This is a genomic window from Micromonospora sp. Llam0 (assembly GCF_003751085.1).
Lineage (GTDB): Bacteria > Actinomycetota > Actinomycetes > Mycobacteriales > Micromonosporaceae > Micromonospora_E.
In genome coordinates this window covers 453,213-566,181 of record NZ_RJJY01000002.1, presented here as the reverse complement: position 1 = coordinate 566,181, position 112,969 = coordinate 453,213, and the positions used below count along the sequence as shown (strand labels likewise).

General features: G+C 68.7%; 116 protein-coding genes and 2 pseudogenes (2 of these 118 only partly in view). 56 read left to right on the top strand and 62 right to left on the bottom strand.

Going from position 1 to position 112,969, the window contains the following annotated elements; translation table 11 throughout:
* From EDC02_RS29705 to EDC02_RS29695, 3 genes are all read right to left on the bottom strand, one after another.
* Positions 1-1,307: the 5' portion of a S8 family peptidase gene (locus tag EDC02_RS29705; RefSeq protein WP_123605614.1), read on the bottom strand. The gene continues 967 nt to the left of window position 1, outside the view; only the first 1,307 of its 2,274 coding nucleotides appear in the window; it begins with the start codon at positions 1,305-1,307; the stop codon falls past the left edge of the window.
* Between the two features lie 345 nt (positions 1,308-1,652).
* Positions 1,653-3,323, bottom strand: a complete 1,671-nt coding sequence (locus tag EDC02_RS29700) for a glycoside hydrolase family 13 protein (RefSeq protein ID WP_123607217.1) — start codon at positions 3,321-3,323, stop codon at positions 1,653-1,655.
* 130 nt (positions 3,324-3,453) lie between these two features.
* Positions 3,454-4,521, bottom strand: coding sequence for a LacI family DNA-binding transcriptional regulator (locus EDC02_RS29695; protein WP_123605613.1), 1,068 nt, complete (start codon positions 4,519-4,521; stop codon positions 3,454-3,456).
* Between the two features lie 154 nt (positions 4,522-4,675).
* Between EDC02_RS29695 and EDC02_RS29690 the strand changes: the two genes are divergently transcribed.
* The 8 genes from EDC02_RS29690 (at position 4,676) to EDC02_RS39830 (ending at position 16,467) form a co-directional block, all read left to right on the top strand.
* Positions 4,676-5,932 (top strand): maltose ABC transporter substrate-binding protein, encoded by a 1,257-nt coding sequence (locus tag EDC02_RS29690; RefSeq protein ID WP_123605612.1) that lies wholly within the window; start codon positions 4,676-4,678, stop codon positions 5,930-5,932.
* On the top strand, positions 5,932-7,473 hold the full coding sequence (locus EDC02_RS29685; RefSeq protein ID WP_123605611.1) for an ABC transporter permease subunit: 1,542 nt from the start codon (positions 5,932-5,934) through the stop codon (positions 7,471-7,473). The genes EDC02_RS29690 and EDC02_RS29685 overlap by 1 nt, the downstream gene beginning before the upstream one ends.
* A complete protein-coding gene (locus EDC02_RS29680; protein WP_123605610.1) occupies positions 7,470-8,330 on the top strand; it encodes a sugar ABC transporter permease in 861 nt (286 codons plus the stop codon). The genes EDC02_RS29685 and EDC02_RS29680 overlap by 4 nt, the downstream gene beginning before the upstream one ends.
* Before the next feature lie 3 nt (positions 8,331-8,333).
* Positions 8,334-10,220 (top strand): glycoside hydrolase family 13 protein, encoded by a 1,887-nt coding sequence (locus EDC02_RS29675; protein ID WP_370461583.1) that lies wholly within the window; start codon positions 8,334-8,336, stop codon positions 10,218-10,220.
* Positions 10,221-10,440: 220 nt separating this feature from the next.
* Complete coding sequence (locus EDC02_RS29670; protein ID WP_158632364.1) at positions 10,441-11,214, top strand: abortive infection family protein; 774 nt, start codon at positions 10,441-10,443, stop codon at positions 11,212-11,214.
* A gap of 401 nt (positions 11,215-11,615) precedes the next feature.
* Positions 11,616-13,664 carry a hypothetical protein gene (locus tag EDC02_RS39835; RefSeq protein ID WP_158632363.1) on the top strand — a complete coding sequence of 683 codons (2,049 nt, stop codon included), beginning with the start codon at positions 11,616-11,618 and terminating at the stop codon, positions 13,662-13,664.
* Positions 13,665-13,942: 278 nt separating this feature from the next.
* On the top strand, positions 13,943-15,142 hold the full coding sequence (locus EDC02_RS29660) for a 26S protease regulatory subunit (protein ID WP_123605607.1): 1,200 nt from the start codon (positions 13,943-13,945) through the stop codon (positions 15,140-15,142).
* 74 nt (positions 15,143-15,216) lie between these two features.
* Positions 15,217-16,467 carry a hypothetical protein gene (locus EDC02_RS39830; RefSeq protein WP_148083692.1) on the top strand — a complete coding sequence of 417 codons (1,251 nt, stop codon included), beginning with the start codon at positions 15,217-15,219 and terminating at the stop codon, positions 16,465-16,467.
* Positions 16,468-16,558: 91 nt separating this feature from the next.
* On the opposite strand, the gene EDC02_RS40505 is transcribed toward EDC02_RS39830, so the two are convergent.
* Complete coding sequence (locus EDC02_RS40505; protein ID WP_158632362.1) at positions 16,559-17,254, bottom strand: 2'-5' RNA ligase family protein; 696 nt, start codon at positions 17,252-17,254, stop codon at positions 16,559-16,561.
* Positions 17,251-18,570 carry a hypothetical protein gene (locus tag EDC02_RS40500; protein WP_158632361.1) on the bottom strand — a complete coding sequence of 440 codons (1,320 nt, stop codon included), beginning with the start codon at positions 18,568-18,570 and terminating at the stop codon, positions 17,251-17,253. The genes EDC02_RS40505 and EDC02_RS40500 overlap by 4 nt, the downstream gene beginning before the upstream one ends.
* An 810-nt stretch (positions 18,571-19,380) precedes the next feature.
* On the opposite strand from EDC02_RS40500, the gene EDC02_RS39825 reads away from it, so the two are divergent.
* Both EDC02_RS39825 and EDC02_RS39820 read left to right on the top strand, forming a co-directional pair.
* A complete protein-coding gene (locus EDC02_RS39825) occupies positions 19,381-20,070 on the top strand; it encodes a hypothetical protein (protein ID WP_148083691.1) in 690 nt (229 codons plus the stop codon).
* Complete coding sequence (locus EDC02_RS39820; protein ID WP_148083690.1) at positions 20,067-20,735, top strand: hypothetical protein; 669 nt, start codon at positions 20,067-20,069, stop codon at positions 20,733-20,735. Before EDC02_RS39825 ends, EDC02_RS39820 begins: the two co-directional genes overlap by 4 nt.
* A 112-nt stretch (positions 20,736-20,847) precedes the next feature.
* On the opposite strand, the gene EDC02_RS39815 is transcribed toward EDC02_RS39820, so the two are convergent.
* From EDC02_RS39815 to EDC02_RS29645, 3 genes are all read right to left on the bottom strand, one after another.
* A complete protein-coding gene (locus EDC02_RS39815; protein WP_148083689.1) occupies positions 20,848-21,726 on the bottom strand; it encodes a hypothetical protein in 879 nt (292 codons plus the stop codon).
* A gap of 260 nt (positions 21,727-21,986) precedes the next feature.
* On the bottom strand, positions 21,987-22,862 hold the full coding sequence (locus EDC02_RS29650) for an aminoglycoside phosphotransferase family protein (RefSeq protein ID WP_123605606.1): 876 nt from the start codon (positions 22,860-22,862) through the stop codon (positions 21,987-21,989).
* Positions 22,859-24,178 (bottom strand): helix-turn-helix domain-containing protein, encoded by a 1,320-nt coding sequence (locus EDC02_RS29645; protein ID WP_123605605.1) that lies wholly within the window; start codon positions 24,176-24,178, stop codon positions 22,859-22,861. The genes EDC02_RS29650 and EDC02_RS29645 overlap by 4 nt, the downstream gene beginning before the upstream one ends.
* Positions 24,179-25,115: 937 nt before the next feature.
* Here EDC02_RS29645 and EDC02_RS41975 point away from each other — a divergent pair.
* From EDC02_RS41975 to EDC02_RS40495, 3 genes are all read left to right on the top strand, one after another.
* Complete coding sequence (locus EDC02_RS41975) at positions 25,116-25,529, top strand: DivIVA domain-containing protein (RefSeq protein ID WP_370461581.1); 414 nt, start codon at positions 25,116-25,118, stop codon at positions 25,527-25,529.
* 64 nt (positions 25,530-25,593) lie between these two features.
* Positions 25,594-25,851 carry a hypothetical protein gene (locus EDC02_RS29635; protein WP_199757966.1) on the top strand — a complete coding sequence of 86 codons (258 nt, stop codon included), beginning with the start codon at positions 25,594-25,596 and terminating at the stop codon, positions 25,849-25,851.
* 104 nt (positions 25,852-25,955) lie between these two features.
* Positions 25,956-26,096, top strand: coding sequence for a hypothetical protein (locus EDC02_RS40495; RefSeq protein ID WP_158632360.1), 141 nt, complete (start codon positions 25,956-25,958; stop codon positions 26,094-26,096).
* Positions 26,097-26,146: 50 nt separating this feature from the next.
* Here EDC02_RS40495 and murJ read toward each other — a convergent pair whose 3' ends face one another.
* Complete coding sequence (murJ, locus tag EDC02_RS29625) at positions 26,147-27,898, bottom strand: murein biosynthesis integral membrane protein MurJ (protein WP_123605601.1); 1,752 nt, start codon at positions 27,896-27,898, stop codon at positions 26,147-26,149.
* A gap of 612 nt (positions 27,899-28,510) precedes the next feature.
* Between murJ and EDC02_RS29620 the strand changes: the two genes are divergently transcribed.
* The 4 genes from EDC02_RS29620 to EDC02_RS29605 all read left to right on the top strand — a co-directional run bounded on the left by EDC02_RS29620 (position 28,511) and on the right by EDC02_RS29605 (position 30,598).
* Complete coding sequence (locus EDC02_RS29620) at positions 28,511-29,239, top strand: GPP34 family phosphoprotein (protein ID WP_148083687.1); 729 nt, start codon at positions 28,511-28,513, stop codon at positions 29,237-29,239.
* Between the two features lie 72 nt (positions 29,240-29,311).
* Positions 29,312-29,713 carry a helix-turn-helix transcriptional regulator gene (locus EDC02_RS29615; RefSeq protein ID WP_123605599.1) on the top strand — a complete coding sequence of 134 codons (402 nt, stop codon included), beginning with the start codon at positions 29,312-29,314 and terminating at the stop codon, positions 29,711-29,713.
* Positions 29,710-30,354: an SRPBCC domain-containing protein gene (locus EDC02_RS29610; RefSeq protein WP_199757965.1), complete on the top strand. Its 645-nt coding sequence runs from the start codon at positions 29,710-29,712 to the stop codon at positions 30,352-30,354. The genes EDC02_RS29615 and EDC02_RS29610 overlap by 4 nt, the downstream gene beginning before the upstream one ends.
* A 64-nt stretch (positions 30,355-30,418) precedes the next feature.
* Positions 30,419-30,598, top strand: coding sequence for an SRPBCC family protein (locus EDC02_RS29605; RefSeq protein ID WP_233606507.1), 180 nt, complete (start codon positions 30,419-30,421; stop codon positions 30,596-30,598).
* Between the two features lie 655 nt (positions 30,599-31,253).
* On the opposite strand, the gene EDC02_RS29595 is transcribed toward EDC02_RS29605, so the two are convergent.
* From EDC02_RS29595 to EDC02_RS29580, 4 genes are all read right to left on the bottom strand, one after another.
* Positions 31,254-31,598, bottom strand: a complete 345-nt coding sequence (locus tag EDC02_RS29595) for a type II toxin-antitoxin system HicB family antitoxin (RefSeq protein WP_123607213.1) — start codon at positions 31,596-31,598, stop codon at positions 31,254-31,256.
* Complete coding sequence (locus tag EDC02_RS29590; protein ID WP_233606506.1) at positions 31,598-31,822, bottom strand: toxin HicA; 225 nt, start codon at positions 31,820-31,822, stop codon at positions 31,598-31,600. Before EDC02_RS29590 ends, EDC02_RS29595 begins: the two co-directional genes overlap by 1 nt.
* A gap of 149 nt (positions 31,823-31,971) precedes the next feature.
* A complete protein-coding gene (locus EDC02_RS29585; RefSeq protein WP_123605596.1) occupies positions 31,972-32,487 on the bottom strand; it encodes an ATP-binding protein in 516 nt (171 codons plus the stop codon).
* Positions 32,488-32,964: 477 nt separating this feature from the next.
* Entirely contained in the window at positions 32,965-33,543 is a 579-nt protein-coding gene (locus tag EDC02_RS29580; protein ID WP_123605595.1) for a VanZ family protein, read from the bottom strand.
* Between the two features lie 143 nt (positions 33,544-33,686).
* Here EDC02_RS29580 and EDC02_RS29575 point away from each other — a divergent pair, with 143 nt between their 5' ends.
* Positions 33,687-34,124 carry a DUF6228 family protein gene (locus tag EDC02_RS29575; RefSeq protein WP_123605594.1) on the top strand — a complete coding sequence of 146 codons (438 nt, stop codon included), beginning with the start codon at positions 33,687-33,689 and terminating at the stop codon, positions 34,122-34,124.
* Between the two features lie 17 nt (positions 34,125-34,141).
* On the opposite strand, the gene EDC02_RS41970 is transcribed toward EDC02_RS29575, so the two are convergent.
* Positions 34,142-34,945, bottom strand: a complete 804-nt coding sequence (locus tag EDC02_RS41970) for a hypothetical protein (RefSeq protein WP_233606505.1) — start codon at positions 34,943-34,945, stop codon at positions 34,142-34,144.
* A 207-nt stretch (positions 34,946-35,152) separates the two neighbouring features.
* Here EDC02_RS41970 and EDC02_RS29565 point away from each other — a divergent pair, with 207 nt between their 5' ends.
* Positions 35,153-35,776 (top strand): HD domain-containing protein, encoded by a 624-nt coding sequence (locus tag EDC02_RS29565; RefSeq protein WP_123605593.1) that lies wholly within the window; start codon positions 35,153-35,155, stop codon positions 35,774-35,776.
* Positions 35,777-36,602: 826 nt separating this feature from the next.
* On the opposite strand, the gene EDC02_RS29555 is transcribed toward EDC02_RS29565, so the two are convergent.
* Positions 36,603-37,547, bottom strand: coding sequence for an alpha/beta fold hydrolase (locus EDC02_RS29555; protein ID WP_123605591.1), 945 nt, complete (start codon positions 37,545-37,547; stop codon positions 36,603-36,605).
* Positions 37,548-37,610: 63 nt separating this feature from the next.
* On the opposite strand from EDC02_RS29555, the gene EDC02_RS29550 reads away from it, so the two are divergent.
* Positions 37,611-38,558, top strand: a complete 948-nt coding sequence (locus EDC02_RS29550) for a YafY family protein (protein ID WP_123605590.1) — start codon at positions 37,611-37,613, stop codon at positions 38,556-38,558.
* A 32-nt stretch (positions 38,559-38,590) separates the two neighbouring features.
* Here EDC02_RS29550 and EDC02_RS29545 read toward each other — a convergent pair whose 3' ends face one another.
* Positions 38,591-39,088, bottom strand: a complete 498-nt coding sequence (locus tag EDC02_RS29545; protein WP_123605589.1) for a YcxB family protein — start codon at positions 39,086-39,088, stop codon at positions 38,591-38,593.
* 31 nt (positions 39,089-39,119) lie between these two features.
* Positions 39,120-39,992 carry an SDR family NAD(P)-dependent oxidoreductase gene (locus tag EDC02_RS29540; protein WP_123605588.1) on the bottom strand — a complete coding sequence of 291 codons (873 nt, stop codon included), beginning with the start codon at positions 39,990-39,992 and terminating at the stop codon, positions 39,120-39,122.
* A 103-nt stretch (positions 39,993-40,095) separates the two neighbouring features.
* On the opposite strand from EDC02_RS29540, the gene EDC02_RS29535 reads away from it, so the two are divergent.
* Positions 40,096-40,932: a helix-turn-helix transcriptional regulator gene (locus tag EDC02_RS29535; RefSeq protein WP_123605587.1), complete on the top strand. Its 837-nt coding sequence runs from the start codon at positions 40,096-40,098 to the stop codon at positions 40,930-40,932.
* Positions 40,933-41,115: 183 nt separating this feature from the next.
* Here the strand turns inward: EDC02_RS29535 and EDC02_RS29530 are convergent, their stop codons facing one another.
* The 3 genes and pseudogenes from EDC02_RS29530 to EDC02_RS29520 form a co-directional block, all read right to left on the bottom strand.
* Positions 41,116-43,998: a WD40 repeat domain-containing protein gene (locus tag EDC02_RS29530; protein ID WP_123605586.1), complete on the bottom strand. Its 2,883-nt coding sequence runs from the start codon at positions 43,996-43,998 to the stop codon at positions 41,116-41,118.
* A gap of 397 nt (positions 43,999-44,395) precedes the next feature.
* Positions 44,396-44,536: pseudogene (locus EDC02_RS42955) on the bottom strand (IS701 family transposase); the annotation flags it as partial.
* Positions 44,537-44,580: 44 nt separating this feature from the next.
* Positions 44,581-45,264: an alpha/beta fold hydrolase gene (locus EDC02_RS29520; RefSeq protein ID WP_123605585.1), complete on the bottom strand. Its 684-nt coding sequence runs from the start codon at positions 45,262-45,264 to the stop codon at positions 44,581-44,583.
* A gap of 53 nt (positions 45,265-45,317) precedes the next feature.
* On the opposite strand from EDC02_RS29520, the gene EDC02_RS29515 reads away from it, so the two are divergent.
* A complete protein-coding gene (locus tag EDC02_RS29515; protein ID WP_123605584.1) occupies positions 45,318-46,301 on the top strand; it encodes a YafY family protein in 984 nt (327 codons plus the stop codon).
* A 97-nt stretch (positions 46,302-46,398) separates the two neighbouring features.
* Here the strand turns inward: EDC02_RS29515 and EDC02_RS29510 are convergent, their stop codons facing one another.
* Positions 46,399-47,043, bottom strand: a complete 645-nt coding sequence (locus EDC02_RS29510; RefSeq protein WP_123605583.1) for a hypothetical protein — start codon at positions 47,041-47,043, stop codon at positions 46,399-46,401.
* Positions 47,044-47,130: 87 nt separating this feature from the next.
* Positions 47,131-48,033, bottom strand: coding sequence for an NADP-dependent oxidoreductase (locus EDC02_RS29505; protein ID WP_123605582.1), 903 nt, complete (start codon positions 48,031-48,033; stop codon positions 47,131-47,133).
* Positions 48,034-48,139: 106 nt separating this feature from the next.
* Here EDC02_RS29505 and EDC02_RS29500 point away from each other — a divergent pair, with 106 nt between their 5' ends.
* A complete protein-coding gene (locus EDC02_RS29500) occupies positions 48,140-48,544 on the top strand; it encodes a helix-turn-helix domain-containing protein (protein WP_123607211.1) in 405 nt (134 codons plus the stop codon).
* A gap of 149 nt (positions 48,545-48,693) precedes the next feature.
* Here the strand turns inward: EDC02_RS29500 and EDC02_RS29495 are convergent, their stop codons facing one another.
* Positions 48,694-50,091: an MFS transporter gene (locus EDC02_RS29495; protein ID WP_199757963.1), complete on the bottom strand. Its 1,398-nt coding sequence runs from the start codon at positions 50,089-50,091 to the stop codon at positions 48,694-48,696.
* A gap of 96 nt (positions 50,092-50,187) precedes the next feature.
* On the bottom strand, positions 50,188-50,904 hold the full coding sequence (locus EDC02_RS29490) for an alpha/beta hydrolase (protein ID WP_123605580.1): 717 nt from the start codon (positions 50,902-50,904) through the stop codon (positions 50,188-50,190).
* 124 nt (positions 50,905-51,028) lie between these two features.
* On the opposite strand from EDC02_RS29490, the gene EDC02_RS29485 reads away from it, so the two are divergent.
* The 5 genes from EDC02_RS29485 (at position 51,029) to EDC02_RS29465 (ending at position 55,184) form a co-directional block, all read left to right on the top strand.
* The gene (locus tag EDC02_RS29485) at positions 51,029-51,478 is read left to right on the top strand and encodes a MarR family winged helix-turn-helix transcriptional regulator (protein ID WP_158632358.1); all 450 of its coding nucleotides are present in this window, start codon (positions 51,029-51,031) and stop codon (positions 51,476-51,478) included.
* A 145-nt stretch (positions 51,479-51,623) separates the two neighbouring features.
* Entirely contained in the window at positions 51,624-52,529 is a 906-nt protein-coding gene (locus EDC02_RS29480; RefSeq protein WP_123605578.1) for an ABC transporter ATP-binding protein, read from the top strand.
* Positions 52,529-53,284, top strand: coding sequence for an ABC transporter permease (locus EDC02_RS29475; RefSeq protein ID WP_123605577.1), 756 nt, complete (start codon positions 52,529-52,531; stop codon positions 53,282-53,284). Before EDC02_RS29480 ends, EDC02_RS29475 begins: the two co-directional genes overlap by 1 nt.
* Positions 53,285-53,316: 32 nt before the next feature.
* Entirely contained in the window at positions 53,317-54,567 is a 1,251-nt protein-coding gene (locus EDC02_RS29470) for a sensor histidine kinase (RefSeq protein WP_199757962.1), read from the top strand.
* Positions 54,564-55,184: a response regulator transcription factor gene (locus EDC02_RS29465; protein ID WP_123605575.1), complete on the top strand. Its 621-nt coding sequence runs from the start codon at positions 54,564-54,566 to the stop codon at positions 55,182-55,184. Before EDC02_RS29470 ends, EDC02_RS29465 begins: the two co-directional genes overlap by 4 nt.
* On the opposite strand, the gene EDC02_RS29460 is transcribed toward EDC02_RS29465, so the two are convergent.
* Entirely contained in the window at positions 55,181-55,819 is a 639-nt protein-coding gene (locus EDC02_RS29460; protein ID WP_123605574.1) for a TetR/AcrR family transcriptional regulator, read from the bottom strand. The two genes, EDC02_RS29465 and EDC02_RS29460, sit on opposite strands and share 4 nt — an antisense overlap.
* Positions 55,820-55,911: 92 nt before the next feature.
* Here EDC02_RS29460 and EDC02_RS29455 point away from each other — a divergent pair, with 92 nt between their 5' ends.
* Entirely contained in the window at positions 55,912-56,865 is a 954-nt protein-coding gene (locus tag EDC02_RS29455; RefSeq protein WP_123605573.1) for a ketopantoate reductase family protein, read from the top strand.
* Positions 56,866-56,975: 110 nt separating this feature from the next.
* Here EDC02_RS29455 and EDC02_RS29450 read toward each other — a convergent pair whose 3' ends face one another.
* Positions 56,976-57,866, bottom strand: a complete 891-nt coding sequence (locus EDC02_RS29450; protein WP_123605572.1) for an NmrA/HSCARG family protein — start codon at positions 57,864-57,866, stop codon at positions 56,976-56,978.
* An 85-nt stretch (positions 57,867-57,951) separates the two neighbouring features.
* On the opposite strand from EDC02_RS29450, the gene EDC02_RS29445 reads away from it, so the two are divergent.
* Positions 57,952-58,488 (top strand): TetR/AcrR family transcriptional regulator, encoded by a 537-nt coding sequence (locus EDC02_RS29445; protein WP_123605571.1) that lies wholly within the window; start codon positions 57,952-57,954, stop codon positions 58,486-58,488.
* Between the two features lie 20 nt (positions 58,489-58,508).
* Here EDC02_RS29445 and EDC02_RS29440 read toward each other — a convergent pair whose 3' ends face one another.
* Entirely contained in the window at positions 58,509-59,069 is a 561-nt protein-coding gene (locus EDC02_RS29440; protein WP_123605570.1) for an NADAR family protein, read from the bottom strand.
* Between the two features lie 90 nt (positions 59,070-59,159).
* Positions 59,160-59,453 (bottom strand): VOC family protein, encoded by a 294-nt coding sequence (locus EDC02_RS29435; protein WP_199757961.1) that lies wholly within the window; start codon positions 59,451-59,453, stop codon positions 59,160-59,162.
* A 758-nt stretch (positions 59,454-60,211) separates the two neighbouring features.
* Between EDC02_RS29435 and EDC02_RS29430 the strand changes: the two genes are divergently transcribed.
* The 8 genes from EDC02_RS29430 (at position 60,212) to EDC02_RS29395 (ending at position 74,167) form a co-directional block, all read left to right on the top strand.
* Positions 60,212-62,047, top strand: coding sequence for a hypothetical protein (locus EDC02_RS29430; RefSeq protein ID WP_123605569.1), 1,836 nt, complete (start codon positions 60,212-60,214; stop codon positions 62,045-62,047).
* Positions 62,048-62,096: 49 nt separating this feature from the next.
* Complete coding sequence (locus EDC02_RS29425) at positions 62,097-63,584, top strand: ISKra4 family transposase (protein WP_370461507.1); 1,488 nt, start codon at positions 62,097-62,099, stop codon at positions 63,582-63,584.
* Positions 63,585-63,819: 235 nt separating this feature from the next.
* The gene (locus EDC02_RS29420) at positions 63,820-64,824 is read left to right on the top strand and encodes a hypothetical protein (protein WP_158632357.1); all 1,005 of its coding nucleotides are present in this window, start codon (positions 63,820-63,822) and stop codon (positions 64,822-64,824) included.
* Between the two features lie 600 nt (positions 64,825-65,424).
* On the top strand, positions 65,425-66,075 hold the full coding sequence (locus tag EDC02_RS29415) for an abortive infection system antitoxin AbiGi family protein (RefSeq protein WP_148083685.1): 651 nt from the start codon (positions 65,425-65,427) through the stop codon (positions 66,073-66,075).
* Between the two features lie 24 nt (positions 66,076-66,099).
* Entirely contained in the window at positions 66,100-66,978 is an 879-nt protein-coding gene (locus tag EDC02_RS29410) for a hypothetical protein (RefSeq protein ID WP_148083684.1), read from the top strand.
* 697 nt (positions 66,979-67,675) lie between these two features.
* Positions 67,676-68,062, top strand: coding sequence for a CU044_2847 family protein (locus EDC02_RS29405; RefSeq protein ID WP_199757960.1), 387 nt, complete (start codon positions 67,676-67,678; stop codon positions 68,060-68,062).
* 4 nt (positions 68,063-68,066) lie between these two features.
* Positions 68,067-72,401 (top strand): trypsin-like peptidase domain-containing protein, encoded by a 4,335-nt coding sequence (locus EDC02_RS29400; RefSeq protein WP_123605564.1) that lies wholly within the window; start codon positions 68,067-68,069, stop codon positions 72,399-72,401.
* A gap of 377 nt (positions 72,402-72,778) precedes the next feature.
* Positions 72,779-74,167 carry an IS1380 family transposase gene (locus tag EDC02_RS29395; RefSeq protein ID WP_199757959.1) on the top strand — a complete coding sequence of 463 codons (1,389 nt, stop codon included), beginning with the start codon at positions 72,779-72,781 and terminating at the stop codon, positions 74,165-74,167.
* Between the two features lie 223 nt (positions 74,168-74,390).
* Here EDC02_RS29395 and EDC02_RS29390 read toward each other — a convergent pair whose 3' ends face one another.
* Positions 74,391-74,981, bottom strand: a complete 591-nt coding sequence (locus EDC02_RS29390; protein ID WP_123605562.1) for a TetR family transcriptional regulator — start codon at positions 74,979-74,981, stop codon at positions 74,391-74,393.
* Between the two features lie 121 nt (positions 74,982-75,102).
* On the opposite strand from EDC02_RS29390, the gene EDC02_RS29385 reads away from it, so the two are divergent.
* Positions 75,103-76,011, top strand: a complete 909-nt coding sequence (locus tag EDC02_RS29385; RefSeq protein ID WP_123605561.1) for an SDR family oxidoreductase — start codon at positions 75,103-75,105, stop codon at positions 76,009-76,011.
* 487 nt (positions 76,012-76,498) lie between these two features.
* Here the strand turns inward: EDC02_RS29385 and EDC02_RS42950 are convergent, their stop codons facing one another.
* Positions 76,499-76,825, bottom strand: coding sequence for a VOC family protein (locus EDC02_RS42950; protein ID WP_370461580.1), 327 nt, complete (start codon positions 76,823-76,825; stop codon positions 76,499-76,501).
* Positions 76,826-76,837: 12 nt separating this feature from the next.
* Here EDC02_RS42950 and EDC02_RS29375 point away from each other — a divergent pair, with 12 nt between their 5' ends.
* Positions 76,838-77,698, top strand: a complete 861-nt coding sequence (locus EDC02_RS29375; protein ID WP_123605560.1) for an SDR family NAD(P)-dependent oxidoreductase — start codon at positions 76,838-76,840, stop codon at positions 77,696-77,698.
* A gap of 55 nt (positions 77,699-77,753) precedes the next feature.
* Positions 77,754-78,164 (top strand): hypothetical protein, encoded by a 411-nt coding sequence (locus EDC02_RS29370; RefSeq protein WP_123605559.1) that lies wholly within the window; start codon positions 77,754-77,756, stop codon positions 78,162-78,164.
* A gap of 116 nt (positions 78,165-78,280) precedes the next feature.
* On the opposite strand, the gene EDC02_RS40490 is transcribed toward EDC02_RS29370, so the two are convergent.
* The 6 genes from EDC02_RS40490 to EDC02_RS42450 form a co-directional block, all read right to left on the bottom strand.
* A complete protein-coding gene (locus EDC02_RS40490; RefSeq protein ID WP_158632355.1) occupies positions 78,281-78,427 on the bottom strand; it encodes a hypothetical protein in 147 nt (48 codons plus the stop codon).
* A 61-nt stretch (positions 78,428-78,488) separates the two neighbouring features.
* The gene (locus tag EDC02_RS29365; protein ID WP_123605558.1) at positions 78,489-78,959 is read right to left on the bottom strand and encodes a hypothetical protein; all 471 of its coding nucleotides are present in this window, start codon (positions 78,957-78,959) and stop codon (positions 78,489-78,491) included.
* Entirely contained in the window at positions 78,956-79,489 is a 534-nt protein-coding gene (locus EDC02_RS29360) for an RNA polymerase sigma factor (RefSeq protein WP_123605557.1), read from the bottom strand. Before EDC02_RS29360 ends, EDC02_RS29365 begins: the two co-directional genes overlap by 4 nt.
* Before the next feature lie 161 nt (positions 79,490-79,650).
* Positions 79,651-80,112: a VOC family protein gene (locus tag EDC02_RS29355; RefSeq protein ID WP_123605556.1), complete on the bottom strand. Its 462-nt coding sequence runs from the start codon at positions 80,110-80,112 to the stop codon at positions 79,651-79,653.
* A 129-nt stretch (positions 80,113-80,241) separates the two neighbouring features.
* A complete protein-coding gene (locus EDC02_RS42455) occupies positions 80,242-80,859 on the bottom strand; it encodes a transposase (RefSeq protein WP_158632354.1) in 618 nt (205 codons plus the stop codon).
* Positions 80,765-81,595: a transposase family protein gene (locus tag EDC02_RS42450; protein ID WP_158632353.1), complete on the bottom strand. Its 831-nt coding sequence runs from the start codon at positions 81,593-81,595 to the stop codon at positions 80,765-80,767. Before EDC02_RS42450 ends, EDC02_RS42455 begins: the two co-directional genes overlap by 95 nt.
* A 591-nt stretch (positions 81,596-82,186) precedes the next feature.
* Here EDC02_RS42450 and EDC02_RS29340 point away from each other — a divergent pair.
* Together EDC02_RS29340 and EDC02_RS29335 are read left to right on the top strand one after the other, a co-directional pair.
* On the top strand, positions 82,187-82,666 hold the full coding sequence (locus tag EDC02_RS29340) for a hypothetical protein (RefSeq protein WP_148083683.1): 480 nt from the start codon (positions 82,187-82,189) through the stop codon (positions 82,664-82,666).
* A 433-nt stretch (positions 82,667-83,099) separates the two neighbouring features.
* Positions 83,100-83,549 (top strand): GyrI-like domain-containing protein, encoded by a 450-nt coding sequence (locus tag EDC02_RS29335; RefSeq protein WP_158632352.1) that lies wholly within the window; start codon positions 83,100-83,102, stop codon positions 83,547-83,549.
* 87 nt (positions 83,550-83,636) lie between these two features.
* Here the strand turns inward: EDC02_RS29335 and EDC02_RS29330 are convergent, their stop codons facing one another.
* Positions 83,637-84,146 carry an O-acetyl-ADP-ribose deacetylase gene (locus tag EDC02_RS29330; protein ID WP_123605551.1) on the bottom strand — a complete coding sequence of 170 codons (510 nt, stop codon included), beginning with the start codon at positions 84,144-84,146 and terminating at the stop codon, positions 83,637-83,639.
* A 43-nt stretch (positions 84,147-84,189) separates the two neighbouring features.
* Positions 84,190-84,831, bottom strand: coding sequence for an SIMPL domain-containing protein (locus EDC02_RS29325; RefSeq protein ID WP_123605550.1), 642 nt, complete (start codon positions 84,829-84,831; stop codon positions 84,190-84,192).
* Positions 84,832-84,932: 101 nt separating this feature from the next.
* Here EDC02_RS29325 and EDC02_RS29320 point away from each other — a divergent pair, with 101 nt between their 5' ends.
* Positions 84,933-85,592 (top strand): RNA polymerase sigma factor, encoded by a 660-nt coding sequence (locus EDC02_RS29320; RefSeq protein WP_233606504.1) that lies wholly within the window; start codon positions 84,933-84,935, stop codon positions 85,590-85,592.
* The gene (locus EDC02_RS29315) at positions 85,589-86,680 is read left to right on the top strand and encodes a CU044_5270 family protein (RefSeq protein WP_199757958.1); all 1,092 of its coding nucleotides are present in this window, start codon (positions 85,589-85,591) and stop codon (positions 86,678-86,680) included. The genes EDC02_RS29320 and EDC02_RS29315 overlap by 4 nt, the downstream gene beginning before the upstream one ends.
* Here the strand turns inward: EDC02_RS29315 and EDC02_RS29310 are convergent.
* Positions 86,625-87,647 carry an AraC family transcriptional regulator gene (locus tag EDC02_RS29310; RefSeq protein ID WP_123605549.1) on the bottom strand — a complete coding sequence of 341 codons (1,023 nt, stop codon included), beginning with the start codon at positions 87,645-87,647 and terminating at the stop codon, positions 86,625-86,627. The genes EDC02_RS29315 and EDC02_RS29310 overlap by 56 nt on opposite strands.
* 87 nt (positions 87,648-87,734) lie before the next feature.
* Between EDC02_RS29310 and EDC02_RS29305 the strand changes: the two genes are divergently transcribed.
* From EDC02_RS29305 to EDC02_RS29290, 4 genes are all read left to right on the top strand, one after another.
* Positions 87,735-88,412, top strand: coding sequence for a class I SAM-dependent methyltransferase (locus EDC02_RS29305; RefSeq protein WP_123605548.1), 678 nt, complete (start codon positions 87,735-87,737; stop codon positions 88,410-88,412).
* 416 nt (positions 88,413-88,828) lie between these two features.
* Entirely contained in the window at positions 88,829-90,121 is a 1,293-nt protein-coding gene (locus EDC02_RS29300; protein WP_233606503.1) for a CehA/McbA family metallohydrolase, read from the top strand.
* An 84-nt stretch (positions 90,122-90,205) separates the two neighbouring features.
* Positions 90,206-90,562, top strand: coding sequence for a PadR family transcriptional regulator (locus EDC02_RS29295; RefSeq protein ID WP_123605547.1), 357 nt, complete (start codon positions 90,206-90,208; stop codon positions 90,560-90,562).
* A gap of 5 nt (positions 90,563-90,567) precedes the next feature.
* Positions 90,568-92,754: a hypothetical protein gene (locus EDC02_RS29290; RefSeq protein WP_148083681.1), complete on the top strand. Its 2,187-nt coding sequence runs from the start codon at positions 90,568-90,570 to the stop codon at positions 92,752-92,754.
* Positions 92,755-92,791: 37 nt separating this feature from the next.
* Here EDC02_RS29290 and EDC02_RS42945 read toward each other — a convergent pair.
* Positions 92,792-92,917 (bottom strand): annotated as a pseudogene (locus EDC02_RS42945) (hypothetical protein); the annotation flags it as partial.
* A 196-nt stretch (positions 92,918-93,113) separates the two neighbouring features.
* A complete protein-coding gene (locus tag EDC02_RS29285) occupies positions 93,114-94,100 on the bottom strand; it encodes an NAD(P)-dependent alcohol dehydrogenase (RefSeq protein ID WP_123605545.1) in 987 nt (328 codons plus the stop codon).
* Positions 94,101-94,272: 172 nt separating this feature from the next.
* Here EDC02_RS29285 and EDC02_RS29280 point away from each other — a divergent pair, with 172 nt between their 5' ends.
* The 3 genes from EDC02_RS29280 to EDC02_RS29270 all read left to right on the top strand — a co-directional run bounded on the left by EDC02_RS29280 (position 94,273) and on the right by EDC02_RS29270 (position 97,662).
* Entirely contained in the window at positions 94,273-95,862 is a 1,590-nt protein-coding gene (locus tag EDC02_RS29280) for a phospholipase D-like domain-containing protein (RefSeq protein ID WP_123605544.1), read from the top strand.
* Positions 95,863-95,964: 102 nt separating this feature from the next.
* Positions 95,965-96,306, top strand: a complete 342-nt coding sequence (locus EDC02_RS29275) for a hypothetical protein (protein WP_123607207.1) — start codon at positions 95,965-95,967, stop codon at positions 96,304-96,306.
* Between the two features lie 342 nt (positions 96,307-96,648).
* Entirely contained in the window at positions 96,649-97,662 is a 1,014-nt protein-coding gene (locus EDC02_RS29270; protein WP_158632351.1) for a tyrosine-type recombinase/integrase, read from the top strand.
* 506 nt (positions 97,663-98,168) lie between these two features.
* Here the strand turns inward: EDC02_RS29270 and EDC02_RS29265 are convergent.
* Complete coding sequence (locus EDC02_RS29265) at positions 98,169-98,381, bottom strand: hypothetical protein (RefSeq protein ID WP_148083680.1); 213 nt, start codon at positions 98,379-98,381, stop codon at positions 98,169-98,171.
* A gap of 66 nt (positions 98,382-98,447) precedes the next feature.
* Positions 98,448-98,756, bottom strand: coding sequence for a hypothetical protein (locus tag EDC02_RS29260; RefSeq protein ID WP_123605541.1), 309 nt, complete (start codon positions 98,754-98,756; stop codon positions 98,448-98,450).
* Positions 98,757-98,871: 115 nt separating this feature from the next.
* Here EDC02_RS29260 and EDC02_RS29255 point away from each other — a divergent pair, with 115 nt between their 5' ends.
* The 3 genes from EDC02_RS29255 to EDC02_RS29245 all read left to right on the top strand — a co-directional run bounded on the left by EDC02_RS29255 (position 98,872) and on the right by EDC02_RS29245 (position 99,929).
* Positions 98,872-99,072, top strand: a complete 201-nt coding sequence (locus EDC02_RS29255; RefSeq protein ID WP_123605540.1) for an AlpA family transcriptional regulator — start codon at positions 98,872-98,874, stop codon at positions 99,070-99,072.
* 73 nt (positions 99,073-99,145) lie between these two features.
* Complete coding sequence (locus tag EDC02_RS29250) at positions 99,146-99,643, top strand: type II toxin-antitoxin system Phd/YefM family antitoxin (RefSeq protein WP_123605539.1); 498 nt, start codon at positions 99,146-99,148, stop codon at positions 99,641-99,643.
* A 13-nt stretch (positions 99,644-99,656) separates the two neighbouring features.
* On the top strand, positions 99,657-99,929 hold the full coding sequence (locus EDC02_RS29245) for a hypothetical protein (protein WP_123605538.1): 273 nt from the start codon (positions 99,657-99,659) through the stop codon (positions 99,927-99,929).
* A gap of 372 nt (positions 99,930-100,301) precedes the next feature.
* On the opposite strand, the gene EDC02_RS29240 is transcribed toward EDC02_RS29245, so the two are convergent.
* From EDC02_RS29240 to EDC02_RS29200, 9 genes are all read right to left on the bottom strand, one after another.
* Positions 100,302-100,562, bottom strand: a complete 261-nt coding sequence (locus EDC02_RS29240) for a hypothetical protein (protein ID WP_123605537.1) — start codon at positions 100,560-100,562, stop codon at positions 100,302-100,304.
* Positions 100,559-100,771 carry a hypothetical protein gene (locus EDC02_RS29235; protein WP_123605536.1) on the bottom strand — a complete coding sequence of 71 codons (213 nt, stop codon included), beginning with the start codon at positions 100,769-100,771 and terminating at the stop codon, positions 100,559-100,561. Before EDC02_RS29235 ends, EDC02_RS29240 begins: the two co-directional genes overlap by 4 nt.
* Complete coding sequence (locus tag EDC02_RS29230; protein ID WP_123605535.1) at positions 100,768-101,001, bottom strand: hypothetical protein; 234 nt, start codon at positions 100,999-101,001, stop codon at positions 100,768-100,770. The genes EDC02_RS29235 and EDC02_RS29230 overlap by 4 nt, the downstream gene beginning before the upstream one ends.
* Before the next feature lie 11 nt (positions 101,002-101,012).
* Positions 101,013-101,273 (bottom strand): hypothetical protein, encoded by a 261-nt coding sequence (locus EDC02_RS29225; RefSeq protein WP_123605534.1) that lies wholly within the window; start codon positions 101,271-101,273, stop codon positions 101,013-101,015.
* A gap of 14 nt (positions 101,274-101,287) precedes the next feature.
* On the bottom strand, positions 101,288-101,587 hold the full coding sequence (locus EDC02_RS29220) for a hypothetical protein (protein ID WP_233606502.1): 300 nt from the start codon (positions 101,585-101,587) through the stop codon (positions 101,288-101,290).
* Positions 101,584-102,405, bottom strand: a complete 822-nt coding sequence (locus tag EDC02_RS42565) for a peptidoglycan-binding protein (protein ID WP_158632350.1) — start codon at positions 102,403-102,405, stop codon at positions 101,584-101,586. Before EDC02_RS42565 ends, EDC02_RS29220 begins: the two co-directional genes overlap by 4 nt.
* A 110-nt stretch (positions 102,406-102,515) precedes the next feature.
* Positions 102,516-103,007: a hypothetical protein gene (locus EDC02_RS29210; RefSeq protein ID WP_123605533.1), complete on the bottom strand. Its 492-nt coding sequence runs from the start codon at positions 103,005-103,007 to the stop codon at positions 102,516-102,518.
* A complete protein-coding gene (locus tag EDC02_RS29205; RefSeq protein WP_123605532.1) occupies positions 103,004-105,187 on the bottom strand; it encodes a hypothetical protein in 2,184 nt (727 codons plus the stop codon). The genes EDC02_RS29210 and EDC02_RS29205 overlap by 4 nt, the downstream gene beginning before the upstream one ends.
* Positions 105,184-107,016 (bottom strand): phage tail protein, encoded by a 1,833-nt coding sequence (locus EDC02_RS29200; protein WP_123605531.1) that lies wholly within the window; start codon positions 107,014-107,016, stop codon positions 105,184-105,186. The genes EDC02_RS29205 and EDC02_RS29200 overlap by 4 nt, the downstream gene beginning before the upstream one ends.
* A gap of 117 nt (positions 107,017-107,133) precedes the next feature.
* Between EDC02_RS29200 and EDC02_RS29195 the strand changes: the two genes are divergently transcribed.
* A complete protein-coding gene (locus tag EDC02_RS29195; RefSeq protein WP_233606501.1) occupies positions 107,134-107,637 on the top strand; it encodes a hypothetical protein in 504 nt (167 codons plus the stop codon).
* Positions 107,638-107,826: 189 nt separating this feature from the next.
* On the opposite strand, the gene EDC02_RS29185 is transcribed toward EDC02_RS29195, so the two are convergent.
* The 10 genes in view from EDC02_RS29185 to EDC02_RS29140 are tightly spaced (at most 42 nt apart) and all read right to left on the bottom strand, a layout consistent with a single transcriptional unit that may run on beyond the window.
* Complete coding sequence (locus EDC02_RS29185; RefSeq protein ID WP_123605529.1) at positions 107,827-108,411, bottom strand: hypothetical protein; 585 nt, start codon at positions 108,409-108,411, stop codon at positions 107,827-107,829.
* Complete coding sequence (locus EDC02_RS29180) at positions 108,411-109,169, bottom strand: IPT/TIG domain-containing protein (RefSeq protein ID WP_123605528.1); 759 nt, start codon at positions 109,167-109,169, stop codon at positions 108,411-108,413. The genes EDC02_RS29185 and EDC02_RS29180 overlap by 1 nt, the downstream gene beginning before the upstream one ends.
* A gap of 15 nt (positions 109,170-109,184) precedes the next feature.
* Entirely contained in the window at positions 109,185-109,640 is a 456-nt protein-coding gene (locus EDC02_RS29175) for a minor capsid protein (RefSeq protein ID WP_123605527.1), read from the bottom strand.
* Positions 109,641-109,652: 12 nt separating this feature from the next.
* Positions 109,653-109,997: a hypothetical protein gene (locus EDC02_RS29170; protein WP_123605526.1), complete on the bottom strand. Its 345-nt coding sequence runs from the start codon at positions 109,995-109,997 to the stop codon at positions 109,653-109,655.
* A gap of 9 nt (positions 109,998-110,006) precedes the next feature.
* A complete protein-coding gene (locus EDC02_RS29165) occupies positions 110,007-110,354 on the bottom strand; it encodes a hypothetical protein (protein WP_123605525.1) in 348 nt (115 codons plus the stop codon).
* A complete protein-coding gene (locus tag EDC02_RS41955) occupies positions 110,354-111,085 on the bottom strand; it encodes a hypothetical protein (protein WP_233606500.1) in 732 nt (243 codons plus the stop codon). The genes EDC02_RS29165 and EDC02_RS41955 overlap by 1 nt, the downstream gene beginning before the upstream one ends.
* The gene (locus tag EDC02_RS29155; RefSeq protein ID WP_148083679.1) at positions 111,082-111,840 is read right to left on the bottom strand and encodes a hypothetical protein; all 759 of its coding nucleotides are present in this window, start codon (positions 111,838-111,840) and stop codon (positions 111,082-111,084) included. Before EDC02_RS29155 ends, EDC02_RS41955 begins: the two co-directional genes overlap by 4 nt.
* Before the next feature lie 42 nt (positions 111,841-111,882).
* On the bottom strand, positions 111,883-112,485 hold the full coding sequence (locus tag EDC02_RS29150; protein ID WP_123605523.1) for a hypothetical protein: 603 nt from the start codon (positions 112,483-112,485) through the stop codon (positions 111,883-111,885).
* A 3-nt stretch (positions 112,486-112,488) separates the two neighbouring features.
* A complete protein-coding gene (locus EDC02_RS29145) occupies positions 112,489-112,842 on the bottom strand; it encodes a hypothetical protein (RefSeq protein ID WP_123605522.1) in 354 nt (117 codons plus the stop codon).
* 2 nt (positions 112,843-112,844) lie between these two features.
* Positions 112,845-112,969, bottom strand: the final stretch of a protein-coding gene (locus tag EDC02_RS29140; protein ID WP_123605521.1) for a major capsid protein. It continues 877 nt past the right edge of the window; only the last 125 of its 1,002 coding nucleotides appear in the window; the start codon falls outside the window, past its right edge; its stop codon occupies positions 112,845-112,847.

Sequence of the window (112,969 nt, the reverse complement as noted above, 5' to 3'; positions counted from 1 at the left end):
ACGGTGCCGCCGGGCGCGACGGTGGCACCGGCCGGGCCGGCGGACAGGGTGAAATCGTGGGCGGGTGTCGTGTCGTCGACGTGCAGCAGCCGGTTCGGGGAGCCACCCGGGTCGGTCACGACGCCGGGGGTGGCGTCGGCCAGCAGCGCGGCGGTGACCTGGGCCGGGGTGTAGTCGGGGTGTTCGGCGAGGATCAGCGCGGCCGCGCCGGTGACGTGCGGGGCGGCCATCGAGGTGCCGCTGGCCGGCCGGGCGGCGGAGTCGCTGTCGGTGCCGGCCGAGACGATGTCGGTGCCGGGGGCGAAGATGTCGACGCAGCCGCCGACGTTGGAGTAGGGGGCGCGGGCGTCGTCAGCGCCGGTGGCGGCGACGGTGATCACCTCTGTGACCCGGGCCGGCGAGTTGGTGCAGGCGTCGGTGCTGTCGTTGCCGGCCGAGACGACATAGGTGATGCCGTCGGCGATGGATTGCGCCACCGCCTGGTCGACCGGGGCGTAGCCGCGGGTGTTCAGGCTCATGTTGGCCACCGCCGGCGCGCCGGGGGCATGGTCGGCGGTGACCCAGTCGATGCCGGCGATCACGGTCGAGGCGTTGCCCGCGCCGTTGCAGTCGAGCACCCGTACGGCGACCAGCTCCACGTTCTTGGCGACGCCGTACGTGGTGCCGCCGGCCGTACCGGCGACGTGGGTGCCGTGCCCGCGACAGTCGGCCGGGTCGTCGTCGTTGTCGACGGTGTCGGGTCCGGGGCGCACCCGTCCGGCGAACTCGTCGTGCGACATCATGATCCCGGTGTCGATGATGTACGCCTGCACGATCGGTGCGACGTCCGGGTAGGCGTAGGTGTCGTCGAGTGGTTGGCTGCGTTGGTCGACCCGGTCCAGGCCCCAGGACGGCACCGGGGTCTGGATGTCGGCCGCGGTGATGGTGTGGTTCTGGGTGACCGAGGCGACGCGCGGATCGGCGGCGAGCCGGCGGGCCTGGCGCGGCGACAGGTGGACCTCGAAGCCGCGCAGCGCGTGCCGGTAGACCCGGGCGACGTCGCCGCGGTACCGGTCGGCCAGGGAGCGCGCGGTGCGGTCGACCGCGCTGACGGTGGCTGCGTCGGTGGCGGTGCCGGCATCGGTGGCGTGGACGGCGTCGGTGGCGGCCGCCGAGTCGGCCAGCACGACGATGTATGAGTCGTCGACGGCGGTCGGGCCGCCGACGGCGTGCACCGTCGCCTCGGGAACGGCGGCCACCGCCGGGGCGGCCGGGACCAGTGCCAGCAGCGCCGTCGCCACCAACACACCTGTACGTTTCGATATCATCGGTTGTTCCTTCCCGGCTCACCGGACATCTCCTCAATAGGGGATCATCGATGAATCGGGTTGGAAACCTCCCGGTGACGGACTTGAGGGTGTTGCCTGGCCTATTAGCACCGCTGGCCGATGGACATCCGGAAATCTCGTCCAGACGTGGTGGTGCCCCGGGACCATCGCTGGTCCCGGGGCACCGTCACCACCTTCGCCCCCCACCACAAGGGGTCCTTGCCCAGCCGCCCGGCGGCGCTTCCGGCTCGACGAACGACCGGTGTTTCCTGCTTCGAGCCATACCCGGCGGCGGGCGGTGGTAAACCTGCCCGCCGCCTTCGGTCAGGCCGGCTGGAACTGGCGTCAGGCCGGCTGGAGCCAGGCGGCGGCGTCGACCGGCAGCAGTTGGCGACCGGGCGGTCCGTCCAACGGCGCGCTGGTGATCAGCGGTACGCCGTACCCGTCGACCGCCACCGGCGCACCGCTGAGGTTGACCACGCAGACCAGCGCGTCGTCGCCCGCGTCGCCCGCACCGGCCCCGCCGTCGGCCGTACGGCGGAACGCCAGCACGCCCGGTTCGGTCTCCAGCCAGGCCAGCCCGGTGCCGTCGCCGGCCGGGGCGTCGCGCAGTGCCGGATGCTCGGCCCGGATCGCGAGGGCCCGCCGGTACAGCTCCAGCGTCGAGGCGGGGTCACCGGCCTGGGCCTGCGCGGTCAGCGGCGCCCAGCCGGCCGGGGCCGGCAGCCAGGATTCGACCGACCCGGCCGGCCCGAAGCCGTACGGCGGATTGTCGCCGCTCCACGGCAGCGGCACCCGGCAGCCGTCGCGGCTGCGCCCGGTCCGGCCGAACGCCGGGTCCTGGCGCAGGTGGTCGGGCAGGTCGAGGACCTCCGGCAGGCCCAGCTCCTCACCCTGGTAGAGGTAGGTGCTGCCGGGCAGGGCGAACATCAGCAGCGCGGCGGCGCGGGCCCGGCGCAGCCCGATCTCGCCGTCGCCGTACCGGGTGACGTGGCGTTGTTTGTCGTGGTTGGACAGCACCCAGGTGGTCGGCGCGCCGACGATCGCCGCTTCGGCGAGCGCGGTGTCGATCACCTTGTGGAACGAGTCGGCCGACCAGGTGGCGTCGAGGAAGTCGAAGTTGAACGCCTGGTGCAGCTCGTCGGGGCCGATGTAGCGGGCCAGCCGCTGCGGGGTCTCCGCCCACGCTTCGGCGACCGCCATCCGCCCGCCCGGGTAGCTGTCCAGGATCGGCCGCCAGGCGCGGTAGATGTCGTGCACCTCGTCCTGGTCGAAGTACGGCAGCCGGCCCTTGCCGAGCAGCTCGATCTGGCGGCGGCCGCTGGCCGAGGTCCAGCCGATGTCCGGCAGCCCATCGGCCTTGATCATCCCGTGGGCGACGTCGATGCGGAACCCGTCGACGCCGCGGTCCAGCCAGAAGCGCAGCACCTGCTCGAACTCGGCGCGCACCTCGGGGTGCCGCCAGTTCAGGTCCGGCTGCGCCGGGTCGAACAGGTGCAGGTACCACTGGCCGTCGGGCAGCCGGGTCCAGGCCGGCCCGCCGAAGATCGACTCCCAGTCGTTCGGCGGCTCCTCGCCGTCGTCGCCCCGGCCGTCGCGGAACATGTACCGGTCGCGCTCCGGGGATCCGGGCGCGGCCGCGAGGGCGGCGACAAACCACGGGTGTACGTCGGACGTGTGGTTGGGCACGATGTCGACGATGATCCGCAGGCCGAGCGCGTGCGCGTCGGTGATCATCTCGTCGAAGTCGGTGAGGTCGCCGAACATCGGGTCGACCTCGCGGTAGTCGGCGACGTCGTAGCCGCCGTCGACCATCGGGGAGCGGTAGAACGGGGTGAGCCAGAGCGCGTCGACGCCGAGGTCGCGCAGGTACGGCAGGCGGCTGCGGATGCCCTGCAGGTCACCGATGCCGTCGCCGTCGGAGTCGGCGAAGCTGCGCACGTACACCTGGTAGACGGCGGCGGTGCGCCACCAGTCGTCCCGGGCGGTGCGGGGGTTGGCCTGGGCAGGATCGATCGTCACGGGGTCCCCGTCCTGTCGGTGCGATGCTGGCCTCGCCGTTGAGTCAGCGTGCTGCGGGTGCTGGGCTCGCTATCGAGGATGCCTGCCCGCTCCTGCAAGAGTCAAGCAATCCTTGCGCAAGCTCTCAGCTGGCGGGCGCGGCTGCAGGGGCAGCGGCGGCGGCGGCGAGGTGGGTGACCTGTGGGGCGATGCCGGTGGAGCCACGGGAGACCAGCTCGGGGCGGAACACGTACTCGGAGTTGGGGGCAGCGTGCCCGTTGATCTCGTCGACCAGGGCGCGGACCGCCGCCACTCCCATCGCGATCACCGGCTGGCGCAGCGTGGTCAGCGGCGGATCGGTGAACGCCATCAGCGGCGAGTCGTCGTAGCCGACCACCGACACGTCACCCGGCACCGACAGGCCACGCTGGCGGGCGGCCCGGATCGCGCCGAGCGCCATCAGGTCGGAACCGCAGGTGATGCCGGTGACACCCTTGTCCAGCAGCCGGTTCGCCGCCGCCTTCCCACCCTCCACACCGAACAGTGACAATGCGATCAGCTCGTCGATCTCGGCGTCGGTGGCACCGACCAGCCGGTGCATCGCCGCCCGGAACCCGGCCAGCTTGCGCTGCACCGGCAGGAACCGGTCCGGCCCGGTGATCAGCCCGATCCGCCGGTGGCCGAGGGAGACCAGATGCTCCACGGCCAGCTCACCGGCTTCCCGGTCGTCGCAGGAGACAAACGGCGCCTCGATGCCGTCGGCGTACCCGTTGATCAGCACGATCGGCAGCGGCCGGGCGATCAGCTTGCGGTAACGCTCGTGGTCGGCGGCGGTGTCGGCGTGCAGGCCGGAGACGAAGACGATGCCGGCGACCTGGCGGTCCAGCAGCATCTCCACGTACTCGTCCTCGGTGACCCCGCCGGGGGTCTGGGTGCAGAGCACCGGCGTGTAGCCGGACTGGGCGAGCGCGGACTCGATGGTCTGCGCGAACGCCGGAAAGATCGGGTTGTCCAGCTCCGGCACGACCAGGCCGACTAGGCCGGCGCTGCGTTTGCGCAGCCGGGCCGGGCGTTCGTAGCCGAGGACGTCGAGGGCGGTCAGCACCGCCTGGCGGGTCTCCGTGGCCACGCCGGGGCGGTCGTTGAGCACCCGGGAGACGGTGGCTTCGCTCACTTCGGCCTGGCGAGCGATGTCGGAGAGTCGTGCGCGCATGGCGTTCACGGTAGCGCACCGGCAAGTTCTTGCGACGACTCCTGCAAGGTCTTCCATTCCTTGCAACACCTTGCTAACGTCCCGGCAACACAAGCCGAAGGACGTGCCGTGAACACGGCACCGTACTGCAATAGCTTCCACGACAGGAGTCCCGATGCGCGTCCGTAGAACGTCGGTGGCCGCCGGGCTGGCCGCCGTGCTCGCACTGGCCGCCGCCGGCTGCGGCAGCAGCGACGGCGAACCCGCCACCACCGACAGCCCCGACGCCGCCGCCGGCGGCACCCTGGTCATCTGGGCCGACGACAAGCGCAGCGCCGCCCTCGCCCCGTTCGCCGAGAAGTTCGGCGAAGACAACGGCGTCACCGTCGAAGTCCAGGCCATCTCGAAGGACCAGCAGACCACCTTCGTCACCGCATCCCAGCAGGGCAGCGGCCCGGACGTGATGGTCGGCGCGCACGACTGGATCGGCAACCTGGTGCAGAACGGCGCCATCGAGCCGGTCCAGCTCACCGCCGAGCAGACCGCCGGCTTCGCCGAGGTCGCCATCCAAGCCGTCACCTTCAACGGCCAGCTCTACGGCGTCCCGTACGCGATGGAAAACGTTGCCCTGATCCGCAACACCGCGCTGGCTCCCGACGCCCCGGCCACCATCGAAGAGCTCGTCGCCACCGGCCAGCAGCTCAAGGCCGACGGCAAGGTGTCGGAGATCCTCTGCCTGCAGGTCGGGCAGAACGGCGACGCCTACCACCTGTACCCGCTCTACACCTCGGCCGGCGGCAGCCTGTTCGGCACCACCGCCGAAGGCGACTACGACCCGACCCAGCTCGGCGTCGGCACCCCCGAGTCGATCGCCGCGTTCGAGAAGATCGCCACCCTGGGCGAGAAGGGCGCCGGGGCGTTGAAGCGCTCCATCACCCCGGAGAACTCCATCGCCACCTTCACCAGCGGCAAGTGCGCCTTCCTGGTCTCCGGGCCGTGGGCGATCACCGACGCCAAGGGCGCGAACATCGCGTACGACATCAGCCCGGTCCCCGGCTTCGCCGGTGGTGCCGACGCGCAGCCGTTCGTCGGGGTGCAGACCTTCTACGTCGCCGCCAAGGGCAAGAACAAGGCCCTGGCGCAGGAGTTCGTCGCCAACTACACCACCGGCACCGAGCTGGCCGTCGCCCTCTACGAGGCCGAGCCGCGCCCACCGGCGCTGACCGCCGCCCTGGCGCAGGTCTCCGGCGCCGACCCGGATCTGGCCAAGTTTCAGCAGGCCGGGCAGGGCGGTGCCGTGCTGCCGGCTATCCCCGAGATGGCCGCCATCTGGGACCCGTTCGGCAAGGCGGAAGCCGCGATCGTCGGCGGTGCCGACGTGGCGACGACGATGACCGCCGCCGGTCAGACGATCGCCGAGCAGATCAAGTAATGCGCGACACCGGAGCCGGCGGTCTGCTGGCCAAGGCGCTGCTGCTCGGCCTGGTCGCGGCGATCGCGATCTGGGCGGCGTTCCCGCTGATCGCCGCCGAGGCGTGGGTCGGGCTCGGCATCCTGGTCGCCACGACCGCCGGCCTCGGCTACCTCTACCTGGGTCGGCGACACGTGCCGGCGAAGTACCTGATCCCCGGCACCCTGTTCCTGATCGCCTTCCAGATCTTCCCGGTGCTCTACACCGCCTCCACCGCGTTCACCAACTTCGGCGACGGACACCGGGGCAGCAAAACCGAGGCGGTCGCGGCCATCCAGGCCTCGTCGGTGGTCCAGGTGCCAGGATCTATCGAGTACGCGATGACTGTCGCCACGGTCGGCGACGCCGCCACCGGTGACCTGGTGTTGCTGGTCGTCGACCCGGCCGACGGGGTCGTCTACGCCGGTGACGATTCCGGGCTGCGTGAACTGCCGGCCGGCGACGTCACCGTCACCGACGCCGGCAAGGTCACGGCGGCCGACGGGTTCACGTTGCTCAACGCCGGCCAGGCCAGCGCCCGCAGCCAGGAGATCACCGACCTGGCGGTGCCGACCGACGACGGGGCGATCCGCTCTATCGGGCTGTCCCGGGCGTACGAAGGGGTCGCCGTCCGGGCGTACGACGACGATTGTGATTGTGTCACCGACACCGTGACGGGCACGGTGTGGACGGCCGACGACGACGCCGGCTCCTTCGTCGCCGCCGACGGCGACCGGCTGCTGCAGGGCTGGCGGGTCGGCGTCGGGCTGGACAACTTCACCCGGGTGCTGACCGACCGCAGCATCTCCGGGCCGTTCCTCGGCACCCTGGTCTGGAACTTCGCCTTCGCGATCGGCTCCACCGGCGGCACCTTCATCCTCGGGCTGCTCTGCGCCCTCGCCCTGCACTCCGACCGGGTGCGTGGGCGCAACCTTTACCGGGTGCTGCTGATCCTGCCGTACGCGATGCCGTCGTTCGCGATGCTGCTGGTCTGGCGGGACATGTTCAACACCGACTTCGGGCTGATCAACCAGTTCTTCGGGTTGAGTGTGGACTGGTTCGGGCAGGACTGGTCGGCCCGGCTGGCGGTGATCGGCGTACAGCTGTGGCTCGGGTACCCGTACATGTTCCTGGTCGCCACCGGCGCGTTGCAGGCCATCCCGAAGGAGCTGACCGAGGCCAGCTCGATCGACGGCGCGAACCCGTGGCAGGCGTTCCGCCGGGTGACGCTGCCGCTGCTGCTGGTGGCGTTGACGCCGCTGCTGATCGCCTCGTTCGCGTTCAACTTCAACAACTTCAACGCGATCTATCTGACGACCGAGGGTGGGCCGTTCCCGGCGGACAACCCGAGCGTCGGCGCGACGGACCTGCTGATCACCTACACGTACCGGTTGGCGTTCGGTGCGGCCGGCGCGGACTACGGCTTCGCCGCCGCCATCTCGATCTTCATTTTCACGCTCGTCGCGGTGATCTCCGCGGTCAGCTTCCGGCGCACCCGGCAACAGGAAGAGGTGTACGCGTGAACCGGCGCACGTTCACCCGTTGGCTGGGTCGGGTCGGCTGGCGGCACCTGGTGGCGCTGCTGGCCGTGGCGTTCTCGCTGTTCCCGATCGTGTTCGTGCTGTCGGCGGCGGTGAACCCGCTGGGCACCCTGTCGTCGACCGACCTGTTCCCGACCGGGGCGTCGGGCAACAACTTCCGGCGGCTGTTCGCCGACACGGCGTTCGGCCGCTGGTTCGGCAACTCGCTGCTGATCGCCGGGCTGGCGTCGTTCGCGTCGGTGTTCCTGTCGTCGCTGGCGGCGTACGCCTTCTCCCGGATGCGGTTCCGGGGCCGGCGGGTCGGGCTGCTGTCGCTGCTGCTGATCCAGATGTTCCCGCAGTTCCTGGCGATCGTGGCGATCTTCCTGATCTTCTCGACGATCACCGACCTGTGGCCGACGATCGGGTTCAACACCCCGTGGGGGCTGATGCTGCTCTACCTCGGTGGCGCGCTCGGGGTGAACACGTGGCTGATGAAAGGCTTCTTCGACACCCTGCCGAGGGAGTTGGACGAGTCGGCCACCATGGACGGGGCGTCGCACGCCCAGGTGTTCTTCCGGATCATGCTGCCGTTGGTGGCGCCGATCCTGGCGGTCACCGGGCTGCTGGCGTTCATCAACACCATCAACGAGTTCCTGATCGCCAACGTCTTCCTCACCAACCCGGAGGCGAAGACCCTGGCGGTCGGCATGTACGGCCTGGTGGCAGGGGAGCGGAACAACAACTTCGGGATCTTCGCCGCCGGCACCCTGCTGACGGCGATCCCGACGGTGCTGGTGTTTCAGCTGCTTAGCCGCTACATCGTTTCCGGTCTCACCTCCGGGTCTGTGAAGGGTTAGCTTGTGGGCCAGCTGTTCGAGGCGCACCATGACGGGTCGTCGTTGTATGCGCCGGGTGCCGCCGCCGGGGTAAACCTGGGTGATCGGGTGTCGGTCTTCGTCCGGGTGCCGGCGGGTGCGCGGCCGGTCGACAACCTGTGGGTACGCTCCATAGTCGATGGTGAGCCGCGCTTCTCCGAGGCGGTGGTCGACCGGCAGGATCCGAACGGGGACGTGTGGTGGCGGGGCGAGGTGCAGGCCGGTAACCCGGTCACGCCGTACCGTTTCCTGCTGGCCGGCGGCGCTGCTGCTGGCGGCGGCTCTGCTGGTGGCGGCGGGGGTGGGCGGCGTTGGTTGACCGGGGTCGGCGAGGTCGACCACGACGTGCCGGACGCCACCGACTTCCGGCTCGTCACCCACGATGCGCCGCCGGCCTGGGCCGCCGAGGCGGTGATCTATCAGATCTTCCCGGACCGGTTCGCCCGGTCGGCTGCCGCTGCCGGGCGGGAGCTGCCGGACTGGGCGATCCGGTGCGACTGGGACACCCCGGTCGTCGGGCGCGGGCCGGAGACGCCGCACCAGTTCTACGGCGGTGACCTGGACGGCATCCGGGAGCGGCTCGACCACCTGGAGCGGCTCGGCGTCAACACCGTCTACCTGACGCCGATCTTCCCGGCCCGGTCCAACCACCGGTACGACGCCGCCGCGTTCGACCACGTCGACCCGCTGCTCGGCGGGGACGACGCGCTGGCGCGGCTGTCGGCGGCGGTGCACGCTCGCGGCTGGCGGCTGCTCGGCGACATCACCAGCAACCACACCGGCGACGCCCACCCGTGGTTCACCGCCGCCGGGTCGGACGTAACGTCGGCGGAGCGGGAGCTGTACTACTTCGGCGACGACGGTGATTATGAGTCGTGGCTGGGTGTGAAGTCGCTGCCGAAACTCAACTGGGGCAGCGCTGAGCTGCGGCGACGCTTCGTCGACGGGCCATCGTCGGTGGCGCGGCGGTGGCTGCTGCCGCCGTACGGGTTGGACGGTTGGCGGATCGACGTCGCCAACATGACCGGCCGGCGCGGTGCCGATGCGCTCACCCTGGAGGTGGCCGCCCTGCTGCGCCGGGCGGTCGCCGACACTCGGCCGGATGGGCTGATCGTCGCCGAGCACGGGCACGACTTCACCCGTGACCTGGACGCCGACGGTTGGCACGGCACGATGAACTATGCCGGGTTCACCCGGCCGGTGTGGAGCTGGCTGCGGTCACCGACGTTGGGGTTGCCGGACTTCCTCGGCGTACCGGGTGGGGTGCCGGCCCGGTCGGGGTCGGCGGCGTTGGCGACGATGCGGGCGTTCGGGGCGTTGGTGTCGTGGCGGTCGTTGGTGCATTTGTGGCAGCTGCTCGGCTCGCATGACTCGGCCCGGATTCGGACGGTGGTCGGGGACGCGGCCCGGCAGGAGGTGGCGGCCGGGTTGCAGTTCACCCTGCCGGGGACGCCGATGGTGTTCGCCGGGGATGAGCTGGGGTTGCGGGGCGACAACGGGGAGGGTTCACGGACGCCGATGCCGTGGGATCGGCCAGGCTCGTGGGATGAGGCGACGTTCGGGGCCTACCGGGCGTTGGTGGCGTTGCGTCGGGAGGTGCCGGAGCTGCGGCACGGCGGCCTGCGCTGGGTGTACGCCGATGACGACGCCCTGGTCTACTTGCGGGAGTCGCCGACCGGGTCGGTGTTGGCGTTGGCCCGGCGTGCGTCGGGTGCTCCGGTGCGGTTGACCGGTCTGGTGGCCCCGCCGGACGCTGCTGCTCCGGCCCTCGCCAACCTGTACGGCGGCGCACCCCCGCTCCGCCCGGCCGCCGACGGCACCCTGACCCTGCCCGCCGACGGCCCAACCTTCCAACTGTGGCGCGTCCACTGACACGCTGTCTTCCCCGGCAGGACCATGAGCCCCATACCAACCACCTTCGAATGCTGTTGCCGGAAGCTGACTCATGGGCTTCTATCGATCTGCGACGCATGGCGATATCACGTTGACCGTGCGGGTTCAGATTCCGATAGGATTCCCTTCCGTGGGTGTTCGTCCGCTCGTCCCGGTTCCAGTCCGACGCTACTTCCGTGATCTTGCATCCGGATGGTCCGTGCATCGCGAGATCGCGAATATGTGGCAGGATGAGGGGTTCGTTCCGTCAGGAGACCCGAATGATGAACAAGGTGTCCGCCGTGGGCTCTGGCGCGAGTACGAAGACAACGTCGATTGGACGGAACCCGAACATGTTGAGCGCGTCCTGCGTGTGTACGAGACGCTCTTGACTGCGCTGACGGATGAAGCGTTGGATGCGGCCCAAGCGTTTCTAGAACGTTATGGTTTCAAGCTAGGTAGTGACAGCCGATTGAAGCCACCAACGCCTCTACCGCTGAGCCTCCCTAGTTCGCTGGTGGGGTTGCGTGATCCGGCAGCGATTCTTGATTCCTTCGAACGGATCGATCGTGCCCTGCCGCAGGACCCTGCACAGGCTATTGGTTCGGCGAAGGAACTGATCGAAGCCACAGCGAAGACGGTTCTCGTAGAGATCGGGATTGCCTTTGACGAGAAGACAATCAAGTTTCCCGCCTTGGTTGACCTCGCCCAACGTGAACTGCGACTTCATCCGCAGCAGGCAGTCGGCCCTGACGGTAGTTCGTCGGTTAAGCGGGTGCTCGGTGGGCTGATGACGGTCGCGCTCGGTGTAAACGAACTACGCAACGAGGGCTGGGGCACCGGCCACGGGCGCGCGGACGCGAGGATGGGGCTTCACGCCAGGCATGCGCACCTAGCCGTGGGGGCGGCACGGACATGGTGTCAACTCCTGTTGGACACCCTTACCGATCCGAACGCACCTTGGAGAAGACCGGCAACCGGGGACACTCCGTAGGAGGCTGCCCGACGGTTGTCGCATGTGCCGGGCGTATCCACCTGGGTGCTCGATGACGCGGCATCAGCCGACGGTATGATTCGACTCCTATGCGTGGCCTACTCGACAGAGACCTGCTCACCGGTACACAGGAAATCACGACAAGACTACGTCCGGAGCGCTTCGCGCGTCCGGTGGACGCTGAACAGCCCGCTCAGCTCCGCCAGGAGATCATCCGGTTGTGCCAAACGTGGGGTGGCGCTGGTCAACCGATACTGCCTGTTGCCAGCGGCGTTCTCCCCCCGAAGTACGCTCAACTGCTCCAAGTTGAGCAAATCGACATGGTGGGCGGACTACAAGAGGTGGACGTTCAGCTCCCGTACCGGGTCAGGCGGGGCACACCGTGGGATTTCCCGGTCATTGTGATCGCCGAGACCACTCCACGTGATCAACGGCGTCCTGTCCATGTGCCTGTGTTGGAAGTTGGTGACCCTTGGGACCTGATCTATGCCGCTGTCCTCGGGATCCTGCCAGAGGAACCCGATTCAACGCTTATGGGTCCCCATGAGGCTCTAGGTGGCATTCGGTTTGAGCAGATCATGCCGGTCGAACGTCAGTCGGCTGTTGGATCACTCGACGACCTACTGCAGCGGCTCGAGGACTCCCAACCAATGTCGCCACGGATGGTGAGCAATATCGGCCTAGCGGCAGGGCAGGTCCCGGATATCAGCTATCTGGGCAAGGGGATGAGCCCGTTACCAGAGCCCAACATCCTACGTCGCGCCGCTGGTCCGAATATCATCGTGATAGTGAGCTCTGACTCGGTCGACGACCTCGCCTTGCTGTGGAACCTGCGTGCAGCGCATGGCGACCGTCATGTGTTGCCTATTGGCCTGCCCTTGGCTGCGGCAACTGAACAGGCATTGCAGGAGCTGCGGAAGCCAGGTAGGGCCACCCGCTTCGGGTTCGGCGGCGGGCGGTGCTATGTGACGAGTGCGTCACTCGCGCCTGAACAGCTTGCTGACTTGGCGGTCAGCGCAAAAATGACGGCAGTCGCTTATGATAAAATCCTGACCTTCGGGCCACCGCCGGGAAGGTCACGCAACAGTGTGGCGCACTGGTCACAGGGTCAGGCTCACCTCGTGGCGGTTTCCGATGCGGATCGCGATCTTCTGCGACCCGTTCAGAATTTCTGGCGCCAGCCAGAACTCGTCGTTGACGTAAGCGTACGTGGGCACCTACTTCCTGCCGATCCAACGATGCGTGGTGCCGAGTTCGGCAATCGGTTTCAGGCTGGATCCTCTCAGGTGGAGGTACCGCCGGTTCGGCGCCTCGAAGCGGTGACGGTTCGATGGCCGTCGACCTGGACGTCTCTCGCTGCGGTCGCACAAAGTCGAGGACTTCGTGTCGAGACGTCTGAGCCAGGCGTAGCAGCGGAAACCTTGATTCGGGTCATCGGGGGTGTGGAGGGCATCCGGTACCTCACACACCGTCCGTTGATCGAGCTACTCTACGAGCTCGCAGAACGTAGCGGTATGTCGTGGTGGAAAGAGCGGTGGACGCGCGCCCACAAAGAGCTACGAGCACTCGCTGTTCCCGAGGACGAAATCGAGGCGGCGGCCGTTCGCCTGGGTCGTGATGAGCCAGTAATCGCTCGTTCGGGTGAAGGGCGGGCACTGCCATTCCACAGGTTTGCCAAGGTATTCGGGAGGAGACAAGCGGCCGTCAACTGGGTCGTGTGGGCGGAGCGGCACCACCTGCTCGTCCGCGGGTCAACGGTCGAATGCGTCGAATGTCGAGCAAAATCGTGGCTTCCCATGGCATCGATCCTGCCGCCCATTGCCTGCCCCGGCTGCGGGCGTATGATCACGCAGCCTTACAAGCCCGACGCACTAAATTTCACCTACCGGATCGGTGAGGTTCTGCGGCGCGTCCTAGAAACGGATAGTTTGGGGCACCTCCTCGCCCTGCGATGGCTGGTCAGCCTCTTCGAACGACATGCCCTCGTGGGAGCGCATCCCGGAGTCAACTTCTTCGACGCCGGCAACAACAACATCGGCGAGGCCGATGTTGTCCTGCTGTTCGCCGACGGGAGTCTTGTGCCTGTCGAGGTGAAACGCCGTGCTGCCGGAGCGGACCAGAAGATGGCCGAGTCCTTAGACGACTTGTCGGAAAAGCTTCAGTCACCGTACGATATCGTCGCTGTCACGCAACCGGCACGTGACTGCCCCGAACTAGTACAGTTCGCACGCGCGCTTCCGGACCGGCCTCGCCTGCTACTCACCGATGACCAACTTCACGCAGAGCAAGTGATTCTTATGCACAACACTGATCCGTTCGCTTGGAGTCCCCAAGACGAGGTGGTGCAGATGACACGGCAGAATCGATTCGTTGACCTGCTGTCTCGTGATGAACTAACCATGCCGATGGACCGAGTCGGCGAAGAGCTATTGAATCGGGACCACTCATGATTTTTTTGGAGAAATACAGTAATTCCGGCAAATCGTAAACAGCTTCGGAATAGGTAGGCATAGCGGCGACGACCTGCTTGGCCTGCGCAATAAAGAAGGGGAGCAGGCGCTCTCCGTCAGCGCACGAGATTCCCCGACACGCGCCGCTCGTCACGTACCGGAATACCGCAAATCCCGGATACTCAGCTGTGTGGCGGTTGAGTTGCCTGCAGGAGCGGTTGTAGCGTAAGGCCGCGTGTCAGTACTTTGCTCACAGCCTATCGGGAAGAAGTTGATGAATGGAAAGCATTGGCCGTATCGCTAGAATTCGTAGAATTGAACCCGAGTCCTCAAAAATCTGGGTCGACTTCATGGGTGGCCTATCTGGCTATTTCATCTCGTCGAACGAGGAAGGATGGTCTGTTGGAGACATTCTTTTGTGCCCAGATAAAGGCAGTGTGCACCGGGTCGATGATGACCTATGGGGTGCATCCTCTGAAGTCGGTACAGTAAAGAAGGTCAACTCATCGGGTGCTGTCATCGACGTTAATGGCCAGCTTCGTCACTTTTGCGTGCATGAAGGCAAGCCATTCGTTGAGGGTCAAGTGATTAGGATCGACCAGGCCGGTAATCCGGCGGAGGTACTTTCCGAACATCCAATTGACCGATTCGGCCTAAACCGTGATGATTTTGACGTTGGCGATCTGATTGTTCCGGCAGAGGATAGTGAAACTACTCTCAGTGACTTCGGCGGTTCTCCGGAAATCGTTCGTCGCGCGCACGACCTCGTCCGCGTGGCGCTCGACCCCGACGATCCTCTAACGGTAATCGGAGCGAAACCTATCAAGGGGATCCTCTTTACCGGGCCGGCAGGGACTGGAAAGACCTTCCTTGCCAAGGCATTGGCAAATTCTACAGCTGCAACCTTTTACAATATCAGTGGTCCTGCCATTGTGGATCAGTTTGTTGGTCAAAGTGAGCGGAGACTTCGCGACATATTTGACCATGCCAGGGAGAACCGCCCAGCCATCCTCTTCTTTGATGAAATTGACAGCCTGTATACGCAGAGGGGTGGGAGTAACCACGAGGCGACCAACCGGCTTGTGGGTCAGTTTTTGTCCCTCCTAGACGGATTTCTGAGCTTTCAACAAGTTATTGTAATCGCAACGACTAATCTCCCGGGTGCGCTTGATGAAGCTCTTCTGCGTCCCGGTCGTATTGCCCATAAGTTGGAGTTCTCGATGCCTGACGTAGCTAATAGAATATCGATTCTGGAGGCTTCATCGCGACGACTTGTTTTCTCCGAACGTCCAGATATGACGACGCTTGCCGAGTCAACGAAAGGCTGGACGGCGGCGGATCTCTCGGCGATCTGGACGGAGGCAGGGATCTTGGCTGTGCTCGATGGCCGGAGGTCACTCTGCCTTGAGGATGTACGTGAGGCGATTCCGCGAGTCCAGCGCGTTTCAGCCCGTCGCGCGGAAGGTGAAGCCAAGTGATTTTTCGCAACCGAAACCGTGATCGTACTTGGCGCCGACAGCGTCGTGAGTTTGTCTATCTTGATGAGGTTAGCGTGACGAGCCTGGTTGCCGCACGTGACGGATCAATAGCCGAGTCTGTGAAGGACACTTTAAATAGAACTACTGAAGTAGATCACAAGTCGACTCTTGGGATTTCCTTTGCCAGCGCTAAGCTCGGGACTGAGTCTAGGGTTCGTGGGACCGACAGCTCTTCAAAGGAGGTAGTCAGGAGATCGGTCATCCAAAGCACGTTTCGTGACTTGCGGACTGGTGGAATAGACGACATTCACCTGGCGAGGGAGCCCGTCGGTCGACGGCAGGTGCGTGAAGGCTCGATCGAGACGTTTGCAGAGCTTCTGAGGAATGAGAAAAAGCTTCGAAAGTTCTCTCAAATCCTTCCGGTGCGAGACATCAAGAGAGGTGATGTCCTTGAGTTCGAAATCGAGCTTGAGGCGCACAAGACGTACCGCCTGGTAAGTGCGATTTCTTCTATTGTTGAGATTGTCAAGGGCCGTGAATCACTCTTCGGTCTGGGAGATGGCGACTACAACCAGGTTCTCCCAATTGTCGAGGTTATCGACAGACTTCTGTTTGGGCTCGTTCCGGTGCAGGGTGTTAGCACCAGGTTTAGTGTCGTGGATATCGACGGAGAGGAGTACATTATTGATCGAAGTGTGTTGAATTCCCAAGGTGAGGTTCAAGCAAACAGCCACCCTCTTGAGGTTGTGGGTGTTACCGACTTTCAATCGTACTCAAGGGACTTGCGGCGTGTCCTTTTTGGGGACCTTGCATACACGGCATATATGCGAGTGGAGCGATCTGCTCTTCTTGACACTTGGAACCCGATAAAGTTGGCAGACGTTCTTGGTGGATTGTCTAGCGAGCTTGTCCGTTTTATCGAAATGCTACCTGACGGTTTCGACGAGGAACTTTCGTCTCGCGAGGATCCCTCTGATGGTCCGCAATCCTTGGATCTTGTGCGCCATTTTGTGCGGTTTGGTGAGGGCGTCGCAGCACTTAAAGGTACTGAGATCGACAGAGTCGCGCTAGCGACGGTTGCTGTCGAGGCCTCGGGTAGATTCAAGATGGATGACATAAACTCGCGTAGGTCTGCATTCGATCTAGTGGTTAACGCCATAGATGAAAATTCTGACCGAGAGGATGTCCGTCGTCTCCGAGAGGCGGCGATATCGGAAATCTCGGTGGGTTCCCTGGCCGAATCCGTTCATTCGGATGGGCAATCAATCAGGCCGGTTCGCACGACCCGAAAGATGGAGGTTGAGTTTGTGGCAATTTACTGGTAAGAGCCATTGGTGTGGCCTGACCAACTGCGCCTTGTGCGCTGATTTCCCGATGCTGTTGGAAGTCGGGTCCCGCTGGGCGAATGTCCGGCCATCAGCTTAGGAATAAGACTTCGGCGAGTTTCGATGTGATGTACTGGTGGCCGTCGCGGCGTAACTCGACTAGGTCCACGGACTGGATGACTGTGGCGACGGGGGGGAGGTGTCGAAGGCTGGCTGCCCGCTGGATGAGTGGCCGCGCGTCGGCGGGGGTGTTGTGGTAGGCGATGCTGACGTGCGGGACAAACCTGCTTGCCCGTTCGGGTAGGGCTGCCGGGCCACATACCTCGGCGATGGATTCGCGGATGAGATGACGAAGCCCCCTGAGCGGCTCCGGCGGACCAACGCTGAGGCGGACCGCTCCCGGCGATCCTGCAAGCGGACCGACCTCCACCGGGATGGCGGGGAAGTCCGCGCAACGTCGGCGTACTTCGTTGACCGCTGCCGCCACCACGTCGGGTGAGACTTCGTCGGTGAAGGCGAGTCGCTGCATTGTGATGTGCAAGCCGACCGCCGGGACCAAGTCGAGATTGGGTAAGTCACGCAGCTGTTCCTGGCAGCGGGTCGCCAGGGCGGTGAGGGCTCGGACGTGGCCGAGCATCACAAGCCAGTGGTAGGAGCGCCGGCCAGGCGTCCACCCCGGGCGGTCCCAGTGGTTGACCATCCCCTGGACCTGTTGGAATTGTGTCCACTCCTGCTCGGCCCAGGGGCGTCCGTAGTCGTGGTCCAGTGCTTCGGGCTGAGCGGTCATCGTGTTCCTCGGCCTTCGTCGAGCCAGGCGTGCGCCTCGTCTACGAACGACTCGGCGCAGGGATCGTCGAAGTTCACCTTGATAGCGGTGGCGAGGTCGCGGGTTCGCTGACGTATGGACTCGATCTGGTTGTCCTGACAGGCTCGCATAGCTTGGCGGGCGACGTCGGCGGCCTGCCCGACGTCGGGTCGGTCCCCGTCTACCAGCGCGGTCGCCAGGTCCAGCCGGACCAGGGCCTGGCTCCAGACGGAAGGTGATGAGTCGACGATCGTGACCGCGCGGCCTGCTAGGTGGAGAACCTGCTCGGTGTGTCCCAACGCCAGGTACGCCGTCGCCGCGTTCGATGCCACCCGTGCCTCGCTGTAGAGGCCGAACGAGACGCATGAACTCATGCCGGGCTCGGGTGACAGGTCCGAGAGCACTTCGTAGGCGGTGCCGATCGCCTGTTCTGCCTCCTGTGTCTGGCCGAGCTTCGCGTGCGCGCGTGCCTCGCCGTTGACGGCGAGGCGTACCGTCTGTGCTCCGCGGCCGGCGAACCGGCGGCCGTCCACGGCGTAGGCGAGCGCCTTGCGGTACTGCCCGTCGTAGAACTCGGTGAAGCTTTGCGTGCCCCGGACCCATGCCTTGAGTTCCCGGTCCTCCGCATAGTCGGCGAGCTGGAACGCCTCGATCCCGTAGGCCCGCGCGGAGCTGAATCGGCCGAGGTTGACCGACATATAGCTGAGCAGCCCGGAGAGCTGCCCGGCGATGGCGAGTAGCCGGGCGCTGTACCGGGGCTGCATCCGCAGCGGGATGAGGCTCTGCACCCAGCGTCGCTGGCGCACCACGTCGGCGGCCAGCGTGAGCGGCCCTTCCTCCTCGTAGCGGCCGACGACATCCGAAACATAGAGATCCAGAGTGTCCAGCAGCGCGTGGTTGACGCTCGCGTCGTTATTCTCGCGAATCCGGGTCAGGATGACCGAGGGCTGCTCGACCAGCCCTTCGGTACTACCGACGCTACGGGCAACGGGCACAACCCTCCTGTTGCCGGAGACGGCACTGATCTCAGCAGCATCCTGCCGTACTACCGTGCGAGGGTTGCGGAATCCGAGTTCGTCGTCGGTGTTGGCGTTGAGGGCGATGCGCAGGGCGGTGCGGTAGTCCTCGGCGGGGTAGCGGATCTTGCCGTTTTCGAGTTTGCCCAGGTAGTTGGCGGTGAAGGCGCTGTGGGCTGCTTGTCCGGGGTCGGGGTAGAGGATCTTGTTGACGGCGTCGGCGAGTTGCCGGCGGGTCAGGCCCAGGCGTTCGCGTGCTGCGGTGAGCGGATGGTTCTGCATGACACCCCCGAAGTGTGGCGCACAACTGATGCGTGGTGACGCGAACTGCCTGTGGCGGTAATAGAATTTGGACAGTATCCCACCTGGTGAATGCCGCCTTCAACCATCTGCGTCGAGCAATTCCTGACCCTGCCAGGGAATACGCCAACGGCGGAATGTCAAGAGGGGAGGCAGGGGATGGTTCCCGCAACGGGAAGCATCCCTTCCAGTAGCGCGGGAGCGCCGCCAGCCACCGCCGGATGCCACCCACGACGGCAGCAGACTCTGCGGAAGCTGGTCTGCCGGTCCAGGGCTGGCCGGCTCGGTCGGGGTCGGCGGCGTTGGTGCCGTAGCGGTTGCTGGTGCATTCGTGGCGGCTGCTCGGCTCGCATGATTCGGTCGGCGTTCGGACGGTGGTTGCTGGCGCGGCGTGCTTCGGGGCGCTCCGGTGCGGATGACTGGCCTGGTAGCCCACCGGATGCTGTTGCTCAATTGCTGGCGTCTGCCCTGACGCCTGCTCTCGCCTCAGCAGAATCATGAGCTGTATGCCAGCCATGTCTACATCCAAGTTCGGCGTTGCTGTTGTACAGGTCGGTACCCAGGGGTCGACTAGCAATGGCCTAGTGGCCACCCGTACTGGGCAGTCACTGGGTCAAGCTGCGCCTGTGGATGGCGGCATTGAAGTGGGGTGCTGGAATCTAAGGTCTCCGCGATTCGTGGGCACACTTGACTGCACGAGATACACTGCCCAGGGCAGATTATGATGAAGAGCCATGCTTTTCGGGTCGCGATCGATCTGCGAAGTAGGCGATGGTTGAGAAGGGCTAAAAGATGGACTGGAACGCTGTCTCAGCTATCTCTTCACTGGTTGCAACCGTTTCGGTTATAATTGCGCTTGCCATTGCATTGAGGCAATTAAGAGAATCTTCGATTGGCCGGAAGGGTCAGTCGGCGCTTGCCTTAATTGGCGACCTGCAGTCGTCGCAGGTGAGGCTGATTCGCGATGAGCTCTTGGTGCATTCGAATCGGCTTAACAAGTTGGCTGAATCCTGTACCGACCTCGGGGAGGTCGACTCATATCTTCGGGCGAACCTCCGCGGCTTGGATAAATCTGAGGTGACGCTGGTGGAAGTGCGGAGGGCGATGGCATCGCTGGAGTTTATTGCGGTGCTGTGTCTGCACAACAGCATGCCAATCCAGTTTGAGAGAGCATATCTTGGGCCGACACTGTTGAGATATTGGCAGTCGTTCCGGCCCGTTGTCATGATTGTGCGACGATCGCGAGGTGATGCGATCTACTTGCAGCATTTAGAAGCGGTAGTCGGTCTAATCGCTTCGGGAATGCTGTTCTCTCCTGGTCATCGCCGACACAAGAGGAATGCCGTCGCCCGGATTGTGGGCCAATCGCGGGCTGGCGCGATTAGGCGGGCTGGTCTCGCCCTTGGTGGTTATGGGGCCGTGAAGTCTGATCCGCCAATACTTGAGGCTCCATTCCGCGAGAAGGAGGTGGGGTCACTTTGAGCTCCTCAGTCTTTTTTGTTGGCCCATCGGGAAGCGGAAAGACTATGCTGCGGCGGCACATTGCTGAAGAACTCCGCAGTCTCGAAGTCTCTTTCGTTGAAGTTAGCGACTACCCTTTCATCTATGCCGAGTTCCTGCGTGAACGGCTCGGGTTGTCAGGTGGCGATAATTTCAAGGTCGGACCGCACGGATCATTCCAGGTCGATAGTGATGAGCCGCTACGTAGAGCGTTTGCGGAAATGATCGAATGCGTTCGCCTGCAGATGGCCAGTGGCAAGGTGCTGCTCGTTGAATTTGCCCACAAAGATAATCTGGGCACTCTTCGCCAACTTGATCAGACACTCTTGGGCGCCTCTCGGATTGTCTATGTGCATTCTCCAATCGGTATGCGAATTGCGCGTCTGGCGCGACGGGCAAGCGCGCCCGTGGTCGTTCCTTCGCTCGCTGGCCTTGCGATCCACCTGTCAGATGACCATCACATGCCACGCGTTGTGTCCGAGAGCCTATATGCTGGAGACGACTTGGCACTGTTGCGGGAAGATCCAGTCATCTCGACGATGCTGATAGACATAGAGAATACCGTAGATCGAAGCGACCCAAACTTCAACGGGCGGTGCCTGCGGCCACTCGATGAGATCGTGCTCTGGCTGCTCGGTCGGAATTGAAGCGTGTGGGTATCAGTTCTTCGCCTGCCCGGTAGTCGTGTGTAAGCAATGTCATACCCGAGTCGACGAACGAGTTGGGCGAAGGAGGTTCAGCGAAATCTTCACGATTCTATCATTCTGTCGACTGACCATCGACCTGCGAAACAATTTTGTCAGATCGGGTTGTTGGGTTGCCGCTATTGATATGTGAGGTTGGCGCTAGAAGCGTCGTTGCTTGTTCTTCGCTGACGATGACGTCGCGCCACTGTCCATCGCCTAACCAGTACACGGCTCGGGTCGGTGGCGGTAGCTGGACGACAAGCCAAAGGCAGTCGATGCCATCAGGGAGCTCAGGCGGGGTATTCGGGACGGCGTCACCTTCGAGAGCGGTGTGGGGTCCGAGCCAGTCGTGGGTAATCATGATGACCGCGTGACGCTCAGCGGTGCCAGACAACTGAAGCTTCGCGACGACGTCGGTTACCTCCAACAAAAGCGCCTCGGCTTTGCGCAAAGCGCCGTCACCGTCGCCTGCGAACGCGGCGACCGCCGCCGGGTTTATGTAGAAGCCGGGCGGGTGCTTCTCGGTGGGAGCCGTAGATGTGCACGAGGCAACACCAAGAGCGCGAAGGTCGGGGAGCCTGGGATCGGCGGTGCTGGTGCGTGGCAGCCGGTCGACTCCTGCACGTTCCAGGTCGGCCAGGAAAGAAGGCGCTACCTTGGCTAGCCTTCCAACCTTTGCGCTAGGAGTCACCGAGATGATCCATAGACGCCGGAGGTTGGCGCATCGCTGGTAGCCCAGATCTGCGACTGCCGCTGACAGCCGCCGAGCCTTGGGGTCTCGGGTCGACACCACCTCGGCTGCTGCGACTCGCCCGTCCGGGTACTTGAGGGTCAGATCATGCATAGAGGGTTCCGAGCCGTCATCGTGTACTTCAACCTGTATGTCTAGTGCGGACTCGATTACCATCCGTGCAAGCAGCTCGTCCCAGTGCTTTGTGGTCCGCTGGTTCATATCGTCACCTCCGGTCGGGGAACCGCAGCGGTGGGGACAGGACCCTACTCCCTCCATCTGGCGCACGTCGAGCCAATGCGACCCCCTCCAGAGGCAGCGGGCTGCGTGTCCGTGGCCAGCAAGCCAGACTCACGCCGGGCTTAGTCATCTGCTGCATGATCACCTCGCGCGGACGCCCTTGGCCGAGATGGTGTGAGACACCCTGGGAGTGAAGCGGTGACCCGAGGACTGGCTGCCTCGTCACACCGAAGGGCAGCCTGTCATGGGACGGGTTGCCAGCCCCAGGGGCGGTGGCCGTGCTCGCCTCGGATGCAGGCGAGGCGGTAGTGGGCCTGGTCGCGTAGGGCTGGGTTGTCTCGCGTGAGTTGGGCGGCGAAGGTCACCTTGCGCAGTTCTCTGGCTTCGAGAAGGACTGAGAAACCGGGCCAGCCGGTGACGTCGTAGCCGTAGTGCTGGCAGAACTCGGTCCAGCCGGGCGCGTACTCGGCGCTGAAGGTCAGGTGGTCGACGGCGACGGAGACCAGGTCCCACTCGGGTAGACCGAAGGCGAATCGTTCGAGGTCGAGCACGACGGGTCCGGCGTCGGTGTCCACGATGTTGCCGGCCCAGGCGTCGCCGTGCACGGCACCGTGCGGGAGGCCGGGAGGAAGCTCGCGGTAACGGTCCTGCAAGCCGTGCAGGTGATCGATCAGCCAGGCGCGGTTGTCGGCCGAGAACACGGTCGCCTCGGCGATGCGCTGTTCCAGGCGTACGAACGGTGCCAGCGGTGGCAGGTCGAGAGTGGCCGGGGGCTGCAGGCGGTGCAGCTGTTGCAGCACCTGGGCTAGCTGGCCGATGTTGCCTTCCCGGTGCGGCGGCAGCTCATGCCAGAAGGTGACGGCTCGCCCGTCGACCGCGACTGGTTGCGGCAGATCCTCGATCGCGCGGACCGCCGGTATCCCGGATTCGTTGAGCCAGCGGGACACCCGTACTTCCTTGCCTGCGGTGGCGAGCTGCCCGTCGCGGCTGACGCGGGCAACAACGCCACCAGGCAGGCGGTAGATGACGTTCTCCGCAGACCGGATCAGCTCAGCGCCGGTCGCGTTGACCCCGGCCTGCTGGCAAGCGAGCAGCAGCGCTTCCTGCGGGTCCGTCATGCTACGGCTCCGACCGTCTCCCGGATCCGGGCGCGCAGCTCCTGCACTTCGGTGAGCTTGCCGTGTGGTCCGGCCATCCGGTGCAGCGCCCGTAAGTCGTCGGCGGCGCGCAGCGAGCGGACCGGCCCGGCGTCGTCGAGGGCCAGGTTGCCGATCGTCACGGCCTCCAGCGGATCACCCTGCACCATCGTGAGGGACGCCAGCTTGATCCGCGAGATCGCCCTGGACCGTAGGTACGCCGGGAGATGGTGCGCTACTGAGTAGGCGAACCGGTCGGACGACTCCGTAACGAGTCTGGTGTGCAGGGCGACGTCGAACAGCGCGTGGGCGGTGTCTCCGTGGTGCTGGGCGTCGTCGTAGAAGCACATCCACGGCGGGTCCTCCGCTGGTGCGGCGTGCGCGAAGGCTTCATCGGCGGCACCGACGGCGGCCAGCGCCTCCTGTGCTCTGCCAGGTCCGAGTTTGGCGAGTGCCCGTGCCCGTACGGTGTGCAGCATCGCGCGCTCGGATGCGGTGAGCCAGTCGGCGCGGACCAGGGCCATTTCGATGTGGGTGAGCCCGTCGTCAGGCTGGCCGCACCACACCGCCTGCCGGGCCAGGCTGGACAGCAGCATCGCGCGCTGGTGCCAGTCGCCGCCGATGCTGGCGCAGCGCAGGGCGAACGTGAACCGTTGCCGGGCCGCCTCGTGGTGGTACGCGTCGAAGAGCATGAACGCCACGACCCCCGCCAACTGGGCCAACGCCTTGTGTAGCGCGGGGCGCAGGTGGGCCGGGCAGCTCGCCTCCAGCAGCCGGGACATCCGGTGCAGCTTGTCGTCGGCGATCTCCCGGACCAGCGCGCCGCCGTGCGCGTTGTCCCACTGCTCGAGGATCTCCGCTGCCTCAAGAACCTGGGCGATGTGTTCCTGGCTGACCTGACGCGGCAACTCGTCGACGACCGGTGGGCCGAGCAACGACATCAACGGGATGGCGTCGGATGTCAACGAGGCAGCGGCGGGACTCAGCCCTGTTGCCGGGGACTCGTATCGATTGGATCGTGCGGCGAGCATGCCTTTCGTTCGCATGTTGATATCCCGACGGCGGAATCCGAGTTCGTCGTCGGTGTCGGCGTTGAGGGCGATGCGGAGGGCGGTGCGGTAGTCCTCGGCGGGGTAGCGGATCTTGCCATTTTCGAGTTTGCCCAGGTAGTTGGCGGTGAAGGCGCTGTGGGCTGCTTGTCCGGGGTCGGGGTAGAGGATCTTGTTGACGGCGTCGGCGAGTTGCCGGCGGGTCAGGCCCAGGCGTTCGCGTGCTGCGGTGAGCGGATGGTTCTGCATGACACCCCCGAAGTGTGGCGCACGATCGATGCGTGGTGACGCGAACTGCCTGTGGCGGTAATCGAATTTGGACAGTATCCCACCTGGTGAATGCCGCCTTCAACCATCTGCGTCGAGCAATTCCTGACCCTGCCAGGGAATACGTCAACGACGGAATGTCAAGAGGGGAGGCCGGGGATGGTTTCCGCGATAGGAAGCATCCCTTCCAGTGGTGCGGGATCGCCACCCCGTCCCGGGCAGGACGCCTACCGCAGCCGGTCAGTCATCGGCCACGGTGTGTGCGGGGTTCGACACAGACGCCGTACCGCTGATGTGCCCGGACCCCGACGCGGCCTGCCGCCGCCGGAAGCCCCCCGTGACCGGCGACGGCAGGCCCCGCGAAAGCCCAGGCCCACCGGCCAACACAGAGGACGTACCCGGAAAGGGGTTGTGATGCTGGATGCGGTGCGTGCCGCCCCGGTTGCCCGACGACCAGGTCCCGGTCGTGCCGGAGGATGCGCTGCCGGATGTCGGCCATGATGCGCCGGTAGTGCGGCTCGAACTGACGTGCGGGCATGCCGAAATCCTCCCCAGCTCGGTCTTGCGGGAGACCCGCCGGGGTGGCGTCGATTCCGTGGAGCGGCGCTCAGCTGCTCCTTCGACGATCGGCGCCACCTCGGCGATCCCCATCGACGCCCCGGCCGGGCCGGTGCACGCGGCACCGTCGGCCACTGCACGCAACCCAGGAGTGCTCCCGACTGTCGGCGTCCGGCGAAACGTGTGCTGCCGGACGCCCGTACCAGCGACCCTGTGGGCGTACTGCCGTTTGTGGCTGCGGTCGCAGGGCGGGCGGCCCGACCTCCGTGCCCCCGTTCGGGGTCGGGCCGCCCATCTCACCTTCCCCACCGAACCGCGATGTAGCGGCGATCCCGTGACCTTCGAAAGGGCGGTCCCACCCGTGCGCAGACTCCTCAACCTTGTCCTGTTCCCTCGGCGTACCCGGCGGCAGTCCCGGCTGCTCGCCAGCCTCGCCAACCAGACCCGGCCGGCCACCCGGCCACCCGCCGCTGCTGCCGGCGGCGGGTCGCGTCCGCCGGCCCGGCACGGCGGCAACGCCGCCACCCACCTCTACTACGGCGCCAGCGTGGTGCGGCCGTCGATCAACCCCGGGCTGGTCCGCGACCGCCGGTTCCCGGTCCGCACCCGGCGCGGTTTCGACCCGACCGAGGTACGCGCCTTCCTGCACCTGGTCGCCGACGAGTTGACGGCGGTGCGGGCCGAGTTGGCGGTCACCCGGGACGAGAACGTGCGGATCAAGCAGGCGTTGCGGGACTGGCAGTCGCGGCAGTTCCAGGCCGGGATGCCGGCCTGATCCGGTCGACCCGGGCCCGCCGGCCGGTAAACACAGTGGACGATGCAGGGAGAGGAGTACGTTGATGCTGGATGTGGTGCTCGCCGCCATCATCGGGTTGCTGGTCGGCGTGGTGGTCGGGTTCAGTTTGTGTCGGCATCGGCACCGGTGGTGTCCCGGCTGTGGCCGTACCCTGACCTGCCCGGCGTGTCCGACCGGCGGGCTGCTGCCCGCGCAGGTCGAGGCGGCCGGGCGTCGGTGGGCGCCGCAGCCGGCGCGGACCGTGACCCTGCGGCGGACCTGGGTGTGGCCCGGCCGGGCCCGGCGGCGGGTGCGGCGGTGACCGCCCCGGTGGTGGGCGGTCTGGCCCATGTGGCGGTGCGTCCGTCGTGGTTGTGCCGGGCCTGCGGGTGGCCGTGGCCGTGTGGGCCGGCCCGCACGGAGCTGATGGCTAGCTTCGACCGGATCGGCCGCTGCGTGTACGTGGCCGTGCTCGCCGCCGAAGCCGCCCGTGACCTGCCCGGCCTGACTCCGGTGCAGTCGTACGCGCGGTTCATCGGGTGGGCGCGGCAGCGGGAGCCGGCATGACGGTCTACCGCACCGGGGCGGCTGCCGCGCAGCCGTGCTCCGACCCGTGCTTACGCTTGCTTCGTACGGGTAAGCCGCCGACGGACCATCCCGAGCACCTCGGTGATCTCGGTGATCTTCAGTGCGATGGCCAGCCCGATGTACGACGCGCCGATCACCACGCCACCGATCACCAGCTGCACTGCGGCGGCCGACCAGCTCAGCTTCGCCGGGTCGCCGGGCAGCAGCTTGACCACCAGCAGCCCGACCAGGGCCGCGCCCAACGCGGCGACCGCCACCCGGCCCACGGTGCGCATGATCTCGCCCAGCCCGAGCGGGCCCACCCGTGGGCGCAGCAGTACTGCCGAGACCACCGCCGCCGCCAGGTACGAGATCGCGTTGCCCAGCATCATGCCGGCCGCCGCGAAGGTGGCCGAGAAGGCCAGGTAGAGGCCGACCTGGATGAGCACCCGCAGGATCACCACCGGAATGTTGATCAGAGCTGGGGTGCGGGCGTCCGGCAGCGCGTAGAAGGCGAAGGTGAAGAGCTGGCTGATCGCGAACGGCACCAGGCCGACCGCCGCCACCAGCAGCACAGTCGAGGTAGCCACCGCGTTCTCGCCGGTGAACGCGCCGTACCGGAAGACCACGACCGAGATCGGGCCGGCCAGCACGGCGTAGCAGACCGCGACCGGGGCGAGCACTGCGGCGACCATCCGGGTGCCCCGCGAAAGATCGGCGGTGACGTCCCGGAACCGGCCGTCGGCGGCCGCCGCGCTGATCCGCGGCATCAGCGCGGTGATGATCGAGACGGCGATGATGCCGTGCGCCATCATCAGCAGCAGGAACACGTTGTTGTAGATCAGCAGGCCGGCGCTGTCCTCGCCCGCCGCCCGGGTGAGCAGGTTGACCACCACGAAGAGGCCGAGCTGGTTGACCGCCACGTAGCAGAACATCCAGGCACCGAGCTGGGCCAGCTCACGCAGACCCAGCGCACGGAAATCGAAGCGCAGCTTCCACCGGAAACCGACCTTGCGTAGCGCCGGCAGCAGACCTGCTGCCTGGACCGCTACGCCGAGCAGGGTGCCGCCGCCGACCAGCAGGATCCGGCCGGTGTCCATCTGGTCCGGCCGCAGCGCCCGAGCCCCGTAGATCAGGATGTAGAGGCCGAACGTGCCGATGACCACCAGATTGTTGAGGATCGGCGCCCACATCGGAGCGGCGAAGTGGCCCCGCGTGTTCAGCACGGCGGCGATCAGCGCGCTCAGGCCGGTGAAGAACAACATCGGCAGCATCAGGTACGACAGCTTGGTGACCAGCTCGGTGTAGTCCGCGTCCTTGCCGCTGGCGTAGAGCGCGGTAAGCACCTGCGCCGAGGCCATCGCGATCAGCACGGCGGCGGCCAGGGCGATCACCGCCAGGGTCAACAGCCGCTGGGCGTACGCCTCACCCCGGTCCGGGTCGGTCTTGCGCCGCCGGACCAGCACCGGAATCAGCACACTGGTGAGCACACCGCCGAGTAGGAACTCGTAGACCTGGTTCGGCAGGAACTGCGCGGTGGTGAAGACGTTGCCGACCAGGTTGCCTAGCGCCGCGCCGATCATCAGGTTGCGGACGAAACCCGTACCCCGGCTGACCAGGCTGCCGATCGCCATTACCGCGCTGTTCGCTGCGGCGCTGGTCTGGGCAACCACCTCCGGCGGCGGCGCGGTGGCCTCGACGGCCGACTGGTTCAGCGGCTCGACCGAGACGAAGGCCGCCCCGTCGTCCGGCAACTGTCCGCCGCCGTGCGCGTTGGCGCTGCGGTAGAGCCCGCCGGCCATTCTCCTACCTCCAAAGTGGGCCGACAGTGTTCTCGGCCAGGACATCCGTCAGGGAAAGTCGGATAGGCGCGGGTGGCCCACGTTCACTCAAGCACTCTGTGCCGCCTCCGCAGCAGGTTCGCCGAAGATACTGCACGACGGTCGCCCGTCAGCGGCACCGGCTCAGTGGTAGCGGTTGACCACCAGTCGAGCAATTTATGACCCTGACCGGGAATTCATCAACGACGGACTGTCAAGAGGGCAGGCAGGGGATGGTTCCCTTCGACGGGAAGCATCCCTTCCAGCAGGGCGGGATCGCCGCCCCGTCCCGGGCGGGACGTCTATCGCAGGCGGTCGGGTGTGGACCACGGTGTGTGCGGGGTTCGGCACGCAGCCGTACCGCTGATGTGCCTGGACCCGACGCGGCCTGCCGCCGCCGGAAGCTTCCCGTGACCGGCGGCGCCAGGCCCTGCGGAAGCTCAGGCCCACCGGTCGACGCGGTGGACGTACAGAGGAAGGGGTTGCGATGTTGGGTGTGGTGCTCGCCGCCGAGGCCGCCGGTAATCTGCCCGGTCTGACTCCGGTGCAGTCGTATGTGCGGTTCATCGGGTGGGCGCGGCGACGGGGGCCGGCATGACGGTCTACCGCACCCGGACCACCACCGCCACGGCTTCCGCTGCTGCCGGTGGGGTGCCGGTGCCGGTGCCGGCGGTGGCGGTGCGGGGTCGGTCGCCGCTGCTGGCGGATGAGTTCTTCCTGCTGGCGGCCGACGATGTGACGGGTCGGCCGCGTCTGCCGGCCGGGCCGGTCGGGTACGGTCTGGCCGCCGCCCTGCTGGCCGACCTGGTCGACGCGGGCGCTTTGCGGGTGCACAGTGGCCGGTTGTGGCTGGCCGCGCGGCACGTACCGGTGGACGCGCTCGGCGGCTGGATCCTGCGCTGGCTGGCGGCGGAGCCGCGACATCGGCGGGTAGGAACCTGGTTGGCGTTGCTGGCGCCGCGGGCCCACGGCCAGGTCGCGCGGCGGCTGACCGCGGCGGGCGTGGTCCGGCCCCGGACGGTACGCCGCCGGCTGCTGACCACCGCCGTGGTCCAGGTGCCGACGGACACGAACCGGGCCGCCTGGGCCTGGGCCCGTCTGACCGTACGCCTCCAGCGCGGTGATCCGTTGCCTGCGTTCGAGGCGCGGCTGGGCGGGTTGTGTCTGGTGACCGGGCTGGACGACTTCGTGCTCACCGGCCTGCCGCCGGCGGCCCGCCGCCACCTGCACCGGGAGACCACCGCCCGCCTGCCGGCCGAGATCGCCGAACTGTTCACCATTGCCCGCCACCGCCTCGACGGCGCCGCCCACCGCCACCACTGACGCGCCCCTCCTCGCCGGATTGCCGGGATACCATGCTTGTCTTATATAAGCCAGGGCGGATAGGTTCTGGTCATGCACGCGTTCGACGTCCTCGGCACCCCGGTCCGGCGGCGCATCCTGGAGCTGCTCGCCGACGGTGAGCAGTCGTCCGGCGTGATCACGGACGTGATCCGGGCCGAGTTCGGGCTCTCCCAGCCGGCTGTCTCACAGCACCTCCGCGTGCTGCGGGACAGCGGGTTCGCGTCGGTGCGGGCTGAGGGCGCTCGTCGGATCTACGCCGTTGAGCCCGCGCCGTTGAGCGAGATCGACGCCTGGCTGGACCGGTTTCGCCGGTTCTGGGATCAACGCCTCGACGCGCTGGGAACCGAGCTGGCCCGAGGCAGGCGTGCAGCTCGGACTCCGGCTGGTGGGCAGTCCACCCGACCGGCCCGGTCCGGGCAAGACCGATTCACCGACGAGGGGGATGTGACATGAAGGATGTGTTGGCTGAACTGGCCGCTGCCCGCCGGGCGATGGGAAAGGGCAAGGTGCCCGCCGGCGAGGCGTACACCGTCGAGTTGCGGCGTCGATACGAGGCACAGATCGACGACGTCTGGGATGCGATCACCAACCCTGAGCGGTTGCGTCGCTGGCTCACGCAGGCCACCGGGGATCTGCGGCTCGGGGGGAAGTTCGAGCTGGACAGTGGTGAGCACGGCGAGATCCTCCGGTGCGAGCCGCCCCGACTGCTCAAGGTGTCCTGGCTCTACGGGGCGGACGCCGACGCCTGGCCCGGCACGAGCGACGTGGAAGTGCGTCTGGCGTCGACCCCGACCGGCGACACCGAATTCGAGCTGATCCACGCAGCGGTCGTCGACGAGCCGCTCTTCCCGACCTACGGCCCCGGCGCGGGTGGCGTTGGCTGGGATCTGGCCCTTCTTGCCCTCGCCCGGCTGTTGACCGGTGGCGAGACCACGGATCACAACACGATCCAGAAGTCGCCCGAAGGGCGCGAGTTCATCCGGCGCAGCGCTGTGGCCTGGGGCGAGGCCCACCTGGCCGCCGGTGGCGAACCGGAGCACGTCAAGGCCGCGGTCGAAGCCACCACCAGGTTCTACGCACCAGACCCGACCTGACATCGCCGCGCGCTGCGGCCGGCTGCTACCGCAGGTTGTCTGACGCCTGGAAGGGATGTACGCCGTGAAGTACACCAACTCGATCGAGATCGCACTGCCACGGGAGGAGGTCGCCCAGCTGCTCGCCGATCCGACACACATACCGAAGTGGCTGCGGGGCCTGGCGCCCCGAAAGGGATCGTCGTGCACCTCGACCGCGAAACCGTCGGCGCGGGGATGTGGAGCGTCGTACGCGATCGGCTGACCGAAGTCAATCCGGAGACGACCCTCTGGGCGGGCACGGCGGTATCTCCGAACGCGTCGAAGAGTTGCTGCGCAGCGAAATCGGGTGGTCCGGCGTCCGGATCGGAGCCGTTCCTTGCCGCAGGCGAGGCAGTGCATATCGGAGTTGACACCGGCTGCGTAGCGATCGAGGACCGCCCGGACGACCGTGTCCAGCGGTGCTGTCGGGTGATGTGCGGGTCCGGGCAGTAGGCGATGTCTGACCAGCCCCACGAGTTCCAGGGCGGTGACGTCCGTAGGCTCCGCTGGCCAGCGAGCTTCTCCCGACGTCGCTGGCGGGCGTACTCGTCTGCGCGTGGCAGGACCACGTCGCGTACCCGCTGTAGTTCGTCGATGGCACGGACGAGCGCGCCGGGGTCGTCGTCCGGCCTGCGTGGGATGCGGGCGGAGGCGACCAGGTGGTGCCAGGTGGCGCGGAATCCGTACGGCGCGCAGTGCTGCGTGCACTCCCGCAACGCCGACAGCCTGCGTTGCGGCGCAAGCGTGCCGTCACGTACGCGGCGCGCCTGCGCCGGGAAGCTGGTCACGGACCCGATCATCGCCCTCGCCGCGACGCGGCGCGACAGGGTTCTCTGGCCGGACCGCCTCGCGCGGCTTGGTCGCCGGTAGCTCTACGTTCAGGCAGCGTTGAGCTTTCGCAAGACGTACTGGTTGAGGCTCATGCCGTCCTCAGCGGCGCGGATAGCGAGTTCGCGGTGCAGGCTCTCTCCGACGCGGAGGTTGAACTTGCCGGAGTAGTTGCGGTCAGCGAACGGCTGCGGCACCTGCTCGCCCTGCTCCTCCATGTCGGCGAGCACTTCACCCAGTAGATCCTGGAGGCCCTGGAGAGCCTCGACCTGAGAGGATGCTAGCCACGAGAGGGATGGGAATTCGGCGCAGGTGGCGAGAAACTCGCCGTCCTCGGCCGACCACGTGACGCGGTAGGTGAAGTGAGACACCTCGGGTCGGTCAGCGGACTGCATCACAGCACCTCCTTCTTCTCGATCGCCTTGAGTACCTGCCGCACCTGATACGCCTTGGCCTTGCCCTTGTCGTTCTGGATATTGACTCGCGGATCGCCTGGCCAGGGCATCTTGAACACGGCATGGGAGCTGCTGTCGTGTCGCGGCTTCCCGAAGTAGTGCTCGCACCCGGTACCGCTGGTGGTACTACAGCGGCAGCCCTTGTCGGGATACGCCACGCGCACCGGACCCTTCCCGAGCGCTACCTCGGGACGGTCCCCGTCGACGTTCCGACAGCCTGGCGCTCCCGGCGCTCCCGGCGTTCCGCGTACCCCGATCATTTCGAAGGGACGGGCGCAGGTACGCACGAGCATCGGGCTGGTGGGGTTGCCGTTCACCGCAGGTCGAGCGAGGGCCAGCGGTCGGTTGCCCACTCCGCCCAGCCGGCCCAACCTGGGGGCGGTCCGGGGATCGCTAGGTCGCCGGGTAGCTCGTCGGCATCGGGAGCCTGGAACTGTTTCCGCCAGCCCTCCAGGTCGGCGTCGGACATCGGGAACGTGGTGTGCGGTGCGGTCGCCTGCCGGTGTGCGATCCTGGCGCGCTGGCTGCCCCGGTCGATCGGCAGGTAGACCACTTCGCACACCGCTGCGGCCGATAGCGCCAGCCAGCGCAGCGCCCACCGTTCGTCCCGGCTCCACAGCCCGAAGTCGAGCACGACGTTGGTGCCGAGCCGCAGCGCCTGCAGGGCCAGCGCGATGAGCCGTCCTTCCAGCAGGTCGCGCTTGCCGTCGGGTTGCGACCCGTCGAACAGGGGGATCATCCACTCGTCCGGGGTCAGCCGCAGCGCGCGGTGCGCCGCAGCGAGCTTCTCGGCCCGGGTGGTCTTTCCCGCGCCGGGGAGCCCAACCATCAGGAAAAGCTTGGCGGGTACGGGGTCAGCGCCATCAAGCGGCGACGATGACGGCGACCGGTGGTGATCGCTCACCTGGTTGAAAAGATCTTGCTGTACGGAATGGAATCGCTGCGACACAGACTTGCTCCCCGGATCACGCAGGATGGTCCGGCAGCTCAGCGAGACACACGAGCGGGCTGCCGGCGGGACACCGATCCGGCGGTAGGCCTGGCACTGACCCAGAGGGGGCAGGCAAATGAGGCCACGGTTACGGCAACCGCGATACCGCCGTCAGGCGGTGCGGCGGATCTGCATGCAGGCGAAGCAACCCATCCCGCCACGATAGCCGACCAGCGACGGCGCGACGCTGACCCGCGACGAGAACCACGATCAGAGGCTGGCGTGGCCCTGCTTCCAGTACCCGGCCGTCGGCACCCACCACGAGATCGAAGTGATCCCGAGCCCGACGATCATCGGTGGGGAGCTGGCCCCCCGTCAGGGCGTCGAGCCAGCTGCCGAGGGGCCGCCCCGACCACGCCACCAGCGGCGGGAGGCCAGCGCGGCCAGCCCGGCGCCCACGGTGTTGAGCAGTACGTCGTCGACGGAGGACACCCGGTCCAGCCGCAGGACGTACTGCGCGGTCTCGACCAGGACCGAGCAGCCGGCCGCGAGGGCCAGGATCCGCGGCACCGACGCGAGCGCCGCGAACCGCAGCGGGGCAAAGAAACCCAGCGCGGCGAAGACCAGCAGGTTGCCGATGATCTGGACGGTCACGGTCGTCGGCCCACTGGTGACGACCGTGAGTAGATCCCGCAGCGGCACCAGGCTCACCCGGCCTGGGACGGTGCCGGCCTGGTCGCCCGGCAACAGGATCATCCAGACCCACGGCACCGTCCCGTACCCGATGCCGACCTCGGCCACCGACAACCGCCAGGCCCGCGCGGAGGTGCAGCCAGCGGCGGTCCGGCGGCGCGCCAGCGCCCACACGGCCAGCGCGGGCACCGGCAGTACGACCACCGTGCAGAGCACCACGCCGGTGATCGTGCCGACCCAGCCGTGCCACCCCTCGACCATGCCGCCTCCGCTTGCGTCCGAATGCGGAACCTATCGCCCCGGGTCAGGCCGATCGGGCTGGCCTCGACCGGGACGCGTCTCCCCATCGCGAGGAAGAGGAGTCCTCGCCGGGAAACGGGTCGAGGTCGGCTCGCGCCGCTGGCATGCTCTGCTTCGTGCTCAGGCAGTTGGATGACGGCGTCGAGATCACCGGCGAACCGGGCCGTGGTTCGGTCCGTCTTCGTGGTCCGTACCGGCCGTGGGATGACGTAGTTCTCGACCTCCGGTGTGAGGTGGCCGATTCAGGCCTCAACGCGTCGACCTGGGTCCGGACCCTCGACGGTGACGGGGTCGTGGCCTGGGTGGCTGCCCTCGCCGAGTCGTTCCACGGGTGGGACGGCACGCAGACCTGGGAGTCACTCGAACGCGACCTCCGGATCGACGCGACGCATGACGGGCGCGGTCACGTCAGTCTCCGCTTCGTCATCCGTGGTCCCCGGGCCTACGAGCCGGGAGCGTGGGAGGCTTCCGTCGTGGTGACCCTCGACGCCGGCGAGGACATGCGCCGTCTCGTCGCTGAGTTCACCGAGTTGGTCTCGTAACCCTCCACCGGCGGCCGTCACCGAGCTGCGTCGCGGATGAACGGATGCACGGTCCAGCAGGGGGCGACGGCTGCTGGCACCGGGCCGGCGGCGAGGACCCACTCGTCGCCGAGCGTGCCAATGACGAGGTCACCGACGTCGAACCGTAGGACCAGGCCGGTGCAGGTCAGCTCGCCGTCCGATCCGGTGATCACGGCGCCGTCGGTGAGCATGGCCCCGACGAACCCGGACAGGACGTCCGGCGGGAACGCCGGGCCGACCCTGGTCTCTCCGTCGTCACCCATCTCGTAGGAGAGGTACGGGTCCTCCCTGTCCAGCAGGAATTCGTCGCCGCGACCGTGGAGACCGATCGGTTCGGCGCGTTCGAAGTGCAGCCACGCGTGCAGCAGGCTTGCGGCGTCGGGTTCACGTCGGCCCTCGTACCAGTAGCGGGCCTCAGTCACGGCATCGAGCTGCCGGCCGGCAATGTCGTTCAGCCATGACGTGACCATCAGCGGGTCGCTGAAACCGACGTACGACGCGGAATGCTCGACGCCCAGCGCCTGCCACACGGCGTGGGTGGTGGCCTCATAGACGTCGCCCGTGCCGGTGTCGATCTCGGTGGTCACCACGCTGGTCACGGTCACCTTCACCTTCACCGCAGGGGAGTTGTGGCGCAGTGCCCACCGCGCGCCCAGGTCGGCTTCTCTCCGATGCTCGGCGTTGGCACCTGCGGTCGTGGTCACCTCGACTTCGGGCGTGCTCGACGGCGATACCTCGACGGTGACCTCGGCGAACCGTGAGGAACGGCTCGTCTGCCGCCGGAGCCGGAAGGTCGTCACGACCCCCATGATCCAGCCTCGGAGCCATCTGCTGCGGCCCCGATCATGGTGCCGGTCCGGCGGCAGGGATGCTGTCGTGATGCCGGCCAAGCAGCGTGGGCGGCCGCGCAGTGGGAGGACGGCAGGTAACGCGGATGAGCGAGGCTGGCCGACGGAGAGGACGCTGATCGCGCACTACGATTGCAGGCCGAGCAGGACGGAGCATGCATGTCTTTGACACCGCGCCATGCCTTGGATGATCCGCCGCTGAGGCCGCTACCGGACCAGGTCGGCGACCTTCTCCTGCGGCTCGACGCGCCGCCACGGCTGGCCGCGCATCTGCGCGCCGTGCACGACGTCGCCGTCCAGCTCACGGACTGGCTGACAGTCCACTACCCGGCCCTGGTGATCGACCGCGACGCCGTACTCTTCGGCGCCGCCACCCACGACATCGGCAAGACCGTCCACGTGGCGGAGTTGTCCGGGCCGGGTTCGCAGCACGAGCCGGCCGGTCAACAGCTCCTGCTCGACGCCGGCATCGACCCGTACCTGGCACGCTTCGCCGCGACGCACGCCAATTGGCGGTCGCCCGGCATCGAGTGCGAAGACCTGCTCGTCAGCCTCGCCGACAAGATCTGGAAGGCCAAGCGAGTCGTCGATCTCGAACAACTCGTCGTCGACCGCCTCGCTGCCGCCTCCGGGCAGGAACCCTGGCAGGCATTCGTCAACCTCGATGATCGCCTCGACAGCATCGCTGCGGACGCCGACCAGCGGCTCGCCTTCCAGAACAGCTACCCCACCACGGCACCCCACAACCTGTCTGCCGGGCCCGCTGGCGTAACCCGACGCTGATATGGGCAATGCTCCCCGGCCAAGGCAGGTGGCCGGGACTGCGACATCGAGGTGAGGCTCAGATACCTCACCTCGCGATTTTGACGTGCGTAGGCCTCACCTCGACGGAGGACGATCAGCAGGTGCGCTTTGGCCGGCGGGACGGCGGCGACCCCGGCGACCAATTTGACGGAGATCGGGTCGGACGGCCGCTGGTTCGGCAGATGGAGGTTTCGGAGGATGGACCGTGCCCGCGACGACCTCAGCTTCGCCGGACAGACGGTCTCGGTGCCGGCATCGGATACTCGCTGGTGGGTGGAGCGCGGTGGAGGGAAACTGGGCCGTGATCGTCATCCAGCGGGTCAGGGTGCGGTGGACGGCCGCGGCACGTGGCGCGTCGGCGGCGAACGCCCGTCGTGGCCTTGACCAGGCGGTGGCCCTGCCCCGATCGTTACCGGCAAGCGATGTAGTCATCCACGAGGTCCTGGCCGACGAGGCGGTCGGTTACGAACCCCATGACGAGGTGCTGCACGGCCGCGTCAAGCAGGCCCGCAGCATCGGTCTGTGGCTCGGTCGGGACGGCGACACGGTCACCGTCGACCGGCTGCCCGGCTCGTTCACCGGCTGCTCCTGCAACCCGAGTTGGTACTACGAGGACTGGCTGGTGCACGTCAGCCACGGCCCGGCGAGTGACGACCGGTTCGTGCAGGGGCAGCCGGACCGCGACATCGACCACCGCGTGCACACCTGTACGGCGGAACCAGACGACGCAGCGCCGGGTCGAGCTAGAGCAGACCGGCGCTGCGCGTATCCGCCTTGCCTGACGTGGACAGTGGCACGAGCGGGGTCAACGGGCTCGGACGGTGGCTTCCTGCTGTTCCAGCCAATTCAGGATCGCTCGGGTTGTTTCCTCCGGCTTCTCCTGCTGGATCCAGTGACCGCAGTCCAGGGTGACCACGTCCACGTTGGGCACGAAGTCTGCCAGCCTGTCGGACTTCGCGATCAGGTCCCGGTCGCCGTAGATCATCAGCGTGGGCTGCTGGATGACCGGGTCGACGTCTGCCAGCAGGTGCCAGTTGCGGTCGAGGTTCCGGTACCAGTTGATGCTGCCGGTGAACCCGGTCGACTCGAAGGCAGCGACGAAGACGGCCAGTTCGCTGTCGCTCATCACGGGCTCACCGAGTGGCGCTTGCGCCCGGGCCAGGTCGATGAACGCCATCCCCGGCTGGGGCTCCATGAGAGGCACGTTCTTCCGGTACAGGTTGCGCAGGAACTGGAAGGTGTTCTCGTCGAACACGGCGTCCGCGACACCTGGCTGTCGGTTGAAGTGGACGAAGTAGAAGTCGCCGCCGAGGATGGCTTCCATCAGCTCGATCCAGGGTGTTTCGCCGCGCTCCTGGTACGGCAGGCTCAGGTTGATCACCTTGTTCACCCGGTCCGGATGCAGCAGGGTCAGCCCCCAGACGACCATCGCACCCCAGTCGTGACCGACGAAAGTGGCGTCCTCGTACCCGTAGTGATCGAGCAGTGCGACGAGATCACCCGACAGGTGTGCGATGTCGTAGTCGGTCACCTCGGTCGGGCGCGACGAATTGCCGTAGCCCCGCTGGTTCGGGACGATGACGTGGTAGCCCGCCGCCGCCAAGGCCGGCACCTGGTGACGCCAGGAGAAGGCATGCTCCGGCCAGCCGTGACAGAGCACGATCGGGTTGCCGGCATTCTGTCGGCCGGCTTCGAAGACTTCGAGCTTGACGCCGTTGACGGGGACAATGCTGGGCTCGGGGAAATTCATGTCGCCATCCTGCCGACCAAAACCGGTCACCTCATGACCGGTTTAGCTGACAATCTTGGCGGCATGCGAACCGACCGGCTGGTGGCCATCCTCCTGCTCCTGCAGCAGCGCGAGCAGGTGACGGCGGCGGAGGTCGCCCGCGAGCTGGAGGTCTCCGAGCGCACCGCCCGCCGCGACCTGGACGCCCTGGCCATGGCCGGGGTGCCGGTGTACTCCACGCAGGGCCGAGGCGGCGGCTGGCGGCTCGTGGGCGGTGCCCGTACCGACCTGTCCGGGTTGACCGCGAGTGAGGCCCGCGCCCTGTTCCTGGTCGCCGGCCCGGCCTCGGCCACGACGCCGGCCGTGCGATCAGCGCTGCGCAAGCTCGTCCGCGCCCTGCCGGAGCCCTTCCGGGTGCAGGCCGAGGCAGCGGCGTCGTCGATCGTCACCGACCCGCAACGATGGGGGACGAACCGGGTCGACCGCCCGCCGCCGCGCTTGCTCGACGAACTCCAGGACGCGGTGATCCGGGGCGTCCAGGTGCGGCTCGGCTACGTCGACAGCACCGGCACCGTGACCGAGCGGACCGTTCACCCGCTCGGCATCGTCGCCAAGCGCCCGTGGTGGTACCTCGTCGCCACCACCGAAGCCGGGCGGCGGACCTTCCGGATCGACCGGGTGTCGTCCGTCGACCCGACCGACGATCCGGTGCACCGGCCGGCGGACTTCGACCTTGCCGAGAGCTGGCGGGAGATCGCCGACGAGGTCGACCGCAGCCGAATGCCCGTCGAGATCCAGGCGGTCTGCGCGCCCGACGGGATCGGCAAGCTCCGGATGGCGCTCGGCGACCGGCTCGAGGTGGGCGGCCCCACGGCCGACGGCCGCATCGAGGTCGTGATCCGTGGCTACAGCGAGTACTCGCTCGCCGGCGAGCTCGCCTGGCTGGTCGAATGGCTCGAGGTGACCGGCCCCGTGGGTGTGCGGGACCAGTTGGCCACGATCGGCACCGCGCTCGTCCAACGGTACGGCTGAGAGCTCGTCGAGCGGTCCGGCCGAGACCGGCTTCACCCCGCCTGGAGCAGGCCGCGATCGACCATGAAGTCCCGCAACGTCTCGATGTCGTCGGCGGACATCAACTCGCGGGGGAGCACGGTCGCCGGCATCCGGCCGACGTACACGATCCAGAAGCCGGGGGTGTCGCGCACCTGGCTGACCCCGTCCCAGGTGATATCGCTGAACTCCGTACCGCTGCGCATCGTGATGGTGTCGTCGGTGATGTCGTAGCCGCCGTCGACCGCGTACTCGCCGGACCGGCGCCGGGCGCGCGAGCGCACCCACGGCCCGTACAGCATCGACAACACCCCGGCGGTGACCATCGACATCCACAGCAGCGAAAACTGCTCGCCCCAGCCGTACTCCCGCGCGGCGACGAAGCCGGCCGCCCCGGTCACCGCCAGCGCCGCGCCGATGTAGCCGAACTTGGCCAGCCGCACCCGGCTGAGCGCGGCGGCCACCCGGCCCGGGTAGTCGGGATCTGCGGGGACGTCGAATCGGATACGCACCCCAGCACGATAGTGCCCGCACCCGCCGTCGTCAGGTAGCGGTGAGGGCGTCGGCGGCGGCGAACAGTTCGCGCTCCCGCGCCGGATCGTAGGAGGCGTCCGACGAGCGCTCGGCCTGCCCGAGGTTCACGTACGACCCGCTCGGTGCCACGGCCGGGCCGGTCGCCACCCGCGCCAGGTGGCTGCCGGCCGTACGCGGGCCCACCGACAGCGGTGTCAGGGTGAGCAGCGGCAACACCCGGGCGGCCACGAACCGCACGACCGGACCGGAGTCGCGGGCCAGCCCGGTGCCCGGCACGAAACCCGGATTCCAGCTGTACACCTCGGCGTCGGGCAGCCGCCGCGCCCACTCGTGCACCAGATAGACGACGGCGAGCTTGCTCGTCGAGTACGCGGTCCGCCCGGCGACCGCCGTGTCCGGCTGGTCGGGGCGGGCCAGCTCCGTCGGGGGCCGCCACCGTGGCGCAGGTACGAGTCCCAGGTTGTGCCGCAGGTCGCCGAAGTGGGTGTCCGAGCCGGTGATCACCACCCGCCGCAACTGGTCGCCGAGCAGCCGCAGCAGCAGGTGGTTGGCGAGCACGTTGACCGCGAACGTCACCTCGAACCCGTCGGCGCTGCGCCGGGCACCGCTGGTCACCTGCAGCCCCGCGTTGCCGACGAACGACGTCACCCGGGCCCGCTCCAGCACGTGGTCGGCGGCGGCGCGCACCGAGTCCAACGACGACAGATCAGCGGGTACGCCGTACACCTGCGGGTTTCCGCTCTTGTCGCGCAGCGCCTCGGCCAGCCCGCCGGTGCGGTCGGTCACGAACATCCGCAGCTCCGGGTTGGCCGCGAGCATCGCGATCGCCGCGTGCCACCCGATTCCCCGGCTCGCGCCGGTCATCAGCATTGTCTCGTCCATACCCATGACTGTCGCCGCCGCCGCGATGCGCAGCCAGCACCCGGTGCGACGGTAGGACCAGCGGTACCAGGAACAGCCCTGCGCCGGCCGGGATACTGGTGAGGTGACCAGCGCCTTCGGTGCCGCCGTGAAAACCTGGCGGGGCCGGCTCTCCGTCGCCGACACCGGCCTGCCGGCGACCGCCCGCCGCCGGGCAGCCGGGCTGCGTCGCGAGGAGTTGGCGTCGCTCGCCGGCCTGTCGGTCGACTACGTGGTACGGCTGGAGCAGGGCCGCGCCCGTCACCCGTCCCCACAGGTCGTCGCGGCCCTGGCCCGCGCGCTGCAGCTCACCGACGCCGAACGTGACCACCTGTACCGTACGGCCGGGCTGCTCCCGCCCGCCGCCGGCCACGTCGGCACCCACATCCCGCCCGGCGTGGCCCGTGTCGCCGCCCGGCTGGGCGACGTCCCCCTCGCTGTGTTCTCGGCCGACTGGACCCTGCTCACCTGGACCCCGCTGTGGGCCTCGCTGTTCGGCGACCCGGCCGCCGTACCCCCGGAGGAGCGCAACCTGCTGCGGGTGCTGTTCACCCCCGGCGAGTCGCCCGCGTGGCCGCGCGTCACCCCTGCCGGGGTCTCCGAGGCGCTGCCGGCCGCATTCGTCGCCGACCTGCGGGCCACCGCCGCCGCGTACCCGAACGACCGCCGGCTGGCGGCGCTGATCGCGTCGCTGCATACCGCCAGCCAGGAGTTTGCCGCACTCTGGGACTCAGGGGCGGTCGCCGCGCACGCCAGCGAACGCAAGACGATCGCGCACCCGGTCGTCGGGCCGGTGACGCTGGACTGCGACGTGTTGACCGCGCACGGCTGCGACCTGCGCATCGTGGTGTACACGGCACCCGCCGGCTCCCCGGACGCCGACAAGCTCGACCTGCTGCGCGTCACCGGAGTGTCTTGCTGACCGACAGCAGGTTCCGCTACAGAGCTTGAAAGGTTGATGTTCGTCGGCTTGTCTGCGTGGCTCGGGGCAGGGCGGTGAGCCACGCCGGCAGATCTCGAGTTCTGGCTTGGGATTGGCGGGTCTGGTGAGGATCATCCGGGCGGGCTGGCGCGGGGAGATATGACTGCGGACGGCGTCCGTCAGCTAGCAGAACGGTCTCCAGATGTGCACCGCGTTGGCGTCGTCGCTGGAAGCCACCACCAGGTCGCCGTCGACCTCGGTCGCGGCGACGCAGTTGACCATGCTGGTCTTGTGTTCGCGGTAGTGCTCGCTGACCTCTCGCAACTCATTGTCGAGAAGGGCGACGCCGTTCGCAAAACCGGCGACGATCAGGGTACGGCCGGCGGCCTCGACCATCACCACCGCGCCGCTGCGGCCGTGGCCGTGGCCGTGCTGTTTGAACGCGGCGATCAGGTCACCGGTGAGGGCATCGCGGAGTTCCAGGTCGTCCTCGCTCGGTCCGTGGTACGAGTAGTCCTCGGCATCGGCGTCGAGACCGTGCATCCTGACCACTCTGCCGTTCCTCACCCCGAGGGCGGCCACCTCGCCGCCCTCGCTGAGATGGATCGGCTTGCCGATGGGCTGTCCGGCCGACACGTCCCACAGCGCTGCCACGGAGTCCCCCGCGCATCTCTCGTCGTCCGCCGTGCCACCGTGCACGAACGCCAGCAGTCGCCCGCCGGCCGCGGCCAGCGCGACCGACCCGACGAACCGGCCGACCGGCAGGTGGGCGACCTGCTCGCCGGTGACCACGTCCCAGATCCGCAGCGTCTGGTCGGCTCCCGCCACGCCGACCAGTGACCGGCCGTCCATCTCCACGGTGTCCGCCGCGTACATCGGCTTGTCGCCGCGATGCAGTGGGGCGCCCAGAGCCGCACCGGAGTTCACGTCCCAGCGCTGCACCAGCCCGTCCTCGGTGACGCCGATCAGGATGTCGCGGGCCGGCCCACCGAAGACCACCGCAGTGACCTGGGCCCTGCCCACGGCGATCGAGTCGACGATCCGGCCGGTGGCCGCGTCCCACAGCCGGATCGTCCCGTCCGCGGAGCTGGACGCGAAGGCGGGCCGGCCCTCTCGGGTGCCGGCGGTCAGGGCCGTGACCTGGCCGGTGTGTCCCGTGTCGACCGAAGGTGCGCCCATCATCCACATCCGCGGAGCGCCGGTGGAGGCCACCGAGATCACCGCGGCCTGGCCATCCCAGTGCGTCGGCAGCAGCGCGGTGATCTCGCCGGGGTGACCGGCGAACGGGGTCCCGATGGCTTCGCCGGTGGCGAGGTCCCAGAGCCGGACGGTCCTGTCGCCGCCGCCGGTGACCACCACCTGACGACCGGAGACCTGCGCGAAGGCGATGGCCGACACCGACTGGTTGTTGATCTTCGGCAGGCCGTCGTCGATCCGGTGACCGGGCAGCACGGGCCCCGCCTCACGTCCGGTGGACGAATCCCAGACCTGCACCGGGCCCTTCGCGTCACCGGCGGCAAGCAGCGTCCGACCGCCGATCCGGCCGGTCGCCAGCACGTTGATCCGCTTCATGTTCTCCACGGTGATGCTTCCGACCAGCACGCCGGTCCGGGCGTCGTAGAACTCGACACCCCGGTTGAACCGCCGGGCCACCGTCGGCTGCCCGGCGAACTCCACGAACGTCATCGGGTTGTCCCATGTGCGGAAGCGCTCCGACTCCGCCGGGAGTTCCCGGTAGAAGACCGTTCGAGAGGTCTGTGGATCCCACACCCGCAACGCCGTCGGGACGGTGTCCGAACGGCCGCCGGTCAGGACGGCGAACATCGCACGGCCGTCCACCACGCCGGCCGCGATCGTCCGCACGCCGTCACCGAACGGCGCCGTGCCGACCGGCAGACCCGACTCGAAGTCCCACACCACCCCCGTGGCGCCGCACACCAGCAGGGAACCACGTCCGCCGACATCGACGAAGGAGCAGTTCCGCCCTTTGGCGTCGGACTCGACGTAACCGGCGTAGTAGGGACTCGGGACCAGGGTGCCCGCTTCGACGTCGAACACCTTCAACGAGCGGCCGTGGTAGCCCGCCACGGCCGCCGTTCGACCGTCGAGGACACCCAGGGCCAGCGCGGAGGACCTGCCGAAATCCACGCCCAGCCGCCGCCCGCCGTGCGGTGCGGGCAACCAGACCTCGGTGCCGTTCCGACCCTCATAACCCCACTGCACCAGGGCGATGATGTCGCCGTCCTGGGCCTGCAACCGCAGATTGTCGATCGGCCGGTCGCCGACCGACTCGGCGTCCCACAGCGGCGGCAAGTCCGCCTCGCGCCCGTCGGTGACGTCCCACGCCAACCCCGGACGGTCGGCATACCTGCCCGGAAAGACCACCCAGAGGTGGCCGTCCACCACCACCGTCGCGATTGTGCTGAGTTCCCGGCCGCCGAACGGCTCACCGACGGCGGCACCGGTCAGCGCATCCTGCAGGAAGTGGGCGCGACGCAGGACGTCGTAGCGGACCTGGAGCAGCCTGCCCTGATGCTCCGCCAGCGCCTTGACGTAGCCGGTGCCGTCGTGCTGGGCGATCACGCTGCCGTCCCGCGCGTCGTACACCGTCGCACCTGCGGCGACGATCCCCCGGCCGTCGATCGTGGCGACCGCGATCGGCCAGTCGCGCCGGATCCGCGGGAACTCCACGTCGATGGGCTCGCCCGACCACACATCGCGCAACCGCAACACCCGTACGCCGTCGTCCCCGTCGGCCGGGCTCTGCAGCAGCAGGGCGAGAACCGCCCGATCGCCGCACATTCCCACCGCCGCGGCGCGTGGCCCCTTCGAGCCGTGCAGCCCCGACCGGTCCGGAACGCGGGCTCCGGTCTCCAGATCCACCACGGAGTAGTAGGACCCGTCGGCGGTCGGCAACCCGAAAGTGGCCAGGGCGGGGCGGCCCGCGACGGTGACCAGCGCGGCCGGTCCGACCTCGTCGGACTGATGGGATTCGTCGAAGCCCAGTGGCGTCCGCAACACCCGGTGCGGCGCGAAGATTCCGTCCTGTTCCCAGCCCTGTGTCATCCGAGCCTCTCCTACGCCATTGCGGACCAGTACGGCTGACCGCTTCTACAGCCGGGAAGAGCTACGGGGTTCAGCGCCCGTCCTGTCCCGATCAAGTATCGCGGGCCGGGCTCGCACCCCGGTCAGGAGCCCTGCACCGCGCGACGCCGGGTCAACCAACTCGAAGCCGGCAGCGTCGGCCCTGGGTGGGTTCGCCGCATGAGATCCGCGAGTGCGGCGGGGAGAAGGGGGTTGGCCTGCGACGTGGGCGGGAACGCGCCGCTGAGCGAAGACACGGTCCGCGCGTTCGAGCAGACCCACGGGGTACTGCCGCTCGCCGACGCGTACGGCGAAGTCAGCGACCTGTTCCACGGCCACCTGCGTACACCCAGCCCGTTCACGCCCGGGGCCAGTTACCCAGCGTCCAGCCGTTCTTGCGCTCCATACCCGCGACGAGCCCACCGACATACCGGCGGGCTCGTTGGCGGGGTTCCGACCTGGCAAAACGCCTGCCTACCTGATCCAACTGCCCATCGAGTTCGTCCTGCCAGGACAACACATCAACGTACGTCACATCAAGTCAATGCTCGACCAGCGAACGTACTAGACCTCGGCGAGGATCCGGGCCAGCTCTGCCGGCCGGGTGAGCATCGGCCAGTGCCCGGAGTCGATGTCGACCAGATCGAGGTCCTTGGCCCGGGCCAGCTCGGGGATGTCGCCCGCGTCGATCATCTCCCGGGCCTGAGCCGGCGTGAACTCCGGGCACACCAGCACGACCGGTACGTCGAACCGCCGCTCGTCGGTCAGCCGTACGACGCCCTTGGTCACGCCCTCGGGGACCGGGATCGCGGCCGCCGCGAAGTCCCGCCGGGCCTGCTCGTCCAGGTCGGCCGAGTCCGCGCCCTCGAACGGATCCCAGCCCGGGAACGGCATGACACCGTCGGTGATCTCGAAGAAGTCGGCGTACGGCTGCCCGTCGTCCGTGGGGAACCCGCCGATCAGCACGACCTTGGCCACCCGCTCCGGCCGCGCGTCGGCCGCCATCCAGGCCAGGGTGCAGGCCGCCGAGTGCCCCACCACCACCGACCTGCCAGGGGCCGCGTCCACGGCGGCGAGCACCGCGGCCAGCTGGTCGGCCAGCGTCGCCGAGGTGTTCCCGTCGCCTTGGCCCGGCAGGGTCACCGGCACCGTACGCCGGTCCATCTTCTCCAGCTCGGCGGCGACGTCGGTCCACGCCGACCCGTCGAGCCACAAGCCACCGATGAGCACGATCTGTTCTGCAGTCATGACGTCAACCTAACGGCGATTCCGGACGTTCTACTTCCGGTACTGTCGGCGCTGTGCGAAGCGGTCCGAGCCCCACCGCCCGGGCCATCCGTGCGCTCGAGCTCCTGCGGGAACGCCCCGGCACCACCGCCGACCAGCTTGCCGCCGCCCTGGGCGTGACGGAACGGGCCGCGCGACGCTACATCGGGATCCTTCGGGAGGCCGGCATCCCGGTCGAATCGGTCCGTGGTCCGTACGGCGGCTACCGGCTCGGCCGGGGAACCCGGCTGCCGCCGGTCGTCTTCACCCAGGAGCAGGCGCTCGGCCTGGTCATGGCGGTGCTCGACGGGCAGCCGGCCGCGATCGACCCCGACGACCCGATCGGCGCGGCGCTCAGCAAGGTCATCCGGGCGCTGCCCGACAGCGTCGGCCGGCAGGCGGCGGCCCTGCGGGGGTACGCCTCGGCCACCCCCGACCGGCATTCGGCCCGTACGGACCCGGTCACCACGAACGCCCTGGTCACCGCCGTCGCCGAGCGGTGCCGTGTCCTGATCACCTACCGGGGCGGCAGCGGCGAGCAGTGGGACGCCGAAGTCGACCCGTGGGCGGTCGTGGTCCGGCACCGCCGCTGGTACCTGCTGTGCCACTCGCACCGCGCGGCCGCCGTCCGCACGTACCGGATCGACCGGGTCCGGGCCGTGCAGCAGCTGCCGTACGGCTTCACACCGCCCGACGACCTGGACCCGGTCGCCGCGCTGGAGGAGCATCTCGGCGCGGGCTGGCAGTACCGCACCCGGGTGGTGTTCCACGCGCCGCACGACCGGGTCGCCCCGTGGATCCGGCCGCCGATGGGCCGCCTCACTCCGGCCGGCGACCGGTGCGTCCTGGTCGGCAGCACCCGCAACCCCGCGATGTACGCCCAGGAGTGGCTGGCTGCCGTCCCGTTCGACTTCACCGTGGAGGAAGGCCCCGAACTGCAGGCCGCCGTCGCCACGGTCGCGGCCCGCTTCAGCGCGGCACTCCCGCCTCCGCCGCCCGGGACCATGCCCGGCGACTAGCCCGTACATCAGAAGTCAACGGCCCGAGGGCGGACGACCGGAAGCCGAACTCTGTTTCAGCCTGATCCCGTTGCGGGATTTTGATCCTCCAGGGGGATCACGCCGGAAGAGGTGTCACCCCTCCTTCGATCCTGTCGGTCAGGTCGAGAATGTCCGGTACGGCGTCCAATACGGTGACTTCCACCAGGGCCCCGTGGCGGCCGTGCCGGCGGCGGTACTCGTCGTAGGGGTAGTCGGCGATCGGCAGCCAGGACCGGTGCCCCCGTACCGGATGGTTCTTCTGCGTCACCGCCCCGGAGTTGAGCCGGCACAGTTCGATGCGTGGGCCGTGCCGTTCGACCAGGGCGCGGGTGTCGACGTGCAGGACGACCTGGTCCTCGGTGCGGTACTCCTTTGCGTTGCGCAGCCGGTCCAGGCGCTGCGGGGTGGCCCAGAAGAAGACCCGGGAGTTGATGGCGGCGAGGTACTGGGCCAGCGAAGAGTCCGGATCGATCTTCTCTGCGAGGAACTTCATCGGCTTCTGGTCGCGGATCACCGCCGGCGGCAGGCCGGGCGCACGCAGGACGGTGGATTGCTTTCGAGGTGCGTTCAGGAGTCGGTCACGCTCGTCCGCGTCGAGGCCGAACAGCTCGATCAGGCGTTGCGTGGACAGCAGGCCGTGCCGTTGCACCGACGGCCACGCCGCCGCCGACATCGTGTGGAAGACCCGCGGGTGGCGCTCGATCAGTTCCTCGACGTCCATGCCTGGGCATGATGCCGTACGTCCATCGCTATGGACCAGTGGGAGATTTGGTCGACGTTGGCACCACTTGACCGAACGGGGATTTGATCAGGGGATGATCACCACGCCGCCACGTACGCCGCCCCGGGCCAGTCGGTCGTGGGCGGCCGCCGCGTCGGCCAAGGAATACACGCCGGCGACGCGGAGCGGGATGTCGCCGCTGGTGACAAGTTTGACCAGCTCACCCAGCCGGGTTCCGTCCGGGGTGACCTCCAGCGCGTAGGTCTGGATTCCCTGTACCGGTTCCGGACGAAGCGGGGGTGACGCCGCGACGTAGCCGCCGCCGTCGCAGATCAGCTCCAGCAACGCGGGGCCGATCACGGCCAGGTCGACGACCGCGTCGAACGTCCCCGTCGGATCGTCGGAGCGCGGGAGGAAAGCCGCGCCGAGCGACTCGACGAACTCGCGGTCGTCGTCTGCGGCGAGCCCGGTGGCGTGCAGGCCGGCCGCGCGGGCCAGCGCCAGCACGAACCCGCCGACCTGTCCGGCGGCGCCGGTGACGAGCACGGTCGCGTCCGCCGGGAGTGCGAGCAGGTCGAGGGCCTGGGCGGCGGCGAGGCCGTTGACCGGCAGGGTCGCCGCCTCGGTGGCGGGGACGCCGGCGGGCGCGGCGGTCAGCCAGGCGGCATCGAGCAGTACGTACTCCGCGTGGGCGCCGGCCGTGGTCTGCAGCCATGGGGTGAAGCCGATGACCTCCTCGCCGACGGTGAACTCCTGAACCGACGGGCCGACCGCGTCGACGGTGCCGGCCACGTCCCAGCCGGGCGTGTACGGCAGGCTGGTGGGCAGCGGGGCGGGGAACCGACCGGAGCGGACCATCAGGTCGACCGGGTGTACGGCGGATGCGGCGACCCGCACCCGTACCTGCGTCGGTCCGGGCTCGGGCACCGGCACCTCGGTGACCCGCAGGACCTCCGGTCCGCCGAACTGTGAGTAGCTGACTGCGCGCATCGCCGTCTCCTTCGTGGGATCTCGTGATCACCACGAACGTACGGACGGTGGGGCACTGAAAGAAAGAAGGTACCTTTGAGTGCCTAGGGCACTCAGGGAGGGCATGATGCCGACGACGACCGCCGCGCAAGGCCGTGAGCAGGACAAACGTGAGTACGACGCGTTCCTGGCCGGCTGTCCGACCCGCGAGCTGCTGAGCCGGCTCACCGACAAGTGGGTGGCGCTGGTGATCCCGGCGCTGGTCGACGGCCCGCAGCGGCACAGCGAGCTCGCCCACCGCATCGCCGGCGTGAGCCAGAAGATGCTCACCCAGACCCTGCGGACGCTGGAACGCGACGGCCTGGTCACCCGTACGGTGACCGCGTCGGTGCCGGTCCGCGTCGACTATGCGCTCACCCCGCTCGGCCACGAGTTGTTCCCGGTCATGCTCGCGATCAAGAGCTGGGCGGAGGCGCACATGGACCAAGTCTTCGAAGCCCGCGCCCGCTTCGACGCACAACCTCAGGCTTGACCCGGGGTGACGGACATTCGGCTCGGCGGGAGCCGTCAGGGAACCGCGGTGCCCACCTCGGTCCAGGTGCTGTCGTCGTGCACGTCCCCGATGGAGATGCCGTCGAGGATCTTCGTCAACTTGGTCGTCTGGTGTCACGGCAGGTCCGCTCAGGCGGCAAGGCGAGAACCTGGTACGGCCAGCGCGGCGAGCGCCGCAGCGGCCATGACTGCCGCCGAGACGACGAAGGCGACTGCGTAGCCGGACTCGGCCGGCACGGACGTGCCGGCTACCAGGGCCGACGTCACGATCGCCGGCCCCGCCTGGGCGCCGAGCGCCCCGCCGATCGTGCGCATGATGGTGTTGACGCCGGTGGCCACGCCGGTCTCCTGCGGCTGGACGGCGGAAACGACGAGGTTGACCACCGAGGAGAAGGCGAAGCCGACGCCGACACCGATGATGCCGGCACCGGTCGCGATGGCCCACGCGGAGTCGAGTCCCGCAGCGATCACGACGAAGCCGGCCAGGCTGATCACGCAGGCCGCCACGAGCGTGCTCTTGAAGCCGGTACGGGCACCGAGCCGCCCGGCGACGGGACCGGCGATCAGCATCGTGACTGCCATCGGCAGCAGGAACAGCCCGGACCGGGTCGGCGTGGCACCGAATCCATAGCCTGCGTCGGCTGGCGTCTGGACGAACTGCGGGACCAGACTGAACGCGCTGTAGAGCCCAGCGCCGATTAGTAGGGCGACGAGGTTCGCGCCCAGCACCGACCGCCGTCCCAGCATCGACAGGTCGATCAGGGGTTCTTTGACGCGTCGCTCGACCACTGCGAACACTGCGAGCGCCATGGTGCCGGACACGACGAGTGCGGCAGTACCGGGCAGCGTCCACGTCCGGGCCTGGCTGATCGCGAGGAGCACCGCCGTCAGCCCTGCTGTCACCAGGATCGCGCCCAGCCAGTCGATCCGGCCGTGACGTCGGGTCCGGGTCTCGCTGATCGACACGGCGACGGCGGCGAACGCGATCGTGACCACGATCAGGCTGATCCAGAAGATCCACGGCCAGCCGAGATGGTCCAGGATCGGGCCGGCGATGACAAGTCCGATGCCGAAACCGATGCCGAAGGCGGCGCTGATCGTACCGATGACCACGGGCACCCGGTCGCGGTCGAACATGTCTCGCACCAGGCCGAACGCGAGCGGGAAGGTGGCCGCGCCGAGTCCCTGGACGGCCCGGCCGGCGATCAGCGTCCCCGCGGTGGTGGCGAGGGCCGACACGAGTGTTCCGAGCCCGAGGAGGGCGAGGCTGACCAGCATCAGCCGCTTCTTGCCGAACATGTCGCCGAGCCGTCCGAGCAGGACCGCGCCGACCGACGAGGTCAGCAGGAATGCACTGAGCACCCAGGACATGGTCGAGGGCGATGCGTGGAACTCGGTACGCAGTTCCGGTAGCGCGGGAATCACCATTGTCTGCAGGAGCGAGAACGACAGCACCGCGCACAGCAGGGCGGCAAACGCTCCACGGGGCGACCGGAGTCGTTGTCGGGTCACATCAGAAGAGGTCACACCAGTTCCGTTTCGCGTTTCTTGAGCGGAAACTGTCGCCGATGGCCGCCCTGCCTACTCACGACGCCGGGGGTAGGCGGGGCGGCTGTGCGGCGGTCAGCCGAGCTTGAGTAGCAGGTCGGAGAGTTCGATGGGCGCGGTGATCATGCAGTCGTGTCCGGTGGCCAGTTCCCACCGTTGGGCGGGGGTGCCGTTGGGCTGTACCGGCGGCACCGGCCGCCGGTGTGGCGGGGCGCCGACGGTGCACTCGATGTGCGTACGCGGGATCCGGTCCGCCGCCGGGTTGTCCAACCGGACCCGCTGCTGGAAGGAGAGGACGGTGGCATCGGAGAGCAGGGTGCGCAGCCACGCCTTGTCGGCGGGATCGGTCACGCCGAACAGTCCGGTGTCGGGCTGCTCGGGCAGCGGCGGGATGCGCCAGGGCGCGTCGGCCTGGGCGGCCTGGTCGATCAGGAACTGGGTGAGGGGAATGACGTCGATGGCGTTCTCGCCGTCGGTGGGGATCATGGCGTCCAGGTAGACCAGATGCGCGATCCGTTCCGGGACCTCGTTGATCACCGAGGCGACGACCATCCCGGCGTAGCTGTGCCCGACCAGCACCACGTCGGTCAGGTCCTCGTCCTTGATCAGCCGCACGATGTCCTCGACGTGGGTGTCGAGGCCCGTCGTCGGACTCAGCAGGTGAGCCTGGTCGCCGTGGCCGGTCAGTGACGGAGTGAGGACCCGGTGTCCGGCTTCGGTCAGTGGCGGGATCACCCGCTTCCAGGCTGCACCGCTGTGCCATGCGCCGTGTACCAGCAGGTAGGTGGACATGTTTCTCCTTCGATGGATGACGGATATTGCCTGGCTCCTCCAGGTGGTGGAGCCGGCATAACGATTGTGAGGCTACAACGATTTTGATCGTCATACAATCTGGGATCTGGGTATGATGGGCCACATGGCAACGACGACGCGCACCGCGCCACTGGCACAGTTGGGCGTACTCCTCGCCGGTCGCGGCGCGGTCGCCAGCGCCCGCGTCCGCGACACCCTGGCCGCCCAGGGCCTGACCATGCGGTGCGTCTACACGCTGACGCACCTGGCCGACGGGCCGGTCAACCAGCAGGCACTGATCGACCTCCTCGGCGTCGACCCGAGCGCGCTCGTCGCGGTGCTGAACGAGTTGGAAAGCCTGGGCATGGCCTCCCGGCAGCGCGACGCCGCAGACCGCCGCCGGCACATCGTCACGATCACACCTCGGGGCACCGCGGCGCTGCAGTCCGTCGAGTCGGCTCTGGACGGCGCGGACGACGACCTGTTCGCCGCGCTCTCCTCCGATGAGCGAGATCAGCTCGAGCGGCTGCTGACCAAGGTCGCCGACGCAGGATCCTGCGGCGACAAGTACTGACCCTCGCGTCCCGCCACGCACCGGCGGACCGCAGCAGCAGAGCGGCCACGGCGGGCGTCAACCGATCGGTTGATGCGCGGATCGACCGACCTCGGTGCCGGCTGGGCGATCCGGCAACCCCCGGCGGCGGGCCACGCTGGCTCCCATGGGCATCATCGAGGTGACGAACCTCCACAAGCGGTACGGGGACACGGTCGCCGTCGACGACGTGTCGTTCACCGTCGAGCCGGGCGAGATCTTCGGCATCCTCGGGCCGAACGGCGCCGGCAAGACGACCACCGTCGAATGCGTGAGCGGTCTGCGTACCCCCGATCGTGGCCAGGTCACGGTGCTCGGCCTCGATCCGCGACACGACCGGCGTGAGCTACGGCAAAAGGTCGGGGTGCAGTTGCAGGAGCACCGGCTGCCGGACAAGCAGACGGTGGCCGAGGCGATGGATCTGTACCGGTCGTTCTACCGCGAGCCGGCGGACGGGCGGCGGCTGCTGGACATGCTCGGGCTCGCAGGCAAGCGCGACACCCCGTACCGGAAACTCTCCGGCGGGCAGCAGCAGCGACTGTCGGTCGCGCTCGCCCTGGCCGGCCGACCCACCGTCGCGGTGCTCGACGAGCTCACCACCGGACTCGACCCGCAGGCCCGGCGGGACACCTGGGACCTGATCGAAGAGGTACGCGACACCGGCGTGACGATCGTCCTCGTCACCCACTTCATGGACGAGGCGGAGCGGCTCTGTGACCGGCTCGCGCTGATCGACGCCGGGCGCGTGGTCGCGCTCGACACCCCCGCCGGCCTGGTCGCGTCGGTGGCGGCCGAGCAACGGGTACGGTTCCGGCCGTCGACGGCGCTGGACGAGCGGCTGTTGACCGACCTGCCCGAGGTGACCGGCATCCAGCACCACGGGCAGCAGCTGGTGGTGACCGGCACCGGAAACCTGCTGCAGTCGATCATCTCGGTCCTGGCCCAGCAGCAGATCGTCGCTCATGACCTGCGGGTCGAGCAGACCAGCCTGGACGACGCCTTCGTCACCCTCACCCGGAAGAAGTCTGCCTGATGTCCGCGCTGCGCAAACTCACCGTCGCCGAGGCGAAGCTGTTCCTGCGGGAGCCGATGGCGGTCGTCTTCGGGGTGCTGTTCCCGACCGCGATCCTGCTCGGGCTCGGTGCTGTCCCCGCGCTACGGCAGCCGTCGCCGGAGTTCGGTGGGGTGCGGTTCGTCGAGCTCTGGGCCCCGAGCGCACTCGTGCTCGGCCTCGGCATCGTCGGACTGCAGCACATCCCGGTGGCGGTGGCCGGCTACCGGGAGCGGGGCATCCTGCGGCGGATGTCCACCACCCCGGTCCACCCCGGCACCGTGCTGGCCGCGCAGCTCATCGTCGCCCTGGCCGCTGCGGTCGTGGCGGCCGTACTGCTGATCGTCTCGGCCTGGCTGGTCCTCGACGTGCCGTTGCCGCGACGGCCGGTCGGGTTCGCGGCCGCGTTCCTGCTCGGTTTCGGCGCGATCCTGGCGATCGGCATGCTGATCGCCGCGGTCGCACCCACCGCCCGGGTCGCCAACGGACTGGCGACCGTCGTGTACATGGTGACCATGTTCGCAGGCGGCGTCTTCCTGCCGCGGTTTCTCCTACCGGACTTCCTGATGCGCCTCGGCGACTACACGCCGCCCGGGGCGCAGTCGCTGCTGGTCGGCTGGTCGGGTGACGCAGTGGCCGGGGCGGCGGGTTCCGCACAGCTGCTGCGACTCGGGATAATGGCGCTGATCGCGGTCGCCGCCGGCGGTGCGGCGGCGAAGCTGTTCCGTTGGGAATGAGCCGAAGCTGTTCCACCGGAAGCGAGGCGAAGGTGCGAGCGTCGACGAGCGGTGACACCGGCCCCGGCTGGGACCGCTGGTACGACAGGTTGCTCGTCGGGGTGCCCTGGCTGCTGCTGCCCGCCTCGACGGCGATCGCCCTGACCCAGCCCGGCCGGACCTGGCCCGATCATGCGATCACCCTGGGCCTGGTCGGGGCGACCGCCGGGTGGGTGTACCTGGGACACACCCGGGTGCCGCCGGACCGCCCCAGGCGGACCCTGCCGATGCTGATCTACTTCGCCGGGCTGCTCACGCTCAGCGTCGCGCTGATGGCCCGTGACGTCATTTTCCTGCTCTTCGCCATCACCGGGTTCTTCCACGCGTACCAGTTGCGGCCGTGGCCGCTGGGGGCGGCCGGCGTGCTCGGCACCTCGGTCGTCATCAACACGATGGCGACCGAAGCTCCGGCCGCGACGGTGCAGTCGCTCGGCACCTACCTGGGGGTGATCGTCATCCAGACCGTGGCGATCAGCGCCGGCATCGTGCTCGCCGAGCGGAGCACCCAGCAGCACGAGCGACGCCAACAACTGGTCGCCCGGCTGGAGGCGGCACTGGAGGAGAACGCCGGGCTGCATGCCCAACTGCTGGCCCAGGCCCGCGAGGCCGGCGTGCGCGACGAGCGGCAACGGATGGCCGGGGAGATCCACGACTCGCTGGCCCAGGGCCTGACCGGCATCATCACCCAGGTGCAGGCGGCCCAGCGGGTCTGGCATTCGCCGACCCGGGCGGGTGAGCCCATGGACCGGGCGCGTGAGCACGTGGACCGGGCGCTGGCCCTGGCCCGGGAGAGCCTGGACGAGGCCCGGCGGTCGGTGCAGGCACTGCAGCCGCGCCAACTGGAGGCCGCCCACCTGCCGGCGGCACTGGGCGACCTGGCCCGGCGCTGGGCAGCCGACACCGGAACAACCGTGCGGTTCGACGTCACCGGCGAACAGGTCGCACTGAGCCCGGCCATCGATGTCATCCTGTTTCGGGTGGCGCAGGAGTCGCTGCACAACGTGGTCCGACACGCTGATGCGTCCCGGGTGGGGCTGACCCTGTCCTATCTCACCGATGTGGTCCTGCTCGACGTTCGCGACGACGGCCGGGGCATGAACGGTGGCCCGGCCGACGGGTTCGGCCTGCGGAGCATGGTGCAACGGGTCCGCAGCGTCGGAGGTGCGATGGAGATCGAGACCGCTCCGGGCGAGGGCACCGCGATCAGCGTACGGGTGCCGGCGATCCCGATGCTGCGATCATGATCCGCATCCTGATCGTCGACGACCACCCGATCGTCCGCAACGGACTTCGGGGCGCCTTCGCAGGGCTGCCCGACATCGAGGTGGCCGGCGAGGCCGCCGACGGTCGGGACGCGGTCACCGAGGCGGTACGGCTGCGGGTCGACGTGGTGCTGATGGACCTGCGGATGCCGCAGATGTCCGGCGTCGAGGCGATCGCCGCCCTCGCCCAGACCGCACCATCGGTACGCGTACTGGTGCTCACCACCTTCGACAGCGAGACCGACGTGCTGCCGGCGGTCGAGGCGGGCGCCACCGGCTACCTGCTCAAGGACACCCCACCCGAGGACCTGATCCGGGCCGTCCGGGCCGCCCACCGAGGCGAGTCCGTCCTCGCACCGTCCGCCGCGGGCCGGCTCATGGGCCGGGTACGCCGGCCGACCGGGTTGGTGCTGAGCAGCCGGGAGCGGGAGGTGCTCCAAATGGTCGCCGACGGTGCCGGCAACCGGGAGGCGGCGAGACGGCTGTTCATCAGCGAGGCGAGCATCAAGACCCACCTGCAGCACATCTACGACAAACTCGGCGTACGGGACCGGGCCGCCGCCGTCGCCGAAGGTTACCGGCGCGGCCTGCTCCGCTAGCCACCAGGCCGCTGGGCCGCGTCCGCAGGGGACCGGCGCAGCCCGTCCAGGACGAGGGTGATGACGCCGTCGGCCTCGGCCCGCCAGTCGTCGCGGTCGTGGGCCGCGCCGATGCCGTGCAGGGCCATCATGACGGCGCCGGCGCTCACATCGTCGCGGACGGCGCCGCTGCTGACGGCGGCGGCCACCAGGTCGGTGACGGCCTGCTCCAACGCCCGACTGCCTTCGGCGAGGGTGCCCGATCCGGTACTCGCCGACGCTCCGGTGGTCATCAGGGTGGCCAGGGTCCGGGCGAGGCCGGCGTGGGCGTGCAGGTAGTCGACCATGCCGCGCAGGAAGGTCGCCAACGCCTCCGCTGCGGGCAGCGTGGCCTGCAGGTCGCGGGCGCGGCCGCACAGCGTGGCGACCTCCTCGCGGTAGACCGCCTCGGCCAGCGCCTCCCGGGTGGGGAAGTGGCGGTACAGCGTGCCGGTGCCCACCCCGGCGAGCCGGGCGAAGTCGTCGAAGCGCAGGTCGAAGAAGGCCCCGGTGGCGAAGACCTTCCGGGCCGTGGCGAGCAGGGCGGCGCGGTTGCGTTGGGCGTCGGCGCGTAGTGGCTTGGGGGCGGTGTTGGCGGGTAGCGGCTTGTCGGTCATGAGCACCTCGTGGTTGACAAAAACGGAGACTGTCTCCATATTTCTAGGAACTGGAGACAACCTCCAGTTCAGCCTACCGTACGAGGTGCAGCGTGAAGATCCTGATGTTCGGCCGGGGCGTGGTCGCCACCATCTGCGGCTGGGCCCTGGAAGCCGGCCACGACGTCGAGTTCTACGTCCGGCCGGGCCGCGCGGCGGCGTACGGGGGAGCAGTCGACCTCGACCTGCTCGACAGCCGGCGGCGGATCTGGGGGAAGCGCGTCGCCCGGACCTGGCCGGTTCGCTACCGCGAGGAGCTGACACCGGACCACGACTTCGACCTGATCGTGCTCAGCGTCCCGCACCACCGCCTTGCAGCGGCGGCCGACTTCCTGGCCCCGCGCGTCGGCACCGCCACAGTCCTGATCCTCGGCAACATCTGGGCCGAGCCGCTGGCCGCGATCGGCGCGCTCCCCGTCGACCGGGTCGCCTGGGGCTTCCCGCCGGCCGGCGGTAGCTTCGGCCAGGACGGTGTGCTGCGCGGGATATTACTGCCATCGGTCCTCTTCGGCACCCTCGACCGGCCACCGACCACCCGCGAGCAGGCCGTGCGCCAGGCCTTCCGCGATGCCGGTTTCCGGCCCCGGGAGCAGCCCGACTTCCGTGGCTGGGTGTGGATCCACTTCGTGCTCGACGCCGGCCTGCACGCACAGGGCCTGCGGCTCGGCTCGCTGGCGAAGCTGGCCGGGTCTACCGGTGACCTGCGCGCGGCGCTGCGCGTCAGCCGCGAACTTCTGCCGCTGCTCGAGGCACGCGGCGTCGACCTGCGGCGACACCGGGGCAGCATGCTGCTGCGTGCGCCCACCTGGTCGACCGCCGCTGCCCTCGCCTGGCTGACCACCCACTTCCCGCCAGCACGAGTGGGGTTCGAAGCACACGACGACCCGGACGCCGAGGAGCCGCGGGAGGTCTGCCGCGACACCCTGGCCGAAGCCCGACGGCTGGGCATCGCGGCACCACGCCTCGCGGCGGCCGAACCGTACTTCGCCCGCGAGACAACGGCCTGAGTGCGGTCACGGGCGGTTCGAATGGTGCACGCACCGTCGTGAAGCGCCGCGCCGGGCCCTGACCCGGTCACGGTAGGTCGACCGGCCGCCCGCCGGTGCGGCTCAGCGGGTCAGGAGAAGGTCCGTCGCGCCCAGGTGCGCATGTCGGTGGTGGGCAGGCCGAGCGCCTGGGCGATCTCCGGACGAGCGGGGGAGCCGTTCTCGTTGATCTGCTCGGCGGCGTTGACCGCGAACGGCGGCAGGCCGCGTTCCAGCGCTTCCTGCGGGGTGAGGACCGGAGCGGCGATGGAGCGACCGGTGACCTCGCTGAGGATCCCTGCGACCTCTGTCATCGTGCGCAGGTCGCTGGCGAGTTCCACGTCCAGACCGTCGAGGGTGCCCGGCCCGGTGAAGGCGGTGGCCGCTGCGTGGCCGATGTCGTCGACCGCCACCCAGGCGATGTGGGTGTCCTTCGCGAAGGCGGTGACGATGGTGCCGCTGGACCAGTCGCCGAACAGGTAGGACCAGCCGATCAGGTTCTCCATGAAGGTCGCGGGCTTGAGGATGGTCCAACGGGCGAAGCCGCCGGTCCGTACCAGTTCGTCGACGGCCGCCTTGCTCTCCCAGTAGTGCCGTTCCCAGCGTCCCTCGGCCCAGCCGGGCTGGTTGCGGTGGAAGTCGCCGGCGCCGGCGACGCCGCTGTGGACGAACTGTGCCACGCCCGCCTTGCGGGCGGCCTCGACGACGTTGCGGCCTCGGCGGAGCTCGGCGTCGCCCTGCAGATCGGTGACGTCGGGGTACGGGATGGAGAAGACGCCGTCGGCTCCGGTGGCGGCGGCGAGCAGCGAGGCGGGGTCGTCCAGGTCGCCACGGACCAGTACGGCTCCGCGTTCCCGGAGGGCCAGGGCGGCATCGGAACTGGTGTCGCGGACCAGGGCGCGTACCGCGACACCCCGGTCGAGCAGGGCCCGGGCGGTGGCCCCGCCCTGCTTGCCGGTCGCGCCGATGACAAGGACGGTCATGCTTCCTCCTGGTTAAGTGGGGTGGTGCCCCGTTTCCTGTCGGCTACGATATGGGGGGACACCCCACTTCTCCAAATGGTGGACCATGAGAGCTGACGCACAACGCAACCGCGCTTTGATCGTCGCGGCGGCCAGCGAAGCGGTCGCCCGCGACGGCGCGCACGCCTCCCTGGAGGAGATCGCCCGCGTCGCTGGCGTCGGCTCGGCGACCCTGCACCGGCACTTCCCGTCCCGATGGGCGTTGCTGGAGGCGGTCTTCCACGACCGGGTCGGAGCGCTGTGCGCCCGTGCCGCAGAGCTGACGGCCGGGCCGGACGCAGGCCAGGCGCTGACGACCTGGCTGTGCGAGCTGGCGGCGTACACCGCGACCACCCGTGGCCTGGTCGCCTCGCTGCTGCAGGAGCCACCGGAGGACGAGTCCTGCTGCGCGATGCTCGTGGCGGCCGGCGAACCGTTGCGGCGGCGGGCCGTCGACGACGGAGCCGTACGCCCGGACGTCGCGATGGCCGACCTGGTGACCCTCGTCAACGCGATCGCGCTGGCCACGGAGTCGGCCAGCGCGACCGAGGCGCAACGGCTGATGCGTCTCGCCCTGGAGGGAATCAGCCCGACCCGGCGGTGAACCCGCCGACCCGGCCACGGCTACTCGCCCGCCTGCTCCCGCAGCGTGTCCCGCACCCGCATGAGGGCGAAGCCGAGCAGGTTGAGGCCGCGCCACCGGGCGGGGTCGGTGGCGGCGGGATCGTCGCGGGTCAGCCCGATGCCCCAGATCCGGTCCATTGGGCTGGCCTCGACCGGCACGCGTTGCCCGGTGGCGAGCAGATACGCGCGCAGGTCGGGGTGCTGGCTGAACTTGGCCAGGTTTCCGGCGACCACGATCGGGACGCGATGGGCGTTCCACGTCCGCTGGTCGAACCCGGCGACCCGGCCGCCGAGCACCTTGGCGGCGCGAGGATGGGGTGCGACGAGGATCCGTTCGGCCATCACCTGGTCGTCGAACAGGACCGCCTTTCGCCACATCATGTAGTGCTCGGCGGTGGCGAACGTGACACCGTCCACAGTAAAGCCGATCGGCGACCACTGGCTGAGGCAACCCGCGCCGACGCTGCCGTCCGCCTCCGGCTGATGGCCCCAGAAGAACAGGAACTTCACCGGGTGGCCGGCGGCCACCAGATCGGCGACGTCTCGTACCTGTGCCTGCATGGCCGCCAGTGTGCCGCCGAGGTCTCCCCGACGCCATCGATTTGACCGCCGTACGGCCAGCGACGGCAGCGATCACCTGTCTTTCTCTGCTCAGTCGAGGCAGAACTCGTTGCCCTCGACGTCCTGCATGACGAGGCACGACTCGCTGACACCGTCGGCGCGCAGCAGCCGTACGCGTACCGCGCCGAGCGCGACCAGCCGGGCGCATTCGGCTTCGAGCGCGGCCACCCGCTCGTCACCGACGAGACCGGTGCCAACCCGTACGTCGAGATGCAGCCGGTTCTTGACGGTCTTGCCTTCGGCGAGACGCGGAGGCAAACGCGGCCCGAGACGCGGGTCAGACGTTGCCGCTGACCTCCCAGGTCTCGAACATTCCGGGAGCAACTTGGGAGGCGCGGGGCGGCGCTCCGCTTACACCGACCTCGACTCGTCACCATCGATATCGGAGGCTGCCCTGGGCGCTATCACCCCACCTGTACCTCACTGTGCCCCAAGCGACTCCGAACCCTACCGTCGAAGCTTGGCGCTTCGGGCAGGCAGTCTCGGCGTCGGAGCCGGTGTAGTACCCATCGACGCCACATCAGGCGGCGAAACCCGAAGCGGTAGATGACCGCACGTTCTATACGGGCGACGATCCGATCGATGCCCGGGGGCCGAAGTCGCCGAGGTTCATCCCGGCGCTCGTCCCGATGGGCGCTTCCTGCCAGGCGACACCGGCGACCGGTAGGCTCCGCTGGCGACGAGCCGAGGGGATTGATGTGTCGAACTCCGGTGATCTGGCGTCGATCTTGTCGCCCCGCCAGATCCGGATCTACCGGCTACTTGGACGCTTGGTCAGCGAGAGTGCGGCTGAGTTCTTTCGCGATGCATGCGAGTTGTTGGCGGAGGAGCCGCCACGGCCAACGGCTACCCACCTGATCGGCCATGCTCTCCGAGAAGTCGAAAGCGCGCTGCGCGCGGTACTCGAACCATCGATGGAGAAGATTTCTGGGCATCAGAATTCAATCAAAGCGGTGCTCGGAGTGCTGGGGGTTGACCCGGCGTCACCGGTCGCGGAATTCTGGCTGACTCTGGGCGTTCAGGGAGGACCACGCAGCCTCGCAGGGTGGGCCCATCGGTCGGGACTTGGTTCGCCACGTCGGTTGGACGGCGAGTTCCGCGACCTCGTACGGGACTTCGAGCTGATGCTCGATGAGGTGCTAGAGCGTTGCCGCGACCGCTATGTCGAGGTATTCGCTCGTCTCGACGAGTTGCTTGGGGCGGTGCCACCTAGACGGTCTGAGGCTAGGGTGCTTAAGGACCGATTCCGTTCAAACTTCGTTACCCGGCACTATTTTTTCAGCCGCGCGACGGCGGACTGGATAGGTCCGCTGCGCGAGGAGGGGTTCTTCGCGACGCCGCCGGCCCCGGTTTTCGGTGAGGATCAGTCGGTGACCTTGCCCCCGTGGCCAGAGACGGACTACCTCGTGCGGATATCGGCTGACGATCCAACGGGTGTGCTCGATGCGGCACGGTCCGTGCCAGCTACTGAAAACAGTCGTGTGACGTGGAACCTGATGCAGATCGCGCTCGCCCTGCCCGCCGACCTCGCAGTGCAACTGGCGCCGCAGATCACGTCGGCTGTGCCCGGTGAGTATGGCGTGCTTGCTCCCGAGGCGGTGGGCGAGCTAATCGTGCACCTGGCTACAGGCGGACATCCTGAGGCTGCCTTGAGCCTGGCAAAGGCGCTGCTCGCGGCAGTGCCGCCGCGTCGGGGGCGTAGCGCCAACCGGATGAGTGGCTACGACTACGCAGAGGTGCTGAGAAGCACCGCGCCGGCGCTGATACACGCGGCGGGCCGCCCCGCGTTCACTTTGCTGTGTGACCTACTTGAGAGGGCCGTTGTGGCAGGAAATCCGGATAGCAGCGGGAGGGCCGAGACCCACGACGACTCGTGGAGGTGGCGGCCGGCGATCGAGGACGATCCAGACGCGGAGCATGACCCGCGAAGCAGCCTCACCGACGCTGTCCGCGCGGCTGCACGCCAGATCATCGGCGACAACGAAATGACTATCGATGAAGTGGTTGCCGAGTTAGGCATACACCGGTGGACAATCTTCACCCGACTCATACTCGATCTTCTTCGCGAGCACGGTGCTCAGGTGCCTGTCATTGTCGGACGTTTCCTCACCGACGCGTCGGTTATGTCGGATGATCAGGTCGAGCGTGAGTACCTCCTCCTGGCGGCCGCCGGGCAACCCTGGCTGGAGCCACGGGATCAGCAGAAGATGATCGCCCTTATCGCTCAGGGCCCAGATGAGGCTTGGTATCAGGGGTGGCGATCCGACGTCGCTACCAGCGCGATAGACGCCTACGCCGAGACGTGGCAGCGGGATCGGTACGCGTCCATCGAGCCGATCCTGTCTGCGCAGGAGCGAGCCTGTTTGCTCATGCTGCTAGCCGAGCACGGCCCGGTTCCTGACCGGACACAAGCCCCGCCTGCGGTCGTTGCTGTGTGGGGCGGTAACAGTCCACTTAGCGCTGCGCAGATAAGCAGGATGACCACGGACGAGCTCGCAGAGTTTCTGCGGACTTGGCAGCCGCCTTCCACGACAACCTGGCCACGGGAAGACCATGGCTCGCTGCGAGTCGCCCTGACGGAGAGCGTCGAAGCAGACGCCGAGACTCGTTCCGCAGAGGCCGGCGCCTTTGTCGGGCTTCCACCTGACTACGTGGGGCCCATCGTGGAAGCCCTATGGCGAGCCGCAGCAAAGAAACGCAACCTCAACTGGGAAGGAGTGAGACCGCTATGCGCCTGGATCAATGAGCAGGCGGGTGCCGAACTATCCTCAGGTGTCACAGGACGAACTCAACGTATATGGGTGCGGCTCTTCTGGAGTGAGGAGTTGATTGCCTATGGTCGCGGAGTGGTTGCGGGGAGTGGTCGCGGGGGTGTTTGGGTCGGTTGGAAGGTTGAAGGGCTCCTTCTCGTAGGTTGATGGGTGGTCTAGATCCACAACCGAAGAAGGAGCCCGGGTGTCAGGGTACGTGGTGGCGGGGGCGTTCGACCGGTCGCGGGAGTGTTTCGAGGAGTTGGTGGAGGGGTTGGCCGGCTCGGACAGTGACGGGTTGACGCACGCCGAGTTGGAGGACCGCCTCGCGGTGCGGGGTCGTGAGCTGCTGCGGTTGTTGTTGCAGGACCATGTGGATCTGCGGGCGGCGCGGGAGGTGCGCCGGGAACGGGTGGTCGGTGCCGATGAGGTGGTCCGTTCCCGGGTGGAGGTGGGGCATGGTCGGGGGCTGGGCACGGTGTTCGGTGCGGTGACGGTGACCAGGATGGCGTACCGGGCGTCGGGAGTGGCCAACCTGTATCCGGCGGACGCGGTGTTGAACCTGCCGGTGGAGAGGCATTCGCACGGGCTGCGCCGGTTGGCGGCGGTGGAGTCGGTACGGGGATCGTTCGACGACGCGGTCGCCGCGATCGACCGGTCGTGCGGGGTGGGTGTGGGGAAACGGCAGGTGCAGGAGTTGGCGGTGGCCGCCGCTGTGGACGTGGCCGCGTTCTACGACACCCGATCGCACCGGCCGGTCGGCGATGGCTGGCTGCTGGTGCTGTCGTTCGACGGTAAGGGTGTCGTGATGATCCCGTCCGCGTTACGGGACGCCACCGCGAAGGCCGCCGCCCGGACAGGCCGTAGGTTGACCACCCGGCTGTCGCCGGGAGAGAAACGTGGCCGTAAACGGATGGCGGAGTTGGCGGTGGTCTACGACGCGGCGCCGGTGCCGCGTACCCCGTCCGAGATCATCACCGGTGACGACGGCCGGCGTCGGCGGGGTCCGGTCGCCCAGGCCAGGTGGTTGACGGCGTCCGTGGTCGACGACATCGCCCCGGTCGTCGCCGCCGGGTTCGACGAGGCGTGTCGCCGTGACCCGCGGCAGGCGCGGACCTGGGTCGTGCTCGTTGACGGTAACCGTGCCCAGATCGACGCGGTCCGGGCCGAGGCGGACCGCCGCCAGGTGAAGGTCCACATCGTGCTGGACTTCGTCCACGTGCTCGAGTACGTGTGGAAAGCGGCGTGGGCGTTCTTCTACACCGGTGACCCCGCCGCCGAGGCGTGGGTCGGCGAGCAGGCGGTCAAGATCCTGTCCGGCAAGGCCGGGCAGGTCGCGGCCGGGATCCGTCGGCGGGCCACCCGGTACGGATACTCGGCCAGGGAACGCGCCGGCGCCGACGAGTGCGCCGACTACCTGACCCGCCACCAGCCCTACCTGGACTACCACACCGCGTTGGCTGCGGGGTGGCCGATCGCCACCGGCGTGATCGAGGGCGCCTGCCGGCATCTGGTCAAGGACCGCATGGACATCACCGGCGCCCGCTGGGGACTGGACACCGCCGAAGCCATCCTCAAGCTACGCGCCGTATCCGCCAACGGCGACTTCAACGCCTACTGGGCCTTCCACCTGCAACAAGAACACCAACGCATACACCAGAACAGATACCAGCAACAACGGGAGGGCTACACCCTCGCCGGATGACCAGCCATCACTCCAAAAGAGCCGCACCCAACGTATATGGCTGAAGGCCCGCACCGCCTCGCTGAGGCTGATCATCCACGCCTATAACACCGACGCGTATGTCGCTCCAGCCCAGGACGATCCGTTGTGGCCAATCGTTGTGGCCTGTTGCACCGACCCTGATCCAGAAGTCCCGGTCGGCATGCCTACCGCTGGCGACGGGTTCGAGGCCGTTCCGCTCGACGGAACCCGAGCGTTGGCGGTCCGTGCCGCGATCGCCTACGCGCTCTGCGCCAAGCGCGCCGACCCGGAGGTAGACGTGAGTAGCGCGATGGCCATCGTTGATCGGCACCTCGACATCCACGTCGAGCGATCACTTGCGGTGCGTGCCACGTACGGAATCCTGATCCCGGAGTTACTAATGCTTGACTCCGCATGGACGGCGCAGCACCTCGACGCCATCTTCCCTACGGATACCGACCAGGCCGCCTACTGGCGGGCAGCGTGGGCTGCACTCGTGGAGCGGCAATGGCAGACTGCCGACACCTGGACCCTTCTAAACAGCGTCTTCGGGCGCGCGATCGACGACCTCGACCCCACGGCGACGGACCAATACGCCGTCGCCAGGGCAACCAACCTGGGCCATCACCTCCTTCGCCGCTACTGGTTCGGTACACTCACGCTCACCGATCAGGATCAGCTACTGCAACGCTTCTATCGGAACGTGCCAGCAGACGTGGCCGCGCAGCTCACCCGCAGCGTCGGCATGAACCTGCCTAAGGATGAACCCCTAGAGACGGCCTTATCTGGAAGGCTCAAGGCACTCTGGAAATATCGGATCGACAGCGTCGACCTCGCCGGATCGGATCCACGCGAGCTGGCCGACTTCGATCGTTGGTTCGTCAGCGGCGCCTTCGACGACACCTGGTCTCTCCAGCAACTGCTAGCCGTACTTAAACGCTGCCGCGACGTGGAGCTTGACCCACAGACCCTCCGACGACTGGCCGAGCTGTCCGCGACCCACCCATTGCCGTGCTTGGCGATCATCGATCGTTGGCTGGAGAACGAACCCGACTACTGGGCTCTGTCGCGTCGCCTAGAGTCGCTGCGGACAATACTTGAGGCTGGGACCGCCGCGGGTGCCCCTGAAGCCGCGCTCGCGAAGAAGATCGTCAGTGTGCTGCTGGAACTGCATGGGATCGATCTGCGCGATTCACTGACACCGCCAACAGCGGTCAGCCCACCGACAGCTGAATCGTAGGTAGAGCTCCCTCGCCGGGATGTAGTACGTACGGTGCCGCGCGGGCTGCTGCCTCCGTCGAGTCCATCCACGCCTGGTCGCGGACCGTGCCGCGCGGTGCAGCACTGCACCGACCGGACACACGGCCCGCTGGCGGGTGATCAGGTTGTGATGGCTTGCCGGCCAGCAAATGGCCCATAGGTGTCCGGCTCGCGGTCGGCCAGGATCCGGTATTGGGGGCGCCGTGGGTCGGACAAGTGTGTTGAGGAAGGCTGTCCGGTCCCGGACGGCCAGCCCTTCGTAGCCGGCGTTGCGGAGGACCTTTGGCCACACCGTCGTCGTCCGCCACCAGGGACACCGTCAGCGACCTCGCGCCTGTCGATGGGCTCCACGCGCCGCATCCTCTGAGTCGCCAGCGATGATCGACACCTGGCAAGCGCCCCGGCTCCCGGACATCCATCCGGAAGCCCTGTTGCCGCCAGTGGTGCTTCACCCGGCGGACCGGGGCGGCTCCGAGGGCGTCCTCATTGCCGGCCACGGTTCCCGCCTGTCGCGGATGGTTCCCGACCCGGCCCGGGTTCGTTAGGAGAGGTGCGAGATCGACCGGTAAGGAGGACGGGGTTGCTGGGGTACATGGGCCACGGGGACTGGCGTGACATGTCCGAGTACGTCGTGCACCTCACGGATCGCGACAGCATCCAAGGCGTGTTCGGTGCGGGCGCCATCGAAGCCGGTGCGACCACCGGCGTTGTGCGGAAGCTGCCCGAGTTGGGCGACTCGCAGATGTCGGTCTGCCTCAGCGAGATCCCGTTGGGACATCTGGACCGGCTCGCCGACCGGCACGGCACCTACGGGGTTGGCTTCGCCAAGCGATTCATCGAGTCCCAGGGTGGTCAGATGGTCACCTACCTGCGCAAGGACACGCCAGGCGCGGTACGGTTTCAGGCGCTGGTCACTGCTGCTATGCGGGGCAGCATCGACCCGAATGATCCACTGTGGGAGATCACCCAGTTCTACGACAACCCCGGCGAGTACGGCGAGACCCGCTACGAGTTCGACTGGGAACGTGAATGGCGCGTGCCCCGCCAGCTCCGGTTCGCCGAAAACGAGGTGGTCTTCCTACTCGCGCCGGAGGAGGACGACCGGTGGATGCGCGAGACTGCATGGAGTCGCCTCGCGGCGTCGGCGTACCAGGGTGTCGTGCTCGACCCGCGCTGGAACATCGACCGCATCCAGCAGGAACTGATATCCAACGGCAGCGGCCTGGCCTGACGGCCTGGCCGGACGGAGGCAGGGGTGTCCAGACCACTTCAGCCGTGGCGCTGCGCCTTCTGCGGTAATCGTGGGCAACGGTCCGAGGAGCACGTGCTGGCGAAGTGGATGCGCAAGGTCGTCGGGCCGCTGCCCATGGAGCGGACCACCCATGCGACTGGCTTCGGACTCCAGGACGACGAGCAGGCGTACGCCAGCGTGGGCGAATCGGTCCGGGTATCGCGGAACTCGCTGCTGCATCAGGTGACCCGGACCGTCTGCACCAGGTGCAACAACGGCTGGATGAGCAGCCTCGAGACAGCGACCAAGCCGATCCTGGAGGGGCTCATCCATGCCCGCAAGCAGGCCGGGTCGGTGTTGCTGTCGCCGGCCGAGTCTGTGATGCTGGCCCGCTGGGCGGTGAAGACCTCTTGGACGTCGGAGCTTGCCGGACTCGGCAGCCAAAACCAGGACCACGCTTGGTTGCCGCTTGAGATGAGGCAGCGCCTCGCTGAGGAAGACACACCGCCGGCCAGCTCCTGGGTCTGGCTCGCCGCCCACCACGACCTCGGCGTATGCCAGCAGATGCAGGCCCAGGTGACGTTCGACCGGACCAGCCCTCCCACGCCGGGCAAGGCGCCACGCCGCTTGCTGGCCAGCTGCTTGATCGTCAACGGCATCGCGATGCTTGTCTACAGCTTCGCCAACCGCACGGCCTTCCCGCTACCGTTGGCGGCGCCGCACGGCTTGCGGATGTGGCCCCAGCCGTCACCGGCCGAGTTCCCGCCACCGCCCGTATCCCACCAGGACCTGCTTCTCGCGGTCAGCAGTTACGCGCCGTGGCTCGCGTTGCACGACCGGCCGTTCGACCATGCGGCAACCGGCACGACCTGGCCAGCAAGAACATCACCCGACCAACCGTGAACCCAGCCCCGCCGGCAACACGAAACCGGTTCTTGGTTCGCCACGTTTCCCTCAGCGAGACGCGGGTGCAAACGCGTACCGAAACGCGGCGGTAATACGGCTACTGACCTGGCAAATCCTGATGGCCCGTGGAGGAAGTAGTGCATGAAGGGAGCCTCGTTCACTTCTGCGGTAGCCCGGACCCCTCGCAGCTTCACCGGCCGGAGCCGCCCAGGTGCAGCCAATATCGGCACCGTACGCTGCCGGGCGGCGGACGATAGGGGTCACAAGCACCACGCTGCCTCCGGCCTTCTGCCTTTGCGATGACATCCCGTCATGGCAACCAGCGCCGCTACGCACCAACCGCAAGCCGGCCCCACGTCGCAGGAGCAACCGTCGCCGTGGGGGCGTCCGATGACTCCGCTTGGTGAGCATCCGCTGATGCTCGCTCGCAAGAACAGGTAACCGTCCACGCTTGTCGTCCATGGTGAGAGACACGCGCTCGGCGGCGTGTCCGCGGTGCCGACCGGGACACGTAACGCCCCGGGCCGCTGGTCGACCTCAGCTCAGAGGGCTGGACAACCTCGACAAGATGGCCGAAATGTGCGCGGGCCAGCGAATCGATCAATGGCAGTTGGCCACTGGGTTATGGCACTACTTGTTAGGGTGCGGTCGGCGGCGGTCAGCCACCCCGAGTCGGGTCCGGACGGTTGATCCGGTGTCGGCTGCCCCGAACGACGGAAATGCCCCGAACGACGGAAAATGGAGTGACATGGTCGAGTTCATGGCGGTTCCGCTGGATGAGGGCGGGACGGTGGTCGTGGAGATCGAGGAGGTGGACGGCCGTTCCGGTGTGGTGAAGGCGGGCCGTCCCGGGGAGGTGCTGGCGCGAGCCACGCAGAGCATGGAGGCCGCGTTGCGGCCGGTGACGGTGGCGGCCCGCGCCGCGCTCGGGGAGCTGCGGCGGGCCGAGCCCGATGAGATCACTGTGGAGTTCGGTGTGCAGTTCCGCGCCGAGCTTGGTGCCGTGATTGCGCGGTCGAGCGGCGAGTGCAACCTCAAGGTGACCATGCGTTGGGCTTCCGCTGCCGACCGGACCGACTAAGGCCTTGGGGGGTCAGGAAGATCCGGATGCCGGCGGGCGACCCGACGGGGCCGGCGCCGCGCCGGTGGGGTTCGTCCAGGGTGTGGTGCAGGTCCTCGACGGCGCCGGCCGCGTGGCCGGTGCCGGGTTCCTGGTCGCCGACGGACTGCTCGCCACCTGCGCCCACGTCCTCGGTGGCGGCGGGAGTACACCGCCGGACGGCCCGGTGCTGGTCCGCTTCCCCCACCTGGACGACGAGCTCCGGCGAGCCTGGGTGTCGGCGCCGCGCTGGGGGGCGCCCGGCGCGGGCGACGTGGCGTTCCTGCGGATGGCCGACCCTGCGCCGGTGACGGCCCGGCCGCTGCCCCTGGGCGCCGCCGGTCCGGGTCGGCGTCCGGTGAAGACCTACGGATTCCCCACGAATGCACCGGACCAGGGCCAGTTCGGGTACGCCGTGACCGGCGACCGGATCCGCGGCGACAACGACGTCGAGCTGCTGCAACTGACCGACTGCACCGAGGTGACCGAGGGGTTCAGCGGGGCGCCGGTGGTCGACGAGGGGACCGGCCTGGTGATCGGAATGGTGGACTCCATTGCCGCCCCGGACCGGCACGGTCGGGGGCGTTCCACCGGCTATGTCACCCCGACCGAGACCCTGCGGGCGACCCATCCGGACCTGCGGCTGTCGCAGGTCTGCCCGTACCCGGGACTGCGGGCCTTCACCACCGCGGACTCGGCGTGGTTCCACGGCCGGGACCGGCCGGTCGCCGCGGTGCTGGGCAGCATTGACCGGCATCCCCCTTTCGTTGCCCTGCTCGGACCGTCGGGCAGCGGCAAGTCCTCACTGGTGCAGGCCGGTGTTCGGCCCGCATTGGACCGGGCCGAGCTGCCTGGCAGCGACCGCTGGGGCTGGGTGACCGCCCGGCCCGGCCAGGACCCGTACGCGAACCTGGCACAGGGGGGTCTGCCGGACGCCGAGGCCGGGCTGGCCGTGGCGGTACGCCGCTGGCGGGACCGGCATCCGGATACGGGACGGCTGGTGCTGGTCCTCGACCAGTTCGAGGAACTGTTGCTCGCCACGACGGCGGAGTCTCGCGCCCGGCTGTTGCGGGAGCTGGTGGAGCTACCCGACCGAGAACCGACCGCGACGGTGCTGCTGACGCTGCGCGACGACTTCTACAGCCGACTCGCCGCCGCCGCACCGGCGGTGATGACCCTGGTGGAGCGGGGGCTGGTGAACATACCGGCCCGGGTGGAAGCGGCGGACCTCGCCGCCATCGTCGAACAGCCGGCCCGGGCCGTCGGGCTCGGGGTGGAACCCGGCCTGACCGAGCGGATTGCCCGCGACGCCGCGCTAGTCACCGAGCCGTCGGGCGCGGTTGGGAGCGCGCCGACCACGGTCCTGCCGCTGCTGTCCTCGGCGCTTGCCGAATTGTGGCGCCGCCGGGCGGACGGCCGGCTCACCCACGCCGCGTACGACCGGATCGGCGGCGTGACCGGCTGGTTGGACCGGTGGTGCGACCAGGCGTACGCCGACTCCTGCGCGACGCTGCCCGAAGACCGGACGCCGTTGGCCCGCCAAATCATCACCGCCCTTGTCCGCCCTGGCGACGAGGCCGCCGGCGTGCCCGCCACCCGACAACGGCGCACCCTCGACGAGTTGCGTGCCGCCACCCCAGGGCACGACATGCCGGAAGCCACCGCGGTGGTGACCGTGCTCGCCGATCGGCGGCTGGTCACCACCGGCCGGGATCCCGTCACGGGCGCGCCGGTCGTGGAACTCGCCCACGAGGCCCTGATCCACCAATGGGCCGCGTTGCGCCGCTGGCTCGCAGATGACCACGACTTTCTCACCTGGCGGTGGGGCGCGGAGGCCGCTCGCGCACAGTGGCAGGCCAGCACGAGCGGCCGCCCTGGACTCGACCCGGAGCTGCTGCTGCACGGCACCGCCCTAGACGCCGCCGTGGACTGGGTCGGACGCCGGCCGGAGGCCACCCCACCGGACCTGGCCGAGTACGTCCGGCTCAGCGCCACGGCTCAGCAGGGCCGGCTGCGGCGGGAGCGCCGCCGCGTCGCCGTACTGGCCGGTCTGCTCGTCCTCGCGGTGCTACTCGGCGCGTTCGCCTTCGTCCAGAGACAGGACGCGCTCCTCCAGCGACAGGATGCGCAGCACCATGCGGCGCGGGCTTTGGAGCAGGCGCGTCGGGCGGACGCCCGCCGGCTGGCCGGCGAGGTGGGCGCGGTGGCCGACCGGCAGCCCGACCTGGCGTTGCTGCTCGCGCTGGAAGGGCTGCGAACGGACCCCGGTCCGGACGGCTGGTCGACCCTGGCGTCCCTCCTGTCCCGGCCGATCCAAGTGTCCCGGGTGCTCTACGGGCACCGGGCCACCGTCACGGGTGTCGCCGTCAGCCCGGACGGAAACCTGCTGGCGAGCGTGGAAGAGGCGGCCCCTCTCCGGCCCGGTGAGGTGCGGCTGTGGGATCTGCACACCGGTCGGCAGGTGAAGACCCTGACCGGCGGTCCGACCGAGCAGGCCGTCACCTTCAGCCCGGATGGCCGGTTCCTCGCCACCAGCGGTTTCGGTGGCGTCGCGCTGTGGGACCTAAGCCTAGATTCACCGACACCGCACCGATTGACCGACCACGGATGGCTCCTCGACACCCTGGCGTTCAGCCCCGACAGCCGGCTGCTCGCCGGTTTCGACAACAATGGCGCCATCCAAATCTGGGACGTGGCCAGTCGCAAGCCGTCCGGCGGACCGCTCGACGCGAGATCGGGCAACCTCACCGATCTCACCTTCAGCCCTGACGGCCGGTTGCTGGTTAGCAGCAGCGAATCGGGCATCGTGGACTACTACGATGTGTCCACACGCCGAGTCGTCGATCGGCTGCGCATTGTGCAAAATGCGCTGGCGGTGGCGTTCAGCCCGGACGGGAAGCTCCTGGCCGTCGGTGGTGAGGAGAGGGTGGTGCACCTGCTCTCCCCCGACCGCCGGCAGACCGGCGAGATCCGGCTCGCCGCCCCGCTCCGCGACCTGGTGTTCCGGCCTGGCCGATCGACCCTGGTCACCGCCGACTCCTTGGGCGTGGTGCAGGAGTGGGATCCGAAGACTCGGCAGCAGCTCGGGCCGGGTCTGGCCGGGCATGTCGGCAGCGTCGAGACGCTGGCGGTCAACCGCGACGGCACGCTGCTGGTCTCCGGTGGAGATGATCAGCAGATCCGGCTCTGGAATCTCACAGCCCGGCAGACGCTGGAGGCTGCCATCAAAGTGGACGCCCGCAGCGTGAACGATGTCGTCTTCAGCCCTGACGGGACCAGACTGGCCACCGCCGGGTTCGATGGCAGCGTGCGGCTGTGGGACGTTGCCAGCCGCCGTCAGCTCGGCGGCCCTTGGACCCCCGACGGGAAGATCCTGGATCCGAACGATACCTACAATGAAACCGCGCCGCACCAAGTGGTGTTCAGTCCGGACGGACGATCGCTGACGAGCCGAACCAGCAGTGCGATCCAGCGGTGGGAGATCCCGTCCGGGAAACTCCTGGCCCCACATCCGATGCCCGACACTTTCGAAACGGTCGTGCGGCTCGCCCCGGACGGCGGGCGTTACGCGATCAATCCCGACAAGGGTGAAATCACGGTACGGGAGCTGACCACCGGCCAACCGGTCGGGCCGGCGCAGTCAGGCGGACGCGGGCTCTCACTGGTCTTCAGGTCCGACGGGCGCCAAGCCGCTGCCGAGGGCAAAGACCGGGGCCAGGTAAGGATCTGGGACGTGACCAGCGGTGACCAGATCGCCCAGGGACAGATCGCCGGCGACGGTCCCGGCGGCGTCAGCTTCGAAACCACTTTTGTCGAGGCGCTCAGCCCGAACGGTGACACGCTGCTAACCGTGACCGGTGCGCAAAGCGGCGGTGCTCGACTCTGGCGCCGCTATGGCTCTGAGCTGCGGGATCACCGGCTGCCAAATCAAGCCTCGATCAGGGTAGGGGCGTTCAGCCCCGACGGCCGGCTCCTCGCCACCGGCGGAGAGGACCGGTCGGTCATCTTCTGGGACGTCGCCACCGCCGAACCGATCGCCGATCCGCTCAGCCCGCACCTCAGGCAGGTGAACGCCGTCGCCTTCAGCCCGGACGGTGAGCTGCTGGCCAGCGGCGCCGACGACGGCACCGTCCGGCTCTGGGCCACCCCGGGCACCTGGATACGCCACGCGTGTGAACTGGTCGGCCGGAACCTCACCCGCGATGAGTGGGACCGTTACCTCGCCGGCCGGCCGTACGTACGCACCTGCGCAGAGCAGGGCGCCGGCTACGGGGCCGACACGCAGGCACCCGGTGCCACATATCCGCCGCTCTACCAGTGAACCAACTCGATCAGTGAACAAACTCGATGTATCTCCTGTCCGAGGACGCGCGGACCTACGAGTTGACAGGGCCCGGCGCCATCCCGCCGTTCCTACCATGCGGCCTCAGGTTCTCGACCTGCTCCCTGCTGTTGACACGCAGTAGCGCTCGGGGCCCTCACTCTCGAAGAACACGCGTTCCTGGTAGCCGTCAGGACAGGAGGACGCGGCGAACGGATTCAGCACCCCCTCCACGCCGAGCAGGGGGACTGGCACTGAGCCTCGATCCACCGATGAAGGTTGGACCGGCAGGACCCCGGCTATAGAAAGTGCCCTCTGAACTGGAAGGATAGGAGTTTTGACGCTTCTATCACCCGGTTCGAGAGGGCACCTCGCAGGTGAGATTACGCCATGACGCGCCGGTGGTGCGCGCGACGTTCGACGACCCGAATCTGGTGTCGTACGCCGGCCTTGTTCCGGTGATGCGCCTTGCCGAGCAGGCCGGCCTGCACGACGCGGTCGCGGACCGGGTCAGCCTGCCGACCGACAAAGGCGCGAACCCGGCCGGGAAGGTCGCCACGATCGTGGCCGGGATGCTCGCGGGCGCGGACAGCATCGACGACCTCGACATCGCCCGACACGGCGGCATGCGCTCACTGTTCGGCGGCGTGTACGCGCCGTCGACACTCGGCTCGTTCCTGCGCACCTTCACCCACGGCCACGTCCGCCAGTTACACGCCGCTGCCCGCGACACCCTGATCGGCCTCGCCGCCCGGGTGCCGATCCTGGCCGGCGCGGACGTGCTGACCTTCGTGGACATCGACTCGATGCTGCGCCGGGTCTACGGCAGACAGAAACAAGGCATCGGGTTCGGCCACACCAGGATCGGCGGCTACAACGTGCGGCTACGCGGCTACAACCCCCTGGTCGCGACGGTGTCGACGCCACTGTCCGCGCCGGTCGTCGCGGCCACCCGGCTACGCGCCGGTAACGCCGGCTCCGGCCGGGGCGCCGCGAGCATGATCGCCGAAACGATCACCACCGCCCGATCCTGCGGCGCGACCGGCGAGATCGTGGTCCGGGCCGACTCCGCCTTCTACGCCAAGGCGGTCATCGCCACCCGCCCACGCCACAAGGTGCGGTTCTCGGTCACCGCCCGGATCGACGCCAAGGTCCACACCGCGTGCGACAGCATCCGCGACGACCAGTGGACCGACATCCGGTACCCGCAGGCCGTCTGGGACGAACAGGAACAGCGGTGGATCTCCGACGCGCAGATCGCCGAAACCGAATACACCGCGTTCGCCGGCACCCGGCAGCAGGTGACCGCCCGGCTGATCGTGCGCCGCGTCCGCCGCGACGACCCCACCCAGGCTCCCGGCCAGCAGGAACTCCTGCCCACCTACCGGTACCACGCGGTACTCACCGACAGCCCGTACACCCTGGTCCAGGCCGAAGCCCAGCACCGCCAGCACGCGGTCATCGAGCAGATCAACGCGGACCTGATCGCCGGACCTCTGGCGCACCTGCCATCAGGCCGATTCTCAGCGAACGACGCCTGGCTGACCCGCACCGCCATCGCCCACAACCTCACCCGCGCCGCCGGGCACCTCGCCGCCGGCACCTGGACCACCGCCCGGACCTCGACCATCCGCACCCGCATCATCACCGTCGCCGCCCGCCTCGCGCACCGGGCCCGCACCATCCACCTGCACCTACCCGAACACTGGCCCTGGCAGGCAGCGTTCGACAACCTGTTCACCGCCGTCCGCCCGGCACCCGGCTGACCACAGCGACACCGACGCGCGACCAGGGGCCCGACCACAGGCCACGCGAACCCCCGCCCCAACCCCCGAACGACAACACCCGGAGCAAGCCGACCACGTAATCGGCGATTCAGCCACGCCCCGAAACCACCCAATACCGAAACCATTCAACCGAGCTCAAGACGAACCGCGTCGGTGGATCGAGGCTCAGTGCGCGCGACCAGCGGCGTGAGAGTGCAGCCGTTCAGCGGTGACCGAGGTCGGGGCATGGCACTGGGGCCGACGTGATCGCGCGTAGCTCGGTGGCTACCTCGGCGATCAGGTCGGTGAGCGTGGCGTCGCTGCCGGGCGCGACCCAGCGGGCGTACGCAACTCGGAAGACCGTGACACCCGACTCGGTGGCCAGGGCGGCCGTGGTCTCGCCGAGGCCCTTGGCGCGCAGGGCGGCGGCGACCGCGACCGCCAGCGAACCCATCTTGCGCAGTTCACGCTCCTGCAGTTCGGGGCTGCTCTCAATGATGGCCTGGCGCACCCGGACCAGCTCAAGGCGGTCGGCGAAGATCTCCTGCGCCACTTGACGGAAGGCGGCGATGACCGCCTCGAAAGGGGCGGCGTCCGTCTCGGCTACCGCCTTGACCAGGATCTCCTCCAGCTGCCCGCTGCCGTTGAAGAGCGCCTCACGCTTGTCGCCGAAGAGCCGGTAGAAGGTGCGTTTGTCGAGGCCGGCATGGGCGGCGATGTCGGTGACCGTGGTCTGCTCGAAGCCTCGCTCACGGAACAGCTCGAAGGCGGCCGCCTCCAAGCGGCCGCGTGCGTCCGGTTGCCAGCGGGCCATGTGGCGATGGTATCCGATGTCACACTGCGACATTCTTTCCGGGACTGCGGCATGTCGCACAGCGACATCGCGAGGTACAGTGATGTCGCAAGGTGACATCAGAACTCACGAAGGAACTACCATGCGCGTATTCCTCACAGGAGCCTCCGGCCATCTCGGCTCCGCGGTCGTGCCGGAACTGCTCTCCGCCGGACACGAAGTCGTCGGCCTGGCCCGCTCCGACACGTCCGCCGCCGCGATCGAGAAGCTCGGCGCTCAGGCACGCCGCGGCGACCTGTCCGACCTCGACGTCCTCCGCGAAGAAGCAGCCGCCTCCGACGGGGTCATCCACCTCGCCTTCCGCCACGACCTCATGCTCAGTGGCGACACGGCCGGCGCCGCCGAGGCCGACCTGGACGCCCTCAAGGCACTCGCCGACGGCCTGGACGGCTCCGGCAAACCTCTGGTCGGCACGAGCGGGACGGCCATGCTCGCGATGGGCGGCATCGACGGCCGCCCCGGCACCGAACGCGACGCCTTCCCGAGCGGCTACCGGATCGACGCTGAGAACCTCGTAGCCGACCTTGCCTCCCGTCGTGTGCGCTCCTGCGTCGTCCGGCTAGCGCCCACAGTGCACAGCTCGCTCGACCACTACGGCTTCATCACCGTCATCATCGCTGCCGCCCGGCAACACGGGTACGCCGCATACGTCGGCGAGGGCGCCAACCTGTGGCCGGCCGTGCACACGCTCGACGCGGCTGAGCTCTACCGGCTCGCCCTCGAAAAGGCACCGGCCGGTTCGCGCCTGCACGCGGCAGCCGACGCAGGAGTCCCCTTCCAGCAGATCGCTGCTGCCATCGGCCGCAACCTCGACATCCCGGTCCGAAGCATCAGCCCCGACGAGGCGAATGACTACTTCGGCTTCCTCGGGTCGTTCGCGCAGATGGACAACCCGACGTCCTCCGCGATCACGCGCGAACTGCTGGGCTGGGCCCCGGCCCACCCCGGTCTGATCGCCGACCTGGACGAAGGACACTACTTCCAGGCATGAATCGCGAACGGCGGCCCGGGACTCCTGCCGGGACCCCATTAGGTCTTATCAGGCACTCGGGGCCAGCTCACCTACTCGGCTTCGTCGAGTAGGACACCTCCTTGCGGCCCGCTTCAACCAGCACGGCAAGCGGCCTGGCCTGCCGGTGTGCGGAGTGGGCAGACACAAGCCCGACCAGCCGGGCGGACGGTCCTGAGGCGAGCTGTTGCGCGCTCAATTCGGCAGATGAGCATGTCGCTTGGCGGTCGAAGGTCGGCGGCTGCCTGGGCGGCGCGACAAAGGTTCATGCCGCCTTGGATCCTCGGGTCTGGCGGTGGCACGGGATGGCGTCCGCCATGCTGGCGGGTCAGACGAGCATCAGACCGGTCAACCGGTCGGACGATCGGCCCCGTTGTGCCAGAAAAACGGACCAATCGGCTGGCGCGGGGTCGGGCGAGCCGGCGCTGCGGAGTGCGGATCTCCGGGGTGTGCCCGGTTCGGCGGCTGCTCAGTCGAGACAGAACTCGTTGCCCTCGATGTTCTGCATCACGAGGCACGACTCGTTGACGCCGTCTGCGCGTAGCAGTTGCACGCGTGTCGCACCGAGCGGGAGCAGTCGTGCGCACTCAGACTCAAGCGCGGCCAGGCGTTCGTCCCCACGAGCCCGGTGCCGACCCGCACATCGAGGTGGAGCTGATTCTTGACGACCTTGCCTTCGGCGAAACGCGGGGGCAACCGCTGCCCAAGACGCAGGGCAGACGCTGCCCCTTATGGCCGACCAGAGGATTTGCGTCGCAGCGGGTCTGCGTTTGCGTACGCGCGCGCTCAAAGCCATAGCGTTGCCGCCATGACGACACAGACCTGGATCATCACCGGCGCGGCCCGCGGTTTCGGGCGAGCACTGGCGGAGTCGGCGCTCGCAGCGGGCGACCATGTGGTGGCGGCGGTACGCCGGCCGGACAGCATGGCCGTCCTGGCGGCCAAATACCCCGACAACTTTCTGATCGCGCACTTCGACGCCCGAGACATCACTGCGGCACCGTCGCTCGTGCGGGCCACCCTCGACCGCTTCGGTCAGCTCGACGTTCTCGTCAACAACGCGGGCCGGGCCGTGGTCGGAGCGGTCGAGGAGGTCAGCGACGCACAGCTGCGCGAGCTGATGGATCTGCACCTGTTCGGCCCGGCCGCGCTCGTGCGGGCGGCGCTGCCCGCGATGCGTACACGGGGCGCCGGAACGATCGTGCAGATGAGCAGCCAGGGCGGACGGATGTCGTTCCCCGGCGTGTCGGCCTACTCCGCGTCGAAGTTCGCCCTCGAAGGCTGGTCCGAGGCCCTGGCCGGAGAGGTCGCACCGTTCGGCATCCGCGTCATGATCGTCGAACCGAGCCGGTTCCGGACTGACTTCAACGCCGCCGACGTGCTCGAATTCACTGAGGCGTCCGAAACCTACCGTGACCTGCTCGCCGCCGTCCGCGCGGACATGGCCGGGACCGACGGCCGCCAGGAAGGTGACCCAACGCGGGCGGCTGAGATCATCGTGTCCCTCGCACACAGCGACGAGGTGCCGCTGCGCCTGCCGCTCGGGCGCGAAGCGGTCGAGCGTATCTCGGGCGTGTACCGGCGTGGTCTGGACGAGGTCGAGAGGTGGGCCGAGACTGCCCGCAGCGCCGACTTCGACGGCGTCCCGGCGTCGGTCCGGCCGATCTAAAGTTATGTCATGGCCGCCGACCATCTAATGACCAGGGCCCTGGAAACGGTTGGGGATGACGGCCCGCTGTCGGTCGCACCAGCTGGACCTGGTATCCGGAGAGCACATCGAGCCGACGCCGGCCATGTTGTCCAAGCGCGGATATCTGTCCCTGCTGGACGTGGCAATCACGTTTGAGAGCGCCCCCTCCGACTGGCTCGAACTGACCCTTGACCTGGCCTGGATGCCGGAACTTTCGGTCAGCGCGGCAGTGGGGGCCGCCCGTTGGTGTCGGCCAGACCACAACATGCACCAGGTCCGCGAGGCGCAATGGCCGGTTGAGGGCTCTCATGACCTCGTCGATGGGTTCGCCGCGGCCGTCGCCATGTTGACCGATGTGCTGAATTCGGGTCAGTTCGACCCCAGCCCGTGGCGGATCCGGGCCGGTCTACCGGACGCGCCCGCAGCGGCCGCTCGCCAGCCGTGACCAACCGACGGATTCATGATCGCGTGCACGCACATCGGCACGTCCGGAGGTTGACGACCGGCACCACCTTCGGTAACGAGCGCTTCGCGGCATGACAGGACGTGTCCGCCGATCAGTCAGCGCAGGAGTAGGGCGATACCGACGAGCAGGGCCGCAGCGAGGGCGATAGCGAGAATCGCGATGCGGTGGCTGGTGGACGCCGGTCGGACGTGACGCAGGACCAGGGCCAGCGGGCCGATGGGGAGTGGCTTACGAGCGTTCATGGCCGATTCCTTCTGACGTAGAGCTTGGTTGTCGGGGTGTCGAGCTTTTGAGGCTGACTGCTCAATGGCTCTCGCGTTCGAGCTCGTGTCGGCGGGTGAGCAGTGCCCTGCGGTAGGCGCGGGCGCGGGCGAGCATCATGCTTGCCACGACCGTCAGGGTTACGCCGAGACCCGCGCCAGCGAGGATGCCTGCGGTGCTGGCGCGCGTGACGGCGACCGTCACCATGCCGAGTGTCGTCAGGGTGCTGAATGTGACCGCGAGCCAGGCGGCGATCATCCGGTCGACAGCGAACAGCGGGCGGCGGGCCAACGCCCAGCCCGCGAAGCCGGCCCACGCCATCCCGATGCCGATCATCGCGGTGAACGCGATCCTGGTCCGTAGCGGCAGTTCGCCGGGTTCGGTGGCCCACAGCAGGCCGATGGTCGCGGCTGCCGCCAGGCCACCGAGCCCAGCCACGAGGAGACCGACGCGCCGTGGCAGCGACAGCCCGCGCACGATGTCGTCGGGGCTGTACTTGGGTCTCTCGGTCATCCTGGATATCCCTTCTCAATCATGTGGTCACGCAGCAGCCGTCGCGCGCGGAACAACCGGGACTTCACCGTCCCCACCGGGATCGCCAGCACCTGCGCGCACTCCTCCAGTGCCAGGTCGTGGAGATAGAACAAGATCAGCACCTCGCGTTCGCATACTGGTAACTCGGCCAGGCCCTCAGCGACCTGCGCCTGGTCCAACACCGCAGCGACCTCGTCGCCCCCGGCCGGCTCACCGTCGAGCGGATCGACCTGGCGGTACTTGTCCCGCAGGTGGTCCATCACCGAACGCCGGGCGATCGTGAACAGCCACGGCGCGAACCGTTCCGGCTCCTTGAGGGCCGGGAGGACCTTCAGCGCACCGGCCCACACCTCCTGGCTCACATCGTCGGCCGGGCCGGACCGGTCGACCATTCGCCGCACGTACCGCCACACCGGTTCGTGCCAGTACCCGACGAGCTCGGCCAGCGCCCGCCGGTCCCCCAGCTGCGCCCGCACAACCAGCAACGCGTCGCGTCTGACCCGATCCACATCGTCTCCCGCCCGTTTCGCCTGCCACACCCTTACAGTCGCCCGGCAGGCCGCCGAGGTTCACGGCATCCGCTCATCGGCATGAGAGTGAATTGATCATGTGGTCCACTGGTGAAGATCGATCACTCTGAGGCGGGAATTGGAGAGGATCTGTGGGGGGTTCAGTCGAGGCAGAACTCGTTGCCCTCGGGGTCGGTCATCACGATGTGGCCGGCGCCGATTGGGGGTTCGGGATCGAAGCGGCGCACTCGTGTTGCTCCCAGCTTGATGAGGCGGTCGCACTCGGCTTCCAGTGCTGCCATACGCTCCTCGCCGTGCAGTCCGGGAGCTGCCCGGACGTCGAGGTGCACGCGATTTTTTGCGATCTTGTCTTCCGGAACCTGCTGAAAGAACAGCCGGGGGCCTTCGCCGTCCGCGTCCTCGATGGCGGACCTGGTGTTGCGCTGGTCCTCCGGGACGCCGATCTTCGCCAGGAACTCGCCCCACGCGGCCAGCGGGTCGGCACCCTCGGGCAGCTCGACGCCGGGCGGGCCGGGATGGACGTACCCGAGGGTGTCGCGCCAGAACGTGGACAGTGCGGGCGGGTCGTGCGCGTCGAAGGTGACTTGAAACTTGCGGCTCATCAGCTCACTCCGTTCGTAGCGGCAACGCCGAGATCGTGGCGGGGCGACCGGCTACGCCTTCCCCGTAGCGAGCCACGTCGCCTGGCATCGTGATCAGCAGTCGACCGGGCACAAACCGGGTCTTCGCATTTAGTCGGGGTGGTGTTGTGGTCCGGTTACCCAGAGTCGATTGCGGCTGATTGCGTTGGGTGATCGTTTGCGGGGTCGTCGGGTCGCTGTTCGGGCGCGGCGGCGTTGGTTGTCGGGGTTGCGGTAGCCGAACGCGGCGCGGGCGTCGAGTTTCTGGATTCGGTTGATGCCTTCGCTGCCGGCGTTGGACGCGCCGGTGAGGACGGCGTTGACGATCTCGTCGCGCCAGGTGTCGAGGGTACGGGCGAACGCGGCGATCTCGTCGACGTGGGCGTGGTCGGCGCACCAGGTCAGCAGGGTGGCCCAGTGGTCACGCGCGAGGCTGGGCGCGGGGGTGGTGTGGCTGCGGGTGATCCGTAGGGCGAGCAGGTCGCGGAGGTGTTCCTTCGTGATCCAGGCCAGGTGCGGGTCGGTCAGCGTCGGGTCGTCGGCCATGGTGTTCCACAGCTTCGCGAGTTGTGGTGGGGACAGGTCCTCCCGGTTGCGGGTCAGGAGTCGTTTGATGCCGTACTCGGGGTCGGTCTTACGGCCCCGACGGCCGTACTTGTTCCTGACGATGCGCCACCGGACGGTGGTGAGCATCCTGTTGGCGAGTTGGACCGGGTGGAACGGGTCCACGCACAGCAGGGCGTGGGGTAGTGCCTCGCGGGACGGCGGCGCGGAACGCGGGGCACATGTCGATCGAGACCGTGCGGATTCCGGCCAGCCAGGCCGGGTCCCGCTGTTCGAGCCAGGCGGTGACGTCGGCGGTGCGGCGGCCTTCGACCTGGCCGAGTAGGCCCTGTGGCCCGGACAGGTCGGTGAAGCCGGTGTGCCACCTGTCGGCGATCTGCCGTGTCCGGCCGGTGTCCGGGTCGGCGGCCAGTCGGGGACGGCCCCGGCGGACCTCGTCGATACCGAGGTCGGTGACCGGTTCCGGTTCGCCGGCCAGTACCGGATCGACGGTGGCGGTGAACGCGTCGTGCGCGGTGTGCCAGGACACCCCGTGACTGGCGGCGACCTCGGCGACGGTGCGCCCGGAGTCGCTGACGGACCGCGCGCAGGACCGTCGCAGTCGGGGCGTCAACCGCGAACGCGTCGGCAGATCGGTCACGGACTCGGTGAAACTCCCGCGTGGACAGTCTTCGTTCAGGCATGACCAGCGCTGTTTCCACCACACCACTCGGATCCGGCGGCCGCCGTAGGGCACATCGCGTATCCGGCCGGTGACGCGTTCCTTGATCCGTGCCGCTGGAGTGGCGCAGCCGGGACACACCACGGTCACCGCCGTCTGTACATACACCGTCACGCTGTCGTCGGGTTCGGTGTCGACCTCGACGACCCGCACACCCGTCAACCCGAACAGGGTGTCCACGGCAGTATCCTGAACCACGTACCCGCGACCTTCCACTCATCATGATTCCCTAGACAAGAACCATGATCTTGGATGTCGCGGGTACGCCTGCGTTACGACACGCCCGACCCCAGCTTCATTGTCTGCAACCAGTTGTCGTCACGAAAAGCGACCAAGCGGCTACCCCACCCCGATCAAGTGCGTAGACCCGGGTAGTGAGCCGGAGGGCGGTGCCGGAGGGCGGTGCCGGAGGCATCATGCAGATCGTCAGCCGGAAGCCGGTCGTCGTGGTCGGCCTGCCGTCGTCCGCCGCGCTGCTAGACTCATCGATAGACCGACAGTCGTTTTGTCGCGCCCTCCAGACGCACGCATCGTCACGCTGATCGGCGCCCACCGCCATGCTGGCCACCCTGGAGGATGATGGCTCTGCGCTATCCGAATCTCGCGAACCGTCGGCATCGCCTCTTCAAGGTCGCGGTCGCGCTGCTGGCCGGGTCGTTGCTCCTGTCAGGATGCGAGAGCAGCGAGAGCACGGGGCCGGGTGCTGACCGCGCTGCGGACGGGGCAGGCCCACAGCGAACACCGCCAGCACCCTCCTTCCCCGGCTGGGATTTGCCTGACGACCCGGCTGATCTCGGCGACCTGTGCGAGGACCGGGACCTCGACTACCGCACGCAGACGGAATACGCGGGCACCGGGCCGCATCCGATCGTGATGGGCGGCGCAGTGGAAGTCGTGGTGCTCAGCGAGGAGGCCTTTCCTGTGGAGTGGACGCCGGAGACGGCATCCGAGGTGGTCCTGGTCGGCTGCGCCTACGAGACCTTGGGTGACGTTGAACTCAGGACCTGTAGCTACACCCTGGGTACCAGCACGGTCCCGCTGCGGGTCCCGCTGTACAACCGAGAGGTCACGATCCTGGTGTGGGAGCTGCGGACCTGGGAGTTGGTGGAGACGGTCAAGTTCGAGACGGCGGGGGACGACTGCCCGGAGACCGCCATCCTCGGCCAGGAGGTCTACGCTGTCGGAGCGGTGATCACCGCAGCGGAGTTGACAGCGGCGCTGGAGGGCGTGGTCACCGGCGCGGTGCCGTGACCCAGCCAGGGGTTAGTGCCGTCGATCCGGCATCATGATCCGGAACCGTGGGTCATCAGATGCCTTCCGTGGATACTCCGGCCTTCCCCAACGGAGTCCTTCCGGCCGGGGAGGAAACGGATTCCTGCGGAGCAGGGCAGGGAAAGTCGATTCGCCGCCGAGGCGGATCGACGTCTGCTACTCGCGCACCGGGACACCGGCGTACGGACAGGTGTGCTAACGTGGCGTTGTCCTTCCGGTGACAACCAAGCTGGTCGGGCCTACCGCCGGGCTGGCGGGAAGTGACGTCTGTGGAGACTGTGTAAGACCGATGGGCGGTATCCCGTCCCTTGCCGTTGATTCGGGTCGGCTGTGGTCGGCGAAGCAGAAAACTCAACCCGTGAGGGTTGAATCTCCCTGCTTCAGCAGGGGGAGATGTCAAGAGGGAGGCGCCATGCGGATCGTCAGCCGGGAGCCGGTCGTCGTGGTCGGCCTGCCGGTCGTCGCGCCGTTCCAAGAGCTGAGCAGGCTGGTCCCCACCGCGTGGCGGCAGCTGTTCGACCGGTGCGCGGACCTGCCGCCGTCCGCCGACGGCACCTTCGCCGAGGCGAGCTACCACCTTGGTGAGGGGCGGTACCAGGAAGTCGTCGGGGTGGCTGTATCACCACAGGCGCCCATCTCCGGTCAATGGACAACCGCCCACGTTCCGGGGGGCGACTGGGCATACTGCCGGCACACCGGGCCGGTGGCGGAGATCGGGGACACGTTCGGCGCCATCGAACAGTGGCTGCGCGACCAGGGACGGACGGTCGGCGGCATGAAGCTCGACCTCGGCTACCGGTCTGACGCCCAGCCGCAGGTGCACGAACTCTACGTGCACGTACCGGACTCCGGCCAGGCGTAGACGCGACCACGGCAGAAGCGCGCCCTGCCTGCGGCGAGGGTGTCGCCGTGGCGGTGTGCGAACTCGGGCGGCTGCCAGGCGGGTGAATCAGCCGGTGGTGGCCAGCGCGGACCGGAGGTGCGTCGCGGTGGCCTCGTCGAACGCGACGAGTCGGATCCGTTCCACGGAGGTCGGGGCGGCGGTGACGGTCTGAACGGCGATCCGGGCGGCCCGGTCGGCAGGGAAGCCGTACACGCCGGTGGCGATCGCGGGGAAGGCGATCGTCCGAGCGCCGATCTCGTCGGCGACCCGCAGGCTGCACCGGTAGCAGGAGGCCAGAATCTCGGCTTCGCCGTGGTCGCCGCCTTCCCAGATCGGCCCGACGGTATGGATGACGTGCCGTACCGGCGGGTCGAGGTCGAACGCGGGTGTCGCCTTGGCGTCACCCGGCTCGCAGGGGGCGATCGCACCGCCGGCCCGCGCCAGGCGGGGGCCGGCCGCACGGTGAACGGCCCCGTCGACTCCACCGCCGCCGAGCAGTGACTCGTTGGCGGCGGTGACGATGGCGTCGACGTCCTCACGGGTGATGTCGCCGACGACGACCTCGATGACTGCCACGACGCGATCCTGGCACACCGGCCGGGAACCTACTGACCGCTTCTCAGCCGTGGGTGATCGAGAAGCCGAGGATCACCGCAGCGGAGACCACCACGTGCCCGGGTGCGAGGTCCTGGGCGGAAGCCTGCCCGCCAGATCCGTGCCCACGGTAGCGCTCGTGTCCCACATTCTCTGGATCGACATCATCGATGTGCACGACCGTACCGAGCCGGATACCGGCCGCTTCGGCGTACAGCTCGGCCTTGCTCCGGGCGGCGGCAACCGCTTGACGTCGAGCCTCCGCGCGCATCTCGCCCTTTGTCGTGACATCGAATTCCACCGCCTCGATCTCGTTTGCACCAGCGGCCACGACGTCATCTAGCAACTGCTGGACGATGTCCAGCCGGTCCGACTCCACGGCGAACGACGCCTGACACTGGTATCCGAGGAACGCCCGCTCCGGACCGTAGCCACTCCACGAACTTTTCAGATCCAGGCGGGAACGCTCTACCGCGCTGTCGACGACGCCGTGCTCCCGCAGTGCCTGACGCACCGCGCGTACCGCTTCGGCTGCGGTAGCGAAAGCCTCCGAGGGAGTCTGCTCTACCCGTACCACCCGGAACCTGACCCGGACCAGACCCGGCATGGCCTTTACGCTTGCCGCGCCGAACGCGGTCACACCCCAGGGCCGCTCAATCAATTGCATCTGTCAATCCTAGAAGGACGCTCGGCGACGGCATCGGCCGGTGCAACGTCGGCGATCATCTTCCGCCGGGTGGGAACCCAGACGGTGGTGGCGGACAGACAATGAGCATGACGAGGGACCTACGTGCCCGGGCGCGGGCCGGTGACGCCGCCGCCTTCGGCGAGCTGTTCGACCGGTACGCGAAGACGGTGTACAACCACGCGTTCCGGTTGACGGCCGACTGGGCGAGCGCCGAGGACGTGATGTCGACGACGTTCCTGCAGGCCTGGCGGCTGCGGGGGCGCATCGACGCCGACGGTGGCTCGCTGCGTGCCTGGCTGCTCGGCATCGCCACCAACGTGGCCCGCAACGCCCAGCGGAGCAACCGGCGCTACCGGACGGCGGTCGCCGCGTTCGCCTCCGCCGAGGCGGCCGGCGGTGGCGGCGTCGCCGACCACGCCGACCACGTCGGCCGCCGCCTCGACGACGAACGCCGGCTCGGCCATGTGCTGACCGCGCTCGCGGCGCTGCGCCGTCAGGAACGCGAGGTGGTCACCCTCTGCCTGTGGGAGGAGTTGGACTACGCCTCGGCCGCTGCGGCGCTCGGCGTACCGGTCGGCACCGTCCGGTCCCGGCTGTCGCGCGCCCGCCGCAAACTCCGCGACCTGCTCGGCGTCCCACCTCAGCTGGGCACCGGGCAGGCGGAACCCGCGCCGCTGCCCGGACAGGTAAGAGGTGACCGCGATTCTGCGGTACGGACCGTCACGGAGGGAACCCGATGAGGATCAACGGAGCCCGCCCCGAGGAGATCGGCCGGCAGCCCGACGCGCCGCTTGGGCCGCCGCCCGCCCGGGACCTGCCGGCCGGACGTCACCACTTCCACCGGGAGTCACTGATGACCATGATCGAGCAGGAGAGCCGAAGCACCCCGATGTCGGGTGACGCGTCCGGGCCGTCGCACCGCCGGTGGCGGATGCCCCGGCTGTCCGTCGCGGTGCCGACCGTCGCCACCGTACTGGCCGGTCTGATCGTCGTCGGCCTGGCGCTGAACCCCGGCGGTGGTCCGGCCGGCGATCCGGCCGGCCCGGCCGGCAGCACCGCCGGCCCCGATCAGGTGGCCGAAGGCCCGGCCCAGTTCGCCGACCCCGATGCCGGCATCGCCGAGGGCGCGGCGGCGCTGCTCGACGAGATCGCGCTGGTCGCCGCCACCCGGGACACCGGTCTGGTTCGCCCGGACCAGTTCATCTATGTCGAGAGCCAGGTCGCTGACACGTACGAAGCACACAACGCGGACACCGGCGAGACCCGGCTGGTCCGCCAAGGGCTGCACCTGCGCCAGGTGTGGCTGTCGCCGGACGGCCACCGTGGCTGGCTGGTCGACGAGCTGAACGAGCCGGCCGGCATCACCCTCGACAGCGACGTACGGCACTTCGGCGCGTACGACCGGCTGGCCACGCTGCCGACCGATCCGGACGCGCTGCTGGAGTGGATCTACGCCGAGACCCGGGGTCAGGGCAACCACCCGGACCACCAGGCGTTCACCACCATCGGTGACCTGATCGGCGAGCAGTACCCGCCGGCCGAGCTGAGCGCCGCCCTCTACCGGGCGGCGGCGAAGATCCCGGGCGTGCTGCTGGTCGACGACGCGACCGACGCGATCGGGCGTAGCGGCGTCGCGGTGGCCCGGGTCGAGGAAGGCACCGGGGTACGCAACGAATGGATCTTCGACCGGGAGGACCACACCTTCCTCGGGTCGCGGTCGGTGTACACCACGGCGGTGCCGGACAGCATCATCCCGGCCGGCACGGTGACGTTCAGCCAGGCGGTGGTGCGGCGGGCCGTCGTCGACGAGCTGAAGCAGCTGCCGTAGCGGAGAGATCAGTCTGGCCGAGTGGCGGGCCCTGCCGTGGGGATCCGGCGGCCCGCCACTGCGCCGGGGTGACGGTGTGCTCGGCCCGGAACCGTTTGATGAAGTAGCTGACGTCCGGGTATCCGACCCGGTGGCTGATCGCGGCCACGGTCAACGTGGTCTCGGCGAGCAGCACGCGAGCCTGCTGCATGCGCCGCTGGGCGATCCACTGTTGGACGGTGCGGCCGGTTCGGCGGCGTACCACGGTGGTGAGGTGGCCGGCGGTGAGCGAGAGCGCGGCCGCCACGTCGGCCAGCGAGAGCGGCTCGTGGTAACGCTGTTCGATGATGTCGAACACGGCCGCGAGCAGCGGCTCGTCCGAGGCCCGCAGCTGGTCGGCGACGCTGGTCGACAACCGGGCCGCAGCCACCAGCAGCAGGGTCAGGTGGGCGAGCGCGGCTTCCTGGTGGCCGCCGCGTCGGGCCCCTAGCTCGTCGTCGAGTGCGGCGAAGCGCGCGGCCCAGGCGGCCCGGTCCGGGAGTGGGACGTTGAGCCGCTGCGCCCGCTCGGTGCCCCGGGCGAACGGGAACAGCAGCGGGTGGGTGCGCCACGAGGCGTACACCCCGGTGGTCCCGGGTCGGACCGCCCCGGCGGGAAACAACACCACCCAGCCGTCGATGGCGAGTCGCTCGGGCCGACCGCCGAACGAGACGACCTGGCCCGGGGCGACGACGAGCAGATCCCCGTCGGTCACCGGCCAGGTCCGGTCGTCGATGCACACCGTCGTGTCGGCCCGTTCGGCGTAGCAGAGCGCGACGAAGTCGTGGGCGTGCGCGTCGGCGGGTATCGCGGCGATAGCCGGCCCTTGCTGCTGGACCCGGGCCATCGCTACCGGCGCGGCGCCGGGCATGCGGGGAAAGCCGACCACCGGGACACCCCGCCCGGCGGTACCGACAATGCGGGGAGCCGAAGCCAAACTTTGTCGCATCCTTACCGCAACCTCACCGATGCCACGCTGCGATCAGCAACCGATGCTGGAACCGTGACCGAATCTCGTCCGATATTGGAGAGTGACATGACCGCACAGGGCAGCGCCAGTCGTCCGCACCAGCACTACCTGCCTGCGATGGGACGGCAGTGGATGCTGCCGTTGTACGACCCGTTCAGCCGGCTGGTCGGCGCGGGGCGGATGCACCAGCAGTTGATCGACCGGGCAGAGATCCGGCCCGGGCTGCGCGTGCTGGAGATCGGCTGTGGCACCGGCAACCTGCTGCGGGCGCTACTGCGCCGGCAGCCGGACGTTGACGCCGTCGGCATCGACCCGGACCAGGCCGCGCTGCGGCTGGCCCGGCGCAAGGCCGCCCGAGCCAAGCTGCCGATCCGCTACGAGGTCGCCTTTGCTGGCGACCTGCCGCTGCCCGACGCCAGCGTCGACCGGGTGCTGTCCGCGTTCATGCTGCACCATCTGGCCGACGAGGAGCGGGCCCGCGCGCTGCGGGAGGTCCGGCGGGTGCTGCGCCCCGGCGGTCAGTTCCACGTCGTCGACATCGACGGTACGGCCTCGGGCCACGGTTCCGGACGTCTGCACAATGATCCCCGGGTGGTGGCCAGCCGACCCGAGCGGGTGCTGGCCGCGTTGGCCGAAGCCGGTCTGACCGGCGGTACGGAGAACGGCCGCAGCCGTGGTCGGTTCGGTCGCCTCGCTAGCTTCGTCTTCTACCGAGCCACCGGCCCTGCAGAGCACGGCGAGTAGGGCCGGCGGCGCGGTAGAACCTGCCCTAGCGCCGCGCCCGGCGCCATGGTCCGGCATACCGGACCTACTGCTGGCCGACGAGGACGCAGAACGGGTGCCCGGCTGGGTCGGCGAGTACGTGGAACGGTGCGAGGGCCAAGTGGGCCGGGCCAGCACGGGCACTTGTTGGAAGGCCAGTTTGCGGTTGCCGTCGTCGTCGACCAGGACGAGCCAGTCCTCGTCAGCCGACGCTCGGCCGGCCGGATGATCATTTGACGTTCTGCTGGGCGACACGCCGACACTCGCCCAGCTGCAGGTCAAGTGATCATGCCGAACCACAGTCGGCGGGTGGGCCCACGGGTGAGACGTGCGGTGTTCGTCTGCCGGACAACTCGGCGCAGCGCTCCGGAAAGACTTATATCGATCTAATGATTGGCATGAGTGGATCACACCCCCACCGCTGCCATCACACACCCGACGACCACCAGACGGGTCAGCTGCCGTACGGCCAGATCGACCCCGCCTCGCACCCGGCCGGCGGCCTCGGCCGCAGATCAATGCTGGCCGCTGCCGGCGGCATGCTGATGCTCGCGGCCGTCCCCGGCACCGCCCGGGCCGCCACCGCCATGACGGCCGGCGCGCCGGCGGCGACCGCGCCCGGCGCTTCCCGGGCGTCGCGGATCAGTCAGGGGACCACCCTGGTCCACGCCGATCTGCACAACCACACCGTCATGTCCGACGGGGACGGCAGCGCCGACGATGCGTTCGCCTCGATGCGCGAGGCCGGGCTCGACGTCGCCGCGCTCACCGACCACGCGACGATGTTCGCCATCAGCGGGCTCAGCCAGTCGGAGTGGCGGACCACCGGTGAGCTCGCCAACGCGGCCGACGACCCCGGCCAGTTCACCGCGATCCGCGGCTTCGAGTGGTCGCACCCGCTGCAGGGCCACATCAACGTGTGGAACACCTCGGACTTCGCCGACCTGCTGCGGGCCGGTAGCCCCGGCAGCCTCTACCGGTGGTTGGCCGGCCGGCCCGGTGGCCTGGCCAGCTTCAACCATCCGGGGCGGGAGATCGGCCGGTTCGACAACTTCTCGTACGACGCCTCGGCCCGACAGCAGCTCGTCGGCCTGGAGATGTTCAACCGTACCGACGACTATCTGTTCGAAGGCTGGTCGTCCCGGACGACGTCGCCGCTGGTGGCCTGCCTCAACGCCGGCTGGCGGCCGGGTCTGACCGGGGTCACCGACGAGCACGGCACCAGCTGGGGGTTCCACGAGGGCAAGGGCCGCAGCGGTCTGTGGGTCGCCGAGAACACCCGCGCGGCGGTGTTCGAGGCGATGGCGGCCCGCCGCTGCTTCGCCACCCGGGTCTCCGGCCTGCGGCTCGACGCGGCCGCCAACGGCGTACGGATGGGTGGGGTCATCGGATTGACCTCCGGTGACGTCCGGTTCCAGGTGGACCTGGACCGGGGTGCGGTGTGGGACGGCAAGCCGCTGCGGATCCAGGTGCTGCGCCCCGGGACCTCGGTGCCGACCGTGGTCGACGTCGTCGACACCGTCGCCGGGTCGGTCGCCGAGCTCACCGTGCCGCTCGACGTCGCCGACGGCGACTGGGTCGTGCTGCGGGTCTCCGACCCGGAGCTGGCCAACCCGACGCCCGGCCCGAACGGGCACCCATGTAACGACTTCGGGGTGGCGTACAGCAGTCCATGGTGGCTGCAACCCTGAACAGCGACTGCGGGGGCCACGTCGGTGCGCGGCTGGACCGAATCGGGGATGGACCCTATGTAGGGAAACGAGTATGGTCCACCCATGACGGAACGTGTCCGGGTCACCACCAGCGTGGCTCAGGTGTTGGCGGTGCTGCTCGACGATCCACAGGCTGGCCGGTACGGCCTGGAGCTCATGCAGGCCACCGGCCAGCCCAGCGGCACCCTGTATCCGATCCTGGCCCGGCTGCAGGAGGCGGGGTGGCTACGAGCCGACTGGGAGGACGTTGACCCCAGTGCGGCGGGGCGGCCGGCCCGGCGATACCACCGCCTGACGCCGGAGGGGGTGGTGGCGGCCCGCGCCGAACTCGCGGCCCTGCGGGCGAAACTCCGCCCGCGCGGCGCCGGCGGCACTCGGGCCGCCGACGCCGCCACCTTCACATCGGCGCCGGGGTGGTGAACGGCGTGTCGCAGCGGATCGCCGAGCGGCTGCTGGCCGTGGCGGTGCGGCGTTGGCCGTTACACCTGCGCGAGGAGATGAGCCGGGAGTGGGCCGGCGAGTTGTACGTACTCGGCCATGAGGAAGGCACTGTCGCTGCGCTGCGGAAGTGGCGGCAGCTTCGCTTCGCGGCCAGTCTCGCGCTCGCCCGCCCACCGGACGGCGATTCGGTGCCGCTTCCCTGGCCGCGCAGACCGTCACCCACCCAGGTACACGCGGGATGGCTGTTCCTCGCGCCGCTGTTTGTCCTGGTCACGGCGGTGATGGCGGTGATCTCACTTAGCCGGCTGACCGATGTAGTGACTCGTACGCCGACGACTGCGGTCACTTCCTACCTCGTCATGAACTATGTGGTCCATGTCGTCCTTGCGGCTGTCGTCGGCACACTGCTGGCCCGGCGGCTGCTGCGACGGCGTGCTGGCCGGCCGGTCAGCACGGCGGGCTGTGGATGGGCGACGCTACCCGTAATCGCTGGCCTGCTCGCCATCGATGTGCTCGCCCGTAGCGCGAACCAGGTCTGGGACAATTCCCTGTTCACCGTTGTTGTGGCTCTATGCCTGGCGGCGCTGCTCCCGCTGGTGGCGGCAGGCGTCGCGGCGTTGTCTCGCCGCAGACGTCTGGTGCCGGCCATCGGCCTCGCTGGGCTTGCCGCTCCCGTCCTGGTGCTGATCAGCGCCTACGCCATGGTGCTCCTGGCGCTCCCGACGCCAGCGGTGGCGACCGGGCAGCCCTGGTGGTGGCTTGACCACCTCGGCCGCGACCCGATCCCACTCCTGGGGTACCTGAACCTGCCCGACTCACTGTCGATCGAGACCGTCCTGCCGAGCCTGCCTACCTTCGTCCTGACCGCGGTGGTGCTTGCGTTGGCCCATGCGATCCGGCTCGCCAGGCCGCTCGACCTCGCCGCGACCAGCACGTCGACAGCGACCGACCCCGGTCAGGTAGTCCCCAGCCAGCGTAGGTCCGAGCGGGCCGGTCAGACAGCGACCGGCCAGGTCGTGCCTGGCCAGACTCCGGCGGTCGCGCGTGGGGTGTGGTGGCACCGCACCGCCCTCGCCGGCGCGATCTACTCGGTGCTCGCCTGGGCGGCGACGCTGACCTACCTGACCCCCAACATCGGAGTGCAGAACTCCTGGCCCAGCCGAATGACGCCGGAGGGCGCGGTGCTGCCCCCACAGCCTGCCGGATGGCCCGGGTGGTCGAGCGAGGAAGGACGGGTGTGGATGCACGAGCTTCAGCTGTGCAGCATCATCTGTGCCGCGCTGTGCCTGCTCCTCGCCGCCGCCTACCGGGGCCGACCACTGCTACCGACGCTGACCGGCTCGGTCGTGCTTCTGGGCGTCAACATGGCGGTGGTGCGTGGTGGTTGGACCGATCCTCGGCTGCTGCCTTGGCTCGCCGCAGGTGGGCTCATTCTCGGCATCGCCGTCTGGTTGGCCTCGACCCGCCCGGCCGTGGCCCGGCGGCCACCCGAGCAAACGCGCCGCCTCGTCATCACCATCACCGTGCTGGCCGCGTTCCTCGTCCCGGGCGGTTTCCTCGCTCGGTGGTATCTGGGGGACCGGCAGGCGCCGCCCGTGCTGCTGCTGGTCGCGGTGGGGTTGCCGACCGTACTTGCCGTCGTCGCAGTCATGGGAGTCCTGGCCACGTCAACGCGCCAGCCGCGTCGCCCGTACTGGCGGCTGCCCGCCACCGTCGCCCTCACCACGGCGGTCGGTGGCGTCCTCCTCTTCCAGTACGCTGCCGCGCCCACTCTGAACGGGCAACGGCCCATGATCGACTTTCTGTCCATCACGATGCCGGTGGCATCCTCGTTCCCCGTAGCGGCCTGGACGATCGTCGCGATTCACAGCCGATCCGCCTTCCCGCGACGCCTCGGGCAACAGTTGCTGGTCGGCGGGCCGCTGCTCGTCGCCGGATTCTTCGTCGTGCCCGCCACCGTGTCCGTCGGCGTCGTCCTGTCCCGGCTTGTGCTTTTCCCGATGGAGTACGGACGAGCCTACGACGGTGTGCCCTACCTGCCGGGTGCGATCGCCATCGGGCTGCTGCTCGGGTACGTCGCCGCCACCCGTCTCGACCGCACTGAGTCGGCGCCGTCACCCGCACCAGATACCCACGACGGCCCGGCACCCGCTCAGCTTCCGTCGGGCTGAGCCGGGCAGCCACGTCCTCTGCCGCCCTAGTGATCAGGTCCAGGCTCTGGTTCTGGGGTAGCGCGTGCTCCCGGATCGCTTTCCACTGGCGTTCGAGCCGGTCGACCTGCACCGGGTTTTCCACCACGTCACCGCCACCAGGCGCGTCCCGAATCCCAACGGTACGCCCCGGCCAATCGACGCAGAGTCACCTCATCGGGTCGGGGTACCGGTTTGAGGTTGATGCCAGAGGTGCATCTTGATTCATCTCTGGCATCAGGCTCGACCGGTGACTTCGACCCAAGGTGGGTTACGCTGCGTCCGAGCGCCAGTACGAAACGCCACCAATCTACTCGGAGATCGACGACGGAACGCATCCGCTAGACCCCCGGGGCGTCGTCGGCCGTGACGGTGATCACGACGTTGCCGACCTTGTGCCCGCTGTCGACGTACCGGTGGGCCTCGACGATGTCGGCCAACGGGTAGCTGCGGTCGATGACGACCCGGAGCCGGCCGTCGCCGAGCAGGTCTCGCAGCGCGGCCAGGGCGGCGTGCTTGCGTACCGACATCCCGGTCCGGACCCGCCGGCCGCCGGTGACGGCCGTGCCGGCCGCCAGCAGGTTGTTCGTCATCAGGCCGGTCGTCGGCAGGTAGCAGCCGCGCCGGGTCAGCACCGGCCGGCACCGGGCGAACGAGCTGCGACCGACCGTGTCGAAGACCACGTCGTAGCGCTCGCCGCTGGCGGTGAAGTCCTCGGCGGTGTAATCGAACACCCGGTGTGCGCCGAGCGAGCCGACCAGGTCGGCGTTGCGGCCGCTGCACACGCCGTGCACCTCGGCGCCAAAATGCTTCGCGAGCTGGACGGCGTACGTGCCGATGCTGCCGGAGGCACCGACGACCAGCACCTTCTGACCGGGCCGCAGGTCGGCCAGGTCGTGCAGGAAATGCCAGGCGGTGGTGAACCCGTCGACGGTCGCGGCGGCCTGCGGGTACGTCACGTTCGCCGGCATCGTCGTCAACGACGCCCGCTCCGACAGGCACTTGTACTCGGCGTTCGCCCCGACACCGAAGCCGGTGAAGCCGAAGACCCGGTCGCCGACCCGGAACCTGCTGGCCGCCGGCCCGGTCGCGGTGACCTCCCCGGCGAACTCCAGCCCGAGCACCCGGATCCCGCTGCGTGGGCGTCGCAGACCGATGATGGCCCGGCCCCAGCGGGGTTCGCCCCGGCGCATCCCGCACTCGGCCGAGGTCACCGTGGTGGCGTGCACCCGGACCAGCACCTGGTCGCCACGGGGTACGGGCTTTGGCAGGTCGACCTGGGTGAGCACGTCGGGCGGGCCGTACGCGTCGAACATCACCGCTCGCATGCGGGCGATGATGCTGCAGGCACGCTGTGAGCACGCTGAGGACGGGCACCCGGCTGCGGCACAGAACCGGATCGCCGGGCCAGGTGTCGCCGTCGGCGTCGTGGGGTAGCTGTCAGCCGACCGTTGTGAGCGGCCGAACGGCCGAACGGCGGGCAAACGGAGGGAGGCACGGGTGCCGATCGAGGACTGGTTTCTCACCGGCGACCAGCGTGGCAACCCGGCCTCCGGGCTGCCGGTGTGGTCCGAGGGCAACCAGGTGCGTGTACACGTGCACGGGGCGGCGTACTTCGACCGGCTGGTCGAGACCGTCGCCGCGATGGGCGACGGCGACCAGCTGTTCTTCACCGACTGGCGGGGCGACCCTGACCAGCGGCTGCGCCCGGACGGGCCGACCGTGGCCGACCTGCTGTCCGCCGCCGCTGGCCGGGGCGTGGCGGTCCGTGGCCTGGTCTGGCGCTCCCACCTCGACGTGCTGATCTACAGCGCGGAGCAGAACCGAAACCTGGCCGAGGAGATCAACGACGACGGTGGCCAGGTGCTGCTCGACCAGCGGGTACGCCGGTTCGGCTCGCACCACCAGAAGCTGGTAGTGGCCCGCCACCCGGGCCACCCCGAACGGGACGTCGCCTTCGCCGGCGGGATCGACCTGTGTCACAGCCGGCGTGACGACGCCGCCCACCGGGGCGACCCGCAGCCGGTGAGCATGTCGCCCCGGTACGGCGACCGGCCGCCCTGGCACGACGTCCAGTTGGAACTGCGCGGCCCGGTCGTCGCCGCGCTCGACCTGACCTTCCGGGAACGGTGGACCGACCCGACCGCCCTGCGGCGGGGCAACCCGGTCGCGATGCTGCGGGACCGGCTGGCCGGTCGGCCGGCCCGGGGCGGGCCGCTGCCGGCGCCGCCGGACCCGCCGGCGGACTGCGGCCCGCACGCCGTGCAGGTGCTGCGTACCTATCCGGCGAAGTCGCGGCCCTACCCGTACGCGCCGCACGGCGAGCGTACGGTTGCCCTCGGCTACGCCAAGGCGATCCGCCGGGCCCGCCGGCTGATCTACCTGGAGGACCAGTACATGTGGTCGTCGCAGGTCGCACAGTTGTTCGCCGACGCGCTGCGGGCCAACCCCGACCTGCATCTGATCGTCGTGGTGCCCCGCCACCCCGATGTGGACGGCCGGCTGGCGCTGCCGCCGAACGTGGTAGGCCGGGAGCACGCCATCGACGTCTGTCGCCGGGCCGACCCGGACCGGGTGCACGTGTTCGACGTGGAGAACCACGCCGGGACCCCGGTGTACGTGCACGCGAAGGTGTGCGTCGTAGACGACGTCTGGGCCAGCGTCGGCAGCGACAACTTCAACCGCCGATCCTGGACCCACGACAGCGAGCTGTCCTGCGCGGTTCTCGACGACACCCGGGACCCCCGTGCCCCGCACGATCCGGCCGGGCTGGGCGACCACGCCCGTACCTTCGCCCGGGATCTGCGGCTCACCCTGCTGCGCGAGCATCTGGACCGGGATCCGGACGGCAGCCGGGACCACGACCTGCTCGACCCGGCCGACACGGTCCGGGCCGTCGGCGCGGCGGCGGACACGCTGGACGCCTGGTACCGCGCCGGCCGTCGGGGGCCGCGCCCGGCCGGCCGGCTGCGCCGGCACGACCCGGCGAAGCTGTCCACGTTCACCCGGGCGTGGGCCACCCCGCCGTACCACCTGTTCTACGACCCCGACGGTCGGCCACGACGGCTGCGCCGTACCGCGACCTGGTGACCTCCGACCGCCGTGACCTGATGACCCCGACCGCAGCGTCAGCGGGGGCGCGCCGGGCCCCGGGGGCGGTCCGGGCGGCCACGGTACGGGAGGATGCTGGTCGTGGAAGCTCTCAGACTCGTACTGCTCTACGCCCACCTGATCGGGTTCGCGTTGCTGCTCGGTGGCGCCGCTGTCCAGTGGTTCAGTGGTCGCATCCGGATCAACCCGGCCATGCTCTGGGGTGCGGTCATCCAGGTCGTCACCGGCATCGGGCTGTCCGCGCCGCTGCGCGACGGCGACGAACCGGCCCCGGCGAAACTCGTTACCAAACTGGTGCTCGGGCTCGCCATCCTGGCGATGGTCTTCTTCTCCCGTAAGCGCGAATCGGTCAACAAGGGGCATTTCCTGGCGATCATCGTGCTGACGTTGGTCAACGCCGCCGTCGCCGTCTTCTGGCGCTGACGCCACGCCACCGTACGGCGACCAGCTGTGCCGTCACCTGCCCCGGTCACGACCGGGTGAACCGCCGACGACCCGCTGCCGCCCCTTATAGGGTCGGCGGCGGGAGCGACCCTGCGGATCCGCGGGTGATCTCCCGCGCGGGAGAGTTACGCGAGGGAAGCTCGCAGGGGCCGAAAAGACGAGGTCAGCGCGGGTGTCCACCGAACGGCCACCGCGTCAGCCCAAGCAGTCGACGACGCGCCCCGGTAAGGGGACACCCCGACCGGACACCCGCCGACCGGCGATGCTGCCTCGGCCGGTCGCAGCCTGATCTGGGAGCGCACCCAGATGCCAGAGTCGCGCATGGCGACCCCCGCAGACATGATCACCGCGCACCTCACCTGGATGCGCGCCGGCCGGTACGCAGACACCACCATCGACGACGCCCGCAAGCTCCTGACCCGGCTGCACCGGGAGCTGCCCGCCGGCATCCACCAGGCCCTGCCCGAAGAGCTCGCCGAGTGGTTGAGCCAGCGAGGCTGGTCGAGCCAGACCAGGGCGACCTACTACAAGCACATCGTTCGCCTGTACAAGTGGGCTGCCGGCGGCCGAGACCCATGGCTCAGCTTCGACCCCAGCACGGAACTCAGCCGGCCGCTCACCCGCCCCGGCCTACCCCGGCCCGCCGAGGCCGAGGCGGTCCGGGTGGCGATCCACGAGCTGCCCGGCCAGTGGACCCTCGTCGGCCGACTCGTCGCCCTGGCCGGGCTGCGGCCGGTGGAGGTGGCGCGGCTGACCCGCGAGCAGGTGACCGCGCAGACCATCGTGGTCACCGGCAAGGGCGGCAAGACCAGGGCGATCCCGACCCATCAGATGATCTGGGACCTCGTCGAGCCGATGCCGCCCGGCCGGCTCATCGTCACTCGGCACGGCGGACCGCCGACCCCGAAGTTCGTGACCACGCGCGGCGCCCACTACCTCAGGGCCGCCGAGCACAACATCACCCTGTACCGGCTGCGGCACTACTTCGGTACGGAGATCCAGGCGAGGTTCAAGGACGCGCGAGTCACCCAGGAGCTGATGGGTCACGCGTCCCTGAACACCTCGCAGGGCTACATGCAGGTCACGAGCGACAGGATGAGGCAGGCGATCGACATGCTCAGCTTCGGCGGGGTGGTCGCTACCGGAGCATCGCCGGCCGAGTCGGAGATGGCCGGCGGCCCTGGCGGGTCGGCGGTGTCGCCCCCGCTGGCGGCACCGTCAGGTCGTACCGATGCCGCTCGTCGGCAACGGCCTCGACTCGGGGTGTCCGGTCGGGCGGCAGGTGATCCCGGGAGGGGATCACGACGACTTCGGCGCGCTGGTCGGTCAGGATGATCTGCTCGACGTCGCGCCAGTGGCCGCCGTTGCCCTCGATGACGGCGGCGGCCAGCTGGTAGCCCATGCGGCTGACGTAGTCGGCGCAGCGGCCGGCGAGGGTGGGCCAGCCGTCAACGTTGGCCACCCAGATCACTGCGGTGGTGGTGTCGGGGTTGGTGGTCAAGGGGTCCTCCTCTGGTCGTGGAGAAGTCCTGATCACAGCCCCGGCACCGGCCCGGCGACAGTGGGTGATCGGGCGAGACGCCAGCTCACCCCGCCGGGCTATGGTGTTGATCTCTGCCCGGTGGTATCCGGTGGTATCCGCCAACTCTCCGTAAGGTTAACGGCGGGTTACGCCGTGGAATATCCACGGACGGTGATCGTGTCACATCGGGTGAGGGTGGAGGGTCCACGCCGGACCTGACCAGCGATTCCAGATGATGCACGCGTCCCATCCGGACAGTCGGCCACCGCCGACCGACGGCGCTCAAACCCCGTCAACGAGCCCCCCCCCCGGCTCGGAGTCAACCTGTCCGTACGGTCGGTGACGGCTCGACCGGGGCGGGCAACCGGTCCACCACGATGGCCAGCGCCTCATCCGCGCCGAACTCGGCGCACAACTCCGCCCACGACCAGGTCGTCGTGAACGTCACCTCGGCGTCCGGCGGGATCGGCTCCGTGGCCGACGCCCACGGCCGGCCCTGCCACCTGATCACCGCCGGCCCCTCCCGGCTCACCGCCCACCCCACCGGGCGGCCGCCTGGCGGATGCTGTCCTGCGCGACCGGGTCGGCCAATGCGGGGTCACCCGGCAGCGGACCAGCCCCGGGAGGCCTGCCGCACCGCGCCGGCCGGCAGGTCCGCCAAGAGCTCCCGGTCGCCGAGGTCGAGCCACGCGAACTCGAGATCGTCCCGGCGACCCTCGGCCGCCAGGCGCTCGCGCAGCTTGTCGAGCTGCACGATCGCCCACGTCAGCGACGGGCACCCGGTGTCGGTGCACTGCCCGCAGCGGGGCCAGATCACCCCGTCCGGGGAGTGGTGCAGCCGGCGGATGGCGCGGGCTGCGTCGTCGATCTCGTCCTGTCCGGGTGGCCCGGGGTCCATCGCGGTCATGGCGCTCACTCTCTGGTGGTGTGAGGTAACCCCTGAAGGGTGAGCTATGCCCAATGCAAGCGTCAATAGTGCAAGCTGCACTACTGCCAGATGTGCCTGTTCGTAGCCTCGGCCCATGGATCTGGTCGCGCTGGGCGACGTCGCCGAGATGCTCGGCGGCGTGTCGACGACGCGCGCAACACAGATCACCGGCCGGCCCGGCTTCCCCGCCCCGATCGGCGTGGTCTCCGGCCGGCGGCGCGTGTGGCTGCGCTCGGATGTCGAGGCCTGGATCCGCGAGCACCGACCACACCAGCAGATGCAGCCCGACGACTGACTGTCAGGCAGGCGACAGCCCGAACCTTAAGGTTCGGCTTGCACATCGGGCCCGTGAACCTTAAGGTTCAGGTATGAGCAGCAAGCAGATCGGCATCGAAGACGCCCGCAAGCGCCTCGGCGACCTGATCGACGCCGCCCAACAGGGCGAGACCGTCATCCTCACCCGGCACGGCAAGCCGGCCGCCCGCCTCACCGCCTACCACCAGGAGACCACCGTGCCCGCCACCCCCGCCCAGATGGACCTGAACCAGGCTGCGGCCCGCGCCATCGCCATCGCCCGCGAAAACCGGGACATGTCGGCTGCCGAGTTCGACTACGAGATCAAGATCTACGGCATCGGCGGACCGCACGGGCCGATCGGGCAGGCCGTCTACACCGTCGCCAATGGCCACCTGCCGCCGGTGGAGCCAGGCGACCAGACCATCGACCAGCGCGAAGCCAACTGGGTCGAGCTGTGGGAGGCGCTGCAGCCGGAGCTGAAGGCCTACGAGCGCCGCTGCGAGGCACGCCAGTTCGCGAACTGGTCGCACGCGGCCAGGTCGCTCGGCAAGCGCATCCGCTACGCGTGACGGGAGATACGAGATGAATCGGCTGGAGCAGCTGCGCCACTACTGCCGTGCCTACTACGCCGGCACCACCCAGCTGGCCACGAGCCGCATCGCCCGGCAGTGGATGGAGGCGGGGATACCGGCCCACCAGGCGGCAGCGTGGGCCAGGGCGGGCTGCCTGCCGGAGGAGGCTCTGCCGCTGATCGCGGCGGGGATGACCCCGGCGATGGTGCTCGCGACCGACCCGACGACCGAGGCGGAGCAGATGCAGCGCCTCGCCGACCAGATCGACCTGATGCGCGACTGACCCCGGACGCGAAGCAGCGCCCCCACCCTGATGGGCGGGGGCGCTGTCGTTGCGGGCCCTGCCGGCCGCACCGGACGGGCGGCAGGGGTGGTGCATCGAGGCCGGGCCGCGCTTACCAGCACTCACAGCCGCGCTCACGTGGCCCGGCTGGCCGGTGGTGCACTCCGAGACCTGCCCGACGTTCGCGGGCGGGCGGCGGCCCTAATTGGAAACTCTGGGGCGTGTGCTCGTGGTCGCGCCTGCCTGGCGGGCAGGCGCTGCTTGGTCGCCGATCCTACTCCCCGTCGCGGGCGACGAGGGCGGCGTGCTCCTCGTCCGACTCGACGTCGGCGACCTCGATGACGTAGGAGGTGCCAGCGTAGGCGTACCGGGTCACGCCTCGGGCGGCACCGGGTGATCGACCGGATCGCAGCGGCAGCCGTCGACCGGCCCCCACGACGGACACATGCTGTCGACGCCGGCCCGCTCACAGCCACACGGCACGTTCGCCCAGCCCTCACTGCACCCGGGGCCGCACCGCTCAGGGTCGTGGTAGCCGGTCACCCAGCCCTGGCACCGGGTGCAACGCAGGTGGGGGTCGGCGAACGTAATCTCGACGTGGGTGCGGGTGTGCGTGCGGACCAAGGTGCTCACCGGCGCACCACGTTCTTCACGGCGGCCGCCGCAGTGTCCACCGCGCGCCACAGCCCCAGGTGCTCCTCCCGGACAGCCGACCGCGCCAGACCGGTAGCCCGCTCGCGCACCAGCGCGCTGAACACGCTCGGCGGCAGCGGTGCCGGACCGCCCCGGTCGATCATCGCCGGGTGGGCGCCGAAGTCGCGGTACAGCTCGGCGGTGCTCACTGGTCGTACCGGGTCAGCTCGGCCACCGTCGCCGGGCTGAACACCCGCGACCGGCCGATCAGGGCGACGGCCAGGGGGGCGAGCACGGCGGCCACCCCGAGGATCGCCGTCTGCTGCTCCGGCGACAGGTCGAGCCCGAAGGCGGTCACGAGCGCCACGAACGCAGCGACGACGGCGGTGATGCCGCCGACCGACCACAGCGGTTCGCTGGGTGGGGTGGGGGTGGGCATGGTGAGCCTCCTCAGACTCTCTCGGGCCAGTGCCAGGTGCCGCCCCGGTGCTCGGACTCGGACTGCCCGACCGCCCGGTTGAAGAACATTCCCTCAGGATTGAGCACCGCCAGGCTGACGTGCCCGATGTGGTTGCCGTCGTCGCTGAGAACCGGCTCCTGGTAGTCGTCGACGGCCGTGATGACGGCCGCTCGGCAGACGGACGGGTACTCGCCGCCCGGGGTGCCGTAGCTGACGTAGTGCACGATGCGGCCGATGGACGGCTTCTGCACGGTGGATCCTCTCTTCAGCGGTCGGCGATCCGCGCGACCTGGTCCTTGATGCTGCTGCCCCCGTTGGGCCGCAGCTCCCGACACACGACCCGCTCCACCTCGCCGAGCCGGTCCTCTATCGCGCCGACCCGTTCCATCAGGCCCGGCCGGCGCGGCACACCAGGCCGCTCAGCCTCTCCGAGCAAATCGTCGGCGAGGGCGCCGAGGCGCTTCATGGTGCGCAGCATCCACCTCACCGCCACCACGATGACGCCGCTGGCCGCGCCGACGGCCGAGATGAGTCCGCACCACGCCAGGAGGGCATCCCGAGTCACTCGCCCGACCCGGACGGTGGTGCGGTCTCGACCACGTCGCCGGAGATCGCGATCCGGGTCGGCGTACGGCCGGCCGGACCCGCCGGCCCCGGTTCGCCACGCTCGCCCTGCGGTCCCCGGGCCCCTGCGGGTCCCTGCGGTCCGGTCGCACCAGCCGGACCGGCCGGCCCACGCTCACCGGACCCGCCGCCGTGCTTGCGGGCCAGCTCGGTGTGCAGCTGCCAGGCCTGCCAGCCCGTGACGCTGGCCGCCGGGCCCTGCTTGTGCTTGGCCCGGTGCGCGTTCACAGCGGCCGCCGTCTTCGGCCCGTAGTCGCCGTCGATCGGCCCGGGATCGTGCCCACAGTCACGCAAAACCCTCTGCCAGTACGCGACTACCTCACTCTTCTGGCCCTGCCGTACGAGCATGTCGTCTCCCTCGTCTGCGATGCCCCACGGGGATCGGTCGTCGTAGGGTCCGGTCGATCGGCCGTCCGGACCCTGGCCCACCGACACGTGCACGTGGGTGCTGTGTGGATTCGAGCCGGTGTAGGTCCGCCAGCCCGGGTACGCGGCCGACCAGATGCGCCGGTTCCAGATCAGGTACTTGAATGCCGGGTGCCGGGCGGCCACGACCCGGTTGGCGAAGTCGTCCAGGTCCAGGCCCTTGTCCGCGAGCACGTCGATGGCGCACACCACCCCGGCCTGATTGGGGTTGTGGTCCGACCAGCCCGACGCGTGCGCCTGGTCGCCGATCGTCCACACCGTTGTCCCCGGATGCCGGGCACGGATCTCGTCGCGCAGCACCTCGAGGGACCGGGCGAGCCGCCAGCTGGCCATGTCAGGGCACCTCCGTCGTGTCGTCGCCGCGCCGGGCGGCCGCCTCCAACAGCATGCCGGCCACCAGGCTGGCGACAGCGGCAACAACCAGCCACAGCATCAGGTACCTCCTATGGCAGGGGTGCGATCCGGTGCACGGTCATCAGACTCTGGAATGTGTTCGTCGCGTCGGAATCGCCGACCAAAGAAAGGTTTCCTCCGCTCGACTGGAAAGCGAATCCCTCGATGTAATCCGTGGTGCCGTTGCACTCGATTACGCGTTGTGTGGTGGCCACTGCTGCCGCGTTGGCAAGGTTGATCACCCGGCCCACCGGTGGCAGAGCCGTGCCGTTCTTTCCGATGTACGCGCGCCGATCACCGATAGCGTTGGCGGCGAAGTGGGCGACCAGGGCGCAGAAATACAGCCCCGGAATTGACGGGATGATCCGTGAGTTGTTGACCGATGTGGAGTGGAAGCCGTTGGTGTCCAGTTCCTGCACGGTCCACTGGATAGCGGTGACCGTGTCATGCGTGAGGGTCTGCGACGACAGCCGGCGCAGCTGAACGACCGCTGAGCCGGGCCAGTCGTCAGCGGTGACCAGGTCGCCGGAAGAGAGGGTCATCGGGCGAGCCTCCACGGATCAGCGAGCCGGACCGATGATCCGGCGGGGATGGTGATCTCAACGCCGTCCACCGGCGCCTGGTCGACGGTGAACGTTTGCGGGTCGCTGGTGCCGCTGCAGGCGGTAGCCGTGAGCCTGACCCCACCCACGACGATGTCGAACGGGTACATGGCTGGGTTGACGGTCCACAGCGCTACGGTGCCGGCCGACCGCTGCACGCTCAACGCCGTGTCGACACCGCTGTCAAAGTCGGCGGTGGTCTCACTGCCTGCCGTGTCCAGGCGGGTGCTGGTGCCGAGCGCGCCGACCTGCCACGGCCGAGCCGGCCGCCCCCACACCGCCGCATCCCAGACAGTGCCGGACTGCCACGTCTCCTCCCCGCCGGTGACCACGATCTGCGCGTCCCCCGGCGGGTGCTGGGGCGGCAGGTTGGTGGCCACCACCTTCGTGCCGGGCCGCACAGCCAGCCACTGCGTGATCAGGTCCGGCTTGGCGTGCAGCTTGATCGCGATCCGGTCGTACCGTGGGCTCTCGTCCGTGCCCAGGTGAACTTGCAAGCTGGCGATGTTGGCCAGCTCCGTGTCGTCGAGCAGGTCGTAGTCCTGCTGCCCGGACAGGCGGCCGTGCTGCTGCACGTGCGCCTGGTCGACCGCCGTCGCCGAGCTGCCGCCCGGACGGCTGGCGGTCCACTGGTTGCGCATATCGGCGGTGCTGGCCGGAATCGGTCGGATGCCGGCCGGCACCTCCCGCGCCGAGCCGTCCAGTGTCAACACGGTCGCCGGGTTGTAGCGGTGCTGACGCGGGATCAACTCGAGCCCCCAGCCGCCCAGCTCGTCACCGAGAATGCCGCCGTCAACGAGCACGCAGGCGTCGATCAGCTGCAGGTCGGTAGCGGCAGGCTGGTAGGTCATCCGCGAAATGTGAGCGGCGTCGACGCTGTCCACCACGGTGAGCGGGATGGAGCTGGCGGCGCACACCCGGGTGATCCGGTCCACCGCCGTCTCGCGCAGGAAGCCACGGGTTGCGTTGGTGACCTGCCGGCCGTACGAGTCCGCAGCTGAGGCCGGGACGTAGGACGGCGGCGAGGTGCCCTTCCACACCTGCACCTCACCAATTCCATGCACGCCGGCCGTCGACGCCGATGCGGGGTTGAGGGTGACCCTCGTCGGCCATCCCAGCGTGTTGCTGGCCACGGATGCGGTCCACGGTCCGCCACCACCCGGGCTGACGTCACCCTGCGACTGACCATTAATGATCAGCTGAGCAGAAATGTTAGTACCATTCTGCCACGCGACAACGCGCCATTCAAAGAATGCGATAAAGCTAGTGCCATCTTCGATAATGGCAATACCATCGCGCCGCAATTGGGTGTTGAAATTGGGGCTGCCGGTGAATCGGATATCCCAGGTGGCGCCGGCCGAATCCTGCCATTCCGCGAGAACGTACGGATCGGTCGCCCCGGAAGCGGTCGCCTCCTCGGCGAAGAATTGCGCCGTCCACTCGACCGGCGACGCGGTGCCGGCTACCGGAACGGGCCCGGACAGGCGGCCGCCGCCGGACAGGTCCGGCACGCTGCCCATGCCCTGCAGGCCCGGGTCGGTCGCACCGAACTGGACGTCTCCGGTTGCGGCGAGGGGCGGATGCCCGGGGATGCCGGACGCGCAGCCGCCCGCGTCCTGCCCGTCGTTGCACGGCCAGTAGGCAAGCAGCGTCTCGGCCTGGTCGGCGGCGGTGATGTCCTGCCCCAGGGCCGTCCGCGTGGGCCGCTCACCCTGCTTGAGCAGGCCGGAGATGCTGGTGGCGGTGATCCTGGTGAGGGCGTGCTTGCTGCTGCCGCCGGGCCATTCGACCGGCCAACCGCCGTCGACGTAGCCCCGGAAGCGGACCTCGTAGCCGGAGCCGACATCCACGGCCCACTCGATCGGTACGCCGTTGACCAGCCACGGGTAGTACGGGCTGCGCGGATCGGACCAGGTGAACCGGCCATCGTGGTTTCGCAGGGCGAGCGACAGGGTGTGTGGCTGCCGTCCGGTCGCGTTGCGGTCCCGCCCCCACGAGTGGCGGACCGGCGTCGACTTGTGCAGGTAGGTGGTGATGTCGGTCCACGTCCAGGACGACGGGTCCGCTGTACGTCCCGCGCCGAACGCCGCCCGCAGGCGCGGGACGTACAGCGCGCTCATGACCAGCCTCCGCCAGTCTGCGGGGTGAGGTGCCGGACCACGTCGCCGCCGCCCTTGAGTCGGATGTCCTCGCGGATGCCGGCCACGACACCGTCACCCCGGATGATCAGGGTGACCCGCTGCTCGGCGTGCTGGTTCCGGCCGCCACCCCTGAGCGGCTCGACCTGGGCGCCGCGCGGGAGGTGCAGCATCTCCGGCCCGGCCTCACCCACGATCGCCATACCGGCCTCGAGGATGTTGCCACCCTTCGCCAACATGGGCATGGTCGGCATGCTGAATCCCCGCCCGCCGAACTTCGGAATCCAGTCGGGCACCGTGAATGACATTCTTCCGGGGCCACCATTCCAGAGTCGGGCGATCGCATTAAACGCATTCCTGAATGGTGCGGTGATGATGTTCGCGAGGTTGGAGTAGGCCTCTTTCATCTTTCCGGGTAGGGATTTCAGCCAATCCCACGTTTTCAGCGCTGCACCCTTGATGCCGTTCCAGGCCCAATTCCACAGGTCGGAGAACCACGTCGTCTTGGTGGCTATCAAAACTATCACGGCGATGAGGGCGAGGACGCCGAGGACAATCCAGGTGATCGGCGACGTCCACAGCGCCAAGTTCAATACGATCTGGACGGCGGCCCACACCTTAAGCGCACCGATGATCAGTGCGATAGCGCCGGCGAGGACGCCGAGACCGGTAGTGAGTGGTCCCACCCAGTCTGAGTTTTCGCTGAGCCAGCCGAAGGTGGCGCGCATGTACGGCACCGCCTCGGCGAGCTTGTCGACTAGGGCGGCCTGCACCTGGTTCTTGAAGGCCTGCAGCTGCTGGCCGGCGTCCTGCTCGAAGGTCTCCGCCATCTCGGACGCGGTACCGGCGGCGTCGGTCATCCCGTCACCCAAATTCGACAGTGAATCCAGGAATTCGGGGATGTCCGCTTTGTTCATATCTTCGAGCGGGGTGCCGAATAGGGCGATAGCGGTGTTAGCCCGGTCGGCCGGGTCCTTGATGTCCTGCAACCCGCTGATGATCTTGCCGAATGCGGCCTGCGCGGTGTCGCCCCCGGCGAGCAGATCGTTGGCCATCTGATGGGCATCGAGTCCAATCTCGCCGAACGCCTCCTGCGTACCGGTCGACATGTCGGTAGCGATCAGCGTCAACTCTTTGATCGTGTCGGCAATCTTGTCGATGCCGTACGTGCCCTTCTCCGCGCCGCGCGCCAGCAATTCGAAGGCTTGCGGGCCATCGAAGCCAAGGGACGCGAAGAAGGTGCCGTACTCGTGTGCGGCGTCGAGGATGTCTTCCCGGAACTGCGGGCCGACTCGCTGTGAGGTGCGGGCGATGAGGTCAAGGGCTTCGGTGCCGTCCTTGGCCAATCCGTCACGCATCACGACACCGGCTACACCGGCTGCCTTGGCCAGATCGAATTCGAAAGTCTTCGACAGCGCCTGTGTCTTGACGGTCAGGTCTTCGATCAGCTGTTCATTCTGTGACCCGCCGGTCAGTCCCGAGCTGAAGACGGCGGAGGCGTCGGCCATCGCCTCGTCGATCGTGGCAGTGAAACCACGCCCGAAGCTACCGGCGGCAGCGGCCCCGGCGGCCTCGGCTACGGCCGGGTCGCCGAGCTGGTTCTTCAACTTCGCCTGCGCGCTGGATAGGTTCATGGCGGAGACGAGGCCGGCGCCGATCCCGGCCGCGATGGCGGCACCGGCCACCGCCGCGCCAGCTTTGAGGGCATCCTTGTGCTGGTCGAAGGCACGCCTTGCCTTGCGAAGGTCGCGCTCGAAGGGTGCGAGGTCGGCCTTGAGGATGGTGGCGAGCTCACCCAGGACAAGAGCCATCGCCGCCACCTCTCTCTGTCAGATCTTGGACTCATGCCGCGCCGTGGATTGACGACGGTGGGTAGGGTGCCGGCCGGATCACCACGACCCGGACTCACCGCTCAGGAGGACTGCGCGATGTCGCATCCGCAGCAGCCACAGCCATACAGCCAGCAGCCCCAGCAGCAGCCGTACTACCCGGCACCCCCGCAGGGCGCGGTGTACGGACAACCGCCGACCGCGCCGCCAGCTGGGCCACCGGCGAAGCCGAAGAAGAAGGGCAACCCCGTCGTCGGCGCCATCGCCCTGGTCGTCATCGCCGGGCTGATGGCCCTCTGCGGCGGCATCATCTTCACCCAGATCGGCAACAGCGCCGACGAGCCGATCGACCCGGTCACCGCCGACCGCAGCTTCGACGCTGAGGTGATGTGCCAGGAGCCGATCAAGGACCGGCTGAAAGCGCCCGCGACAGCCGAGTTCCCGCCGGCCGAGGTGAAGAAGAACGGCGCGATCTACAGCGTCACCGGCGACGTGGACGCCGAAAACGGGTTCGGCGCGAAGATCCGGACCGGCTACAAGTGCACCATCAAGGACAACGGCGACGGGACGTGGACTGCCATCGCTGTCACCCTCGACGAGTAGATTCGCCCGAATCGTCTGGGCTGAGCGCCCGCTGCAATCTCGACTCGATCGACAGCAGGCCCGTGATGCGGGCTTGCAGCCACCGCCACGACCGGGCCCGCATCAGGGCCCGGTCGTCTGCGTCGATGCCGTAGTGCTGGTGCAGGTCGGCCTCAACGAGGTCCCAGTGGGTCAGGATGTCGCCCCAACTCACCCCTTCGCCGCGCCGCGACCGGCTGATTTCCTCGGGGATTTCGTACCACTCGTAGAGGCCGGTTTCCGGGTGCCGGTTGCCGCGGCCGTACGGCTCCCGCCAGTCGACGGGGCCGCCTTCTTCGCTGCCTTCTTGGCCTGGTCCCGTCGTTGCGCCCGGTTCGCCGCCGGGCGCAGGGCTTCCGGGCGGCCACCCGACCGCCACCACCTGGCCGCCGCCTGATCGCCGCCGAGCACGTAGAAGTACGCGCACATGCCGCAGTACTCGATGTACGGATCGGCGACGCCGTCGGCCACCATCGCCGCGTACGCGGTGCCGAGCATGCGCTGCGACAAGGTGAGGTGCTTGTCGCCGGGCAGGTCCGGTAGCGCCTCGATCGCGGCCGCAGCCTCCCGCAACTCGTCCTCGGTGCTGTCTTCGGAGATGGTGCCGGTGGTCTGGGCGACCAGCCGGCACCACAGGCCAAGCTCCGCGCTGGCGAGCGGGATCGGATAGGAGCGCTCGACCTTGTCGCGGCCGGGGACCCCGGCCAGGATGAGGCCGGGGTCGAAGTAGCTGGTAAGTCCGCTGAACTCGGGCATCAGGTGTAGATGTAGTTGTCGGCCGCCGTGTCCGCGCTGGCACCGGTGGCGTTGGTGACCTGCACCTGCACCGTGGAGGTGCCGGCCGGCGCCACGGCGACGATGTGCGAATCGTTGACCACGGTGAAATCTGCCGCGTTGGCGCCGAAATCGACGTCGGTGGCGTCGACCCCGCCGGCCTTGAAGTGCTGACCGAAGATGTTGATGATCTCCCCGCCGGCCTCCGCACCGGTCGCCGGGTCCAGGCCGGTCACCACCGGGGTCAGGTCGGCGGCCGGGTTCGTGATGTCGGTCAACGCGCCCTGGCCCTGCAGGACGACGTCGATGCGGTCTGCTCCCTTGCCGCCCGGCATGGTCCAGCTCTTGACGTAGCAGCGGCCTTCGTGGTCGTGGCCGGAGTCCAGGCCGTCACGGTTGTAGAACCGCACCCCGAACTCGGCCTCCTCCACGCGCTGCGCCCGGTGCATCTTGAATCGGCTGCGCAGAAAGGCATGCACGGCGTCGATCGAGGTGCCGGCCAGGTTCGTGCTGTAGGCCAGCTTCAGCTCGAGCCGCCACGAGTAGCCCGTGTTGGTTTCGCGCATGGCGCCGGCGCCCTCGTGCATCTCGTCTTCCTCCGTACGGAGTTCCTCGATCAGCTTGAGGTCTTCCTGGCCGTACACCTGCTGGTACTGGACAGCCGGGTAAGTTGCGGTGTCGGCGTCGAGCCGGTGGGTGCGCGCCAGGGTGGTGACGCGAGTGGTGGGCGTGGTCGCCACGGCGAGCTCCTCAGGTCAGTCGGTACGGTTGCTGGTCGGACGCATCGCGTGCACGTAGTAATTCTCGGACCGCTCGGGACGGCCGTTGCCGTCCTGCCCGAGCGATGTGTAGGACTGCCGCCACATGTCGACGATCGGAATCCCGGACCAGGTAGCCCGGCCGAGCGAGTCGAGTACGTCGAAGATGCTGTCGGCCAGGTCGTCACAGTCGCGGCTGTCACCGGGCAGGCCACGCACCCGCACCTGCACAGCGGTGAGGTGATCGGCCATCCCCGGCAGGCTGGTGCCGATGGGGTAGGGCGCGAGGGTGATCACCCTGTCCGGCGAGATCGGGATAAGGCGTTGCACGATGGCTGTCTCACCGGCGGCGTACGCTGACCCGTCCGGCCGGTAGGTGCCGACTCCTGCGTCTTCGAGGTGCTGGGCGAGTCCAGCGATGAGCCGAGATGTCCAGCCGTCGCCAACCGCCACAACGTCACCGCCTTACTGGAGTGGTTTGCCGGAGGCCTTCGCGATCAGCGCGAGCATGGTCTGCCGCTCAGTCGGGTCGTTCTGCGGCTGCTCCAAGAACTTCGCCTGGCGGCCGTTGTCATGCCGCAGGTTCATCGACTCATGTTGATACACGGCATAGAGCCTGTCGTAGGAGACCGCCGCTGCCTCTTGGTCGGGGTCCGTCGACACCTCACCGGACCGCTCGAGGTCGCCTTCCTCATGCGGCACCAGCGTGCTGGACACCTGCAGGAGGTGTTCGGCGGCCAGCTCAAGCCCGTCGAGGGTCGCGTCACGCAGCACGGCTGCGATCTTGTCGCCGTTCCACTCCAACTCCACGACGGCACCTCACTCGAGGGACAGTTCAACGTGGGACGGTAGGTCGAGGCCGTGATCGTCAAGCTCGGCGACGACCAGGACGCGGGTGACCCGCCCGGACGGGAGAGTCACCCGAGAGCCAGCGGGGGCGCTGGTGCCGGGTGGACACAACACCGTCGTCTTCGACACCTTCTCGCTGCCGGCGGCGTCCTGGGTTTGCACGCGGACGAGTCGACTGGTGTCGTCAACCACGCAGTCAGTTACCTGCACGGCAGCGCTGTAGACCGGCCCGTGCGCACCCGCACCCGCGAAAGCTTCGACGGTGATGGTGGCCGGCTGCGGGATCTCGGCGTCGATGAACTCAGCCCAGGTCGTCATCAGTAGCCTGCCGGCCAGGTGCTCGGCCCGTGCCCGGTCAGGCCGGCGGACTGCAGGATGATCCAGGCTTGTGACCAGAGTGGGCCGATCCGGTCGACCTGCGCGGCGGATGCCCCGCCGGCACCGGCCGCCTGCTGGACGCTGAGCTTGCCGATGGTGAAGCCGCTACGCCTGGGTGCGGCGCCGGTGCCCGTGCGGTTGCCGGAGTCGAGGTTGCCGATCACCTGCTCTACGGTCGCCCACCGCAGGGCTTCGATGTGGTCCGCCTCGGTGGGCAGCCCATCATCGTCGACTGGGTAGACCGAGGTGAGGAGTGCCCGGTCAACATCCCTCGAGGCACGGACCAGCAGCATGGCCGCGTTGGCCGGCGTCGACCCGTAGACGTCGGACAGGTCGGTGATCGTGGCGTACGCGCCCGGGACCGGGATCAGCTCGACCACCGTGACGGTGTCGACGGCGGTGACCTCATCGTCATCCGCGTCGGTCGCGGTCCAGATGGCGTAGTAGTCCGCCGGGTCCTGGGCTGCGTCGACCGCCCAGCTGTAGGCGTTCAACCCGGTGCCGGCCGACACCACGCCGGTCGACGTCGGCCCGACCACGCTGGCCCCGCCCGCAACCGGCGCGATCTCGATCGTCACCGACGTGACTGCGGTCAACGGGCCGCCCTCGTAGGCGCGCCACTCCACCGGCAGCACCAGCGTCCGGCCCTGCTGGACAGTCCAGGCGGTCATGAGAGCAGCACCGCCCTGTGGTTCATCGCGCGCCAGGCGAAGGGGTAGGCGCTGCTGGCGTAGATTTTGGGGTCGCCCGCGACCGAGTTACCCGGGCCCATGCTGGCGATGCCGAAGACCAGGTTGCTCCCGTCCAAGTCGCCGGCCTCGGCGACCACGCTGAAGATGGCGCCGGTGGTGCGGAAGCCCCCGGGGCTGGGGTAGAGAGCCGGCCAGCCCTCCGATGCAGGGGTGCCGGTGCCGTTGGACGCGTACCGCACCGCCGAGCCAGACACCACCACGGCGGCGTCCAGGAAGTTATCCGAGTTGCCCGGGTTCACCATGGCCATCAACGCCAGCTCGACGTAGTCGCCGACCACGGCCGGGATCGACAGCGACAGCCCGGCGAGCAGCGTCCACGTGCTGCCCACGTTGGGCAACTCGATGTCGCCAGCCGTCACATAGGCGCGGCGCACCACCAGCTGCTGCTGACCGCCCAACCCGGACAGAGTCTGAGCGGCGGGGGTGCCGTGGGTGTGATCGCCCCGGCTGTAGGCCGTCGCCGCGCCGGCCGCCGCCGACTGGCCGAAGCTGGTTTCGGCGGTGACCGTGTCGGACGGCGTACCCCCGCCCCCACCACCCGAGCTGTCGACGTAGGCCTTCGTCGCAGCGTGCAGGTCGGCGCTGGGCGGGCCGGGGAGGGTGAGCGCCCCGGTCATCGTGTCACCGGCGACGTTCACCTTGCCGGGATCGCCAGATGTGTATCCGACAGCCACGACCGCTCACCTCCCCTCCGTTGCTGCGTACTGACTGGTGGATCAGGTGAGGATGACCAGCGGCACACCGGCGTTCGCCGTCAGCGTGCCGATCGTCCCTGGTGCCGTGTCCGTCAGCGTCGACCCCGACCGGCCAGCCAGGATCAGCTCACCGGTCACCAGCGCCGCCGACTCGACCGCGTTGTGCAGCGCCACCCCCGCGAGGGTCGGCACCGCACTCGAGGCCGTGACCATGACCGCCACCCGATGCCAGCCGGTGACCGCCACCAACACCGGGGTGTCGAAGTCGAACGTCTTCGCCGTGTTCGCCCCCCACGCCTCATCCGCCAAGTCCTCGGTCTGGTCGACGAGCACCCCGGTCGGGGAGTAGAGGGCGCACCACTGGGCGGTCGGCCCGTTCGCCGCGGTCGTCGCCGAGGCGACGGTGACCGACGACACGGTCTCCCCCTCGCGGAGGTAGATCGGTACGGAGGTCATGACGCCAGTGGCGAGGGCGGCGACGTTGCCGACGGCCTGCAGCCGGGACATGTTGGCCCGGTAGAGGTCGCCGGACGGGTCGACGCCGGGGAAGCGTTCGGCGGCCTGGTTGAACACGTTGGCGAGGTCGTCGCGGATGATGCCGGTGTATGCGCCGTGAACAGTCACGGATCAGTCCTCCTTGGGGCCGAGGACGTGCTCGGCGAGCTGGTCGCGGGTGCGGTCGGCGGCTTCGGCTTCGGTGAGCCGCTTGTCTTCGGGTGCGTGTGGGCTGGTGACGTAGGTGACCCACTCGGCCTTGGACGATCCGCGGTTCGGTGCGACCGGGGCCGGCGGGGGCTGCTCGTCGACGACCGGAGCCGGCGCGGGAGCCTCCTGCTCGACCTGGTAGCCGTGGCGACGGAAGTACGCCAGCGCCGACGGCAGCTTGTCGCCGTCGACCTGGCCGACGCCCTCGACCAGGCGCACACCCGCCACCGTCGCGTTGACGCCCCGGACGGGCGCCGTGATCCGGTAGACGGCCATAGTCAGGCCACCTTGATGTTGCGAAACACCGCCGCCGCCCGGGTCGCCTTCAGCGCCACGCTGACGGGGCCGAGTTCGACCTCACCCGACTTGACCGCGCCCGGCGTGCTGAAGTCCGGCAGCCAGG

What these genes read in the sequence shown, in the direction of transcription:
- EDC02_RS29695 (WP_123605613.1), bottom strand. Translation starts at nt 4,521, where the DNA reads ATGCGCGCACGACTCTCCGACATCGCTCGCCAGGCCGAAGTGAGCGAA.
- EDC02_RS29690 (WP_123605612.1), top strand. Translation starts at nt 4,676, where the DNA reads ATGCGCGTCCGTAGAACGTCGGTGGCCGCCGGGCTGGCCGCCGTGCTC.
- EDC02_RS29685 (WP_123605611.1), top strand. Translation starts at nt 5,932, where the DNA reads ATGCGCGACACCGGAGCCGGCGGTCTGCTGGCCAAGGCGCTGCTGCTC.
- EDC02_RS29660 (WP_123605607.1), top strand. Translation starts at nt 13,943, where the DNA reads ATGGAAAGCATTGGCCGTATCGCTAGAATTCGTAGAATTGAACCCGAG.
- EDC02_RS40505 (WP_158632362.1), bottom strand. Translation starts at nt 17,254, where the DNA reads ATGACCGCTCAGCCCGAAGCACTGGACCACGACTACGGACGCCCCTGG.
- EDC02_RS40500 (WP_158632361.1), bottom strand. Translation starts at nt 18,570, where the DNA reads ATGCAGAACCATCCGCTCACCGCAGCACGCGAACGCCTGGGCCTGACC.
- EDC02_RS39825 (WP_148083691.1), top strand. Translation starts at nt 19,381, where the DNA reads ATGGACTGGAACGCTGTCTCAGCTATCTCTTCACTGGTTGCAACCGTT.
- EDC02_RS39815 (WP_148083689.1), bottom strand. Translation starts at nt 21,726, where the DNA reads ATGAACCAGCGGACCACAAAGCACTGGGACGAGCTGCTTGCACGGATG.
- EDC02_RS29650 (WP_123605606.1), bottom strand. Translation starts at nt 22,862, where the DNA reads ATGACGGACCCGCAGGAAGCGCTGCTGCTCGCTTGCCAGCAGGCCGGG.
- EDC02_RS29645 (WP_123605605.1), bottom strand. Translation starts at nt 24,178, where the DNA reads ATGCAGAACCATCCGCTCACCGCAGCACGCGAACGCCTGGGCCTGACC.
- EDC02_RS29635 (WP_199757966.1), top strand. Translation starts at nt 25,594, where the DNA reads ATGCTGGATGTGGTGCTCGCCGCCATCATCGGGTTGCTGGTCGGCGTG.
- EDC02_RS40495 (WP_158632360.1), top strand. Translation starts at nt 25,956, where the DNA reads ATGGCTAGCTTCGACCGGATCGGCCGCTGCGTGTACGTGGCCGTGCTC.
- murJ (WP_123605601.1), bottom strand. Translation starts at nt 27,898, where the DNA reads ATGGCCGGCGGGCTCTACCGCAGCGCCAACGCGCACGGCGGCGGACAG.
- EDC02_RS29620 (WP_148083687.1), top strand. Translation starts at nt 28,511, where the DNA reads ATGACGGTCTACCGCACCCGGACCACCACCGCCACGGCTTCCGCTGCT.
- EDC02_RS29615 (WP_123605599.1), top strand. Translation starts at nt 29,312, where the DNA reads ATGCACGCGTTCGACGTCCTCGGCACCCCGGTCCGGCGGCGCATCCTG.
- EDC02_RS29610 (WP_199757965.1), top strand. Translation starts at nt 29,710, where the DNA reads ATGAAGGATGTGTTGGCTGAACTGGCCGCTGCCCGCCGGGCGATGGGA.
- EDC02_RS29595 (WP_123607213.1), bottom strand. Translation starts at nt 31,598, where the DNA reads ATGCAGTCCGCTGACCGACCCGAGGTGTCTCACTTCACCTACCGCGTC.
- EDC02_RS29585 (WP_123605596.1), bottom strand. Translation starts at nt 32,487, where the DNA reads ATGGTTGGGCTCCCCGGCGCGGGAAAGACCACCCGGGCCGAGAAGCTC.
- EDC02_RS29580 (WP_123605595.1), bottom strand. Translation starts at nt 33,543, where the DNA reads ATGGTCGAGGGGTGGCACGGCTGGGTCGGCACGATCACCGGCGTGGTG.
- EDC02_RS29575 (WP_123605594.1), top strand. Translation starts at nt 33,687, where the DNA reads ATGCTCTGCTTCGTGCTCAGGCAGTTGGATGACGGCGTCGAGATCACC.
- EDC02_RS29565 (WP_123605593.1), top strand. Translation starts at nt 35,153, where the DNA reads ATGTCTTTGACACCGCGCCATGCCTTGGATGATCCGCCGCTGAGGCCG.
- EDC02_RS29555 (WP_123605591.1), bottom strand. Translation starts at nt 37,547, where the DNA reads ATGAATTTCCCCGAGCCCAGCATTGTCCCCGTCAACGGCGTCAAGCTC.
- EDC02_RS29550 (WP_123605590.1), top strand. Translation starts at nt 37,611, where the DNA reads ATGCGAACCGACCGGCTGGTGGCCATCCTCCTGCTCCTGCAGCAGCGC.
- EDC02_RS29540 (WP_123605588.1), bottom strand. Translation starts at nt 39,992, where the DNA reads ATGGACGAGACAATGCTGATGACCGGCGCGAGCCGGGGAATCGGGTGG.
- EDC02_RS29530 (WP_123605586.1), bottom strand. Translation starts at nt 43,998, where the DNA reads ATGACACAGGGCTGGGAACAGGACGGAATCTTCGCGCCGCACCGGGTG.
- EDC02_RS29520 (WP_123605585.1), bottom strand. Translation starts at nt 45,264, where the DNA reads ATGACTGCAGAACAGATCGTGCTCATCGGTGGCTTGTGGCTCGACGGG.
- EDC02_RS29510 (WP_123605583.1), bottom strand. Translation starts at nt 47,043, where the DNA reads ATGGACGTCGAGGAACTGATCGAGCGCCACCCGCGGGTCTTCCACACG.
- EDC02_RS29505 (WP_123605582.1), bottom strand. Translation starts at nt 48,033, where the DNA reads ATGCGCGCAGTCAGCTACTCACAGTTCGGCGGACCGGAGGTCCTGCGG.
- EDC02_RS29500 (WP_123607211.1), top strand. Translation starts at nt 48,140, where the DNA reads ATGCCGACGACGACCGCCGCGCAAGGCCGTGAGCAGGACAAACGTGAG.
- EDC02_RS29490 (WP_123605580.1), bottom strand. Translation starts at nt 50,904, where the DNA reads ATGTCCACCTACCTGCTGGTACACGGCGCATGGCACAGCGGTGCAGCC.
- EDC02_RS29485 (WP_158632358.1), top strand. Translation starts at nt 51,029, where the DNA reads ATGGCAACGACGACGCGCACCGCGCCACTGGCACAGTTGGGCGTACTC.
- EDC02_RS29480 (WP_123605578.1), top strand. Translation starts at nt 51,624, where the DNA reads ATGGGCATCATCGAGGTGACGAACCTCCACAAGCGGTACGGGGACACG.
- EDC02_RS29475 (WP_123605577.1), top strand. Translation starts at nt 52,529, where the DNA reads ATGTCCGCGCTGCGCAAACTCACCGTCGCCGAGGCGAAGCTGTTCCTG.
- EDC02_RS29465 (WP_123605575.1), top strand. Translation starts at nt 54,564, where the DNA reads ATGATCCGCATCCTGATCGTCGACGACCACCCGATCGTCCGCAACGGA.
- EDC02_RS29460 (WP_123605574.1), bottom strand. Translation starts at nt 55,819, where the DNA reads ATGACCGACAAGCCGCTACCCGCCAACACCGCCCCCAAGCCACTACGC.
- EDC02_RS29450 (WP_123605572.1), bottom strand. Translation starts at nt 57,866, where the DNA reads ATGACCGTCCTTGTCATCGGCGCGACCGGCAAGCAGGGCGGGGCCACC.
- EDC02_RS29445 (WP_123605571.1), top strand. Translation starts at nt 57,952, where the DNA reads ATGAGAGCTGACGCACAACGCAACCGCGCTTTGATCGTCGCGGCGGCC.
- EDC02_RS29440 (WP_123605570.1), bottom strand. Translation starts at nt 59,069, where the DNA reads ATGCAGGCACAGGTACGAGACGTCGCCGATCTGGTGGCCGCCGGCCAC.
- EDC02_RS29390 (WP_123605562.1), bottom strand. Translation starts at nt 74,981, where the DNA reads ATGGCCCGCTGGCAACCGGACGCACGCGGCCGCTTGGAGGCGGCCGCC.
- EDC02_RS29385 (WP_123605561.1), top strand. Translation starts at nt 75,103, where the DNA reads ATGCGCGTATTCCTCACAGGAGCCTCCGGCCATCTCGGCTCCGCGGTC.
- EDC02_RS42950 (WP_370461580.1), bottom strand. Translation starts at nt 76,825, where the DNA reads ATGGCTTTGAGCGCGCGCGTACGCAAACGCAGACCCGCTGCGACGCAA.
- EDC02_RS29375 (WP_123605560.1), top strand. Translation starts at nt 76,838, where the DNA reads ATGACGACACAGACCTGGATCATCACCGGCGCGGCCCGCGGTTTCGGG.
- EDC02_RS29370 (WP_123605559.1), top strand. Translation starts at nt 77,754, where the DNA reads ATGACGGCCCGCTGTCGGTCGCACCAGCTGGACCTGGTATCCGGAGAG.
- EDC02_RS40490 (WP_158632355.1), bottom strand. Translation starts at nt 78,427, where the DNA reads ATGAACGCTCGTAAGCCACTCCCCATCGGCCCGCTGGCCCTGGTCCTG.
- EDC02_RS29365 (WP_123605558.1), bottom strand. Translation starts at nt 78,959, where the DNA reads ATGACCGAGAGACCCAAGTACAGCCCCGACGACATCGTGCGCGGGCTG.
- EDC02_RS29355 (WP_123605556.1), bottom strand. Translation starts at nt 80,112, where the DNA reads ATGAGCCGCAAGTTTCAAGTCACCTTCGACGCGCACGACCCGCCCGCA.
- EDC02_RS29335 (WP_158632352.1), top strand. Translation starts at nt 83,100, where the DNA reads ATGCGGATCGTCAGCCGGGAGCCGGTCGTCGTGGTCGGCCTGCCGGTC.
- EDC02_RS29325 (WP_123605550.1), bottom strand. Translation starts at nt 84,831, where the DNA reads ATGCAATTGATTGAGCGGCCCTGGGGTGTGACCGCGTTCGGCGCGGCA.
- EDC02_RS29320 (WP_233606504.1), top strand. Translation starts at nt 84,933, where the DNA reads ATGAGCATGACGAGGGACCTACGTGCCCGGGCGCGGGCCGGTGACGCC.
- EDC02_RS29315 (WP_199757958.1), top strand. Translation starts at nt 85,589, where the DNA reads ATGAGGATCAACGGAGCCCGCCCCGAGGAGATCGGCCGGCAGCCCGAC.
- EDC02_RS29310 (WP_123605549.1), bottom strand. Translation starts at nt 87,647, where the DNA reads ATGCGACAAAGTTTGGCTTCGGCTCCCCGCATTGTCGGTACCGCCGGG.
- EDC02_RS29305 (WP_123605548.1), top strand. Translation starts at nt 87,735, where the DNA reads ATGACCGCACAGGGCAGCGCCAGTCGTCCGCACCAGCACTACCTGCCT.
- EDC02_RS29300 (WP_233606503.1), top strand. Translation starts at nt 88,829, where the DNA reads ATGAGTGGATCACACCCCCACCGCTGCCATCACACACCCGACGACCAC.
- EDC02_RS29295 (WP_123605547.1), top strand. Translation starts at nt 90,206, where the DNA reads ATGACGGAACGTGTCCGGGTCACCACCAGCGTGGCTCAGGTGTTGGCG.
- EDC02_RS29285 (WP_123605545.1), bottom strand. Translation starts at nt 94,100, where the DNA reads ATGCGAGCGGTGATGTTCGACGCGTACGGCCCGCCCGACGTGCTCACC.
- EDC02_RS29270 (WP_158632351.1), top strand. Translation starts at nt 96,649, where the DNA reads ATGGCGACCCCCGCAGACATGATCACCGCGCACCTCACCTGGATGCGC.
- EDC02_RS29260 (WP_123605541.1), bottom strand. Translation starts at nt 98,756, where the DNA reads ATGACCGCGATGGACCCCGGGCCACCCGGACAGGACGAGATCGACGAC.
- EDC02_RS29255 (WP_123605540.1), top strand. Translation starts at nt 98,872, where the DNA reads ATGGATCTGGTCGCGCTGGGCGACGTCGCCGAGATGCTCGGCGGCGTG.
- EDC02_RS29250 (WP_123605539.1), top strand. Translation starts at nt 99,146, where the DNA reads ATGAGCAGCAAGCAGATCGGCATCGAAGACGCCCGCAAGCGCCTCGGC.
- EDC02_RS29245 (WP_123605538.1), top strand. Translation starts at nt 99,657, where the DNA reads ATGAATCGGCTGGAGCAGCTGCGCCACTACTGCCGTGCCTACTACGCC.
- EDC02_RS29230 (WP_123605535.1), bottom strand. Translation starts at nt 101,001, where the DNA reads ATGCCCACCCCCACCCCACCCAGCGAACCGCTGTGGTCGGTCGGCGGC.
- EDC02_RS42565 (WP_158632350.1), bottom strand. Translation starts at nt 102,405, where the DNA reads ATGGCCAGCTGGCGGCTCGCCCGGTCCCTCGAGGTGCTGCGCGACGAG.
- EDC02_RS29210 (WP_123605533.1), bottom strand. Translation starts at nt 103,007, where the DNA reads ATGACCCTCTCTTCCGGCGACCTGGTCACCGCTGACGACTGGCCCGGC.
- EDC02_RS29205 (WP_123605532.1), bottom strand. Translation starts at nt 105,187, where the DNA reads ATGAGCGCGCTGTACGTCCCGCGCCTGCGGGCGGCGTTCGGCGCGGGA.
- EDC02_RS29200 (WP_123605531.1), bottom strand. Translation starts at nt 107,016, where the DNA reads ATGGCTCTTGTCCTGGGTGAGCTCGCCACCATCCTCAAGGCCGACCTC.
- EDC02_RS29195 (WP_233606501.1), top strand. Translation starts at nt 107,134, where the DNA reads ATGTCGCATCCGCAGCAGCCACAGCCATACAGCCAGCAGCCCCAGCAG.
- EDC02_RS29185 (WP_123605529.1), bottom strand. Translation starts at nt 108,411, where the DNA reads ATGCCCGAGTTCAGCGGACTTACCAGCTACTTCGACCCCGGCCTCATC.
- EDC02_RS29165 (WP_123605525.1), bottom strand. Translation starts at nt 110,354, where the DNA reads ATGACGACCTGGGCTGAGTTCATCGACGCCGAGATCCCGCAGCCGGCC.
- EDC02_RS41955 (WP_233606500.1), bottom strand. Translation starts at nt 111,085, where the DNA reads ATGACCGCCTGGACTGTCCAGCAGGGCCGGACGCTGGTGCTGCCGGTG.
- EDC02_RS29145 (WP_123605522.1), bottom strand. Translation starts at nt 112,842, where the DNA reads ATGGCCGTCTACCGGATCACGGCGCCCGTCCGGGGCGTCAACGCGACG.